This is a genomic window from Ralstonia sp. UBA689, assembly GCF_002298975.1.
Lineage (GTDB): Bacteria > Pseudomonadota > Gammaproteobacteria > Burkholderiales > Burkholderiaceae > Ralstonia.
The window spans coordinates 113262-224259 of the sequence record NZ_DBMV01000041.1 but is presented as its reverse complement, the minus strand read 5'-3'; the positions used below and the strand labels follow the sequence as shown (position 1 = coordinate 224259).

Annotated in this window: 114 protein-coding genes and 1 tRNA gene (1 of these 115 running past the window's edge); 64 read left to right on the top strand and 51 right to left on the bottom strand. The window is 64.9% G+C overall.

The genetic code is table 11. The features are described from left to right. Positions 1–72, top strand: the end of a protein-coding gene (locus B4F51_RS20415) for a fumarylacetoacetate hydrolase family protein (RefSeq protein ID WP_296228504.1). Its footprint begins 921 nt before the window's first position; only the last 72 of its 993 coding nucleotides appear in the window; the start codon falls outside the window, past its left edge; it ends in the stop codon at positions 70–72. A 3-nt stretch (positions 73–75) separates the two neighbouring features. Here the strand turns inward: B4F51_RS20415 and B4F51_RS20410 are convergent, their stop codons facing one another. After that, positions 76–981, bottom strand: coding sequence for an IclR family transcriptional regulator (locus B4F51_RS20410; RefSeq protein ID WP_296228503.1), 906 nt, complete (start codon positions 979–981; stop codon positions 76–78). Between the two features lie 111 nt (positions 982–1092). Here B4F51_RS20410 and B4F51_RS20405 point away from each other — a divergent pair, with 111 nt between their 5' ends. The 6 genes from B4F51_RS20405 (at position 1093) to B4F51_RS20380 (ending at position 7095) form a co-directional block, all read left to right on the top strand. Further along, the gene (locus tag B4F51_RS20405; protein ID WP_296228502.1) at positions 1093–2097 is read left to right on the top strand and encodes an LLM class flavin-dependent oxidoreductase; all 1005 of its coding nucleotides are present in this window, start codon (positions 1093–1095) and stop codon (positions 2095–2097) included. Positions 2098–2155: 58 nt separating this feature from the next. Beyond that, positions 2156–2815 carry a hypothetical protein gene (locus B4F51_RS20400; protein WP_296228501.1) on the top strand — a complete coding sequence of 220 codons (660 nt, stop codon included), beginning with the start codon at positions 2156–2158 and terminating at the stop codon, positions 2813–2815. Positions 2816–2921: 106 nt separating this feature from the next. Next, positions 2922–4085: an ABC transporter substrate-binding protein gene (locus B4F51_RS20395; RefSeq protein WP_296228500.1), complete on the top strand. Its 1164-nt coding sequence runs from the start codon at positions 2922–2924 to the stop codon at positions 4083–4085. A gap of 68 nt (positions 4086–4153) precedes the next feature. Continuing rightward, positions 4154–4972 (top strand): enoyl-CoA hydratase/isomerase family protein, encoded by an 819-nt coding sequence (locus B4F51_RS20390; protein WP_296228499.1) that lies wholly within the window; start codon positions 4154–4156, stop codon positions 4970–4972. A gap of 38 nt (positions 4973–5010) precedes the next feature. Continuing rightward, positions 5011–5907: a PhaM family polyhydroxyalkanoate granule multifunctional regulatory protein gene (locus B4F51_RS20385; protein WP_296228498.1), complete on the top strand. Its 897-nt coding sequence runs from the start codon at positions 5011–5013 to the stop codon at positions 5905–5907. A 3-nt stretch (positions 5908–5910) separates the two neighbouring features. Then, the gene (locus B4F51_RS20380; protein ID WP_296228497.1) at positions 5911–7095 is read left to right on the top strand and encodes a patatin-like phospholipase family protein; all 1185 of its coding nucleotides are present in this window, start codon (positions 5911–5913) and stop codon (positions 7093–7095) included. Here B4F51_RS20380 and B4F51_RS20375 read toward each other — a convergent pair whose 3' ends face one another. Then, positions 7096–7776 carry a glutathione peroxidase gene (locus tag B4F51_RS20375; RefSeq protein ID WP_296228496.1) on the bottom strand — a complete coding sequence of 227 codons (681 nt, stop codon included), beginning with the start codon at positions 7774–7776 and terminating at the stop codon, positions 7096–7098. Positions 7777–8191: 415 nt separating this feature from the next. Here B4F51_RS20375 and B4F51_RS20370 point away from each other — a divergent pair, with 415 nt between their 5' ends. Beyond that, positions 8192–9052: a ferritin-like domain-containing protein gene (locus B4F51_RS20370; protein WP_296228495.1), complete on the top strand. Its 861-nt coding sequence runs from the start codon at positions 8192–8194 to the stop codon at positions 9050–9052. Between the two features lie 89 nt (positions 9053–9141). Beyond that, entirely contained in the window at positions 9142–9639 is a 498-nt protein-coding gene (rfaE2, locus tag B4F51_RS20365) for a D-glycero-beta-D-manno-heptose 1-phosphate adenylyltransferase (RefSeq protein ID WP_296228494.1), read from the top strand. Positions 9640–9643: 4 nt separating this feature from the next. Here the strand turns inward: rfaE2 and B4F51_RS20360 are convergent, their stop codons facing one another. The 3 genes from B4F51_RS20360 to B4F51_RS20350 form a co-directional block, all read right to left on the bottom strand. Beyond that, a complete protein-coding gene (locus B4F51_RS20360) occupies positions 9644–10441 on the bottom strand; it encodes an SPOR domain-containing protein (protein ID WP_296228493.1) in 798 nt (265 codons plus the stop codon). Positions 10442–10535: 94 nt separating this feature from the next. Then, positions 10536–11411 (bottom strand): type III pantothenate kinase, encoded by an 876-nt coding sequence (locus B4F51_RS20355; protein WP_296228492.1) that lies wholly within the window; start codon positions 11409–11411, stop codon positions 10536–10538. Next, complete coding sequence (locus B4F51_RS20350) at positions 11408–12289, bottom strand: biotin--[acetyl-CoA-carboxylase] ligase (protein WP_296228491.1); 882 nt, start codon at positions 12287–12289, stop codon at positions 11408–11410. The genes B4F51_RS20355 and B4F51_RS20350 overlap by 4 nt, the downstream gene beginning before the upstream one ends. A 186-nt stretch (positions 12290–12475) precedes the next feature. Here B4F51_RS20350 and B4F51_RS20345 point away from each other — a divergent pair, with 186 nt between their 5' ends. From B4F51_RS20345 to B4F51_RS20325, 5 genes are all read left to right on the top strand, one after another. Further along, positions 12476–13600 carry an MlaE family ABC transporter permease gene (locus B4F51_RS20345; protein ID WP_296228490.1) on the top strand — a complete coding sequence of 375 codons (1125 nt, stop codon included), beginning with the start codon at positions 12476–12478 and terminating at the stop codon, positions 13598–13600. Further along, entirely contained in the window at positions 13597–14478 is an 882-nt protein-coding gene (locus B4F51_RS20340; protein ID WP_296228489.1) for an ABC transporter ATP-binding protein, read from the top strand. Before B4F51_RS20345 ends, B4F51_RS20340 begins: the two co-directional genes overlap by 4 nt. Next, complete coding sequence (locus B4F51_RS20335) at positions 14478–15446, top strand: MlaD family protein (protein ID WP_296228488.1); 969 nt, start codon at positions 14478–14480, stop codon at positions 15444–15446. Before B4F51_RS20340 ends, B4F51_RS20335 begins: the two co-directional genes overlap by 1 nt. 9 nt (positions 15447–15455) lie before the next feature. Next, on the top strand, positions 15456–16118 hold the full coding sequence (locus B4F51_RS20330) for an ABC-type transport auxiliary lipoprotein family protein (protein WP_296228487.1): 663 nt from the start codon (positions 15456–15458) through the stop codon (positions 16116–16118). An 89-nt stretch (positions 16119–16207) separates the two neighbouring features. Further along, entirely contained in the window at positions 16208–17398 is a 1191-nt protein-coding gene (locus B4F51_RS20325; protein WP_296228486.1) for a VanZ family protein, read from the top strand. On the opposite strand, the gene B4F51_RS20320 is transcribed toward B4F51_RS20325, so the two are convergent. Together B4F51_RS20320 and B4F51_RS20315 are read right to left on the bottom strand one after the other, a co-directional pair. Then, on the bottom strand, positions 17386–18630 hold the full coding sequence (locus tag B4F51_RS20320) for a rhizoferrin export MFS transporter (RefSeq protein ID WP_296228485.1): 1245 nt from the start codon (positions 18628–18630) through the stop codon (positions 17386–17388). The genes B4F51_RS20325 and B4F51_RS20320 overlap by 13 nt on opposite strands. Further along, positions 18627–20606, bottom strand: a complete 1980-nt coding sequence (locus tag B4F51_RS20315; RefSeq protein WP_296228484.1) for an NRPS-independent rhizoferrin synthetase — start codon at positions 20604–20606, stop codon at positions 18627–18629. Before B4F51_RS20315 ends, B4F51_RS20320 begins: the two co-directional genes overlap by 4 nt. 720 nt (positions 20607–21326) lie before the next feature. On the opposite strand from B4F51_RS20315, the gene B4F51_RS20310 reads away from it, so the two are divergent. Next, complete coding sequence (locus B4F51_RS20310) at positions 21327–23429, top strand: phosphocholine-specific phospholipase C (protein WP_296228483.1); 2103 nt, start codon at positions 21327–21329, stop codon at positions 23427–23429. Between the two features lie 179 nt (positions 23430–23608). Here B4F51_RS20310 and B4F51_RS20305 read toward each other — a convergent pair whose 3' ends face one another. The 3 genes from B4F51_RS20305 to B4F51_RS20295 form a co-directional block, all read right to left on the bottom strand. Next, on the bottom strand, positions 23609–23905 hold the full coding sequence (locus B4F51_RS20305; RefSeq protein ID WP_296228482.1) for a hypothetical protein: 297 nt from the start codon (positions 23903–23905) through the stop codon (positions 23609–23611). Between the two features lie 7 nt (positions 23906–23912). Next, positions 23913–24971 (bottom strand): DMT family transporter, encoded by a 1059-nt coding sequence (locus tag B4F51_RS20300; RefSeq protein ID WP_296228481.1) that lies wholly within the window; start codon positions 24969–24971, stop codon positions 23913–23915. Between the two features lie 219 nt (positions 24972–25190). Next, complete coding sequence (locus tag B4F51_RS20295) at positions 25191–26633, bottom strand: PAS domain-containing protein (protein ID WP_296228480.1); 1443 nt, start codon at positions 26631–26633, stop codon at positions 25191–25193. Positions 26634–26901: 268 nt separating this feature from the next. Here B4F51_RS20295 and B4F51_RS20290 point away from each other — a divergent pair, with 268 nt between their 5' ends. The 4 genes from B4F51_RS20290 (at position 26902) to B4F51_RS20275 (ending at position 31338) form a co-directional block, all read left to right on the top strand. Then, positions 26902–28425: an aldehyde dehydrogenase family protein gene (locus B4F51_RS20290; RefSeq protein ID WP_296228479.1), complete on the top strand. Its 1524-nt coding sequence runs from the start codon at positions 26902–26904 to the stop codon at positions 28423–28425. A gap of 16 nt (positions 28426–28441) precedes the next feature. Then, positions 28442–30163 carry a choline dehydrogenase gene (gene betA, locus B4F51_RS20285; RefSeq protein WP_296228478.1) on the top strand — a complete coding sequence of 574 codons (1722 nt, stop codon included), beginning with the start codon at positions 28442–28444 and terminating at the stop codon, positions 30161–30163. Continuing rightward, a complete protein-coding gene (locus tag B4F51_RS20280) occupies positions 30163–30969 on the top strand; it encodes a TorF family putative porin (protein WP_296228477.1) in 807 nt (268 codons plus the stop codon). Before betA ends, B4F51_RS20280 begins: the two co-directional genes overlap by 1 nt. Before the next feature lie 66 nt (positions 30970–31035). After that, positions 31036–31338 (top strand): CBU_0592 family membrane protein, encoded by a 303-nt coding sequence (locus B4F51_RS20275; protein WP_296228476.1) that lies wholly within the window; start codon positions 31036–31038, stop codon positions 31336–31338. A 58-nt stretch (positions 31339–31396) separates the two neighbouring features. On the opposite strand, the gene B4F51_RS20270 is transcribed toward B4F51_RS20275, so the two are convergent. Further along, the gene (locus tag B4F51_RS20270; RefSeq protein ID WP_296228475.1) at positions 31397–32287 is read right to left on the bottom strand and encodes a LysR family transcriptional regulator; all 891 of its coding nucleotides are present in this window, start codon (positions 32285–32287) and stop codon (positions 31397–31399) included. A 102-nt stretch (positions 32288–32389) separates the two neighbouring features. On the opposite strand from B4F51_RS20270, the gene B4F51_RS20265 reads away from it, so the two are divergent. Both B4F51_RS20265 and B4F51_RS20260 read left to right on the top strand, forming a co-directional pair. Next, entirely contained in the window at positions 32390–33379 is a 990-nt protein-coding gene (locus tag B4F51_RS20265) for a zinc-dependent alcohol dehydrogenase family protein (RefSeq protein ID WP_296228474.1), read from the top strand. A 166-nt stretch (positions 33380–33545) separates the two neighbouring features. After that, positions 33546–34007: a hypothetical protein gene (locus B4F51_RS20260; RefSeq protein ID WP_296228473.1), complete on the top strand. Its 462-nt coding sequence runs from the start codon at positions 33546–33548 to the stop codon at positions 34005–34007. Positions 34008–34088: 81 nt separating this feature from the next. Here the strand turns inward: B4F51_RS20260 and lipA are convergent, their stop codons facing one another. The 3 genes from lipA to B4F51_RS20245 form a co-directional block, all read right to left on the bottom strand. Continuing rightward, positions 34089–35090: a lipoyl synthase gene (lipA, locus tag B4F51_RS20255; protein WP_296228472.1), complete on the bottom strand. Its 1002-nt coding sequence runs from the start codon at positions 35088–35090 to the stop codon at positions 34089–34091. Between the two features lie 61 nt (positions 35091–35151). After that, the gene (lipB, locus tag B4F51_RS20250; protein WP_296228471.1) at positions 35152–35841 is read right to left on the bottom strand and encodes a lipoyl(octanoyl) transferase LipB; all 690 of its coding nucleotides are present in this window, start codon (positions 35839–35841) and stop codon (positions 35152–35154) included. Between the two features lie 180 nt (positions 35842–36021). Continuing rightward, positions 36022–36381 carry a DUF2917 domain-containing protein gene (locus B4F51_RS20245; RefSeq protein ID WP_296228470.1) on the bottom strand — a complete coding sequence of 120 codons (360 nt, stop codon included), beginning with the start codon at positions 36379–36381 and terminating at the stop codon, positions 36022–36024. Between the two features lie 140 nt (positions 36382–36521). Between B4F51_RS20245 and B4F51_RS20240 the strand changes: the two genes are divergently transcribed. Then, positions 36522–37484, top strand: coding sequence for a transcriptional regulator GcvA (locus B4F51_RS20240; RefSeq protein WP_296228469.1), 963 nt, complete (start codon positions 36522–36524; stop codon positions 37482–37484). Between the two features lie 70 nt (positions 37485–37554). Here the strand turns inward: B4F51_RS20240 and B4F51_RS20235 are convergent, their stop codons facing one another. The 4 genes from B4F51_RS20235 to B4F51_RS20220 form a co-directional block, all read right to left on the bottom strand. Further along, complete coding sequence (locus tag B4F51_RS20235) at positions 37555–37854, bottom strand: YbeD family protein (RefSeq protein ID WP_296228468.1); 300 nt, start codon at positions 37852–37854, stop codon at positions 37555–37557. A gap of 20 nt (positions 37855–37874) precedes the next feature. Next, positions 37875–39068, bottom strand: coding sequence for a D-alanyl-D-alanine carboxypeptidase family protein (locus tag B4F51_RS20230; RefSeq protein ID WP_296228466.1), 1194 nt, complete (start codon positions 39066–39068; stop codon positions 37875–37877). A gap of 77 nt (positions 39069–39145) precedes the next feature. Then, entirely contained in the window at positions 39146–39793 is a 648-nt protein-coding gene (locus tag B4F51_RS20225) for an alpha/beta hydrolase (protein WP_296228464.1), read from the bottom strand. A gap of 22 nt (positions 39794–39815) precedes the next feature. After that, on the bottom strand, positions 39816–40145 hold the full coding sequence (locus tag B4F51_RS20220) for a (2Fe-2S) ferredoxin domain-containing protein (RefSeq protein WP_296228463.1): 330 nt from the start codon (positions 40143–40145) through the stop codon (positions 39816–39818). A gap of 419 nt (positions 40146–40564) precedes the next feature. Here B4F51_RS20220 and B4F51_RS20215 point away from each other — a divergent pair, with 419 nt between their 5' ends. The 3 genes from B4F51_RS20215 to B4F51_RS20205 all read left to right on the top strand — a co-directional run bounded on the left by B4F51_RS20215 (position 40565) and on the right by B4F51_RS20205 (position 45295). After that, positions 40565–41851: a dicarboxylate/amino acid:cation symporter gene (locus B4F51_RS20215; RefSeq protein ID WP_296228461.1), complete on the top strand. Its 1287-nt coding sequence runs from the start codon at positions 40565–40567 to the stop codon at positions 41849–41851. A 90-nt stretch (positions 41852–41941) separates the two neighbouring features. Next, positions 41942–43954, top strand: a complete 2013-nt coding sequence (locus B4F51_RS20210) for a sensor histidine kinase (RefSeq protein WP_414706797.1) — start codon at positions 41942–41944, stop codon at positions 43952–43954. A gap of 24 nt (positions 43955–43978) precedes the next feature. After that, positions 43979–45295 carry a sigma-54-dependent transcriptional regulator gene (locus B4F51_RS20205; protein ID WP_296228458.1) on the top strand — a complete coding sequence of 439 codons (1317 nt, stop codon included), beginning with the start codon at positions 43979–43981 and terminating at the stop codon, positions 45293–45295. Positions 45296–45369: 74 nt separating this feature from the next. Here the strand turns inward: B4F51_RS20205 and B4F51_RS20200 are convergent, their stop codons facing one another. Both B4F51_RS20200 and B4F51_RS20195 read right to left on the bottom strand, forming a co-directional pair. After that, positions 45370–45921, bottom strand: coding sequence for a TlpA disulfide reductase family protein (locus tag B4F51_RS20200; protein WP_296228456.1), 552 nt, complete (start codon positions 45919–45921; stop codon positions 45370–45372). Positions 45922–46022: 101 nt separating this feature from the next. Continuing rightward, positions 46023–46538, bottom strand: coding sequence for an O-acetyl-ADP-ribose deacetylase (locus B4F51_RS20195; RefSeq protein WP_296228454.1), 516 nt, complete (start codon positions 46536–46538; stop codon positions 46023–46025). 85 nt (positions 46539–46623) lie between these two features. Here B4F51_RS20195 and B4F51_RS20190 point away from each other — a divergent pair, with 85 nt between their 5' ends. Next, the gene (locus tag B4F51_RS20190) at positions 46624–47205 is read left to right on the top strand and encodes a hypothetical protein (protein ID WP_296228452.1); all 582 of its coding nucleotides are present in this window, start codon (positions 46624–46626) and stop codon (positions 47203–47205) included. A 75-nt stretch (positions 47206–47280) separates the two neighbouring features. Continuing rightward, positions 47281–47934 carry a LysE family transporter gene (locus B4F51_RS20185; protein ID WP_296228450.1) on the top strand — a complete coding sequence of 218 codons (654 nt, stop codon included), beginning with the start codon at positions 47281–47283 and terminating at the stop codon, positions 47932–47934. A gap of 17 nt (positions 47935–47951) precedes the next feature. Here the strand turns inward: B4F51_RS20185 and B4F51_RS20180 are convergent, their stop codons facing one another. Then, entirely contained in the window at positions 47952–49379 is a 1428-nt protein-coding gene (locus B4F51_RS20180) for an MFS transporter (RefSeq protein ID WP_296228449.1), read from the bottom strand. A gap of 168 nt (positions 49380–49547) precedes the next feature. On the opposite strand from B4F51_RS20180, the gene B4F51_RS20175 reads away from it, so the two are divergent. After that, positions 49548–50045 carry a MarR family winged helix-turn-helix transcriptional regulator gene (locus B4F51_RS20175; RefSeq protein ID WP_296228448.1) on the top strand — a complete coding sequence of 166 codons (498 nt, stop codon included), beginning with the start codon at positions 49548–49550 and terminating at the stop codon, positions 50043–50045. On the opposite strand, the gene B4F51_RS20170 is transcribed toward B4F51_RS20175, so the two are convergent. The 3 genes from B4F51_RS20170 to B4F51_RS20160 form a co-directional block, all read right to left on the bottom strand. Then, positions 50042–51574 carry a YifB family Mg chelatase-like AAA ATPase gene (locus B4F51_RS20170; protein WP_296228447.1) on the bottom strand — a complete coding sequence of 511 codons (1533 nt, stop codon included), beginning with the start codon at positions 51572–51574 and terminating at the stop codon, positions 50042–50044. The two genes, B4F51_RS20175 and B4F51_RS20170, sit on opposite strands and share 4 nt — an antisense overlap. A gap of 216 nt (positions 51575–51790) precedes the next feature. Further along, positions 51791–52306: a DUF1269 domain-containing protein gene (locus tag B4F51_RS20165; protein WP_296228446.1), complete on the bottom strand. Its 516-nt coding sequence runs from the start codon at positions 52304–52306 to the stop codon at positions 51791–51793. A gap of 161 nt (positions 52307–52467) precedes the next feature. Continuing rightward, entirely contained in the window at positions 52468–52731 is a 264-nt protein-coding gene (locus B4F51_RS20160) for an accessory factor UbiK family protein (protein WP_296228444.1), read from the bottom strand. 530 nt (positions 52732–53261) lie between these two features. Between B4F51_RS20160 and B4F51_RS20155 the strand changes: the two genes are divergently transcribed. The 10 genes from B4F51_RS20155 (at position 53262) to bfr (ending at position 62471) form a co-directional block, all read left to right on the top strand. Beyond that, on the top strand, positions 53262–54080 hold the full coding sequence (locus B4F51_RS20155) for a TorF family putative porin (RefSeq protein ID WP_296228442.1): 819 nt from the start codon (positions 53262–53264) through the stop codon (positions 54078–54080). 52 nt (positions 54081–54132) lie between these two features. Further along, positions 54133–54471: a P-II family nitrogen regulator gene (locus B4F51_RS20150; RefSeq protein WP_004637070.1), complete on the top strand. Its 339-nt coding sequence runs from the start codon at positions 54133–54135 to the stop codon at positions 54469–54471. 30 nt (positions 54472–54501) lie between these two features. Then, the gene (locus B4F51_RS20145; RefSeq protein WP_296228441.1) at positions 54502–56031 is read left to right on the top strand and encodes an ammonium transporter; all 1530 of its coding nucleotides are present in this window, start codon (positions 54502–54504) and stop codon (positions 56029–56031) included. Between the two features lie 401 nt (positions 56032–56432). Beyond that, a complete protein-coding gene (gene gshA, locus B4F51_RS20140) occupies positions 56433–57728 on the top strand; it encodes a glutamate--cysteine ligase (protein ID WP_296228440.1) in 1296 nt (431 codons plus the stop codon). A 34-nt stretch (positions 57729–57762) separates the two neighbouring features. After that, complete coding sequence (gene gshB, locus B4F51_RS20135; RefSeq protein ID WP_296228439.1) at positions 57763–58743, top strand: glutathione synthase; 981 nt, start codon at positions 57763–57765, stop codon at positions 58741–58743. A gap of 119 nt (positions 58744–58862) precedes the next feature. After that, positions 58863–59318 carry a PTS sugar transporter subunit IIA gene (locus B4F51_RS20130; protein WP_296228438.1) on the top strand — a complete coding sequence of 152 codons (456 nt, stop codon included), beginning with the start codon at positions 58863–58865 and terminating at the stop codon, positions 59316–59318. After that, positions 59287–59556, top strand: coding sequence for an HPr family phosphocarrier protein (locus B4F51_RS20125; RefSeq protein ID WP_296228436.1), 270 nt, complete (start codon positions 59287–59289; stop codon positions 59554–59556). Before B4F51_RS20130 ends, B4F51_RS20125 begins: the two co-directional genes overlap by 32 nt. A 35-nt stretch (positions 59557–59591) precedes the next feature. Further along, on the top strand, positions 59592–61343 hold the full coding sequence (gene ptsP, locus B4F51_RS20120) for a phosphoenolpyruvate--protein phosphotransferase (protein ID WP_296228435.1): 1752 nt from the start codon (positions 59592–59594) through the stop codon (positions 61341–61343). Positions 61344–61564: 221 nt separating this feature from the next. Further along, complete coding sequence (locus tag B4F51_RS20115; protein WP_296228433.1) at positions 61565–61840, top strand: (2Fe-2S)-binding protein; 276 nt, start codon at positions 61565–61567, stop codon at positions 61838–61840. A 151-nt stretch (positions 61841–61991) separates the two neighbouring features. Beyond that, positions 61992–62471 carry a bacterioferritin gene (bfr, locus tag B4F51_RS20110; RefSeq protein WP_296228431.1) on the top strand — a complete coding sequence of 160 codons (480 nt, stop codon included), beginning with the start codon at positions 61992–61994 and terminating at the stop codon, positions 62469–62471. A gap of 75 nt (positions 62472–62546) precedes the next feature. On the opposite strand, the gene B4F51_RS20105 is transcribed toward bfr, so the two are convergent. The 3 genes from B4F51_RS20105 to gpmA form a co-directional block, all read right to left on the bottom strand. Next, a complete protein-coding gene (locus tag B4F51_RS20105) occupies positions 62547–63296 on the bottom strand; it encodes a HesA/MoeB/ThiF family protein (protein ID WP_296228429.1) in 750 nt (249 codons plus the stop codon). 73 nt (positions 63297–63369) lie between these two features. Beyond that, a complete protein-coding gene (locus tag B4F51_RS20100) occupies positions 63370–64953 on the bottom strand; it encodes a S41 family peptidase (protein ID WP_296228427.1) in 1584 nt (527 codons plus the stop codon). Positions 64954–65071: 118 nt separating this feature from the next. Then, on the bottom strand, positions 65072–65818 hold the full coding sequence (gene gpmA, locus B4F51_RS20095) for a 2,3-diphosphoglycerate-dependent phosphoglycerate mutase (RefSeq protein ID WP_296228425.1): 747 nt from the start codon (positions 65816–65818) through the stop codon (positions 65072–65074). Between the two features lie 178 nt (positions 65819–65996). On the opposite strand from gpmA, the gene B4F51_RS20090 reads away from it, so the two are divergent. The 4 genes from B4F51_RS20090 to B4F51_RS20075 all read left to right on the top strand — a co-directional run bounded on the left by B4F51_RS20090 (position 65997) and on the right by B4F51_RS20075 (position 68469). After that, positions 65997–66419 (top strand): rhodanese-like domain-containing protein, encoded by a 423-nt coding sequence (locus B4F51_RS20090; protein WP_296228423.1) that lies wholly within the window; start codon positions 65997–65999, stop codon positions 66417–66419. Between the two features lie 19 nt (positions 66420–66438). Next, a complete protein-coding gene (gene grxC / locus B4F51_RS20085) occupies positions 66439–66696 on the top strand; it encodes a glutaredoxin 3 (protein ID WP_296228421.1) in 258 nt (85 codons plus the stop codon). A gap of 150 nt (positions 66697–66846) precedes the next feature. Continuing rightward, on the top strand, positions 66847–67356 hold the full coding sequence (gene secB, locus B4F51_RS20080; protein WP_296228420.1) for a protein-export chaperone SecB: 510 nt from the start codon (positions 66847–66849) through the stop codon (positions 67354–67356). Positions 67357–67452: 96 nt separating this feature from the next. Then, positions 67453–68469 carry an NAD(P)H-dependent glycerol-3-phosphate dehydrogenase gene (locus B4F51_RS20075; RefSeq protein WP_296228419.1) on the top strand — a complete coding sequence of 339 codons (1017 nt, stop codon included), beginning with the start codon at positions 67453–67455 and terminating at the stop codon, positions 68467–68469. A gap of 26 nt (positions 68470–68495) precedes the next feature. Here the strand turns inward: B4F51_RS20075 and trmL are convergent, their stop codons facing one another. Further along, positions 68496–68966 (bottom strand): tRNA (uridine(34)/cytosine(34)/5-carboxymethylaminomethyluridine(34)-2'-O)-methyltransferase TrmL, encoded by a 471-nt coding sequence (trmL, locus tag B4F51_RS20070; protein WP_296228418.1) that lies wholly within the window; start codon positions 68964–68966, stop codon positions 68496–68498. Positions 68967–69074: 108 nt separating this feature from the next. After that, on the bottom strand, positions 69075–69809 hold the full coding sequence (locus tag B4F51_RS20065) for a ComF family protein (RefSeq protein ID WP_296228417.1): 735 nt from the start codon (positions 69807–69809) through the stop codon (positions 69075–69077). Positions 69810–69915: 106 nt separating this feature from the next. On the opposite strand from B4F51_RS20065, the gene B4F51_RS20060 reads away from it, so the two are divergent. The 8 genes from B4F51_RS20060 (at position 69916) to B4F51_RS20025 (ending at position 76539) form a co-directional block, all read left to right on the top strand. Beyond that, entirely contained in the window at positions 69916–70857 is a 942-nt protein-coding gene (locus tag B4F51_RS20060; protein ID WP_296228416.1) for a methyltransferase domain-containing protein, read from the top strand. A 192-nt stretch (positions 70858–71049) separates the two neighbouring features. Further along, complete coding sequence (locus tag B4F51_RS20055) at positions 71050–71565, top strand: DUF2244 domain-containing protein (RefSeq protein ID WP_296228414.1); 516 nt, start codon at positions 71050–71052, stop codon at positions 71563–71565. A 49-nt stretch (positions 71566–71614) separates the two neighbouring features. Beyond that, positions 71615–72871 carry a cytochrome c oxidase subunit II gene (gene coxB, locus B4F51_RS20050; protein ID WP_296228413.1) on the top strand — a complete coding sequence of 419 codons (1257 nt, stop codon included), beginning with the start codon at positions 71615–71617 and terminating at the stop codon, positions 72869–72871. A gap of 41 nt (positions 72872–72912) precedes the next feature. After that, on the top strand, positions 72913–74517 hold the full coding sequence (gene ctaD / locus B4F51_RS20045) for a cytochrome c oxidase subunit I (RefSeq protein ID WP_296228411.1): 1605 nt from the start codon (positions 72913–72915) through the stop codon (positions 74515–74517). Positions 74518–74578: 61 nt separating this feature from the next. Beyond that, on the top strand, positions 74579–74713 hold the full coding sequence (locus B4F51_RS20040) for a cytochrome oxidase small assembly protein (RefSeq protein WP_296228410.1): 135 nt from the start codon (positions 74579–74581) through the stop codon (positions 74711–74713). A 50-nt stretch (positions 74714–74763) separates the two neighbouring features. Then, positions 74764–75381 carry a cytochrome c oxidase assembly protein gene (locus B4F51_RS20035; protein ID WP_296228408.1) on the top strand — a complete coding sequence of 206 codons (618 nt, stop codon included), beginning with the start codon at positions 74764–74766 and terminating at the stop codon, positions 75379–75381. A 4-nt stretch (positions 75382–75385) separates the two neighbouring features. Next, positions 75386–75598, top strand: coding sequence for a DUF2970 domain-containing protein (locus B4F51_RS20030; protein WP_296228406.1), 213 nt, complete (start codon positions 75386–75388; stop codon positions 75596–75598). Positions 75599–75678: 80 nt separating this feature from the next. Continuing rightward, positions 75679–76539: a cytochrome c oxidase subunit 3 gene (locus tag B4F51_RS20025; RefSeq protein WP_296228404.1), complete on the top strand. Its 861-nt coding sequence runs from the start codon at positions 75679–75681 to the stop codon at positions 76537–76539. Positions 76540–76648: 109 nt separating this feature from the next. Here B4F51_RS20025 and B4F51_RS20020 read toward each other — a convergent pair whose 3' ends face one another. Then, positions 76649–76858, bottom strand: a complete 210-nt coding sequence (locus tag B4F51_RS20020; RefSeq protein ID WP_296228402.1) for a twin transmembrane helix small protein — start codon at positions 76856–76858, stop codon at positions 76649–76651. A gap of 79 nt (positions 76859–76937) precedes the next feature. Between B4F51_RS20020 and B4F51_RS20015 the strand changes: the two genes are divergently transcribed. From B4F51_RS20015 to B4F51_RS19995, 5 genes are all read left to right on the top strand, one after another. Further along, positions 76938–77708, top strand: coding sequence for an SURF1 family protein (locus B4F51_RS20015; RefSeq protein WP_296228401.1), 771 nt, complete (start codon positions 76938–76940; stop codon positions 77706–77708). Between the two features lie 52 nt (positions 77709–77760). Next, complete coding sequence (locus B4F51_RS20010) at positions 77761–78423, top strand: SCO family protein (protein ID WP_296228399.1); 663 nt, start codon at positions 77761–77763, stop codon at positions 78421–78423. A gap of 3 nt (positions 78424–78426) precedes the next feature. Further along, entirely contained in the window at positions 78427–79518 is a 1092-nt protein-coding gene (locus B4F51_RS20005; protein ID WP_296228397.1) for a COX15/CtaA family protein, read from the top strand. A gap of 9 nt (positions 79519–79527) precedes the next feature. Further along, complete coding sequence (gene cyoE / locus B4F51_RS20000) at positions 79528–80469, top strand: heme o synthase (RefSeq protein WP_296228396.1); 942 nt, start codon at positions 79528–79530, stop codon at positions 80467–80469. 69 nt (positions 80470–80538) lie between these two features. Beyond that, a complete protein-coding gene (locus B4F51_RS19995) occupies positions 80539–81141 on the top strand; it encodes an SCO family protein (protein WP_296228394.1) in 603 nt (200 codons plus the stop codon). A gap of 75 nt (positions 81142–81216) precedes the next feature. Here the strand turns inward: B4F51_RS19995 and rpoH are convergent, their stop codons facing one another. Both rpoH and B4F51_RS19985 read right to left on the bottom strand, forming a co-directional pair. After that, on the bottom strand, positions 81217–82149 hold the full coding sequence (gene rpoH, locus B4F51_RS19990; protein WP_296228393.1) for an RNA polymerase sigma factor RpoH: 933 nt from the start codon (positions 82147–82149) through the stop codon (positions 81217–81219). A gap of 209 nt (positions 82150–82358) precedes the next feature. Continuing rightward, entirely contained in the window at positions 82359–85292 is a 2934-nt protein-coding gene (locus tag B4F51_RS19985) for a diguanylate cyclase domain-containing protein (RefSeq protein ID WP_296228391.1), read from the bottom strand. Positions 85293–85537: 245 nt separating this feature from the next. Between B4F51_RS19985 and B4F51_RS19980 the strand changes: the two genes are divergently transcribed. Beyond that, positions 85538–85942, top strand: coding sequence for an OsmC family protein (locus tag B4F51_RS19980; protein WP_296228389.1), 405 nt, complete (start codon positions 85538–85540; stop codon positions 85940–85942). Between the two features lie 15 nt (positions 85943–85957). Further along, entirely contained in the window at positions 85958–86827 is an 870-nt protein-coding gene (locus B4F51_RS19975) for a pirin family protein (protein WP_296228388.1), read from the top strand. A gap of 12 nt (positions 86828–86839) precedes the next feature. On the opposite strand, the gene ybiB is transcribed toward B4F51_RS19975, so the two are convergent. The 5 genes from ybiB to B4F51_RS19950 all read right to left on the bottom strand — a co-directional run bounded on the left by ybiB (position 86840) and on the right by B4F51_RS19950 (position 92771). Beyond that, the gene (ybiB, locus tag B4F51_RS19970; RefSeq protein ID WP_296228387.1) at positions 86840–87859 is read right to left on the bottom strand and encodes a DNA-binding protein YbiB; all 1020 of its coding nucleotides are present in this window, start codon (positions 87857–87859) and stop codon (positions 86840–86842) included. A gap of 688 nt (positions 87860–88547) precedes the next feature. Then, entirely contained in the window at positions 88548–89351 is an 804-nt protein-coding gene (locus tag B4F51_RS19965; RefSeq protein WP_296228386.1) for an ABC transporter ATP-binding protein, read from the bottom strand. 19 nt (positions 89352–89370) lie between these two features. Next, complete coding sequence (ntrB, locus tag B4F51_RS19960; RefSeq protein ID WP_296228384.1) at positions 89371–90222, bottom strand: nitrate ABC transporter permease; 852 nt, start codon at positions 90220–90222, stop codon at positions 89371–89373. Between the two features lie 59 nt (positions 90223–90281). Continuing rightward, positions 90282–91562 carry a CmpA/NrtA family ABC transporter substrate-binding protein gene (locus B4F51_RS19955; RefSeq protein WP_296228382.1) on the bottom strand — a complete coding sequence of 427 codons (1281 nt, stop codon included), beginning with the start codon at positions 91560–91562 and terminating at the stop codon, positions 90282–90284. 570 nt (positions 91563–92132) lie between these two features. Then, positions 92133–92771 carry an ANTAR domain-containing response regulator gene (locus B4F51_RS19950; RefSeq protein WP_296228381.1) on the bottom strand — a complete coding sequence of 213 codons (639 nt, stop codon included), beginning with the start codon at positions 92769–92771 and terminating at the stop codon, positions 92133–92135. Positions 92772–92918: 147 nt separating this feature from the next. Here B4F51_RS19950 and B4F51_RS19945 point away from each other — a divergent pair, with 147 nt between their 5' ends. Together B4F51_RS19945 and maiA are read left to right on the top strand one after the other, a co-directional pair. After that, positions 92919–93620: a fumarylacetoacetate hydrolase family protein gene (locus B4F51_RS19945; protein ID WP_296228380.1), complete on the top strand. Its 702-nt coding sequence runs from the start codon at positions 92919–92921 to the stop codon at positions 93618–93620. A gap of 26 nt (positions 93621–93646) precedes the next feature. Beyond that, the gene (maiA, locus tag B4F51_RS19940; RefSeq protein ID WP_296228379.1) at positions 93647–94291 is read left to right on the top strand and encodes a maleylacetoacetate isomerase; all 645 of its coding nucleotides are present in this window, start codon (positions 93647–93649) and stop codon (positions 94289–94291) included. Between the two features lie 85 nt (positions 94292–94376). Here the strand turns inward: maiA and B4F51_RS19935 are convergent, their stop codons facing one another. The 6 genes from B4F51_RS19935 to ftsY all read right to left on the bottom strand — a co-directional run bounded on the left by B4F51_RS19935 (position 94377) and on the right by ftsY (position 99414). Then, positions 94377–95078, bottom strand: a complete 702-nt coding sequence (locus B4F51_RS19935) for a hypothetical protein (protein WP_296228377.1) — start codon at positions 95076–95078, stop codon at positions 94377–94379. 18 nt (positions 95079–95096) lie between these two features. Further along, positions 95097–95786 (bottom strand): hypothetical protein, encoded by a 690-nt coding sequence (locus tag B4F51_RS19930; protein ID WP_296228375.1) that lies wholly within the window; start codon positions 95784–95786, stop codon positions 95097–95099. Beyond that, the gene (locus B4F51_RS19925) at positions 95780–96187 is read right to left on the bottom strand and encodes a hypothetical protein (RefSeq protein WP_296228373.1); all 408 of its coding nucleotides are present in this window, start codon (positions 96185–96187) and stop codon (positions 95780–95782) included. The genes B4F51_RS19930 and B4F51_RS19925 overlap by 7 nt, the downstream gene beginning before the upstream one ends. Next, the gene (locus B4F51_RS19920) at positions 96174–96701 is read right to left on the bottom strand and encodes a lysozyme (protein ID WP_296228372.1); all 528 of its coding nucleotides are present in this window, start codon (positions 96699–96701) and stop codon (positions 96174–96176) included. The genes B4F51_RS19925 and B4F51_RS19920 overlap by 14 nt, the downstream gene beginning before the upstream one ends. Before the next feature lie 50 nt (positions 96702–96751). Continuing rightward, positions 96752–97303: a PAAR domain-containing protein gene (locus B4F51_RS19915; RefSeq protein ID WP_296228370.1), complete on the bottom strand. Its 552-nt coding sequence runs from the start codon at positions 97301–97303 to the stop codon at positions 96752–96754. 923 nt (positions 97304–98226) lie between these two features. After that, entirely contained in the window at positions 98227–99414 is a 1188-nt protein-coding gene (gene ftsY, locus B4F51_RS19910; RefSeq protein ID WP_296228367.1) for a signal recognition particle-docking protein FtsY, read from the bottom strand. A 60-nt stretch (positions 99415–99474) separates the two neighbouring features. Here ftsY and B4F51_RS19905 point away from each other — a divergent pair, with 60 nt between their 5' ends. The 5 genes from B4F51_RS19905 (at position 99475) to B4F51_RS19885 (ending at position 104065) form a co-directional block, all read left to right on the top strand. Continuing rightward, entirely contained in the window at positions 99475–100974 is a 1500-nt protein-coding gene (locus B4F51_RS19905) for a M16 family metallopeptidase (protein ID WP_296228365.1), read from the top strand. Next, positions 100974–102317 carry a M16 family metallopeptidase gene (locus B4F51_RS19900; protein WP_296228363.1) on the top strand — a complete coding sequence of 448 codons (1344 nt, stop codon included), beginning with the start codon at positions 100974–100976 and terminating at the stop codon, positions 102315–102317. The genes B4F51_RS19905 and B4F51_RS19900 overlap by 1 nt, the downstream gene beginning before the upstream one ends. Positions 102318–102393: 76 nt before the next feature. After that, a complete protein-coding gene (rsmD, locus tag B4F51_RS19895) occupies positions 102394–103050 on the top strand; it encodes a 16S rRNA (guanine(966)-N(2))-methyltransferase RsmD (protein WP_296228361.1) in 657 nt (218 codons plus the stop codon). A gap of 200 nt (positions 103051–103250) precedes the next feature. Continuing rightward, a complete protein-coding gene (coaD, locus tag B4F51_RS19890; RefSeq protein WP_296228359.1) occupies positions 103251–103754 on the top strand; it encodes a pantetheine-phosphate adenylyltransferase in 504 nt (167 codons plus the stop codon). Between the two features lie 50 nt (positions 103755–103804). Then, on the top strand, positions 103805–104065 hold the full coding sequence (locus tag B4F51_RS19885) for a YfhL family 4Fe-4S dicluster ferredoxin (RefSeq protein ID WP_296228357.1): 261 nt from the start codon (positions 103805–103807) through the stop codon (positions 104063–104065). A 61-nt stretch (positions 104066–104126) separates the two neighbouring features. Here the strand turns inward: B4F51_RS19885 and B4F51_RS19880 are convergent, their stop codons facing one another. The 8 genes from B4F51_RS19880 to B4F51_RS19845 form a co-directional block, all read right to left on the bottom strand. Beyond that, entirely contained in the window at positions 104127–104768 is a 642-nt protein-coding gene (locus B4F51_RS19880) for a DUF4124 domain-containing protein (RefSeq protein WP_296228356.1), read from the bottom strand. A gap of 24 nt (positions 104769–104792) precedes the next feature. Further along, a complete protein-coding gene (gene pth, locus B4F51_RS19875; protein ID WP_296228354.1) occupies positions 104793–105395 on the bottom strand; it encodes an aminoacyl-tRNA hydrolase in 603 nt (200 codons plus the stop codon). A 184-nt stretch (positions 105396–105579) separates the two neighbouring features. Then, entirely contained in the window at positions 105580–106200 is a 621-nt protein-coding gene (locus B4F51_RS19870; RefSeq protein WP_296228351.1) for a 50S ribosomal protein L25/general stress protein Ctc, read from the bottom strand. Between the two features lie 152 nt (positions 106201–106352). Beyond that, the gene (locus B4F51_RS19865) at positions 106353–107303 is read right to left on the bottom strand and encodes a ribose-phosphate pyrophosphokinase (protein ID WP_296228349.1); all 951 of its coding nucleotides are present in this window, start codon (positions 107301–107303) and stop codon (positions 106353–106355) included. Between the two features lie 82 nt (positions 107304–107385). After that, a tRNA-Gln gene (locus B4F51_RS19860) sits at positions 107386–107462 on the bottom strand. A gap of 50 nt (positions 107463–107512) precedes the next feature. Next, complete coding sequence (ispE, locus tag B4F51_RS19855; protein WP_296228346.1) at positions 107513–108382, bottom strand: 4-(cytidine 5'-diphospho)-2-C-methyl-D-erythritol kinase; 870 nt, start codon at positions 108380–108382, stop codon at positions 107513–107515. 27 nt (positions 108383–108409) lie between these two features. Further along, positions 108410–109015, bottom strand: a complete 606-nt coding sequence (gene lolB, locus B4F51_RS19850) for a lipoprotein insertase outer membrane protein LolB (RefSeq protein ID WP_296228344.1) — start codon at positions 109013–109015, stop codon at positions 108410–108412. Positions 109016–109032: 17 nt separating this feature from the next. Beyond that, a complete protein-coding gene (locus B4F51_RS19845) occupies positions 109033–110970 on the bottom strand; it encodes a tetratricopeptide repeat protein (protein WP_296228341.1) in 1938 nt (645 codons plus the stop codon). Positions 110971–110998 lie beyond the last annotated feature (28 nt).

Sequence of the window (110998 nt, the reverse complement as noted above, 5' to 3'; positions counted from 1 at the left end):
TTCGATCCCAATGGCGCGTCGATCTTCGGGGCGATCGATCAAGAGGTTGTCGCGCCCGGCACGCAAAGCTGAGCGTTACGCTGATTCGGGTGCGGTCCTCGGACGGCGCCCGCGCTTGGGCGTGGTGGTGTTGCCGCCGGCACCGGCCGTCAGCGCCTGGCCGTGGTAGCCCAGGCGCAGCGACAGCGCCCGCCCGGCCTCTCGCAGTAGCCGCGAGGCTGCCCCCTCCAGGCTGGAGTCGAACACGCTGGACAGCCCCAGCGCCGTGATCGCCCCCGCCAGCTTGCCCTGCGCATCGAGCACCGGCACAGCCACCGAATCGATGCCGTTGACCAGCGTGCCGGCGATGCGCGCCACGCCCTCGTGCCGCACCGCTTGCCAGCGCGCGCGGCAGTTCAGCCAGTCGGTCAGGCCGGCCTTGCCGGCGCCGGGGCCGCGCAGTTCGCGGTCGATGAGCGAGACGATCTGGATTTCAGGCATCCATGCCGCGCATGCCTGGCCCGTGGCCGAATTCAGCAGCGGCATGACCGAGCCCACCCGCACGTTGACCGTCACCGGCCGGCCGCCGTCTTCCCAGCGCACGATGACGGGGCCGCGCTCGGTCCAGACCGACAGGAACACGCTCTCGTTCAGCCGCTCGGCGAGCTTGGGCAGCATGTTGCTGCCCTCGCGCACGAAATCCACATCGGACAGCGCCGAGAGCCCCACCTGCAGCGCCTGCGTCCCCAGCCGGTAGCGCGCCGAAGCCGGGTCCTGCTCGACAAAGCCCATGCGCTCAAGCGACACCAGATAGCGGTGCACTTTGGCGCGCGGCATGCCGAGTTGCCGCCCCAGTTCGGAGACCGCATGCGCGCCGCCGGCGTGCGCCATCGCCGAGAGGACGGTCAGCGCGATCTCGGCGGACTGGATGCCGGCGCTGGCCCGCTCGACTGGGGCGTCATCGGGTGGAAGGTCGTCGGGAAGATCGTCGGCGGGGAGCATCTTGAAGTCTCGGTTGTCGCTTTATAAGATACGCGTTACGAAAAAGGATACAGCCGGCGGGCGGCTCTGCGCGCCGGAAAAGACCTGAAGACCCGAAGACCCGGAGACGCCATGAAGCTGTCGATCTTTTCCGTGCAGGACCACTATCCGGACCGGCACCGCAGTCTGCCGCAACTCTACGCAGACGTCATCGCCCAGGCCCGCCATGCCGAGGCGCTCGGCTACGACACCTTCTGGGTGGCCGAGCATCACTTTCACGAATATGGTGCGGTGCCCAACCCGGCGGTCTTTCTTTCGCACCTGGCCGCCCAGACGCACCGGCTGCGGCTGGGCACGGCCATCTCCATCCTGACGTTCCACCACCCGGCCACGGTGGCGGAGAACTACGCGATGGTCGATGCGCTCTCGGGCGGGCGGCTGTCGCTGGGCGTGGGCTCGGGGTATCTCAAGCACGAGTTCGAAGGCTACGACGTCGACCCCGCCATCAAGCGCGAGCGCTTTGACGAAACGCTGATGCTGGTCGAACGGTTGCTCTCCGGCGAGCGCGTGCATCACGAAGGGCAGTTCCACACGCTGCGTGACGTGCGCCTGAACGTGTTGCCGGTGCAGGCGAGCGTGCCGATCCACGTGGCGATCCTGCGGCGCGAGGCGGCGTACCACATCGGCCGGCAGGGGCGGCGCATGCTGTTCGTGCCGTACGCATCGGTGGATGGCTTCGATGACATCCGCACGCTGATGGACGACTACCGCCGCGGCCTGGCCGAAGCGGGCATCCACGATGCGCGCGGCATGGCAGCGGTGGCACTGCACACGCACGTCGGCCCGACGGAAGCCGCGGTACGCGCCACCGCCGCCGCGCCGTTCGACCTGTACGTCGCCACGCGGCTCTATGCGCGCCGACAAACGTATGACGATGTGCTGGCCAGCGGACTGTCGTTGTTCGGCACGCCAGACGCGGTGGCCGACAAGCTTGCGCGGCTGTCCGACATGGGCATCGATCATGTCATGGCGTTGCATAACTTCGGTCTGATGCCGCAGGCGGCGGTGCTGGAATCGATGCGCTCGCTGGTGCAGGACGCGCTGCCGCGCGCTGGAATCACGGCGCTGGCTGCATAGGTTCTCATCCGGGGCGTGCGGCTCTAGAATCACGGCCGAACTCAAATGAGGCCGAGCCATGGAGCTACGTTTCCGGATCAGCGCCGAGCAATGCCAGGCGCTGGCGGACCGCATCACAGCCAAACGTATCGCGCGGATCGCGAACAGACGGGCCGCCATGCAGGCGCGCATCGAGTCATTCCTGCAGCGGCGTCTGGCGTTCGTGCTTCTGGTTGCCCCTCTTGCGGGGGCTGCCCTGATGACGCTGACCGGGCCATCGCGCCGAGGCATGATCGAAACCGTGCTGCCCTTCGCGTTGGTCGCGCTCGTCTATGGCGCGCTCTGGTGGCGCTTCGGTGCGGCGCTGGTTCGCTTCATCCTGCGTATCGGCCAGCGGCTCAGGTCGACGGTCGAACGGTTCACCGCCCCGCTCGTCGCGGGTGTCACCAGGCGATCCGTCCAACGCAGTGTGGCGCGCCTGGAAGGGCTCCACCGTTGGGTGTTGGCGCCCTCCGCCCTGTCGGTGCAGGGGCCTTCCGGCAAGACCGCCGTGATCCCTTGGCAGAACGTTGCCCGTCTGCATGATCAGGGGGATTTCTATCAACTTTTCACGCGCACTTCGGCGCGTTTCGGGTTGGCCTATTACCTGGCCAAGTCCAGCTCGGAAATGGATGCAGATGCCTATGGCGACGTCCTGCGCCAACTGGGCGAGCGCGTGCCGGTGCAACCTGAGCCATGAGGGCGATAGCCTGGCGCTCGCTGCGCCGCGACGCCCGGGCAGCCCCGCATCGCCAAACCGCTGCAAAACGGCTACGCTCTTCGCCAAACCACGGGAGGAGACACCCATGCAGCGACGTGCAGCAGTGTTGGTCGGGCTGGCTTGCGCCGGCGTAGTCCTGTCCTCCGCCGCACTGGCGGACATCCGTATCGGCGTGACAGTCTCCGCGACCGGTCCGCAGGCCTCATTGGGGCTGCCGGAGAAGAACGCCACCAAGCTGTGGCCCAGCGAGATCGCCGGCGAGAAGATCGAGGTCATCGTCCTCGACGATGCCTCCGACACCACGCGCGCCGTCACCAACACGCGCAAGCTGATGAGCGAATCCAACGTCGACCTCATCGTCGGCTCGTCCACCACGCCCAATACGCTGGCGATGATCGACGTGGCCGCCGAGGGCAAGACGCCCGTCATCTCGCTGGCATCGTCCGCGCGGCTGATCGAACCGATGGACGCGCGCCGCCGCTGGATCTTCAAGACGCCGCATTCGGATTCGCACATGGCGTCGCTCATTGCCGAGCACGCCGCCGCGCACGGCGTGAAGACCATCGCCTATATCGGCTTTGCCAACGCGCTGGGCGAGGCCTTCCTGACCGAGGTGCAGCGCTTTGCCGACCTCAATCACATCCGCATCACCGATACCGAGCGTTTTGCGCCCACCGACAACAGCGTGACGGCCCAGGTGCTCCACCTGCTGGCCGACAAGCCCGATGCGGTGGTGATCGGCGGCTCAGGCACGCCGGCCGCGCTGCCGGCGCGCGCGCTGGCCGAGCGCGGCTATACCGGCAAGATCTACTTCAACCACGGCGTGTCGAACAACGAGTTCGTCAAGCTGTGCGGCAAGGATTGCGAAGGCGCCTACGTGCCGACCGGTCCGGTGATGGTCGCCGCGGAACTGCCCGATACCAATCCGGCCAAGAAGCAGGCGCTGGAATTCACCCGCCGCTACGAGGCCGCGCACGGCAAGCGCACCGTCTCGATCTTCGCCGCCTACACCGGCGACGTCGGCCTGCTGCTGCAACGGGCCGTGCCGGCGGCGCTCAAGCGTGCGAAGCCGGGCACGCCGGCCTTCCGCGAAGCGCTGCGCGACGCGCTGGAGCACGTACGCGATCTGCCTACCAGCACCGGTGTCGTTAACATGAGCGCGCAAGACCACGTGGGCCTGGACCAGCGTGCCCGCGTGATGGCGCAGATCCGCCGTGGCGAATGGCATCTGGCCGACAGCGCGAAGTGACGATACTGCACTTCTGGCGTTGCGCGCGCGACGCCATCCGCTATGCTTGATTCACATTCCGATTCATCATGACCTCGCTCGCTCCCCGCTTCGCCCGTTACCAGGCGCTCACGCTCGTCCAGCACGGCCCCATCCTCGAAATCGTGATGGGGGCCGCCCAGTCGGCCAACCGCAAGCTTTCCACCGCTGATGCCAATCTGCACCGCGAGCTGGCCGAGATCTGGCGCGATGTCTCCGCCGAGCCTTCGGTGCGCGTGGCGCTCATCCGTGGGGAGGGCAAGGGCTTCTCGGCCGGCGGCGACCTGCACCTGGTCGAGCAGATGGCCGAAGATTTCGACGTGCGCACGCGCGTCTGGCATGAGGCGCGCGACCTCGTCTACAACCTCATCAACTGCGACAAGCCCATCGTCAGCGCCATGCACGGCCCGGCCGTGGGCGCGGGACTGGTAGCCGGATTGCTGGCGGATATCTCGATTGCAGCGCAGGATGCGCGCATCGTCGATGGCCATACGCGCCTGGGCGTGGCCGCAGGCGACCATGCGGCGATCGTCTGGCCGCTGCTGTGCGGCATGGCCAAGGCCAAGTACTACCTGCTGCTGTGCGAGTCCGTCACCGGCGATGAGGCCGAGCGCATCGGCCTGGTGTCGCTGGCCGTGCCCGAGGCGGATCTCGTCAATCGTGCCTTTGAGATTGCCGAGCGGCTGGCGGCGGGCTCGCAGACGGCCATCCGCTGGACCAAGTACGCGCTCAACAACTGGCTGCGCCTGGCCGGGCCCAGCTTCGATACGTCGCTGGCGCTCGAATTCATGGGGTTTGCGGGGCCCGACGTGCGCGAGGGCATCGCCAGCCTGCGCCAGAAACGTCCCCCCACATTTGACGGCACCTGATCCGACGCTGGCCGATTCACGATTTCGTAGGAGACACCATGTTCACCCAGATGCCCAACTTTGCCGAAGGCGGTTTCGAGTTCCTGCGCAAGCTGTGGGGTGGCGGTATGGCGGGGATGGCCGGAGCCGGCATGCCCGGCATGGCCAATTTTGCCGCGCCGCCGATGGACCTGGAGGAGCTCGACAAGCGCATCCACGACCTGCGCGCGGTGGAAAGCTGGCTGCAGTTGAACGCCAGCCTGCTGCGCACGGCCATCCAGGGGCTGGAGGTGCAGCGTGCCACGCTGGTGGCCTTGCAGACCTTCGGCTCGGCGCTGTCGCCGGACGCGATGAAGAGCGCGTTCGACAACTTGTCAGGCAGTGAGGCCAAGCCTGCGGCGGAGTCCAAGCCGGCCTGGCCGCATAGCGCGACCACGGCCAAGCCAGCTGAAGCCGAGCCCCCCGTCCCTGAAGACAAGGCCGAGGCCGAGGCGGAAGATACCGACGGCGATGAGGCCGAAGCACGCGCACAGGCCGCCTCCCAGGCTCAGGCCGCCGCACGCGCCGCCGCCGCCGCGCTGGACCCGTCGCCGTGGTGGAACATGCTGCAGCAGCAGTTCAACCAGATCGCCAGTTCGGCCGCCGCCGCCATGCCGCTGCCGCAGAGCCTGATGCCGGGGTTCCCGAGCGGGTTCCCCGCGTTTGGCGGGGCGCCGGGCGCGGAGGGGCTCGACACGGCGCCGGAAGACATCGAAGAGAAGACCGCGCCCGCCAAACCGAAGCCTGCCGGGGCCAAATCGGCGGCCAAGCCGACGCCCAAGGCTTCGAGCGCAGCTGCCAAGGCGCCTGCGGGCAAGACTGCAAAACCGGCCACCAAGACAGCCGCCGGCAAAACCGCTGCCAACAAGGCCCCGGCCAAGGCTGCGCCGCAAAAGCCGGCCAACGACAAGCCCTGATCGATGTCGACGGATTGCACCGCACTGTTGATGATGGGCGGTGGGGCGCGTGCCGCCTATCAGGTGGGCGTGCTGCGCGGCATCGCGCGGCTGGCACGCGAATGCATGCCGGACGTGGCCCGCACGCCGTTCGACCTGATCTGCGGTACCTCGGCGGGCGCCATCAACAGCCTTGGCCTGGCGCGCGGTGCGCAGGATTTCACGCAGGCCACCGAGGCCCTCACGCAGCTCTGGGCGAGTCTGCACGCTGATCGCGTCTACCGCACCGATATCGGCCGCGTGGGTGCCAGCGGTGCACGCTGGCTGACCGCACTGGCGTTCGGCTGGATGACCGGCCGCACGCCGCGCGCGCTGTTCGACAACACGCCGCTGCGCGAGCTGCTGCAGGCCCAGCACGACGGACAGCAGGTGCAGGCCGCCTTCGATGCCGGTGCGCTGCGCGCGCTCGCCATCACCGCGCTGTCATACACCACGGGGCGCCACGTCACGTTCTACCAATCGCCGCACGTGGTGCTGCCGTGGCGGCGTTCGCAGCGGATTGCGGTGTCCGACGAAATTGGCGTGGCGCACATGCTGGCGTCGTCGAGCATCCCGTTCGTCTTCCCGGCCGAGCCGGTCCAGTTGGAGGGCAATGACGAATGGTTCGGCGACGGCACGATGCGGCAGATGTCGCCGCTGAGCCCAGCCATTCATCTGGGGGCGAATCGCATCCTGGTGGTGGGCGCTGCCTCGCGCTCGCAGCCGGGGTGGTACGACACGGTGCCGGCGTCGGGCTATCCGTCGCTGGCGCAGATTGCAGGGCAGGCGCTGGCGAGCATCTTCCTCGACGGCTTGTCGGCCGACATCGAGCGGGTGCAGCACGTCAACGCGATCGTCAGCCGGAACCCCGAGATTGCCGATGCGCGCGACGGCTGGCGCAAGATCGAAGTGCTGGTCATGGCGCCATCCGAGCGCATCGAGCTGATTGCGTCACGCCACGTACAGCGCCTGCCGAGCACGGTGCGCGCGCTACTCAAGCCGCTGGGCGGCACCGAAGCACGCGGTGCGGCGTTCGCCAGCTACCTGCTGTTCGAGCCGGAGTTCACCCAGGAACTGATCGACCTTGGCGAGCGTGACGTGCAGGCGCGGCGCGACGAGTTGGCGGCGTTTCTGTACGACGTGGTGCCCGACACGATGCAGGCGGCGTGATCAACGCGGCGCCGGCTCGGCCAGCAGTGCGTCGATGCGCTTGGTGAATGCCGGATCGCCCGGTTCGACCTTGCTGGGGAATACCGCCACCACGCGGCCGCTGCGGTCCAGCAGGTACTTGTGGAAGTTCCACTTGGGCGGCAGCCCTGTCTGCGCGGCCAGCCAGGTATAGAGCGGCGAGGCCCCCGGCCCCACCACCGCCGTTTTCGAGAACATCGGGAATTTCACGCCGTACGTGTTGTAGCAAAAATCGGCAATCTGCTTGCTGGTGCCGGGTTCCTGCTGGAAATCATTGGATGGGAAGCCGAGCACCGTCAGGCCCTTGTCACGGTACTTCGCATAGAGCGCCTCCAGGCCTTCGTACTGATAGGTGTAGCCGCAGTAGCTGGCCGTGTTGACCACCAGCACCACGCGGCCGGCGTACTGGCAGAGGTCTTGCGGAGCGTCATCCTGCAGGCGTTTGACGCGGAAGTTCAGGCTGGCGGGGCAATTGCCCGCAACGGCCGGCGGCTGAGCGGCGGGCGCGGCCGTTGCGGCATGGCCGGTGCGCGGCAGCAGCAACGCAATGATGGCAATGACGATGGCGATCGCAATAACGAGCAGATGATGCCGTCGCAGCACGCCTGAGGTATGCCGTTGCAAACGCCGAGGGTGGGCGGAAACGATGGCGGAAAACAACATGTCAGGCCTCCGAAAGCTGGGAATGCATCAACTGTCTTCAGTTTAGGGTACAACCCCCGGGAGGTGCACCGCGCCAAAAGTGCTTCGCGCGTGGCACGCCATTCGTCGCGCCGAGCGCGAGGCTTTCTATACTGGACAGCGCGCTGGGCGCTCCAGGTAGCGAACAGGCCCACCCCACACAAGACGACGGCCCGACGACTACCGGGCTGCCGATCACATCGCGGCACACCGCGCGGCGATGCGCCACCGCCCGGCGCATCCAAGGGGGTCGCCAAGTCACGCGACGTGCGTGACACCGGCAGGCCTGTTGTGATGAGGAAACGGGCAGACACTGTTCTTTGCTCCGGTAGCCATGAAAAACCGGGGCCAGTCAAGCATGTCTGCTAGAATCCGCCTGCAAATTCAAAGGCTTACCATGCTCTATCCCGAATTGTTCAAGTCGTTGGAAGCGGTCCGCTGGAATATGGAGAAGGATATTCCGTGGGACCAGTTCGACGCATCGCTGCTGACCGATGCGCAAGCGCAGACCATCAAGATGAACGCCATCACCGAGTGGTCCGCCCTGCCGGCCACCGAGATGTTCCTGCGAGACAATCGCCACGACTCCGATTTTTCGGCGTTCATGAGCGTGTGGTTCTTTGAAGAGCAGAAGCACTCGCTGGTGCTGATGGAATACCTGCGCCGCTTCCGTCCCGACCTCGTGCCGACGGAGGACGAGCTGCACAACGTGCGCTTCGAATTCGACCCGGCGCCGCCGCTGGAAACGCTGATGCTGCACTTCTGCGGTGAGATCCGCCTGAACCACTGGTACCGCCGTGCCTCCGAGTGGCATACCGAGCCGGTCATCAAGTCGATCTACAAGCACCTGTCGCAGGACGAAGCCCGCCACGGCGGCGCCTACCTGCGCTATATGAAGAAGTACCTGAGCCAGTTTGGCGACAATGCCCGCAGCGCGTTCGCCAAGATCGGCGTGCTGATGGCCTCGGCCCGCCGCACGGAAAAGCCGCTGCACCCGACCAATCTGCACGTCAACAAGGCGCTGTTCCCGCAGGACACGGTGCAGTCGCGCCTGCCGAACCCGGATTGGCTGGAGCACTGGCTGGACGAGCAGATCAAGTTCGATGCCGGCTGGGAGAAGAAGGTCATCGAGCGCATCCTGCACAACATGGGTCTGCTGTTCGAGCGCACCTTCGAAACCGTGCAGGACCTGAACCGCTACCGCAAGGAACTGAACGCACGTCTGCTCGGCTCGGCCGGTGCCGAACAAGCGGCCTGATCCTTGCCACTGGCAATCAGCGGCCCATCGATTCGATGGGCCGTTTTGTTTTCCGTCTTCTTGTTTTCCGTCTTCGCGCCCTTGAAACCATGATCGTCCGCCAGCCCGCGCCCACCTTTGAACAGAAGATCTGCGACCCCGCCGACGTGGAGGCCCGCGTGCGTGCCTTGCCGCGGCCGGTGGTCTTCACCAACGGCGTGTTCGACATCCTGCACCGTGGTCATGCGACGTATCTGGCGCAGGCGCGCGCCCTTGGCGCGTCGTTGGTGGTGGGCGTGAACACCGATGCGTCCGTGCGCATGCTGGGCAAGGGCGATGACCGCCCCCTCAACACGCAGGACGATCGACTTGCCGTGCTGGCTGCGTTGGAGTCGGTCAGCCTGGTGGTGCTGTTTGCCGAGCGCACGCCGGTCGAGCTGATCCAGCGCGTGCGCCCCGACATCTACGTCAAGGGCGGCGATTACGACATCGATGCACTGGAAGAAACACGCGTGGTGCGCGGGTGGGGCGGCACCGCGCTGGCGATTCCGTTCGAGCACGACCGCTCGACGACGGCACTGCTCAAACGCGTGCGCGAAACTTCCTGAGCGTTCAGCGCGACGCCGTGACCGCAGCGGCGGGGGTGGCGCAGGCGCGCATCTCGTCGCCGCCGAGATTCTTCTTGAGCGTGGCCAACTGAGCCGCCACGCTCGATGCCGCATCGGCGGGGGCCCCAGCGGTTGTGATGCGCAGCCATGTGCGCGAGCCGTTGCGGTGTGTTTCCGTCAGCACGGCGGTGCGCACGTCCTTGGCGCGCACGTCGTCCAGGCGCTGCTGCGCGCGCTCCTTGTCGCGGAACAGGCCCAGCGATACCACGAACGAATTCCCTTCCTGCACGATGGCCGAATCGCCCACGTTGCGGCGCTTGAGCTCGGCCACCTTGCGCTCGGCGTCTTCACGCGTGTCACGCGCGGGCATATGGACCCACCAACGATTGTCTTCCGGGCGTGAGATGCGTTCGACCTGCACGCCGGCCAACTGCTTGAGCTGATCGAGGCCGCGCGTGGCCTGCGCATCGGTCAGGCCGCCGAGTTCGATGCAACTGCCTGCACTGTCGGGTGTGCTGGCGGTGGAGAGCGCGGTGCGCTCGATGGTGGCCTTGGTGTCAGCCGAGGCCCCGGCGGCGGCAGGTGCCGAAGCCGGCATGCCGTTGGGCGCTGCCGCTCCAGAGGCCGGCGCGGGCTCAAGAATGCGGATGGCTTCCGTACGGATCTGGCGGCGCATGCGCTCCGGTTCGCGCTCGCTCTCGAACCAGGCCGAGGGGACGTCCGGCCCGAACACGCCGGTGTTGGCCGCCAGCAGGACGCCGTTGACGAGCAGCAGGAGCAGCAGGGCGAGGCGAAGCGTCATGGTGCGGACGGAGGTGGATTCGGACGGTGACTCGGAATGCAGGAACACTGCGACGGCAACAACAGCGGTAGAACAGGAACGGCGGGCTGGCCTCTCATGCCAGCGACGTCGTGCCTTCCCGGCTCGCACGCGCCAGCACCTGCAGGCCAAGCAGCACGAGATTATCGTGCATCTGGAACGGCATGCGCAGATGCGGCGCCAGCGCAGCGCGCGCGCCGCCGCTCAGCACGCAGCGCGCCGGGCCGGAATACTGGGCCTGCAGTGCATGCCATGTCTGCGCAACGGCACCCGCCTGGGCGGTGACGCAGCCCAGCGCGATGGCGTCCTGCGTGTTGTCGGCCCACGGCGGTGCGACCGCTTCGCGCGTGACCAGGGTGCCGATGTCCACCTCGGGCAACTGCGCCGTGTTGCGCGAGAGCGCGCGCATCATCAGCGTGAGGCCGGGCAGGATCAGGCCGCCGGCAAACAGGCCGTCGGGCGTGACGATGTCGAGCGTGGTGGCGGTGCCCGCCGTCACCAGCAGCAAGGCGGTGTCAGGCCACGCGTTGCGTGCACCCACCGCGCCGACCCAGCGGTCGGTGCCGAGCTGCGTGGGGTCGCGGTAGCCATTTCGCAGTTCATGAGGCAGGCCCGCGGCGGCAGCTTCCGATGCGGCGATGCGCACGCGCGCGCCGTCGAACACGCGGGCGATGCGCGCAGTGAGCGCGTCGCGCAACGCCGGCCCGGCCACCGCACTGATCCACACCTCGGGCGGAGTGACGCCTGCCGCGTGGCAATCGCGCCAGTCTTCCACCAGTTCGGCCAGTTGATCATGCGAGCGGGCGCCGGCGTGCCGCCAAGGCGTGCTGCCGGGTTCTTCCGGCTGCGCAGGCAGAGCGTCGGCGCCACTGGCGATCCACGCCCACTTGATGCGCGTGTTGCCGGCGTCGATCAGCAACAGCGGCCGCGCGGGGGCCTTCAGGCGTGTCATGGCTGCTCCGCGTCCGCGCTGCGCAGCGACACCTCGCCGCTATGGATCCACTGCACACGTCCGCCTGATTCGATCGCCAGGCGGCCTTGTGCATCGATGCCGTGCGCCACGCCTTCGAGCACCACGGCACCGTCCTGCCAGAGGCGCACGCGTTCGCCGGCAAAGGCATCGCGCGCGGCAAACGGCGCGACAAACGGCGCCAGCCCCTGCGCGCCGAAGCGCTGCAGGTGTTCGCCCAGCGACGTGAGCAGCGCCGAGAACACGGCATTCGGCTCCGGAGCGTCCACCAGTTCTTGCATGCCCGACAGCGCGCGGCCCAATGATCTCTCCAGTACGTGCGGGCGCTCCAGGTTCAGGCCGATGCCGATGACAGCCCAGGTCTGCCCAGGCGCCGCGCGCACCGTCTCGACCAAGATGCCGGCCAGCTTGCGTCCGGCGATCTGCACATCGTTGGGCCACTTGAGCGCGAGCGCCTGCGCGCTGCCGCCATGGGCCTCGGCGTAGCCTGCCACGGCATCGGCCACGGCCACCCCGATGGCCAGGCTCAGGCCACCGAGTTGGGCCGGCTCAGCGGCAAAGGCGCAGGCGACGGAGAAGGTCAGGCCGTGGTCGCCGTCCCACGGGCGGCCTTGGCGGCCGCGCCCCGCGGTCTGGCGTTGGGCTGCCAGAACGCGGGCGGCCAGCAGCGGCGCGGAGCCTGCGCTTGCTGGGCCGGCGGCATTGGCGGGCCAAGTGGCGTCGCGCACGGCGGCCATCAGGTCGGCGTTGGTGGAGCCGGTGGCTTCGACCACCTCAACTGGCCAGCCGGCCGCCGGGCCGCAGGGATGGATGCGTTCGCGCGTAAGGCGCCAGCGCGCGGAAGGTTCGGCAAGAAACATGAAAAGGGACGATCGGATTCGCGCAAAGAATGGGCGCATTGTACGAGCGAGGCCTCCAAACCGGGCCTGCCGCTTGCTGCAAGCGGCGCATTCGCCCCACAGTGTGACTGTGTCGGGCGGCGTGTTGGCTACAATTCGACCGATATCCGGCATCACGCTGCAATCACGCTGCACACGGAGACCTGCTTGATCACCTGCCGCACGCCCCAGATCGAGGTTCGCCTTGTCGATGGACGGTCTGTCGCCTTTCTCTCCGGCGACTGGACGACGCTCGCCCTGGCCGAGCGGGCAGGCGTGCGCGGTGCGCGGGCGCAGATTCGCGACGCACTGGACAACGCCAACGCCTGGTGCCTGACCGAGGTCGGCCGCATCGATCACTTTGGCGCGCAGCTCTTGTGGCGCACCTGGGGCAACCAGTGGCCCGAACACCTCGACGCCCGCCCCGACCAGCGCCGCATGATCGACCGCGTCGCCAAGCTCGACCCGGGCGGCTGGAAGAAGCGTCTGGCCCCGCGCATCAACCCGGTGGCGATCCTGGGTGGGGGCATGCTCGATTTCTTCGACCACGCCGGGGACGGCATCGCCATGGTCGGCCAGTTGATGTTCGATTTCGCGCGGTTCCTGCGGGCGCCGCATCGGGGGCCGTGGCGCGAGATCTCCGCCAATATCTACAGCACCGGCTACAAGGCACTGGGCATCACGGCGCTGGTGGGGTTCCTCATTGGCATCGTGCTGAGTTACCTGTCGGCCAATCAGTTGCGTGTGTTCGGGGCCAGCATCTTCATCGTCAACATCCTGGGCATGGCCATCATCCGCGAGCTGGGGCCGGTGCTGGCAGCCATCTTGGTAGCGGGGCGCTCGGGCTCGGCCATCACCGCGCAGATCGGGGTGATGCGCGTGACCGAAGAGCTCGACGCGATGCGCGTGATGGGCATCTCGCACGGCTTCCGGCTGATCTTGCCCAAGGTGATTGCGCTGGCGATCGCCATGCCGCTGCTGGTGGCATGGACGGACTTGCTGGCGCTGGCTGGCGGCATCCTGGCCGCCAAGTTCCAGCTCGACATCAGCCCGACCTATTTCATCACCTCGCTGCCCGATGCGGTGCCGGTGGCCAACCTGTGGCTCGGCATCGGCAAGGGCGTGGTGTTCGGCATGCTGATCGCGTTGGTGGCGTGCCACTTCGGCCTGCGCATCCAGCCGAACACGCAGAGCCTGGGCGAGGGCACGACCACCTCGGTGGTGGTGTCGATCACCATCGTGATCCTGGCCGACGCGGTGTTCGCCATTCTCTTCAAGGACGTCGGGATATGACACGGCCACGCCACCCGCACGTCGAGCATGCGCAGGGGCCCGCGGCGTCGGCCATGCCCGCGCGCGAGCGCGTGATCGAGATACGTGCCCTCACCAAGCGCTATGGCGATGTGACCGTGCTCGACAACGTCGACCTGGACGTGTTTCGCGGCGAGGTGCTGTCCATCGTGGGCGGCTCGGGCAGCGGCAAGACCACGCTGCTGCGCCAGGTGGTCGGGCTGGAGAAGCCCACCTCGGGCACCATCCGTATCTTTGGCGAGGAGCTGACCTGCCAGGTCGGCAACGAGCTGCAGTCGATGCGCAACCGTTGGGGCATGCAGTTCCAGCATGGCGCGTTGTTCTCGGCGCTGTCGGTGATCGACAATGTCGCGCTGCCCATGCGCGAGCTACGCACGCTGCCCGATGCGTTCATCACGCGCGTGGCGATGCTCAAGCTGCAGATGGTGGGGCTCAAATCCACCGACGCCGACAAGATGCCGGCCGACCTGTCCGGCGGCATGATCAAGCGCGTGGCGCTGGCGCGGGCACTGTCGCTGGAACCGGAACTCGTGTTCCTGGATGAGCCGACCGCCGGCCTGGATCCGCGCGCTTCCGACGACTACGTCGCGCTGATCCGCGAGCTGCGCCAGGAACTGGGCCTGACCGTGGTGATGGTGACGCACGACCTCGATACGCTGGTAGCGCTGTCCGATCGCATTGCCGTGCTGGCCGACCACAGGGTGGTGGCCGCCAAGCCGATCGAACAGATCATTCAGATCGACCATCCGTTCATCAAGGAATACTTTCTGGGTGAGCGGGGTCAGCGGGCTCTGATGGCGCTGGGGCCGCAAATGACGGAAGCCGTGGCCGCCGCCACGCTTGCCGTGCAGGAGGATTGATGGAAAACAAAGCCCACGCATTCCTGGCCGGGCTGTTCACGATCGGTCTGGCGATCTTCGTCGGGCTGGCGGTGATGTGGTTCAACCGCGACCAGACCGTGCGCGTACCGTACGACGTGGTCACTCGCTCGACCGTCAACGGGCTGAACCCCCAGGCGGCTGTGAAATACCGTGGCCTGGACGTTGGCAAGGTCGACAGCATCCGTTTTGACGAGAAGGTGCCTGGGCAGATCATCGTGCGCGTGCTGGTCGACAAGGATGCGCCCATCACCACCACCACTTACGGTCGGCTGGCCTACCAGGGCGTGACGGGCCTCGCCTACGTGCAGCTCGACGACCGTGGGTTCGACAACAGCAAGCGCACACCCAACCCGACGCGTCTGGAAACGTCGGCCAAGCAGCCGGCGCACATCCGCATGGAGGCGGGCTTCCTGGACGAGCTCGACAAGCGCGGTGACCAGATGCTGTCCAAGCTCGACCAGACGCTGACCTCGCTGTCCATCATCTTCGACGATGAGCATCGCCAGGCGCTGACCGGCGCGGTGCAATCGTTCCAGAAGACCATGGACCGCTACAACGCGCTCGCCCAACAGGCCGAGCCCACCGTGAGCAGGTTGCCGCAGATTGCCGACAACCTGGATGCCACGCTGGTTGCCACACGCAAGCTGTCGCAGTCGCTGTCCGACCCCAAGGGGCCGCTTATGACGACGATCTCGGGCGCGGGCTCCGACCTTGCCGTTGCGACCCGATCGATGCAGTCGGCCGCCAACGTGCTGACCTACGAGACGCTGCCGCAGCTCAACGGCTTTGCGCGCGAGGCCCGCCAGGCCGTGCGCGGCTTCGATCACGCCGTGACCGATTTCAACTCGCGGCCGCAAAGCGTGCTGTTCGGTCCCGCGCCCGGCACCCCAGGCCCCGGCGAGACGGGGTTCACTGCACCCGCCGCACGGGCTTCGGCCCAGCCTTGAGGAGACGCCATGCCGATGTTGTCCGCCGTGTTTCGACGCGCGCTTACGTTGTCCGCCCTGGCGGCGCTCGTCGCTTGTGCCGCTTGCTCCAGCGCGCCGGTCGCGCCGAGCGCACTCTACGATTTCGGCGTTGCTCCTGTTGCCCCTGTTGCCACCGACGGCGCCCGCCTGCCGACCGCGCTGCGCGTGGCCGAGGTGGCCGGCCCCGGCTGGATGGACGGCAATGGCATCTACTATCGCCTCGCCTATGCGCAGGGCCAGCGTACTGACCTGTATGCCAACAGCCGCTGGGTGGAATCGCCCGTGAACCTGTTCGATGCGCGCCTGCGCAATGCGGCCGCCGCGCGCGGCCGGGTAGTTGCCTATGCCACACCCGATGGGCCGACGCTGCGCGTCGAGCTGGTCGAGTTCTCGCAGGTATTCGACCGGCCGGATGCGAGCCGAGGGGTCGTACGCCTGCGGGCGACGGTCTTTCAGTCGCGTGGCGTGATCGACCAGCGCGTGGTGCAGGCCGATGCGCCCGCACCCAGCGCAGACGCGGCGGGCGGCGTGGCTGCGCTCACGCAGGCCTCGGATCGCGCCATCGGCGAGGTGCTCGACTGGGTAGCCGGATTGCCGCTGGAGGCGCGTTCCGCTGCGGCAGCGTCGCCGGTGCCCACACGCCAGCGCTGATCATCTACCGGATGATGGAACCACCGGCCGCCGGCGGCGTCGGACGGTATCATGGGCCATCGCCCCAAGCCTGACAGCAGCTCCCGCCAGTGCCGGATCTCCACTCGCAACCCGCTACCCCCACCCCGCATCGCCACTCGCCGCTCGCGCGCGCCGGGCTGGCGTGGTTCGTTTTGCTGGTGATCTATGCGAGCCTGTATCCGTTCTCGGGCTGGACGGACACGGGCGTGTCGCCGTTCGCCTACCTGACCGCGCCGCTGCCGCGCTACAACACGGCATTCGACATGGCCACCAACCTGTGGGGTTATGCGCCCCTGGGCATGCTGACGGTGCTGGCGCTGCATCCACGCATCACCGGCTGGCGGGCGGTGTTGATTGCACTGCTGGGCGGGCTGCTGCTCTCTGGGGCCATGGAGGCGATTCAGACCTACCTGCCGACGCGCGTGTCGTCAAACGTGGACTTTGCGACCAACACACTGGGTGCGTTGCTGGGCGGCATCCTTATGGCGCCGTTCTCCGCGCGGCTGATCGACCGGGGCGGGCTGCGCCGGCTGCGCCGGCGCTGGTTCGAGCCGCATGCCACCTTTCCGATCCTGTTGCTGCTGCTCTGGCCGTTTGCGCAGATCTTTCCGCAGGAGTTTCTCTTCAGCATGGGCGGTGTGATCCGCAGCATCCTGCTCGATCCGTCGCCGGATGCGTTCCTGACGGGCGTCATCAACAACTGGTTTCCGGAGCTGTTCGACTGGCACGACCGCTTGCAGGCGCACCCGGAAGCGCTGCAGCGCCAGGAGTTGCTGGAAGCACTCATCACCGCCTGCAGCTGGATCGGCACGGGGCTGCTGGCGACTGTCGCCATGCGCCGTGGTGCGCCGGTGCTGCGCCTGCTGGCTGCGCTGCTGGTGGGGGCGCTGCTGGTGAAGGCAGGGGCGACGCTGCTGCAGTTTCCCTTGGGCGGCGCGTGGGATTGGCTCTCGTCCGGTGCCCGCTTTGGGCTGATCGTCGGCTCGCTTGTGCTGGTGCTGCTGGTGCGCCTGCCGTCCTGGCTGCGCGGCGCGCTGGCGATGACGCTGCTGATTGCGCTGATTATTCTCTCCAACGTGTTGCCGCCGAGCCCGTATTCGTGGGTGTCGGCACAGGCCTGGCGGCTTGGGCGCTTCGTCCATTTCAACAGCCTGTCGCGCTGGATCGGCTGGTTGTGGCCTTTCCTGGGGCTCGGGTATCTGGTCTGGCGGGCCGAGCAGGCGCAACTGCAGCGGCGTTCCGGCCGTCAGACTCGCTGAGCCTCTGCCGTGTGCGGCGCTGCCCCCGGTGAGGTCACGTGCCGCACCACCAGCAGCGCCACCAGCGCCGCGCCGTATACGGCTGCCATCGCGACAAAGCCCGCCCGCCAACCGAAGAGTCCCGTCGACAACGCCGCCACACCCAGGCCGATGAGCGCGCCACCCTTGGCCGCACTGCTGCACAGCCCCAGGGCGAAGCCCTGGCGGTCTTCCGGGCTGGCCTCGGCGACCAGACTGTTGAGCACCGGCAGCAGGCCGCCAAGACACAGCCCCCAGGCCAGGCGCGCCGCAATGAAGCCGATCTCGCCCTGCGCGTAGCCTTGCCACAGCGCCGTCGCGCCGCATACGGCGGTCAGCAGACAGACATGACCCAGCGTGCGGTGCACCGGCAGCCCCGCGAAGCGCCTGGCCCACCAGCGTGCCGACAGCGCCAGCGTTGCCGCCGTGGCGCTGTAGGCGAGGCCAGCCAGCATCACCGAGCCGTGCAGCGTCTCGGTGATGTACGGTGCCAGGAAACCCTGCGGCATGATGCGCGCGGCCTGCACGGCCACCGTGCCGAGCAGCAGGCCAACGACGAGGCCGCCCAGCGGCACGGCGGCCGTGGTGGATGCATCGGCCGCCGTGCCTGAAGCGCGGCGTGGGGCAGGCTTGACCGACGGCAGGCGCAGCATCGCCAGCGGAATGCACGCGAGGATGACGATCGCGCCTGCCGTGTTGGCCAGCCGGAACCCCATCCAGCCGACCAGCCATGCGCCCACCGGTGGGGCCATGAAGCTGCCGCACGCGGTGACGGTCTGCAGATCGGCGAAGACGCGTCGGCGTGCGCCGGCCGGGGCCACGCGCATGGCGTAGACCTGCGCGGCCGCCAGGAAGCCGGCCAGCCCGCCCTGCACGGTGCGCGCCAGCAGCACGCTCGCCGCCGAGTCGGCGTAGACCGACCACAGTTGCGACGCCGCCAGCGCGATCAGCGCTCGCAGGATCATCGGCTTGGCGCCCACTCGGTCGGACAGGCGCCCCCACCATGGCGCCGTCAGCAGCGTCGCGGCCATCGGAGCAAAGTACGCCGCGCTCGCCACCCACGCGAACGGCACGTGCGGCAGGGGCGTGAGTTCGCGCAGGAACAGCGGCCAGAACGGGCCGGTCATTTCCATCGCGCCCATCGACAGGGCCTGGATGACGAGCAGCCACCGGATGGCCCCGCGCCAGGCATCGGGCGGATTCGGTGGGCTCATGCCGGCACTCCCGGCATCCCGGCAGCGGCCAGCGGGTTGGGCAGCGTGGCGTGCATGTCGTCGGACTGATCGCGCAGGCGCATGCGCACGAAGGTCTTGAAGGTCCATGGTGCTTCCAGCAAGGCGTGACGCTCGTGCACCCATGCACCGGCATCCAGCGCAGCTTGATGCTGTTTGAACACGGTGTGCATGGCGTCGCGCCACTGGCGCAGGCCCGATGTTTCGCCACCTTCCGGGAACAGTGCGAGCGCGAGTTCGCCGATATGGCACAGCAGGAACGCGTGGATCAGCTTTTTGCGCGGGATATCCCGATCCGGGTACGTGGTGTGCCCGGCGCGGAACGGCTCGATGGTCAAGCCTTGTGCCTGCAGCGCCGGCAGCGCGATCTTCACGTCGCCAAAGTCGCGCACCACCAGCCGCACCGGCATGCCGGCCGCATCGATGACGACAAAGGTGTTCTGCTGATGCGCCTCCAGCGCAATGCCGTAGCGCAGGTACAGCCCGACGATGGCCGGAATCGCCACGTGCAGGTAGGCGTCGAAGAAGCGTGCAGCGCGTTCGGAGCGTGTGCCGGCGGTCTGGCGCGAGAGCACCGTGTCGAGCAGCGTGGGCGCAGCTGGCTGCGTCATGTCGGTCGTGAAATCTGGCGTGAACAGAGCGCCGACGGGCAGCAGACGTTGGCTGCGGGCAACGCGTGTGGTCGGGTTGTCCCGCACGATCATCGACAGATGGCGGGCGCGCTCGTCGCTGGTGCCGGCCAGGTGGATGCCGTGGCGCTCCGGCACGATGGACAGCACGGCTGACAGCGCAGCGTCGGCCGCGAGGATGCGTTCGAGCAGCGCGCTCACGCGTGGCCCCATCACGGCGGACTTGGGCGATACGGTGCGCTCCACGCTGGTCAGCCGCATGCTCACGGGCAGCTTGAGCATTGGGCCGCCGGGGGCGGTGGTGGCGGCCACGGTGCGGAACGACATGGTCGGCCGTGTGGCAATGGTGATGTCGGGCAGGGTGATCAGCTCACCAGCGGCAAACTCGGCGGCGAAGGTCTCGTTGAGAGTCGTGTCGCGCTGCCACGGGTGGACAGGCAGCGGCAGCCAGCCTTCGGGGGCGAGCCGGCGCACCAGCAGGGCCTTGCGGAAGGCCGTCATGGCTTCGGGGAAGGTCGCGGCAAACCACGCCGCATACGGCTGTGTGCCCTCCATCGTGCTCACCTGCAGGCGATGCGCGGCCACGGCCACCAGGCCGATCGGCACCTGCGCCTCGAATTCCGGCGACAGCGCAATCACCTGATCGGGCGCCAGCCCCAGCCGCGTCTTGTAGGCCGGGTGCCACGGGTGGCCGCCGGTGCCCCACTGCTCGGTGCGTGCCAGGGCTTGCGGCGTGCCGTCGCCGACCAGCAGGGCCAGCGCGTCCTGCGGTGCGGTTGCGCCGTGCTCGGCGGCAAGGCGCTCGCCCCAGGCGAGCCGATAGGCTTGGCACAGCGTGTCGTTGTCCTGGCTGTTGTCGAGCTCCGCCGATAGTCGTGCGATGGCCGTCAGGCGGTGCGCGCTGTTGTCATCACCGGTCTCCAGGATCGGCGTGAGCCAATGAAGCAGGGCGGAAGGCCGCTCGACGAGCATCGGCAGCCGGTCGTGCGCGAGGACGGTCACGTCGCCGGCCAGGGTCCAGTTGCCCAGCGCGCCGGGGTGCAGGCCGGTGAAGCGCAGCAGCACGCGCTGTTGCCAGATCGGCAGCAGCGTCATGTCCGGGCGCGTGTCGGCGATCAACTGATAGGGGTTGAGCAGCGCTTCACGAAACAACGCTTGCAGCAGGCGCGACAGCACGCGGCGGCGTGCCAGTTGCTGCGCCGCAGACCAGTGCGCGGCATGCACGCCGGCTTCGCGCAAGGCGGGAATCGATTCAAAAGATAGGTTGCCGGCCGCGACGGCAATGGGTGCGATGGATGTTTGAGCAGCGGGATCAGCTTGACGTTGCACGATGGCTCCTACGGGACACGAGCGTATGCAGGCGAGCGGTAGCTCGGCCCTGCAGCACAGGGGGTCTGGTGTAGGGGCCGCTTGAGAGGCAGGCGGACGATGCAGCGCTCCTGGCAAGGAGGAGCGCTGCAAAGGGACGGGATCTTTTTCTAAGACGGCGTGAGGCAGGGTCAGCCGCACCGGCCTGCGCGCAGAGGCGCGGTTTGCTGCGTCTCAGTGTAGGTGAGAATTATTCGCATCCGCAACACAATTCCATCAAGGCGAGAACGGCCTATGGCCGAACGAGCCGACGCAGAGCGCGCCGTCTTCACGGAACCGACACGATTTCTTTCTACCTTAGCGCCTGATTAGTGACGGGCACGTGTCGCACAGACGGGTCGCCGGTGTCACCAGGAGGTCATTCGTGTCTGCGAGCCGCGTTATCAGTCGATTGCCTTTCCGCGCTGTATGCCTGATTGCGGCGGCGCTTGCCTTTGTGCTGGCTGGCTGCGATGCGGCCGATCCGCACGTGCCCGCCGTGGTGCGGACGCCGGCCTCCGCGCTTTCACCTCCCCCGTCATTGCCGCCATCCCCGTCTTCCACGCAGGCTGTCGTCACTTCGCGCGACGGCCTGGCGCCACCCGTGATGCATACCGTCGATTGACCCCCTCCCCAAGCCATCCGACGTTGGCCCGTGTTGTTCCCCCCAACCCCCTCCAATACAGACAACAGGTAGAGAACATGACCTCCAAGAGCCGCCGTGGTTTTCTCCGCTCCGCCGCCCAGTTGGCCGCTGCTTCCGCCGCCATGGGCGTGGTGCCCGAAGGCATTCGTCAGGCGCTGGCGATTCCCGCCCATAACGCGCGCCGCAACATTGAGGACGTGCAGCACATCGTGATCCTCATGCAGGAGAACCGTTCGTTCGACCATTACTTCGGCACGCTCAAGGGCGTGCGCGGGTACGGCGATACGCGCACCGTCACGCTGCCCACCGGCAAGAGCGTGTGGCACCAGCCGCTGGTCGGCGCGGTGGGCGAGGTGCTGCCGTTCCGCCCGAGCGCGCCAGACCTCGGCCTGCAGTTCCTGCAAGACCTGCCGCACGGCTGGAACGATACGCATGGCGCCGTCAACGGCGGCCGCTATGACGGCTGGGTCCCGCACAAGGGCACCACGACGATGGCGTATCTCACGCGTCAGGACATCCCGTTCCACTACGCGCTGGCTGATGCCTTTACCATCTGCGACGCCTATCACTGCTCCACGCCCACCTCTACCGATCCGAACCGCTACTACATGTGGACGGGCTACGTCGGCAACGACAACGTCGGTGGCGGCCCGGTGATCGACAATGCGGAAGCCGGCTACGGCTGGTCGACGTATCCGGAAGTGCTCGAAGCCGCCGGCATCTCGTGGAAGATCTATCAGGACATCGGCACGGGCCTGGACGCCAACGGCTCCTGGGGCTGGACGAGCGACGCCTACATCGGCAACTACGGCGACAACTCGCTGCTGTATTTCAAGCAGTACCAGAACGCGCAGCCCGGCAACCCGCTGTACGACAAGGCGCGCACCGGCACCAACGTGTCGGCTGGCGACGGTTACTTCGACATCCTCAAGCGCGACGTGCAGAATGGCACGCTGCCGCAGGTGTCGTGGATCGCCGCGCCGGAGGCGTTCTCCGAACACCCGAACTGGCCGGCCAACTACGGCGCGTGGTACATCGACCAGGTCCTGCAGATCCTGACCTCCAACCCCGAGGTGTGGAGCAAGACGGCAGTGTTCGTCACCTACGACGAGAACGACGGCTTCTTCGACCACCTCGTGCCGCCGTTTGCCGCATCGGGCAGCAACGGCCTCTCCACCGTCGACACCACGGGCGAATACTTCCCGGGCAACAGCAAGTACGGCGCGGGCAGTTACGGCCTGGGCGTGCGCGTGCCGATGCTGGTGGTGTCGCCGTGGTCCAAGGGCGGCTGGGTGTGCTCGGAGACGTTCGACCACACGTCGATCATCCGCTTCATCGAGACGCGTTTTGCCCGCACGCACAGCATCAAGTCACCGAACATCTCGAAGTGGCGCCGCGCGGTGTGCGGCGATCTGACCTCGGCGTTCAACTTTGCCACGCCCAACGAGGCGATTCCCGCGTTGCCGAGCACGGCGGCCTACGCGCCGAAGGATCGCCAGCGCCATCCGGACTACATTCCGTTGCCGCCGCTGCTGCAGGCCGTGCCCAAGCAGGAAGCGGGAGTGCGCCCGGCGCGCGCGCTGCCGTACGAGCTGTTCGTGCGTGGCCGTCATGACGAGGCAGCGGGCAAGTTCCAGATCGATTTCGTCAACACCGGTGATGCTGGCGCGGCATTCCTCGCCTACACCGCCGGCAGCCTGGATGCGCCGCGCACCTATACGGTGGAAGCGGGCAAGCGACTGTCCGACAAGCTGCCCGTGGGCCCTGGCGGCACGTACGACTTCACGGTGCACGGTCCGAACGGCTTCCTGCGCCGCTTCGTCGGCAAGCTCACGCTGTCGGGCCTGTTGCATCCGCACGGCCGAGCACTGGAAGTGAAGGAGGGCTACGACGTCGCCAACGGCAACCTGGAACTGCGCCTGATCAACCACGGCCGCACGCACACGACCTTCACGGTCAAGAACGCTTACACGGGCGAGAGCGTGCAGCGCGAGGTGCGCGGCGGTGACGATACCTCGGTATACCTGGACCTGCGTGGCCAGCACGCCTGGTACGACCTGAACGTTACGGCCAGCACCGACGCTGGCTTCCGGCGCCGCCTGGCGGGCCACGTCGAGACCGAGCGCGCCAGCGCGTCGGACCCGGCGCTGGGCGCATAAGCGGCACGCAAGCAAAACGGCCCGCTGGCAGGCAACGCCAGCGGGCCGTTTCTTCTTTGTCGGTGCGCGATGTCAGAGTTGCCGCGTGTAGGTGCGCGCCTGATACAGCGCCAGCGCACTCAACCCGACGATCAGCGCGATCGCCAGTACATCGGCAAGCGGGTAGCCCCAGTAGCTCGTCATTGCATGGTCTCCTTCGGTTCGATCAGGCCGGTGTCGGCCATGCGTTGGCGGCCGAACTCAGTGATGGTGTAGCGGAAGTGCACCTTGCCGGTGGCTACGTCCAATGCGTCTTCGAGCGTCTGCACCAGACCGCCGGAGTACAAATCGGCGAGGATGGCGCGGATACTGCCCGTCCAGTATTCCTCTTCGGGTTTGCCGTATTCCAGGCAGGTGCGATGGGCGATGTCGCTGTCCCACAGTGCGTCACCGCTGGCCAGCAGTTGCAGGATGTAGCCCTTCATGTGCAGTTTCATGCGTGCCTCACTGGTGGGGTTGTGGTGCCATGCCGCGAATCACTTCCAGGTTTTCCGAGCTTTCCGACACCATCACGAAGCCGCCGAAGATCACCAGCGCCAGCCCGATCAGGAAGTACCACTGCGGAAACTGCAGTGTGAAGATGGCGGTGAAGAGGGTGGCGAATAGGGCGTAGAACGCGCCCAGCGCCTGCCCGCGCCCCACGCCGATCAACGGGAAGGACTTGTACCAGGCCACCGCGCAGAAGGAGAACGTGAGTCCGCCCACCGCCAGCCATAGCAGTGCCTTGCTATGCACGATGCCCGAAGCGATTTCCGTAACGCTGATCGGCAAGTGGGCGAACAGCGCAATGGCCGGCAGCACGAAGACCACCCAATAGATGGCCTCGGCGGTGTAACGGATCGACACGCCGCAGTCGGGGTCGGTCACGTCCATGGCGCGCCCGACGATGGCGCCTTCCAGCCCCCAGCCGATGGCTGCCATCGCGCCGCCCAGGTAGCCGATCCACTGGTTGTTGCCGCTGTGCGATTCGGCCAGCAGTGCCGGCACGTAGATCGCCACGCCGCCGCCGATGATGATGGCAATACCCACGGTCGCTCGCGCGCTGATGCGCTCGTTGTACCAGAGCTTGGCCACGGTGGCGCCCACCACCGGATACAGCAGACCGGCCACTGCTGCAAACACCGCGCCCACATAACCCATCGCCAGGTATGAGCCGAAGTTGGCCATCAGCCCCCCGGCAATCGCGGCAATGAAGTACCAGCGCGAGATCTTGCGGAACTGGCCGATGGTGCGGAAGTAATCCCCCAGCTTGCCGAGCGTGCCCAGCCACACCCACTGGAATATCACCACCATGCAGCAGTGGAAGGTTGTGATGACGGCTGCACTGGTCAGGAAGACGCGCGGGTCGGAGAGGTCGATGGTGGCAAACGGCGATTCATGCCAGACAGCAGTGCCCGGCACATACCAGGCGCCCCACAGAATGGCGGCCCACAGCGCCCAGCGGTAACCCCACTGCAGCGTGCGTTTGTGATGTGCCGCGCGGGCGGCGGAGGAAGAGGGCAAAACCGGTCTCCTTGTTCTGTGCGCTTGGCCGGCGAGAAAAGCCTTGAGCGCCGGCGGCGCGCGAGTTGACTGGAGGTAAATAAATAAACTAAAGGTGCTTCAGGGTGAGTCTAAGCCGGCCCTCCTGGCTTGCCGGGAAATCAGTCGCAACGATTGACGGGGTTGTTACAAGTTGACGTATGTAACGTCTGGTGGCGGCGGGCAGCGCGCCTGCTGGCGCTACGACGTGCCCGCCTCGGGTACCGCGTCCACCACGGTAATCAGATGCAGCGGCGCCCCCGAGATCGGATCGCGCGCCAGCGACGTGGTCACGCGCACCGGCACGGCGGAGCCATCGCCGCGTACCAGTTGCAGCGAGAGCGCGTAGGCTGGCACCGTGCCCGCCAGCAGTTCGCCGTACTGACGCAGGTGGCGCGCGAGGTCGTCGCGGTGCGTGAGGTCGAGCAGCGTGCGTTGCTGCAGTTCGGCCTCCGATTGGCCCAGCAGCCCGCACAGCCAGGGGTTGGCGCGCAGGCAGCGGCCTTCCAGGCTCACGTGTGCAATGCCGACCGGCGCCTGCTCGAACAGCGTGCGCAACTTGGCCTCGCTGTCGCGGAAAGCGGCCTGTGCCTCGACTTCGTCCGTTACGTCCTGTGCCGCGCCGATCATCACCGGCGTGGCGGCGGCCGGGTCCTGCGCCTCGCCTTCTTCGCGAATGTGGCGGCGCGTGCCGTCGGGCAGGGTGATGCTGTATTCGACGCGATACGGCCGGCGTGTGGCGACGGCCTGATCCAGCACAGCCTGCACGCGCGCGCGGTCGGCGGGAACGATCGTCGCCAGGTAGTGCGCCATCGTCACCGGCTTGGCCGGCACCCAGCCGAAGATGCGATAGGCCTCATCCGTCCAGCGGCAGGCGTCGCTGCCGGGCTCCCAGAGCCAACTGCCGAGATGGGCGATCTGCTGCGCCTTGGCAAGCAGCGCCTCGGAGTCGCGCAACGCAGCCTCGGCCGTGCGGCGCTCGGTAATGTCCAGGCTCAGGCCGATCATCTTGACGGGCCGGTCCTGCGCGTCACGCACCAGCGTCGCGCGCGAGACGATCCAGCGTACCGCATCCGGCGCCGGCGCTATGCGGAATTCGTGTGCATAGACGCCGCCTGTGGCCAGGTTTTGCGTGATGGCAGCCTGCACGCCGGGCACATCTTCGGGGACGACGCACCGCCAGAAATCGTCCAGCGTGCGGATCTGCCGGCCGAACAGGCGCACGGCGTTGGGCGAGTAGGCGACGGCATCCGTCAGCAGGTTCCACTCCCACGTAACCACGCCCGAAATCTCCTGAGCGAAGGTCATGCGCGCCTCGCTTTCCATGATGGCGGCCAGATGCTTCTGGCGGCCTTCGCGGGCGCGGGCATCGGTGTTCAGGCTTGCTTCCAGGTCGGCCAGCGCGCGGTCGCCGTAGCGCAGCCACAGCCAGTTCACGTTCAGGAAGCGCGCCAACGCAAGCAGGTTGGCGTATTCGATTTCGCCGCCGCGCGTCCACTTGTGCACCGCCGAGGGCGACACACCCAGCGCCGCCGCCACCTGCTTGAGCTGGATGCGGCCGCGCGTGAGCACGCCCTTGAGGCGGTCGGCGAAGCTGTCGTCATCAAGCGGGCCGTCGGGCGGCGGGAGCGAGGCGGTGGTCATGAAGCGGAATTCACTGGAAGTTGTTCGTGACAGTATAACGCCACGAAAATAGTCAAAAACTATCAATTACTGCCTATTGCCAGGCCATATCGATTGGGTGAGTGCAACCAATCTTTCCTAGACTAGTCCATAATTCTCCAAAGGTAAATAACGACACCTACAGTGAATTTCTAAGTCGCCGCACCGAGTGACGCCTGCGAAGGCGCTTATGGTGTCGGCATTTCGGGCGCCGTCTTCTTTGTGCGCCAGCCATCAACCGGTCCAGGATATGACGCAAGCTTCTCTTTCCACCGATTTCCGTGCCACCACGCTGGCGCCCCGTCTAGATCTGTATATCGACGGCCAGTGGGTGCAGCCCGAAGGCGGCGTGTACCGCGACATCGTTGATCCCGCCACCGAGAACATCCTGACGCAGGCCGCCGACGCGTCCGTGGCCGATGCACAGCGCGCCATCGCCGCGGCCCGCCGTGCCTTCAACGAAGGCCCATGGCGCCAAACCGGCACGCGCGAGCGCGCCCGTCTGCTCAACCGCATTGCTGACGCCATCGACGCCGATGCCGAGAACCTCGCCACGCTCGAATCGCTAAACACGGGCAAGACGATCATCGAAAGCCGTTGGGATATGGACGGCATCGCCGCCACGTTCCGTTACTTCGCGGGGCTCGTGGCCACCGAGTCGGGCCTCATCAACGAGGCCCCGTCGCACGTCATCAGCCGGACGCTGCGCGAGCCGGTGGGCGTATGCGGCCTGATCACGCCGTGGAACTACCCGCTGCTGCAGGCCGCGTGGAAGATCGCCCCGGCGCTGGGCGCGGGCAACACGGTCATCATCAAGCCGAGCAACATGACGCCGTTGACCACGCACCGCTTTACTGAGCTGCTGATCGAAGTCGGTTTGCCGGCTGGCGTGTTCAACCTGGTCACCGGTGCCGGCGAAGCGGGGGCCGAGCTGTCGCGCAACCTGGACGTGGATCTCGTCTCGTTCACGGGCGGCGCAGTGGCGGGTGCGGCCGTCATGAGCGCAGCCGTCGGCAACTTCAAGAAGATCGGCCTGGAACTGGGTGGCAAGAACCCGAACATTATCTTTGATGACGCGGATTTCGATGCCGCTGTCGACTACGCACTTAACGCCGCGTTCTTCCATGCCGGCCAGGTGTGTTCGGCCGGCTCGCGCCTGATGCTGCAAGACGGCATCCATGACCGCTTTGTCGACGCGCTGGTCGAGCGCGTCAAACGCATCCGCCTGGGCAATGGCTTTGCTGAAGGCACGCAAATGGGCCCGGTGCAGTCGGCCTTCCAGCGTCAGAAGATCATCAACATGGTCGCGGCCGGCGTGCAGGAAGGCGCGGTGCTGCGCTGCGGCGGCAAGGCGCCGGAGGGCAAGGCATTTGAGCGCGGCTTCTGGTTGGAGCCAACAGTGCTGACCGACGTGCGCGACGACATGAAGATCGCCACGGAAGAGATCTTCGGCCCGGCGCTCACCGTCGAGCGCTTCAGCACGGAAGAAGACGCCGTGCGCCGCGCCAACAACACGCCGTTCGGCCTCGCCGGCGCCGTCTGGACGCGCGATCTGGACCGCGCCAACCGCGTCTCGCGCGCACTGCGCTTTGGCACCGTGTGGGCCAACGACTACCACCCGTACTTTCCCGAGGCGCCGTGGGGCGGCTACAAGGCCAGCGGCATCGGCCGCGAACTCGGCCGAGGCGGCCTGGACGAGTACACCGAACTCAAGCACAGCTACATCAACCTCGCGCCGTGCCCGATGGGCTGGTTTGGCACCGACGCTGAGTAAACACGGAGGGCAAGTTTTGACGACGACTACCGCACAGGAATATGACTACATCATCGTGGGCGCGGGCTCGGCCGGCTGCGTGCTGGCTGCGCGCCTGACCGAAGACCCGGACGTGACCGTGCTGCTGCTCGAAGCCGGCGGCCCCGACCATCGTTGGGATTTCCGCACGCAGATGCCGGCCGCGCTGGCATATCCGCTGCAGGGCACGACCTACAACTGGGCCTACGAGACCGAACCCGAGCCCCATATGAACAATCGCCGCATGTCACAGGGGCGCGGCAAGGGCCTGGGCGGTTCGTCGCTCATCAACGGCATGTGTTTCATCCGTGGCAACGCGATGGACTATGAGCGCTGGGCCAGCGATTTTCAGTTGGATGACTGGACGTACGCCGACTGCCTGCCGTACTTCCGCAAGTCCGAAACGTACGACAAGGGCGCCAACGATTGGCACGGCGATTCCGGCCCGTTGCACGTCACCACGCCCAAACAGGACAACAGCCTGCTGTTCCACGCCTTCATCGAGGCAGGCGAGCAGGCTGGTGTTCCCGCCACGGATGACCTGAACGGCTATCGCCAGGAGGGCCTGGGGCCGATGGACCGCACTGTCACCGACAAGGGCCGACGCTGCAGCACTTCGCTGGCGTACCTGGACGCAGCGCGCCAGCGCTCCACGCTGACGGTGTTGCCGCGCGTGCTGGCCGATCGCGTGATCTTTGACGGCATGCGCGCCGTTGGCGTCGAGGCGCTGATGGATGGCAACCGCGAGACCTGGCGCGCGCGCCGGGAGGTGATCGTCAGCAGCGGTGCCATTGCTTCGCCGCAGTTGCTGATGCGCTCGGGCGTGGGCAATGCCGATGAGCTGCGCGCAATGGGCATCCACTCGGTGGCACATCTGCCGGGCGTCGGCGAGAACCTGCAGGACCACCTGGAGATGTATATCCAGTACGAGTGCATCCGCCCGGTGTCGATCTACGAGGCGACGCTCTGGTACAACAAGCCGAAGGTCGGCCTGGAGTGGTACATGAACGGCACGGGCCCGGGCGCCAGCAACCATTTCGAAGCGGGAGGCTTCATCCGCAGCGATGACAGCTTCGAATGGCCAAACATCCAGTACCACTTCCTGCCGCTGGCGGTGAACTACGACGGCAGCAATCCGGTGAAGATGCACGGCTTCCAGTGCCACGTCGGGTCGATGCGCTCTCCGTCCACCGGTCACGTGAAGCTCGCCTCGCGCGACCCCCGTGATAAGCCGCGCATTCTGTTCAACTACATGGCGCATGACGTGGACTGGCGCGAGTTTCGCGCCGGCGTGCGCATCACACGCGACATCATCGCGCAGCGCGCGTTCGATCAATATCGCGGCCGTGAGATCAGCCCTGGCCCGGGCGTGCAGACCGATGCCGAGATCGACGCCTTCGTGCGCAGCCACGCCGAGACCGCGCTGCACCCGTCCTGCACCTGCAAGATGGGCGATGCCTCCGATCTGATGGCCGTGGTCGACAACGAAGGCCGCGTGCATGGTCTGGAAGGCCTGCGCGTGGTCGATGCGTCGATCATGCCGCGCATCGTCACCGGCAACCTGAACGCGCCGACCATCATGATCGCCGAGAAGATTGCCGATCGCATTCGCGGCGCCGCGCCGCTCGCGCGCGTGGATGCGCCGTTCTACGTGGCGGGCAAGTCGCCACTGCAGGCGCCGGCCAAGGCGCTGGTGGCCGACGAACTGGTGACGGCCTGATGCGCTGGCAGCGGGTCGCGACAATGCTGGGTGGTGCGGCGGCGTGCGCTGCCGCACCTGCGTTTGCCGATAATGTGCCGGCCAATGACGAGAGGCGCTGGTCGGCCAACGCGTCGGTCGTTTCGCAATACGTATCGCGCGGCCTGCGACAGACATGGGGAAAGACGGCGCTGCAAGCCGGCGTCGACTACACGATGCCGAGCGGCGTGTATCTCGGCGCATGGGGTTCGCAGGTGAGCGATCACGTCATCGCCGGCGGCCGTGCGGAGATCGACACCTACGTGGGCTATGCCGCCAAGACCGCGCACGACATCGAGCTGACCACCGGTTTGTACCGCTACTGGTATCCCGGCGCGCGCTATGACAAGGCTTTCGCGGGCGGCCCGGCTACCGGCTACGGCTATACGGAGTGGATGGTCGGCGCCGGCTGGCGTGGCGTGTCGGTCAAGCTGTGGACATCGCTGTCCAACTACTTCGGCTTTGACGGCAATTCGCTGGCCGATGGCATCGACAGAGGCAGCCGAGGTTCAACGTATGCCGAGGCCAACTGGGACGTGCCGCTGCCCAACGACTTCACGCTCGGCCTGCACATTGGCCATGAGCACGTGCGCAACCACAGCGCGTTCAGCTTCACCGATTACCGCGTGGAGTTGTCGCGCCCCATCAACAAGTTCCTGACGCTGTCCGCCGCCTTCACCGGTGCGGACGCGCCTGGCTACGCCAACCAGCCCTCGGTGCACAACGGGGTCGACCACATGACGCTTGGCAGGCGCACGGTCGCGCTCAAGTTGACGGCGATGTACTGAGCTGTGGGCGGTGGCGTGTTTCCTTCAACCCTTTCTCCACAACCTTCGCTCTGAGAGCAACACACCATGGCCTCCCTGGGTTTTACCGACGTTGTCGGTCTGGTCGGCGTCGCCGCTTATGTCACCGCCCACTTTGGCGTGCAGGTCCTGCACAAACCGCCGACCGGCCCGTTTGCCGTTCGCCTCAATCTGGTCGGACCGATCTGCATCCTGATTTCGCTGATGGGTGCGTTCAACCTGGCCTCGTTCCTGACGCAGTTCTTCTGGCTCGGATTGACGCTGATGGGCTGGTGGAAGAATAAGCAGGCGGGGCGGCAGGTGGTCGATAACCTCGGCGGGCCGCGCCCGGGGCAGCCGGCGCAGCAATAAGTTCGTGCCGTACAGCAAAAACCGCGCTTTCGAGCGCGGCTTTTTTTTGGGGGGCTGGCTATTTGCCGAACGCCGCGACGACGTGATCGACGAAGCTGCGTAGCTTGGGCGTCGGCCGCCGGTCTGGCGAGTAGAGCAGATGGATCGGCCGGGAGGGCGCTTCGTAGTCCGACAGGAGTTGCACCAGCCGGCCGGAGGCCAGGTCGTCCTGCACCAGTTCGAGCGGTTGCAGGATGATGCCCAGCCCTTCCAGCGCGGCCATGCGCAATCCCGCACCGTTGTTGATCGAGAGGCGACTCTTGACCCGCACGATGGTCTGACCCTGCGCGTTCGAGAACTCCCAATCCAGCGCCGTTGGCTGTGCCCAGTAGGCGAAGCTCAGGCACTGGTGGTTTTCGAGATCTGCGGGGTGCTCCGGTGTGCCGTGCCCCGCCAAGTAGGCTGGCGAGGCGCAGACCACCAGCCGATACGGCGAGAGCTCGCGCGCAATCAGCCCAGAATCGGCTAGCGGCGCGATGCGGATCACCGCGTCGTAGCCTTCGTCAACCACATCGACGATGCGGTCGGACAATGTCAGGTCGACCTGCACCTCGGGATACGCGCGCAGGTACGACGCCAGCATTGGCACCAGGCAATGCACGCCGAAGCTGATTGGCGCATTGACACGCAGTGTGCCGCGCGGCTCGGCCTGCAGGTTAGCGGCCAGCGCGTCCACGGCGTCGGCTTCGGCCAGCACGGCGCGGCTGCGCTCGTAGAAGGCGCGGCCGGCCTCGGTCAGGCTTTGGCGGCGTGTGGTGCGGTTGATGAGCCGCATGCCGTAGTGCGCTTCCAGAAAGCGCACGTGCTTGCCGACCATCTGTGAAGACAGCCCGAGCGCCACGCCGGCCGATGCAAACGAACCCGTTTCGGCAGCTTTGACGAAGACGGCCATGCTGGTAAGTCGATCCATTATTCGAAACCAATCGTTTCAATAGATGGTTTTAGGTCGTAGTTTATCTCTGAATTGGTGCTAATTATAGTCAGGGCTCGATTGTTTCCACGGAGAGCCAACATGGCACGTGTTGTACGCATTCACCAAACCGGTGGCCCGGAAGTGCTGCGCTTTGACGACATTGAAGTAGCGCCGCCGGGGCCGGGTGAGATCACCCTGCAGGTCAAGGCGATTGGCCTGAACCGGGCCGAATCGATGTTCCGTTCGGGCCAATATTTGGAGTCGCCCGTGTTTCCGGCGCGGCTGGGCTACGAGGCCGCAGGCGTTGTCAGCGCCATTGGCGAGGGTGTGACGGGTTTGGCGGTCGGTGATGCGGTGAGTGTGGTGCCGCCGCTGTCGATCACCCGCTGGGGCATGTATGGAGAAGTGGCCACGGTGCCGGCCGAGGTGGTGGTCAAACACCCGGAGTCGCTCGGCTGGACTGAAGCGGCGGCGCTATGGATGCAGTACGTGACGGTGTGGGGGGCGTTGATCGACCTCGCCAAGCTGAGGCACGGCGATGCCGTCGTTATCACCGCTGCGTCCAGCAGCGTCGGGCTGGCGGCGATCCAGGTCGCGCGCATGGTGGGCGCGACCGCCATTGCCACCACGCGCACCAACGACAAGGCGCAGGCCTTGCGCGAGGCCGGGGCGGACCACGTGATCGTTACACAGGACGAAGACCTGGTTGCCCGCGTGCTGGATACCACTCACGGCAAGGGCGCCCGTGTGGCCTTCGACCCGATCGCCGGCTCAATGCTGCCGCTGCTGGCTGACGCGCTGTCAGACGATGGGACGGTGATTGAGTACGGCGCACTGAGTACCGAGCCGACCGCATTCCCGCTGTTTCCGGCGTTGGCCAAGCGGTTGAGCGTGCACGGTTACACCTACCAGCGTGTGGTGCGCGATCCGGCCAAGCTCGCCGCCGCCAAGCGCTTCATTCTCGATGGGCTGGCCTCGGGCGCGCTCAAGCCGGTCATTGATCGCGTCTTCCCGCTGGAACAGATCGTTGACGCGCACCGCTATCTGGAATCCAACCAACAGTTCGGCAAGATCGTCGTAACGGTGTGACGCAATATGCCGCCGCCCAGCAGAGAGTGTGGCGGCATATTGTTTGTGTTTTGGGAACAGTATTTTCTTTGATTGGTAATTTATCCATTGCTGGCAACGATCTATTCTGATCTCAAGCGCAACGAACTGAGCGCAACCGAACATCCAGGCAAATAAGGAGCCGATCATGAACACCCGTCTCGCTACCGCTTTTTCCCGTCGCACCCTGCTGGCCTTGGTGGCCACCGTTTCGGCCTCTGCCGCACTGCTGTCGGCCCATCCGGCCGCCGCTGCCGTCCACGCAAACGCTGATCCATACACGCAAGGTGCTGTCGCCAAGACCGATCCGTACACACAAGGCGCCGCCGCCAAGTTCGACGTCTATACGCAAGGCGCTGATCGTCAGGCCGATACCTACGGCTACCTCTCGTGGAAGAACGATCGCTTCGACCCGTACACCCAGGGTGCCGTCGGCAAGGCTGATCCGTTCACCCAAGGCGCGCTGGCCAAGGCAGATCCGTACACCGATGGCGCTGCCGCCAAGTTCGATCCGTACACGCAAGGCACTGACCGCCAGGCTGACACCTACGGTTATCTGTCGTGGAACGGCGATACCTCCTATCCGAACGACGCTGCTTCGCGCGCCTGATCCGGCCTCACCAAAGCAAAAGGGCCTTGGGGTTCAATCCAAGGCCCTTTTTGTTTGCGCGACTGCCGCGCGGTGCGGTGATTAGACGACGCCGGCTTCGTGCGCCTGCTGATCGGCGTGGTACGAACTGCGCACCATGGCGCCCACGGCGGCGTGCGTAAAGCCCATCTCGTAGGCCTTCTCCTCGAACATCTTGAAGGTGTCCGGGTGCACGTAGCGCAGTACCGGCAGATGGTGGCCCGACGGGGCGAGATACTGGCCGATGGTCAGCATGTCGATGTCGTGCTCGCGCATGTCGCGCATGACTTCGAGGATTTCTTCGTCGGTTTCGCCCAGGCCGACCATCAAGCCGGACTTGGTCGGCACGTTCGGGTTGCGGGCCTTGAAATCCTTCAGCAGCTTCAGAGAGTGCGCGTAGTCCGCGCCCGGACGGGCTTGCTTATACAGTCGCGGCACGGTTTCCAGGTTGTGGTTCATCACGTCCGGCGGGCATTCTTGCAGGATGTCCAGCGCCTTCTCCAGGCGGCCGCGGAAGTCCGGCACCAGCACTTCGATGCGCGTGGCCGGCGACAGGGCGCGCGTACGCGAGATGCAATCGACGTAATGCTGGGCGCCGCCGTCACGCAGGTCGTCGCGGTCGACGCTCGTGATGACGACGTAGTTGAGCTTGAGTTGGGCGATGGTCTTGGCCAGGTTCTCCGGCTCGTTCACGTCGAGCGGGTCCGGGCGGCCATGGCCGACGTCGCAGAACGGGCAACGGCGCGTGCACTTGTCGCCCATGATCATGAACGTGGCCGTGCCCTTGCCAAAGCACTCGCCGATGTTCGGGCAGCTTGCCTCTTCGCACACCGTCACGAGGTTGTTGGCGCGCAGGATGTCCTTGATCTCGTAGAAGCGCGAATTGCCGGTGGCGGCCTTGACGCGAATCCAATCCGGCTTCTTGAGCTTCTCGGCCGGCACGATCTTAATGGGAATGCGCGCCGTCTTATCGAGCGACTTCTGCTTGGCCGTGGCGTCGTACGGCTTGTTCGACGGGGCGGAGGTGGCGGCGCTTTCGGTGGCGCCGGTGGCGGAATCGGTCATCGTGTTCTCCGCGTGCGCTTGTGACGCACGCTTTTCGGTACTGCCTACTGCGGGCCGGTCGCTACGCGGTAGCGGCTTGGGCGGGTTGCGCTTGCGCGCGTTGTTGCAATTGGGCGACCAGCGCATCGGCCAGCTCGCGCGAAATGCACTGCCAGTCGCTCGCGGCGACAGTGCGCCCGGAGGCATCGCGGGCGCCAGCGGTCACCATGTCGACGGTTTCCAGGCCGACATAGCCACACGGATTGATCTGCGTGAAGGGCGACAGGTCCATCGCCAAGTTCAGGCTCACGCCGTGGTAGCTGCAGCCGTTACGAATCTTCAGCCCCAGCGCGGCAATCTTGGCGCCTTGATGCGGCCCGCCCGACAGATAGATGCCGGGGGCGCCAGCCTTGCGTTCGGAGGCGACATTATACGTGGCGAGCGTCTCGATGACGGCCGCCTCGATGGCATCGACCAGCGCCTTCACGAACAGCCCGCGCCTGCGCAGATCGAGCAAAAGGTAGGCAACGACTTGACCGGGGCCGTGGTAGGTGATCTGCCCGCCACGGTCGACCTTCACCAAAGGGATGTTGCCGGGCGCCAACAGATGCGCCGGGTCGCCGGCCAGCCCGAGCGTGAACACCGGCGGGTGTTCGACCAGCCAGATCGTGTCGGGGGTGTCGGGGCCGCGCTGGGCGGTGAAGGCCTGCATGGCGTCGAAGCAGGCGGCGTAGTCCTGAAAACCGCGCTCGACGATGTCAATCGGAATCATGCTCGCGAGTGTAGCGCAGGGCCGGCGATGGCGCCGGATGCCTTTGCCCGACTTGCTCGCAGGGTCGGCACAAAAAAAGACGATGCCGGCGCGATGGGAGGCATCGGCGCCGGCATCGGGCTCTTACGGCACATGCCGCAAAAGGAGACTGAAACAGGTTCAGTGGTTTAGACGTCCACCTCAAGCGGCCACGACAGGCGTTTCGACGTGCTCGTTCCAGCCGAGCGCGGCGAGCGTATGGCGCCAGCCGTTGGTGACGTGCCGCGGCGTGCGCGGCATATGGCCATCGGGCGCCTCCACGGCCAGTGATACCGGGCCAGCGGCTTTCGGGTCCACCGAGACGACGATTTCCTCGCCGCGCTTGACGGCTACACTGCCGCCGGCACGCAGCCATTCGTCGCCGGCTTTGTTCTCGTGCGTGACCCACACGTCACGGCCATAGGCCTCTTCCACGCGCAGGTTCTGGTTCGCCGGCATGCGCAATGCCACCACTTCGCCGGGCTGGAGAGTGAATACAATTTTTGTTAGTACAGCTTTCATGATCGGCTCCTTCACGGCATCGGGGTGGGGCCTGCCGTAGTGAGAAGTCTAGGCGCATGATTGCCTAGTACCAAACGATATATATTGGTGTCTTTGATAAATCAGCTCACATAAAACACAAGACAGCCAGGAGGGAAAACGTGACGGAAATCCGGGAGCCCATGCGCCTGCCTTCACTCGGCGCATTGCGGGTGTTTGAGGCGGCGGCCCGCTATGAGAGTTTTTCGCGCGCGGCGACGGAGTTGTTCGTCACGCACGGCGCCGTCAGCCACCAGATGCGCACGTTGGAGGAGGAGTTGGGCGTGCTGCTGTTCGAGCGGCGCGGCAAGCGCGTTACGCTCACGCATGCGGGCCGCGCCTACGCTGATCGCGTGCGCGAGGCGCTCGATCAGATCGCCCAGGCCACGCACCAGTTGCGCGCCGGCAACCGCGACAACCGCTTGGCTATCAGCACCATGCCGTCGTTTGCAGCGCGGTGGCTGACGCCGCATATCGGCACCTTCATCGAGAAGCATCCCGAGCTGGAGGTGGAGTTGTTCTCCAGCCCCGCGCTGGTCGACTTCGCGCGCGAGGAGATGGACGTGGCGCTGCGCATGGGCTCCGGCAACTATCCGGGCCTGTACGTGGAAAAACTGTTGGACGACGTGTTCTTCCCGATCTGCAGCCCGTCGTTCAATGGCGGGCGCCTGCCGCGCACGGTGGCCGAGATGGCGGGCATGACGTTGCTGCGCAGCGAGGGCGAGGACTGGAAGCCGTGGTTTGACGCGGCAGGGCTGCCCGGGTTTGTGGAGCAGCGCGGCGGGTTGATGTTCCAGGATTCGTCACTGCTGCTGCAGGCCGCGGCAGCCGGGCAGGGCATTGCGCTGATCCGCCCGACACTGGCCTTCAACGACTTGATGACCGGCCGCGTGGTGCGCCTGTTCGAAACGACGATCCCGTGCCCTTGGAATTATTACTTCGTTTGCCCGCACAGCGCGCTGCAGACGCCGAAGATGCAGGCATTCCGTGCGTGGCTGCTGCCGGAGATTGCAGGGTTCAAGCTCAAGCTGGAGCGGCTGATGAGCGATAACACGGTCTGCCTGGGGCATGTGGCCAAAGGCTGAGTGATGATCGTCGCTTTCCAAGCAAAACGCCCCGGCATGACCGGGGCGTTTTTAATTGCGCGTGCGCGCTTTACAGCACGATCTTCACCATCGGGTGCGACGTCAGCGCTTGGTACAGCGCGTCGAGCTGCTGGCGGCTGGTGGCACGCACGATCACCGTCAGGCCCAGGTAGTTGCCGCTGGACGACGGGCGCATCTCCATGCGTCCGGCATGAAACTCCGGATCGTGCACGCGGACCACTTCGACAATGGTCTCGGCAAAGTTGTCCTGCATCTTCCCCATCACCTTGATGGGGAAGTCGCTCGGATACTCGATCAGCGATTGCTCGGGCGGGATGTGGCCCGGCGGCGTTTTGTCAGAAGAGGTCATGCCGAATCAGTTTGGGTCGATTACTTCTTTTTAAACCACAGCTTGACTGCGTCAATCGTGCGTCCGACGAAGCCGGCTTCCGGCACCGCTTCCAGCGCTACCGCCGGGAACTCCGACACCACGGTCGCACCGTCCATCACCTTGACCGTGCCGATCTGCTGGCCCTGCGTGATCGGGGCGATCAACGGATCCTTGCGCTCAAGCACCGGCTTCAGGCGGACGCCCGAGCCCTTGGGCACGGTGATCCACTTGTCTTCCAGCACGCCCAGCTTCACGGTCTTGGCCTGGCCCTTGTACACGTCGGGCGTCTGCAGGGGCTGCTGGGCCTGATACAGGCGCACGGTGTCGAAGAACTGGTAGCCGTAGTTCAGGACCTTCAGGCTCTCCTGTGTGCGGATCTGATCGCTCTTGGTGCCGATGATGACCGACAGCAGGCGGCGGTTCGCGCCAGGCACGTCTGGCAGCGGCCGGTTGGCTGAAGTGACCAGGCAGTAACCGGCCGACTTGGTGTGGCCGGTCTTGCCGCCATCGACGGTCGGGTCGAGCCACAGCAGGCGGTTGCGGTTGGGCTGCTTGATGTTGTTATAGGTGAAATCCTTCTGCGAATAGAACTTGTAGTCCTGCGGGAAATCCTTGATCAGCGCCGAGGTCAGGATCGAAAGATCACGTGCCGTGGAGTAGTGGTTCGGATCGGGCAGGCCGGCGGCATTGGCGAAATGCGTGTTCTTCATGCCCAGGCGCTGGGCCTCGCGGTTCATCAGCATCACGAAGTTGGTCTCCGTGCCGCCCACGGCTTCGGCCAGCACCAGCGCTGCATCGTTGCCCGATTGCACGATCAGGCCCTGCGTCATCTCACGTAACGAAGCGGGCTTGCCCGGCTGCAGAAACATGCGCGATTCGTCCGTCTTGACCGTGCGCACGGTCTCGGTGGGCGTGATCATCTGGTCGTACTTGAGCTTGCCGTCACGCACGGCTTCGAAGACCAGGTAGGCCGTCATCAGCTTGGTGAGCGAGGCCGGCTCGATGCGCTCGTCCATGTTGGCGCCGCCGAGCACCTGGCCGCTGGTCACGTCGGTCAGCATCCACGAACGGGCCGCGACTTGCGGCGCCGGTACGGGCTGCGCCACGGCAGGCAATGCCGTGGCAAGCACGGTAGCGGCCACGACGGTGACAACGGCGGGGTGAACGACGGAAGCGGTGAAACGGGTCTGCATGGCGGGTCCTGCGGTCTGCTTGGGGTTCAACGACGCCGCGCACCGGGGGCAGGCGCGGCATCCGGAAAACGAAAGAGTTACTGGCGTGGCGCCCAGGCGCCGGTGATGAGCTGCCGAATCAGGTGCAGCTTGCGATGGAAGAAATGGTCGGCGCCGGGAATGACGATCACGGGCAATTCCTGCGGGCGCGCCCAGTTGAGTACGTCGATGAGCGGGACGGTGTCGTCTTGCTCGCCGTGAATGATGATGGTGTCGGCCGGCACCGGCGCCACGTCCCAGCGCGAGGTGGCGGTGCCGACCAGGGCCAGGCGTTCGGCGGGCGTGCCGGCCTCGGCCAGGCGGCGCGCCACTTGCGAGATGACGAAGCTGCCGAACGAGAAGCCGCCGAGTGCCAGCGGCAGCGTGGCCACATCGGCCGACCACTCCGTCTGCGTGCGCATCCAGTCGAGCACGGCCAACATGTCGTCCTGCTCGCCGATGCCATTGTCGTGCGTGCCTTCGGTCTTGCCGACACCGCGGAAGTTCGGGCGCACCGTCGCATAGCCGAGGCCGACGAAGGTGCGTGCCAGGGTTTGCGCGACCTTGTTATCCTTGGTGCCGCCAAACAGCGGATGCGGATGGCCGACAAGCGCCAGGCCGCGCGGCGCGCCGTCCGGTAGGTCGATCGACAGGTCGATCTGCCCGACCGGGCCGGGGATCAGGCGTTCTTGGGTATACGCGTTCATGAAGCAGCGGATGCAGTCAGGCTTAGGCTGCGGCAGGGCGGTCGACCATCAGCCGCTCGACCGGTTTGCCTTCAATCAGATGGCTCTGGATGATCTCGTCGATGTCGTCTTTGTCGACATAGGTGTACCAGACGGCCTCGGGGTAGACCACCAGCACCGGACCAAGTTCGCAGCGGTCCAGGCAGCCGGCTTTGTTGATGCGCACGCGGCCTTCGCCGTTGATGCCGAGTTCCTTGCAGCGCTTCTTGGCGTATTCCTGCATGGCCTTGGCGCCAAAGTCGGCGCAGCAGCGCGAGCCGTCCTCGCGTTCGTTCAGGCAGAAGAAAACGTGGTGCTGATAGTGGCTGCTCATGGGGCGGGTGCAGTGCGTGCGCGTGGGCAGGGCGTGAACGGCTTGCGGACGCCGCGCCCAAGGAGTGGATTTGCGTAACGAGCCGGCATTATACGGCCCCAAGGTGGCCATCCTCTGCGATATGGCTGTGCGATGCTGCGCCGCAACACGTTTTCCGGATGTCTGGACGCCCTTGTGCGCGGATTCCGGGATTGACGACGGATGGGCCGGGTGCCATCGTAATCACACCAAGCTGGCACAAGGGCTGGCAGGTAGCCGGCTGGCGATTCGAGCACTGGCATAGCCCTTGCAATAAAGGCTGTCCTGCTGCGGGAAGCGCTGGACAACGGCGCATCGAGGCAGGAGAGAGACCACATCAGGGCGGGTCGGACCGGGCGAGCAGGTGAGCGCACGGCCGGTCTGTGACACTCGAGGAAGACATGAAAAAACCGTTCTACAAAATCCTGTACGTACAGGTGCTGGCGGCCATCGCCATCGGCGTGCTGCTGGGCCATTTCTCGCCCAAGCTTGCCGTGCAGATGAAGCCGCTGGGCGATGGTTTCATCCAGCTCATCAAGATGGTGATCGGGCCGATCATCTTCTGTACGGTCGTCTCCGGCATTGCCGGCATGCGCGACATGAAGAAGGTGGGCCGTGTAGGCGGCAAGGCGCTGCTCTACTTTGAGGTCGTCTCGACCTTCGCGCTGGTGATCGGCTTGGCGGCCGGCCACATCTTCAACCCGGGCGCGGGCTTCAATGTTGACGTCAACACGATCGACGCCAAGGCCGTGGCGCAGTACGCCGCCAAGGCACATTCGGCCAGCACGGTCGACTTCCTGCTGAACATCATCCCGAGCACGGTGGTGGATGCCTTTGCCAAGGGCGACATCCTGCAGATCCTGCTGATCGCGCTGCTGTTTGGCGGTGCGCTCTCCGCCATGGGTGATCGCGCGCAGATGGTGACGGATTTCATCGACCAGATCGCGCACGTGTTTTTCCGCATCGTGCACATCATCACGCGCGTGGCCCCGATCGGCGCGTTCGGTGCAATGGCCTTCACCATCGGCAAGTACGGCGTGGTGTCGCTGGTGCCGCTGCTCAAGCTGATCGGCACGTTCTACCTGACGGCCATCATCTTTGTGGTGGTGGTGCTGGGCACAATCGCGCGCCTGACGGGCTTCAACATCTTCCGCTTCGTGGCGTATATCAAGGAAGAGCTGTTGATTGTGCTGGGCACGAGCTCGTCCGAATCGGCGCTGCCGCACCTGATGGAGAAGATGGAGAAATTGGGCTGCTCGAAGTCGGTGGTGGGCCTGGTTGTGCCGACCGGTTATTCGTTCAACCTGGACGGCACCAACATCTACATGACGATGGCAGTGATCTTCATCTCGCAGGCGCTGAACATCGAGCTGACCTGGACGCAGCAACTGACCATCCTGGCGGTGGCGATGCTGACCTCCAAGGGTGCCTCGGGCATCACCGGCGCGGGTTTCATCACGCTGGCCGCAACGCTGGCCGTGGTGCCGACGATTCCGGTGACGGGCATGGTGCTCATCCTGGGCATCGACCGCTTCATGAGCGAGTGCCGTGCGCTGACCAACATCACCGGCAACGGCGTGGCTTGCGTGGTGATCTCGGCATGGGAACGCGAGCTGGACCGCAGCAAGCTGGCCCGCGTGATGTCGGGCAAACGCAGCGAAAGCGTGACGGCCACCCCGGCGGTCTGATCGGTCAATCCTGGCAGGCGCCTGAGGGCGCCGCCGCTTGCAAGCGTATGATTGCGGGGCCTGTCCTTCCAGACGGCCCCGCTTCTTTTTTTGAGGCTGTCCCGCGTGAAGCAACTCGGCACTGCGGCCACGGAAGGCAAGGCAAGAATCGCTGCCCCCGTCTCTGCCGTCCCTCTCCAGCCGATGTCCGATCCCGACCTTTCGTTGTCCAGCGCCACGGGCTCGCGACGCGCGTTCTGGTGGCTGGTGGCAGCCGGGCTCGTGGCGCTGATGGCCGTGGTGTGCGCGACCACCTTCGTGGTGGCCTGGAACCGGGGGCTGGCCCAAGCGCAGCAGGCAGCCGGCGGGCGCGTCGACCGCTATGCCGCCAACCTCAAGAGCACACTGGACCGCTACGAATACCTGCCGGCGCTGGTGGCGCTGCATCCGTTCATCCACGACCTGCTGACCAACCCGACACCCGCGAATGTCAATCGCGCCAACCGCTACTTGCGCGAAGTCAATGACCGCGCCCACGCTGCCGCCGCCTATGTGATCGCCCCCAGTGGCCAGGCGCTGGCCGCCTCCAACTACAACCAGCCCGACAGCTTCGTTGGCGCCGAGTACCAGTTTCGACCGTATTTTCAGCAGGCGGCGGCCGGGCACGTCGGGCGCTTTTACGGCATCGGCATCACGCGCGAGGAGCCGGGTTACTACATCTCGCAACCGGTCATGCAGGATGGTCGCGTGATCGGCGTGACGGTGGTCAAGCTCAACCTGGAATGGTTCGGCCGCGCCAGCCACGATGCGTCGGAACCGGTGATGGTGGCTGACGAGAACGGCGTGATCTTCCTGTCATCCGTGCCGACGTGGCAATACCGCACGTTCGAGCCGCTCACGCCGCATCTGCGGGCGCAGCTGGAGGCCACGCGCCAGTACTTCCGCAAGCAGATCACGCCGCTGCCGCTGCAGCCAGAGGCGCCGGCTTTCCTGAAGTTGGCCGGGCGTCTGCCGGAGGGCGCGGAGCTTGTGCGCATCGGCGAGCGCACCAATGCCACGCGCTACCTGCAGGTCTCGCGCGAGTTGGTCGAGCCCGACTGGACGCTGATGTACCTCACCCCCGTGGACCCGGTGATGAGTGCCGCGCGCAGCGCCACCGTGGCCGCCGCGTTTGCCTTCGCGTTTGCTTGTCTGCTGCTGTTCTATTGGCGCCAGCGCCGCCTGCGCCTGATGGAAATGTTGCGCAGCCGCCGCCTGCTGGAGGCCGCGTACGACCAGCTCGAACGCCGCGTTGAAGACCGCACCGCCGACCTGATGGCCACCAACGAGCAGTTGCAGCACGAGATTGTCGATCGGACGCGCGCCGAGGCTGAACTGCGTGCCACGCAGGACGAACTCGTGCAGGCCAGCAAGCTTGCCGCGCTCGGCCAGATGGCCGCCGGCATCACGCACGAGCTGAACCAGCCGCTGGCCGCGTTGCGCACGTTCTCCGACAACACGCGCATCCTGCTGGAGCGGGGCCAACATGGCGCGGCCACCGACAACCTGCAGGCCATCGCCGACCTGACCGAGCGCATGGGCAAGATCACCGCGCAGCTCAAGCTGTTCGCGGGCCGTTCGCGCCGCAAGCACAGCGACGTGCAGGTGCGCGTGGCGCTTGATCACACGCTGGCGCTGCTGCGTCCACGCTTGGGCGAGGTGCGGCTGCAACTGCACTGGCGCATGCCCGAGGCCGAGGCCGTCGTCCGCGCCGATGAGCTCAAGCTGGAGCAAGTGCTGATCAACCTGATCGGCAACGCGCTCGATGCCATCCAAGCCAATGAAACTGCGCACCCGGGCTGCATCGACATCGACATTGGCCCCGCTGAAGGCGCACCGTCACAGTTGAGCATCGCCGTGCGCGACAATGGCCCCGGCATTCCGCCCGACGCCATGCCACACCTGTTCGAGCCGTTCTTCACCACCAAGGAGATCGGCCAGGGGTTGGGCCTGGGGCTGGCGATTTCCAGCAGCATCGCGCGCGACTTCGGTGGCTCGCTGTCGGCGGCCAATGTGCCGGGCGGCGGGGCGCAGTTCACGCTGGCACTGGTACGCGCCGAAGTCACTTCGGCCGCATCCTCCTGACCTGTTTTTCATACCGATACGACTATGTCCGAAGGCTTGAACGTTCTCTTCATCGAAGACGATCCGCCGGTGCGCCAAGCCACCGCGCAGAGCCTGGAGCTGGCCGGCTTCAACGTGCAGGCGTTCGGTAGCGCCGAAGAGGCGGTCGGCAAGATCGACGCGAACTTTCCCGGTGTGGTGGTGAGCGATCTGCGCCTGCCTGGCGCAAGCGGTCTGGACGTGCTCGCACACTGCCAGTCGTTCGGCACCGGCATTCCGGTGGTGCTTGTTACCGGCCACGGCGACATCACCATGGCCGTGCAGGCGATGCGCGACGGCGCGTTCGACTTCATTGAAAAACCGTTCCCTGCCGAGCGCCTGACCGAGACCGTGCGCCGCGCCGTCGAACGCCGTGCGCTGGAATTGGAAAACCGCGCGCTGCGCCGCGAGCTGGCCGGGCCGGCGGCGGGCACGCGCATCATTGGACGCTCGCCGGCGATGGCCGCCGTGCGCGCGCTGATCGACAACGTGGCCGCCACCGATGCCCCGGTGCTCATCAACGGTGAGACCGGCACCGGCAAGGAACTGGTCGCGCGCAGCCTGCACATGCTGTCGCCGCGCCATGACAAGCCGTTCATCGCGCTCAACTGCGGGGCCGTGCCGGAGTCGATCTTCGAGAGCGAGATGTTCGGCCACGAAGCCGGCGCCTTCACAGGCGCGGGCAAGCGGCGCATCGGCAAGCTGGAACACGCCTCGGGCGGCACGCTGTTTCTCGACGAGATCGAGAGCATGCCGGTCGCGCTGCAGGTCAAGCTGCTGCGTGTGCTGCAGGAGGGCATGCTGGAGCGCCTCGGTTCGAACACCTCGGTGCGCATCGACGTGCGCATCGTGGCCGCCGCCAAGGGCGATATGGAAGCGCTGATCGAAGCGGGCGGCTTCCGGCGCGACCTGTATTACCGCTTGAACGTCGTCACCATCGATTTGCCGCCGTTGCGCGAGCGCCGCGAAGATATCATCCCGCTATTCGAGCACTTCCTGCTCGAAGCCGCCGTGCGCTATCAGCGCCCGCTGCCGATGCTGGCCGAGCGTCAGCGCCACGAGTTGATGCAATCGAATTGGCCCGGCAATGTGCGCGAGCTGCGCAATGCGGCCGACCGACTGGTGCTCGGCGTTGGCCGCACGCCGGTGGTGACCGACGCCTCGGAAGACGGCATGCCGCTCAAGGAACGTATCGAGCGCTACGAGCGCACGGTGATTGCCGAGACGCTGGCGCGCACGGGCGGCTCGGTGCATCAGGCCGCGGACATCCTGCAGGTGGGCCGCGCCACCCTGTACGACAAGATCAAGCGGTATGGGTTGTAGGTAGCGGTCTCTGCCGCAGAAAACAAAAACGCCCGGCGTCGACCGGGCGTTTTTTCATGGACGGGCGGAATCGCTCAGGCCTGCTTGCCCAGCGTGTCCTTGAGCAGCGCATCGAACGACGCCCACTCCGGCTCGCCAACGTAGCGCTTGAGAATGCGTCCGTCGCGGTCAACCAGGAAAGTGGTGGGCGTGAGCTGCACGTCGCCGAACGCCTTGGCGGCAGTGCCGTCGGCATCCATCGCCACCTTGAAGGGCAGCTGGCGCGTCTGGCTGAAATTCATCACGTACATCGGCGCGTCGTAGCTCATTGCCACGGCCACATACTCCAGGCCCTGACCCTTGTACTTGTTGTATGCCTGGATCATGTTGGGCATTTCCTTGATGCAAGTCGCGCAGCTCGTGGCCCAGAAGTTGACGAGGTACACCTTGCCCTTCAAGTCTTGCGTCGAGAGCTTCTGCCCATCGAGCAGCGTGAAGGTGGCGGTCGGCACCTGTTGCGACGGCGAGAACGCGCGCCAACCGAACCAGCCGGCCGCAGCCAGCACCAGCACGATCACGGACAGCAGCCAGCGGCGGCCAGAGGCAGCGGGCGTGGCGGCAGCGGAGGAAGTCAGGGTCGAGGCCATGTCGGCGACGGCTCCGGAAAGGGGAAACAAATGCCTATTGTAGGCCGGCCGCGCCAACCCCGCAGGCAGGTTGCGACATTCCGCCTCTTGCGATGTGTGAATCACTTTCCGTTTGCAAGTGCGGTCTCGTACAGCGCCAGGTCGGCTGCGGAGAAGCAGCAGAAAAGGATCTCGTCCAAGCCCGCGCCGTGCTCGCGTGCGGTGTGCACGGCAATCGGCGCGGCCAGTTGTGGCGGAAAGCCGTAGACGCCGGTGCTGATGCACGGAAACGCGAGGGTGCGCACGTCGTACTCGCGGGCGAGTTCCAGGCTGTTGCGGTAGCACGCGGCCAGCAACGCCGCCTCGTCCTGCCGGCCGCCGCGCCAGATCGGCCCGACCGTGTGAATGATGTAGCGTGCGGGCAGCAGGAAGCCCGGCGTGAGTTTGGCCTCGCCGGTGCGGCAGCCGTGGAGTGCGCGGCAGGCCTCAAGCAATGCCGGCCCGGCCGCGCGGTGGATGGCGCCATCCACGCCGCCGCCGCCCAGCAGCGAGCTGTTGGCGGCGTTGACGATGGCGTCGCAATCGAGCGTGGTGATATCAGCGTGCAGGGCACGCAGGGTGATAGTCGCGGGCGGCATGACATGTTTTCCGGCAGACGTGGCAGACAGTCTCTGTCCGATAATAGCCCGCTGATGAACGGGCAGAATAACCGGGCAGAACAACATGGGAGGCGGCGTGGCAGTCACAGCAAAGGGCGGTTGGCGAGTGGGCTTGGGCGTAGTGGCGTGTGCGCTGTTGATGGCCTGCTCGCCCAAGTACGACTGGCGCACAGTGCATTCCGACGAAGGGGCCTATGCGGTGGACTACCCTGCCAAGCCCACGACCGAGGCTCGCCCAATCACCGTCAACGGCCAGCGTCTGCCGATGACGATGCAGGCCGCCAGCATTGACGGCACGCTGTTCGCCATCGGCGTGGTGGAGTTGCCGGCGGACGATCCGGTCTGGCGCCAGCATGCCGTTGACGCACTGCGTGCCGGCTTGTCTGCCAACCTGAAGGGCAAGGTGGCCGTGCACGACATCGCCGTAAAGACGGCCGCGCAGCCGCCGTTGTCCTTGCCGGCGGTGGAGTTGATTGCCCAGGGCGCGGGCGGCGATGACCCCGCGCCGCGCCGTCTGACCGCTCGCGTGGTCGCCACGGGCAAGCATGCGTATCAGGCCGTCGTGCTGGAATCGGGCGATGCTGCGCGGGATGCGCGCCAGCAGGAGCAGGTCGAGCAATTCCTCGCCAGCTTCCATCCGTATTAGGGTCGAGCACAGTGGCGGCAGCCGGTGCACAATCGTCGTTTTCCGCTTTACCTCATCACATCACGGGGAACCATCATGACGTTGCAAGTCTGGCTGGCCTTTTTCCTGGCCGCCTGGGTGATCGCCATCTCGCCGGGGTCGGGCGCGATCCTGTGCATGAGCCACGGTCTCACGTATGGCGTGCGCCGCACGTCGATCACGATTGCGGGGCTGGAACTCGGCATCGTGGTGATCCTGTTTATCGCGGGTGCAGGGCTGGGGGCGCTGCTGGTGGCGTCCGAGCACGCCTTCACGGCCATCAAGATCGTCGGCGCGCTGTATCTGATCTACCTGGGCATCGTGCAGTGGCGCACGCCCATCCAGATCCACAAGCCGGTTGAAGGCGAGCCCGCGAACGTGTCGCCTCGGGTGTCGGGCAGCGGCGCGCGCAAGCGCTTCCTGGTCGGGCTGCTAACCAACCTGACGAATCCGAAGGGCATCCTCTTCATGGTGGCGGTGCTGCCGCAGTTCATCGATCCGGCCAAGCCGCTGATGCCGCAGCTTGGCATCCTGGCGGTGACGATGGTGTTCGTCGATCTGATCGTCATGCACGGCTATGCGCTGCTGGCCTCGCGTGCGCAGCGCCTGTTCCGCAACCCGCGCGCGCTGCGCTGGCAGAGCCGCTTCTTCGGCGGCATGCTGATGAGTATCGGTGCCGCGCTGTTCTTCGTGAAGCGGCAGACCGCCTGACCGCACCGCCACTTCCGCTATCGCGCCGACGGGGCCAGCCGTGTGCCGAGCCCCGCGCGCGCAATCACCAGCGCCCCCAACGGCGCCACTGCAAACAGCAGGAACAACCAGCGCGACGCCGCCCCCAGATCGGGCGCCGGGCCCGCCGCGCCCAGCGTGTTGAGCACCACCCCGCCCAGTGCTGCCCCCAATGCGGTCGCCACCAGTTGCACCGTCACGATCGACGCCGACGCGCGGTCGTGGTCTTCGGCCGCCGCCGCCGTCATGATGCGATTGGCCAGATGCGGCCACGCCACGCCCACACCCAGCCCCACCAGCGTCAGCGCGACGATGATGAGCCCGGTCATCCACGCATGGCCCGCGCCCATCGGCACCAGTCTCGCCAACATCAGCAGGCCGAGCGCGCACGCCCACGGCGCCGCGCGAATCATGCGCGTGGCGGACGATTCGCGCAGCGTGGCGCTCAGGATGGCGCCGAGCGTCCAGCCAGCCGAGGCCGTCGCCGCGATGTAGCCGGCAATCAACGGGCTTTGCCCATGCAGCCGCTGCAGGAACAGCGGCACGAAGATCTCCGTGCAGGTGACCGTCACCGCCAGCAATGCAGACACGCCGTACAGTGCTGCGAGCGCCGTGCGGCCCGTGTACGCATCGGCCGGCAGGATGCGGCGTGATGAGCGCATCTCGACACGGCGGATCGCCAGCATCGTGGCCGCCGCCGCGATCAGGCCGAGTGCGCCGAGCCACGGCGTGGTGCTGACGCTGCTCCACGATGCCGCGACCACGGCGACCGCCAGCAGCACGAGCTGGCGCGCCGGCAGGGGCGTCGGTTGCTCTGCTCGCGCAGACGCGGGTTTGAGCACCACCGCGGCCGCCGCGGCTGCCAGACCGATCAACGCCACCAACGACCAGAACGCCAGCCGCCACGTTGCGTACTGCGCAAACACGCCGCCCACCGCTGGCCCCAGCAATGTGGCGATACCCCACATGCCCGAAAGCAGGGCCAGCGCACGCGACCACAGCGGCTCGGGCAGCACGCTGCGCATCAGCACATACGGCGCCGACAGCAGCACGCCGCCGCCGAGCCCCTGCAGCACGCGCCCGATCAGCAGCACCGGCATCGTCGGCGCCAGTGCGCACAGCGCCGAGCCGCCACCGAACACCGCCGCCCCCAGCAGGTAGGCGCCGCACGGCCCGGCATGCTGGATCACCTGCGCGGTCACCGCTGCGCCCGTGATCGACGCGACGATGAACAGCGTCGTGTTCCACGCATAGAAGGTCACGCCGCCGATGTCGTCGACCACGCTCGGCAGGATGGTCGTGGTCAGGTAAAGATTGATGGCGTGCAACGCTACGCCAGCGGCCAGCACCAGCACGCGCAGCGCGTTGGCGCCGCGGAACAGGTCGAGCCAGGAGGCTTCGTCCGCGGTGATCGAGGTTGGATTCATCTTGTCTTGTGCTCCAGCAAAGGGGTTCAGTGCAATCTCGAAGATGCGCGGGTGCACCACGCTGTGACAGCCCGCTTGCATCCGCTGGATCGGTATCGCACTATCTTGGCGTCAAGATAAAAACGAGTTATCTCGACGTCAAGATAACCACCGCTGGAGGAAGGGAGAATGGACCGCGCCCGCCTGGCCGTCGAACAATGGAACCGCGAACGCCCGGACTTGGACGTCAGCCCGATGCTGCTGCTCGGGCGCCTGGGCGAGGCGGCGCTCGTCATCGCGCGCGAACGACTGAATCCGCTGTTTGCTGAGTATGGCCTGCAGCCCGGCGAGTTCGACGTGCTCGCCACCCTGCGCCGCAGCGGTGCGCCGTATGCGCTCACGCCCACCGCTCTGTACGATGCAGCAATGATGTCCTCGGGCGGCATGACCAACCGTATCGATCGCTTGCAGCAGGCCGGTTGGGTTGAGCGCCGCCCGAATCCCGAAGACGGGCGCGGCACGCTCGTCGCCCTCACCAGGGCGGGGTTTGCGCTCATCGACGAGGTGGTCGGCGCGCATGTGGAAAACCAGCGCGCCGTGCTGTCCGCGCTGACGGCGGCGGAGCAGCGGCAGTTGGCGAAGCTGTTGGGGAAGCTGATTGACGGACAGCGCGCGGACGAGAGCTAATCCGCCTTCACCCCACGCCGATACTGGATCGCCTCGCCCACGTGCACCGCGTCGATCTGCTCGTCGCCGGCCAGGTCGGCGATGGTGCGGGCGAGCTTGAGCACGCGCGCGTAGGCACGGGCGGACCATGAGAAACGCGTCATTGCGTGACGCAGCAGGCCGTCGGCGGCATCGGTGCGGGCGCAGTGGAGGTCGATCTCGTGGCCGGCCAGCAGCGCGTTGCGCTTGCCTTGCCGCGCCAGTTGTCGCGCATGCGCGGCGGCCACGCGCTCGGCCACATTAACGGTCGGTTCGCCCGGCGGGCCGTCGAGCAATTCTTCCTGCGTGGGCGTCGGCACCTCGATCTGCACGTCGATGCGGTCGAGCAGCGGGCCGGAGATGCGTGCCTGGTAGCGCTCCACCTGGTCCGGCGTGCAGCGGCACGCGCGTAACGGGTGGCCGCGATAGCCGCAAGGGCACGGGTTCATCGCAGCAATGAGCTGGAAGCTGGCGGGGAAGTCGGTCTGATGTGCTGCGCGCGAGATGGTGATGTGGCCGGTCTCCAGCGGCTCGCGCAGGACTTCGAGGACGCGGCGTTCGAACTCGGGAAGCTCATCGAGGAACAAGACGCCCTGATGGGCCAGCGAGATCTCGCCAGGCCTTGGTGTGTTGCCGCCGCCCACCATCGCCACGGCGGATGCCGTGTGATGCGGCGAGCGGAATGGCCGTACCTTCCAGCGCCGCGCATCGAAGCCGCGCGTGGTCAGGCTCATCACGGCGGCCGCGGAGAGCGCCTCATCGTCGCTCATGTTGGGCAGCAAGCCGGGAAAGCGTTGCGCCAGCATCGACTTGCCGGTGCCGGGCGGGCCGATCATCAGCATCGAATGGCCGCCCGCCGCCGCCACTTCCAGCGCGCGCCGCGCCTGCGGCTGGCCACGCACGTCGGCCAGGTCGGGATAGCGGATGACGGCATCGACGGGTGCTGGCAGTGCCGGCGCCAGCTTGCGGTCGGGCGCGCTCAGGTGCTCGCAAACCTCGATGAGCGTGCGCGCGGGCAGGACTTTGGTGCCGCTCACGAGTGCGGCTTCTGCGGCGTTTTCGGCGGGCAGCACGAAGGCGCGGGCGAGCGGTGCTTCACCATTCGCGGGTGCGGCGTTCAGCGACAGCGCATACGCCATCGCCAGCGCGCCGCGAATCGGCCGCAGGTCGCCCGAGAGCGACAGCTCGCCGGCAAACTCATGCGCATCCAGATGCGTGTGCGGAATCTGCCGGCTTGCCGCCAAGATGCCCAGCGCGATCGGCAGATCGAAGCGGCCGGACTCCTTGGGCAAATCCGCCGGCGCCAGATTGACGGTGATGCGCCGCGCCGGAAACTCGAAACGGCTGTTCTGGATGGCCGCGCGCACGCGGTCCTTGCTCTCCTTCACTTCGGTGTCGGGCAGGCCGACGATGGTGAACGATGGCAGGCCGTTGGCCAGATGAACCTCTACCGACACGGCCGGTGCATCGATGCCCGACAGCGCGCGCGAGCGCAATACGGCGAGGCTCATGGCGCAGCCCTCCGGCAGCGTTCACAGTCAGGGCGGGGGGAGAGCAATCGGAGCATGGCGTGACAGTGTGTGGCGGGAGAAGAGCCCGTCACTGTGCCAGCCACGTCGCGTCATCATGCCTGCATGCATCCAAATTTGACGATCGCGCAGGCGCAAAAAAAAACCGGAGCGCTGGGCTCCGGTCTCGTTGTCGGCCACTGTTGGCCGATGCCTGGATCAAGGGAACGCGGGCATGGCGCGTTCTTCGCCGCTGAAGCGGCCTTCCGGATGCGTGTTCTGCAGCAGCGCACGCATTTCGGACACACGCGAGCGCGGCACATCCACCATCAGCAGGATCTGCCCATCCTCCTCCACCGCCTTCTTGAAAGGTTTGAGCCGGCTGTTCGGCACCGAACTGCCGATCATGCTCGAAGCCCACGCGCCAAATAGCGCGCCGACCACGGTCGTGATGCCGATCATCCCCCACTGCGGCCCTTCCCCGATCACCGGAAACAGCGCCGCGACCACACCAGCGATGACGCCGGCGCCTCCGCCGATCACTAGCCCGTTCTGGGTGGCGTGGACGATGTCGGAGGTCTGCAGCAGGTTGGCCGCGTGCAGGCCGGTGAGGTCGGCGCCTTCCTTGGCGACGAAGTGGATGTGGCGCTCGGCGATGCGCGCCAGCAGGAGGTCGTTCATGACACGCCGGGCGCTGGCGACGTCCGGCAAGAGAAAGTAGAGGCGATGCTGCATGATCTTCTCCTCAAGCGCGGTTGCGCGTGCGTCTTAAGGACGTTCTAGATCAGTTCGCCGACCGCAACAAGGCGGTTTTTGCTGTGCGTTGCAGCATGGGTGCCGCAGCCCGCACAGCAGGGGCGCGGGCTTTCACACGGCGTGGCGCCGGGGCGATCCGCTCAGCGTTCGGCGTCTGCGGGGGCTGGGGTGCCCAACTGCGCTTCAAGCGCGGCCACGCGGCGTTCCAGCTCTTCCAGGCGTGCTCGCGTGCGTGCCAACACCTGCGACTGCACGTCGAATTCCTCGCGCGTGACCAGGTCGAGCTTGGAGAAGCCCTGGGTCATCATCGCGCGCACATTCTTCTCGATGTCGGCGGCCGGCGAGTTGCGCAGCGCCTCGGTCACGCGGCTCTGGAAGTCGGTAAAGAGATCGGTGGGTTTCATTGGAATGCTCCGTGGGTCGTGCTGTCTGCGCCGGGGCGGTGCACGCACCAGATTAGTGCGTTGAAATTGCCGTACGGTGGTGCGCAGCCACGCACAAGGCGCGTGGTTTCGGTGCCGCAGCCCGGGAGTCTACCGGCTGGGCGGCTCCAGCGACACAAAATCCAGCAACCCTCGCTGCGATGCGGCATTGCCGTTGCCATCCAAACGGGGACAGATTTCACGTCCACCAGGGCCGGCGCGTGCCGACACCTTGCGGCACGGCGTTGAATTCACTCTATCACACGGTTTTCATCGCGCTGTGACTGCCCGCGATGGTTTTCGACCAAGCAGCCTGCGGCAACCGTTGGCGGGCGGAAAACGCCACGCCGGATGATCTGTCCCCAATTTATATGCCTGGGAGTCCCCAGGCTGGCGTAGCCCTCCGGTTGAGGATGTCCTCGAACTTCACTACCTCGACATGGCATGACGCTTGCAGAACAGGTGCGACTTTTTTTCCACGTTCTGCACGTCTTCTAAAGGGGGGAGCCGTTATGAAGAAATTCGCGTACGCAGCCAGTGTGGTGTTGCTGACCGGTGCCGCTGCCGGTATGGGTCAATCCGCTATTGCCCAGACTGCGCCTGCCGCACCGGCGGCCGATGCACCTGCCGCCGCGCCTGCTCCGGCGCCCGCGCTGACCGCCAATGTCACGCTGGCCAGCCAGTATCGCTATCGCGGCATCATGCAGACCAACAATAAGCCCGCCATTCAGGGCGGCTTCGACTACGCGATTCCGGGCGGCGTGCTACCCGAGGGCTTCTATATCGGCAACTGGAACTCGTCGATCAGCTGGCTCAGCGATTCCAACTCGAATGTCTCCGCGCCAATCGAGATGGACTTCTACGGCGGCTACAAGACCGAGATCATCAAGGACGTGCCCATCGACGTGGGCGTGCTGCAGTACTACTACCCAGGCAGCTATCCCGACGGCTTTACGCGTCCGCACACGACGGAAGGCTACGCGCAGATCGGCTACGGCCCGGTCACGTTCAAGTACTCGCACGCGTTCTCGAACCTGTTCGGCACGCCCGATTCGCACCACAGCCAGTACTTCGATCTGTCGGGCAACTTCGACACCGGCTTCTGGGGCCTGACACTGAACCTGCACGTCGGCTACCAGCAGGTGCCGCACCAGGCCGTGCGCGCCTCGTACACCGACTGGAAGGTCGGCGTGACGAAGGATTTCGGCAGCGGCTGGACGGCGTCGCTGGCCTACATCGATACCAACGCTTCGCGCGTGTTCTACACCAACACACGCGGCAACTACATGGGCAAGGCCACGGCCCTGCTGTCGGTTACCAAGACTTTCTAACAATGATGCGCGGCGGCGCCCCCAGGCGCTGCCGTCCGAGGAGGAATCCAGCATGAAACTCATCATGGCCATCATCAAGCCCTTCAAGCTCGACGAGGTCCGCGAGGCGCTGTCAGAAGTGGGGGTGTCGGGCATCACCGTCACGGAAGTCAAGGGCTTCGGGCGCCAGAAGGGTCACACCGAGCTCTACCGCGGCGCAGAGTACATCGTCGACTTCCTGCCTAAAGTGAAGATCGAAGTGGCCGTGCCCGACGACGTGGTCGAGCGCGCCGTTGAAGCCATCGAAAAATCCGCGCGCACCGGCAAGATCGGCGACGGCAAGATCTTCGTGGCCGACGTCGAACAAGTCATCCGCATCCGCACCGGCGAGACCGGCGGCGACGCCCTATAAGCCCCAATCAGCCAAGGAAGAGGTCAAAACATGAAAACCTGGTTCACACGATTCCTGACGGCGGGGGCCGTCGTTGCGGTGCTCGCAGGCGCCGTGATGTCGGCGCCTGCCATGGCGCAGGACAAGCCGGCTGCCGAAGCGTCGGCACCAGCCGCCGCTGCGGCTCCGGCATCCGACGCCGCCGCTGCTCCGGCTGCGGCCGCTACCGCCGCGCCGGCCGCCGCTGCGGCACCGGCTGCGGCTACGCCGGTGCCCAACAAGGGCGACACGGCCTGGCTGCTGGTCTCCACCGCGTTCGTGATTCTGATGACGCTGCCGGGCCTGGCGCTGTTCTACGGCGGTCTGGTGCGCAAGAAGAATATGCTGTCGGTGCTGATGCAATGTACGGGCATCTTCGCGCTCGTCATCATCCTGTGGGCCGTCTACGGCTACAGCTTCGCCTTCACCGAGGGCAACGCATTCTTCGGCGGGCTTGATCGCCTGTTCCTGAAGGGCATGACGCCGGATTCGGTGGCCGCCACCTTCAGCAAGGGTGTGGTGGTGCCGGAGTTCGCGTACTTCGCCTTCCAGGGCGCGTTCGCCGCGATCACCTGCGCGCTGATCATCGGCGCTTTCGCGGAGCGTGCGAAGTTCTCTGCCGTGCTGCTGTTCGTGGTGCTGTGGTTCACCTTCAGCTACCTGCCGATCGCCCACATGGTCTGGTTCTGGCCGGGTCCGGACGGCTTTACCGACGCTAAGGCCGCTGAAGTGATGACGGCCAAGTCGGGCTGGCTGTTCCAGAAGGGTGCGCTGGACTTTGCCGGCGGTACCGTGGTGCACATCAACGCCGCCGTGGCGGGTCTGGTGGGTGCCTTCCTGTTCGGCAAGCGCATCGGCTTTGGCCGTGAAGCGCTCAAGCCGCACAGCCTGACGATGACCATGATCGGCGCCTCGCTGCTGTGGTTCGGCTGGTTCGGCTTCAACGCGGGTTCGGCCCTGGAAGCCAACGGTAGCGCGGCACTGGCCTTCGTCAACACGCTGCTGGCCACCGCCGCCGCTGTGCTGTCGTGGAGCCTTGGCGAGTGGATCGGCAAGAGCAAGCCGTCGATGCTGGGTGCCGCATCGGGTGCCGTGGCTGGCTTGGTCGCGATCACCCCGGCTGCCGGCTTTGTCGGCCCGATGGGTTCGATCGCGCTCGGCATCATCGCCGGCCTGCTGTGCCTGTGGGGCGTGAACGGCCTCAAGCGCATGCTGGGCATGGACGACACGCTGGACGTGTTCGGCGTGCACGGCGTGGGCGGTATCCTCGGCGCGCTGCTGACCGGCGTGTTCGCCTCGCCGAGCCTGGGCGGCACCGGCATCTACGACTACGTCGCCAACAAGGTGGCTGACGGCTACTCGATCGGCGGCCAGTTGTGGATCCAGCTCCAGGGCGTGCTGACCACGATCATCTGGTCGAGCGTGGTGGCCTTCATCTCGTACAAGATCGTCGACGCGATCATCGGCCTGCGCGTGCCGGAAGAAGAGGAGCGCGAAGGTCTGGATATCACGTCCCACGGCGAAACCGCCTACGAAGACTGATCGTCTGCCCGATCCCGCAAAAGACCCGGCTGCGTGTCGGGTTTTTTGTTGCCCCCGGTTTCAAACGATCGAGTGCCCGTCGGATGCCGCGAGCGGGCCGTCTGCCCTTAATTCCGATCTTAAAAACCTTCAATTGCCTGTCGTTATGCGGACGCTTACATTGCAGACGTGGTTTCCTCCACCTGCAGAACGCTCCCCGTATCTGTCAGGCTATTCCCCAAGCGCGGCAGCCCCGCGCTTTTTTTTTGCCCGCTGTTCTCGTGTGGCCTTGTGCTTTGCCGCACCCCCCCCCCTTGCGAAACCCTCCGCCGCCCGCATATCGATAGCCCGCTGTCGTCTGCAAGCTATTGTCTGTTCCTCTACAATCGGAGCGGGCGATAAATTACATCAATAGGAAGGGTATGGTTCCGCACTTGATCACCGCGCTGAACGGGCCGCTGCTGGAGCTCGAGCAGAAGATTCTTGACGCCACGCCCGCCATCGAACGCTGGTTCCGCCTGGAATGGCAGGAACACACGCCGCCGTTCTACTGTTCGGTCGATTTGCGCAACGCCGGCTTCAAGCTGGCGCCGGTCGACACGAACCTGTTCCCGGGCGGTTTCAACAATCTGGCGCCCGAGATGCTGCCGCTGGCCGTGCAGGCCGCCATGGCCGCCATCGAGAAAATCTGCCCGGACGCCAAGAACCTGCTGCTGATTCCTGAGCGCCATACGCGCAACATGTTCTATCTACAGAACGTGGCGCGCCTGTCGCAGATCATGCGCCAGGCCGGGCTGAATGTGCGTCTGGGTTCGCTGTCCGAAGACATCACGGAGCCGACCCCGATCGACCTGCCCGACGGCCAGCGCCTGGTGGTCGAGCCGATCAAGCGCATCGGCACCAAAGGCCGCCGGCTGGGCATGGAAGACTTCGATCCGTGCTCGATCCTGCTGAATAACGACTTGTCGGCGGGCGTGCCGCCCATCCTTGAGAACATTCACGAACAATATCTGCTGCCGCCGCTGCACGCGGGCTGGTCGCAGCGGCGCAAGACCAACCATTTCGCCGCCTATGACGAAGTGGCCAAGAAGTTCGCCAAGCTGATTGATATCGACCCGTGGATGGTCAATCCGTACTTCACCAAGTGCGGCGGCCTTGACTTCCACGAGCGCACCGGCGAGGAGGAGCTTGCCCACGCAGTGGAGACCATCCTCAAGAAGACCGCCAAGAAGTACAAGGAATACGGCGTGACCGAGACCCCGTATGTGGTGGTCAAGGCCGATGCCGGCACCTACGGCATGGGGGTAATGACCGTGCGCGATCCTTCCGAGGTCAAGGGCCTCAACCGGAAGGAGCGCAACAAGATGAGCGTGGTCAAGGAAGGCCTGGAGGTCTCCGAAGTGATCGTGCAGGAAGGCGTGCATACCTTCGAGAAGATCAACGAAGCGGTGGCCGAACCGGTGGTCTACATGATCGATCGCTACGTGGTTGGCGGGTTCTACCGGGTTCACACGGGCCGTGGCGTGGACGAGAATCTCAATGCCCCGGGCATGCATTTCGTGCCGCTGCCGTTTGCGTCGAACTCGCTGCCGGACAGCCATGCCAAGCCGGGCGCCGGCGAGCCCAACCGCTTCTATATGTATGGCGTGGTGGCGCGCTTGGCCCTGCTGGCCGCGTCGCTTGAGCTCGAGAAGACCGACCCGAACCCGCTGATCTGACCGCTGCATCACGACTACGGTCATTGGAGCCACCATGCGCATCCTGTTCATCGTCGATCCGCTGTCGACGTTCAAGATCTACAAGGATTCCACCTTCGCGATGATGCGCGAGGCGACAGCGCGCGGCTACGCCATCTACACGTGCCTGCAATCGCAGCTCACGCTGTCTGGCAACGTGGTCGAGGCCGTCACCACGCCCATCGCCCTGACCGGCAACGAGGAGGATGGGCAAGACTGGTATCGCTCTGGCGACCCACGCCTGCTGCCGCTCACCGGTTTTGACGCCGTGCTGATGCGCAAGGACCCGCCGTTCGACATGGAGTACGTCACCAGCACCTGGCTGCTGGAGATTGCCGAGCGGCAGGGCGCACGCGTGTTCAACAAGCCGCAGGCGATTCGCGATCACTCCGAGAAGCTGTCCATTGCGCAGTTCCGCGAGTTCACCGTGCCGACCATCGTGTCGCGTGATGCCAAGCGCCTGCGCGACTTCCACGCTGAACAGGGCGACGTCATTTTCAAGCCGCTGGACGGCATGGGCGGCACCGGCATCTTCCGCGTCGGGGCTGACGGCCTGAATCTCGGCGCCGTCATCGAGACGCTGACTGACAACGGTGCGCGCACGATCATGGCCCAGCAGTACATCCCGGCCATTCGCGAGGGCGACAAGCGCATCCTGCTGATCGGCGGCTCGCCGGTGCCGCATTCGCTGGCCCGCGTTCCGATGGCGGGCGAGGTGCGCGGCAACCTGGCCGCCGGCGGCACGGGCCGCGCACAGCCGCTGTCGGAACGCGATCAGGTGATTGCGCATGCACTTGCGCCGGTGCTGTGGCAGCGCGGCCTGCTACTGGTCGGCCTGGATGTCATCGGCGACTTCCTGACCGAGGTCAACGTCACCAGCCCGACCTGCTTCCAGGAAATCACCCAGCAGACCGGCTTCAATGTCGCCGGGATGTTCATCGACGCACTGGAGCGCGCCGTCGGCAAGACGAGCGGGCTGGGCCGCAAGCTGGCCTAGGCAAATGGCTTAGCCCCTCCGGCGGGTGTCCCTCGCTCGGGGGAGTTTCGCCACATCGGCGCACATTGGCCACAAATGGCCCTGATACAATCGGTCTCACACCGATTCGCTTTTCGATCATGGCAGGGATTCTGATCATCGCTCATGCGCCGCTGGCCAGCGCACTGCGCGATTGCGCTGCACACGTGTATTGCGGCCAGCCTGAACGGCTGGGTGCGATCGACGTCCTGCCCGATGCCGAGCCGGCTGCGGTACTTGCGCAGGCGCGCGACAAGCTCAGTGAACTCATCGAAGACAACGGCGCGCTGGTGCTCACCGACATCTTCGGCGCGACACCCGCCAACATTGCGTCGCGTCTGGCCGATCCGGGCCGCGTACGCGTGCTGGCCGGCGTGAACCTGCCGATGCTGGTACGCGCCATCTGCTATCGCACCGAAAAGCTGGACCAGCTTGCCGCCAAGGCGTTGGCCGGCGGCTCACAGGGCGTACTGCAGGTCGGCTCGACAGCCGTTCAGAACCAGGTTGCCAACCATCCGGACAAATATGCTGCAGAGGGATATCACCATCATCAATAAGCTCGGGCTGCATGCCCGCGCCTCCGCCAAACTCACGCAGCTCGCCAGCAAGTTCGACAGTCAGATCAAGATGGCGCGTAACGGCCGCCAGGTCGACGCCAAGAGCATCATGGGTGTGATGATGTTGGCTGCGGGCATCGGCTCCACCGTCTCGTTGGAGATCGAAGGTCCCGACGAACAGGCTGCCATGGATGGCTTGGTCGCGCTCATCAACGACCGTTTCGGCGAAGGCGAATAACCCGCTACCCAACCGCAGGCCTCACTCGCGCCTCTATGCCCTTCACCCTGCACGGCATCCCGGTCTCGCGCGGCATCGCTATCGGCCGTGCCCATATGTTGGCGCGCGCAGCTCTGGACGTGTCCCACTACCTGGTCGACGAAGACAAGCTCGACGCTGAAGTCGAGCGCTTGCGCAGCGCCCGCGCCGCCGTGCGCGCCGAACTGGTCACGCTCAAGCGCGACCTGCCTGCCGATGCGCCCGAAGAGATGGGCGCCTTCCTCGACGTGCACGCGATGATCCTCGACGACGCGCTGCTCTCGCAGGTGCCCGAGACGCTGATTCGCCAGCGCCGCTACAACGCCGAGTGGGCGCTGACCACCCAGCTTGAAGAACTGATCCGCCAGTTCGGCGAGATCGAAGACGAATACCTGCGCGAGCGCAAGGCAGACATCGAGCAAGTGGTCGAGCGCATTCTGAAGGTGCTGGCCGGCGCGCCCGCGCTGGCGCCGGCACCCGTGGCTGCGGGTTGCGATCCGGATGCGGGCATGATCGTCGTCGCGCACGACATTGCGCCGGCCGACATGCTGCAGTTCCGTGGACAGACCTTCGCCGGCTTCGTGACCGACCTGGGCGGGCGCACCTCGCACACCGCCATCGTCGCGCGCAGCCTGGACATTCCGGCCGCGGTGGGCGTGCACAACGCCAGTACGCTGATTCGCCAGGACGACACCGTCATCATCGACGGCGACACCGGCATCGTCATCGTCGATCCGAGTGCGGCCATCCTCGAGGAATATCGCCACCGCCGCAGCGAGGGCGAGCTACAGAAGAAGCGGCTCGAGCGCCTGCGTCACACGCCCACCGTCACGCTCGATGGCACGCAGATCGACCTGCTGGCCAACATCGAGATGCCAGAGGATGCGGCCGCTGCCGTGAAGGCCGGTGCCGTGGGCGTGGGCCTGTTCCGCTCCGAATTCCTCTTCATGAACCGGCGTGGTGCGCTGCCCGACGAGGAAGAGCAGTTCCGCGCGTATCGTACAGCGGTCGAGGCGATGCAGGGCCTGCCGGTGACGATCCGCACGATCGATATCGGTGCCGACAAGCCGCTCGACATCCGCGACGACCTGTTCGAGACGGCGCCCAACCCGGCGCTGGGGTTGCGCGCGATCCGCTGGTCGCTTTCGGAGCCGGCGATGTTCCTGACGCAGTTGCGTGCGCTGCTGCGGGCGTCTGCTTTCGGGCCAGTGAAGATTCTCGTGCCGATGCTCGCGCACGCCCGCGAGATCGACCAGACGCTGGAACTGATCGAGCGGGCCAAGGCCTCGCTCGATGCCGACGGCATCGTCTACGACCCGGCCATCAAGGTCGGCGCCATGATCGAGATTCCGGCCGCCGTGCTGATCCTGCCGGTGTTCCTGCGCCGCATGGATTTCCTCTCGATCGGCACCAATGACTTGATCCAGTACACGCTGGCGATCGATCGCGCCGACAACGCGGTCGCGCATCTGTATGACCCGCTACATCCGGCCGTGCTGCAGTTGATCGCGCGCACCATTCGTGAGGGGCATCAGGCCGGCAAGCCGGTGTCGGTGTGCGGCGAGATGGCGGGCGATTCCACCATGACGCGCCTGCTGCTCGGCATGGGGCTGACCGAGTTCTCGATGCACCCGTCGCAGTTGCTGAGCGTCAAGCAACAGATCCTGCGTGCCGATCGTCCGCGCCTGATGCGCGAGGTCGACCGCCTGCTGCACGCCTGCGAGTCAACCGAAATCCAGGACGCATTGGGCGCGCTGGCTCGCGCCTGATCGCTCTCCTCCCAAGCGCCGGCCGTTGTGCCGGCGCGTCGCCCCGTTTGGGTAGAATCTTCCTCTAAGTGATTGAAGTTGCACGTATTTTCGTGAAAAGACGTCTTGCGTGCACCCGCATATCCCTGTCGCTCGAATGGGGTAGAACAAGAATTGTTCGCATTTGCGTTCTCTGTTATTCTGGCCCGGCAGCGCGTTTTGAGCGTTGCTGGAGGAATCCCGTGTACGTCTGCATCTGCAACCAAGTGACCGACCGCGAAATCCATGGCGCCGCCCGTTTGGGCGTCTCGACGCTGGATGAACTCGCCGAAACGCTGGGCGTCGGCACGTGCTGCGGACAATGCCGGGACTGCGCCAAGCAGGTGCTCGCCGAAGCGGTGAGCTGCATTCCCGTCGATCAGGTGTTGGGTCGCGCAAGCACGCATGCCATAATCGAGCGCCGCGACGAGCCCGTCGCCAATGACCAGGCCATCGCGGCCCGAGCGTTGGCTGCCTGACACCCCCGGTTTCTCGGTTTTCTCATTTTCTTTTCTTGCCGCAACCTGCCACCCGGGCTGACAGCCTCGGCGGCGTTTGTTGCTGGGTCAGGTACAGGGCTCGCCTTGAACGGACGCGTGCGTGCGTCCATCACCTGCAGGAGCCCCAAGAATGAAAGGCGATAAGAAGGTCATCCAATATCTGAACGCCCAGCTCAAGAACGAGCTGACCGCCATCAACCAGTATTTCCTCCACGCGCGCATGTACGGCCACTGGGGGCTCAAGCGCATCGGGGACCACGAATACAAAGAGTCCATCGGCGAGATGAAGCACGCCGACCGTCTGATCGAGCGCATCCTGATGCTTGAAGGCTTGCCGAACCTTCAGGACCTTGGCAAGCTGCTGCTCGGCGAGAACACCCAGGAAATGCTCGAGTGCGACCTGAAGCTGGAGAAGGCCGCACATACGACGGTGGTCGAAGCCATCGCCTATTGCGAGTCGGTCAAGGACTACGTCAGCCGTGAGCTCTTCGTCGACATCCTGGATGACACCGAAGAGCACATCGACTGGCTGGAAACGCAACTGGAACTGATCGAGAAGGTCGGCATCCAGAATTACCTGCAGTCACAGATGGAGCCCGAAGGCGAGTAAGTCCCGTCAGTCGGCAAGAAGAAAGGAGGCCTCGGCCTCCTTTTTTGTTGTCGGCGCCACTGTGCTCGGGGCGCTCTAGTGCGCGCCACCGCAGACCGGGCAGGTCGACTGGCGCGCAATCCGCATCGTCGTCCACTCCATCGACAGACCATCGAGCATCAGCAGGCGCCCGGTGAGCGGGCGGCCGATGCCGGCGATCAGCTTGAGCGCTTCGGCCGCCTGCACGGTGCCCACCATCCCGACCAGCGGTGAGAACACGCCCATCGTTGCGCAGGCCACGTCCGGCGCGGGTTCGTCGGGCGGGAACAGGCATGCGTAGCAGGGGCCGCCGGCACGGCTGTCGAACACGCTGATCTGCCCGTCGAAACGGATGGCGGCGCCCGACACCAGTGGCACACCCGCACGCACGCAGGCGATGTTGGCGGCCTGGCGCGTGGCGAAGTTGTCGGAGCAATCGAGCACCACGCTGACGCCATCGAGCAGTGCCTCAATCCCTTCCGCATCAAGCCGGCGCTGCACGGCGTTTACGCGCACGCCCGGATTCAGGCGCGCGATGGCGGCCTGTGCCGATGCCACCTTCGGCTGCCCGACCGACTCGGTGGTATGGAGGATCTGGCGCTGCAGATTGGTCAGATCGACCGTGTCATCGTCGATGATGGTGAGCGTACCCACGCCTGCGGCGGCCAAGTAAGGCAGGGCCGCTGCGCCCAAGCCACCTGCACCGATGACGAGCGCATGCGCGTTGAGCAGCCGCGTCTGCCCCTCGATGCCGATCTCGTCGAGCAGGATATGGCGGGAGTAGCGCAGCAGTTGTTCGTCGTTCATGGCGGGGAAACGAAAAAGGCCGTGCGGTGCACGGCCTTACAAGTTTGCCAGCGTTTGCCGGGCTATGTACCGATCAACGTGTGCCGGTCGGCTCCGGGACCGGGATCACGCCGCTGGCCGGCACGTCGGGCTTGGCAGGAGCAGGGGCAGCAGCAGGCTTGGCCTTGGGCTTGGCCGCGCTGGTGTCCTTGGCCGGCTTGTCCGAAGTCGCTACCGCTTCAAGCACCGACTTCGAGCGCTTGACCGGCTGGCCCTGCAGTTCAGCGACGGCCTGCTGCAGCATGAAGTCGTCGGCCGAACCGAACTCGATCGGTTTCTTGTTGCGTTCCTTCTCACGCTGCTCGGGCGTCTTCTTGGCGTTTTCTTCTTCCAGGCGACGCAGCTCTTCGACGCGGCGCTTCTCGCGCTCGTTCATCTCGGCTTCTTCCGATTCCTGCTTGTTGTGCAGGTGGCGCTCAGTATCGATCTCGCGGGTGATCAGCGCGTCGTCCGGGTCGCCGTCCGGGTTCTGGTCGACCGGGACGTCCGGGCGGATGCCCTTGGCCTGGATCGACTTGCCTGACGGCGTGTAGTAGTACGCGATGGTCAGCTTGATGCCGGTGTCGTTGGACAGCGGACGCACCGTCTGCACCGAACCCTTGCCGAAGGTCGTCTTGCCCATCGTCTTGGCGCGGTGATGGTCCTGCAGCGCGCCGGCCACGATTTCGGAAGCCGACGCCGTGTAGGCGTTGGTCAGCACGATGATCGGCACGCTCTTGAATTCGGGGTTCAGGCCGACCAGCGGATCGGACTCGAAACTGCTCAAGCGGTAGTTGGCGAAGTTCGCCTTGTACGTGCGCTTGGCGTCCGGCACCTGGCCGTTGGTGGAGACCACGGTCACGTCCGGTGGCAGGAACGCGGCCGATACGCCCACAGCCGCTTGCAGTACGCCGCCGCCGTTGTTGCGCAGATCCAGGATCAGGCCCTTCAGATGCGGATTCTGGCGGGCCAGATCGTTCAGCTTCTTGGCCAGATCCGGCACGGTGCGTTCCTGGAAGCTGGTAATGCGCACCCAGGCGATTCCGTTATCGAGCAGCTTGGTCTTGACCGACTGCACCTGGATCTCGGCGCGGGTGATCGTGAGCGGGAAGGTGCGCTCTTCCTTCTTGCGGTAGATGGTGAGCGTGACCTTGGTGCCCGGCGCACCGCGCATGCGCTTGACCGCCTGCTCCAGCGGCATGCCACGTACGGGCTTGTCGTCGATGCGGGTGATCAGGTCGCCCGGCTGCACGCCGGCGCGGAAGGCTGGGGTGTCTTCGATCGGGTTGATGACCTTGACCAGGCCTTCTTCTTGCGAAATCTCGATGCCCAGACCGGCAAAGCGGCCCTGGGTGCCTTCCTGCAGTTCCTGGAAGTCTTTCTTGTCGAGGTAGGCCGAATGCGGGTCGAGGCTGGCAACCATGCCCTTGATGGCTTCGGTCAGCAGCTTGTCATCGTCCACCGGCTCGACGTATTCACGCTTGATCTGGCCGAAGATGTCGGCCATCAGGCGGAGCTTCTCCAGCGGGAGCGGCCCGACCGTCGCGTTCTGTGCGGTGGCGGAGAGCTGGAGCGTCGCCAGGACCCCGGTAACGAGGCCGATGGCGATCAAGCTGATGTTCTTGAGCGAAGTTCGCATGTGTCGAGGGCGGACGTGGGAACGATAGATAAACATGACCCGGGATGGCTCGCGCACATCCCGGGCTACAGGCTTCGACAGTATAAAGGCGTTGGAGTGCCAAGCGCCCCGTTACGCTTTATTTCGACTTGCCCTGGCTGGCCACCGCCGCGAGCGACGCGGCAATCGCTTCCTGGTCGCCCAGGTAGTAGTGACGGATCGGCTTGAGGTTGGCGTCCAGCTCATACACCAGCGGCGTGCCGTTGGGGATGTTCAGGCCGACGATGTCAGCGTCCGAGATGCCGTCGAGGTACTTCACCAGCGCGCGGATGCTGTTGCCGTGCGCGGCGATCACCACGCGCTTGCCGCTTTGGATGGCCGGAGCGATGGATTCTTCCCACAGCGGCAGCACGCGGGCCACGGTGTCCTTCAGGCACTCGGTCAGGGGCACCTGCTGGCGGGAGAGGCCCGCATAGCGCGGGTCGCCGAAGACGTCATTCTCGGCGCCGGGCTCAAGGGCGGGGGGCGGCGTGTCATAGCTGCGGCGCCAGATCAGGACTTGCTCGTCGCCGAACTTGGCGGCCGTCTCGGTCTTGTTCAGACCCGATAGGGCGCCGTAGTGGCGCTCGTTCAGGCGCCATTCGCTGCGGGTCGGGATCCACATCAGGTCCATCTCGTCCTGCACGTGCCACAGCGTGCGGATCGCGCGCTTGAGCACCGAGGTGTAGGCCAGATCGAACGTGAAGCCGGCTTCGCGTAGCAGGCGGCCGCCTTGGCGGGCCTGGGCGATGCCCGTGTCGGTCAGGTCGACGTCGACCCAGCCGGTGAAGCGGTTCTCCTGATTCCACGTTGATTCGCCGTGGCGGATGAGGACGAGCTTGTGCATGACTGCCATGATGAGAAGTGAGAAAACCTGCATGCGGCCCACGCACGGATGTGACATCCAAGCGTGACGTAATCCTGCCGCCGAAACTAACTATTTTATAATGCCGCCCGCATTGAGTCTTTCGCGCGTGCGAAATGTTCGGATGATGCCCGCCCGATCCCTCCAGGAAACCCATACCGTGAAGTTCTTCGCCGATTACAACAATCTCGCCCTGCTTGCCGTCGCCATTGTTTCGGGTCTGCTGCTGGTCTGGTCTTCCGTTCAGCGCCGCATTGCCGGTGGCGGTGGCGCCAAGGTGAGCGCCTCGGCGGCGACCCAACTCATCAACCGCCGCAATGCCGTGGTAGTCGATGTGCGCGAGAGTGCCGAATACGCCGCAGGCCATCTGCCGCAAGCCAAGCATGCACCGCTTGGCGAGCTAGAAGGCAAGGCTGCCGGCATTGCAAAGAATAAAGAGATCCCCATCATCCTCGTATGCCAGACCGGCCAACGTGCCGGGCGGGCGCAAGCAGTCTTGAAGCAGGCCGGTTACAGTGAGGTCTATTCGCTCGAGGGCGGATTGGCCGCCTGGCAACAGGCCGGTCTTCCCGTCGTGAAATAAAGACAACGAGGTTGGATGTATGGCACACGTGGTCATGTACAGCACCACTGTCTGCCCGTATTGCGTGGCAGCGGAAAAACTCCTGAGGCAGCGTGGCGTTGAGCAGATCGAGAAGATCCTGATCGACCGCGAACCCGGCAAGCGCGAAGAGATGATGACGCGCACGAACCGCCGCACGGTGCCGCAGATCTACATCGACGATCGCCATATCGGCGGCTTCGATGATCTGTCCGCGCTGGACCGCGAAGGCGGATTGGTGCCACTGCTGGCTGCGTAAGCGCCTCATGAAAACGCCCGGTTTTGACCGGGCGTCGCACTTTTAGGCCCACTCTCATGGTGGGCGCCATTGCGTCATGTACCATACGCGTCTTGCGCGTGGGGCGGTCCCCTCTGCGCACTGACCACACATCTATTCCGAAGGCGAGTCATGAGCGACCAGCAACAGCAGCAACCGGGCCAGGATGGCCAGCCGTTCTTCAACATCCAGCGCGTCTACCTGAAGGATCTGTCGCTGGAGCAGCCGAACTCGCCGCACATTTTCCTCGAACAGGAACAGCCGACCGTGGAAGTGCAGGTGGACGTGTCCGCCTCGCAACTGGCCGAGGGCGTGTTTGAAGTGACCGTCATCGGCACGGTCACGACCAAAGTGAAAGAGAAGGTCGCCTTCCTGGTGGAAGCCAAGCAAGCCGGCATCTTCGACATCCGCAACGTGCCGGCCGAGCAGATGGACCCGCTGCTGGGCATCGCCTGCCCGACCATCGTGTACCCGTACCTGCGCTCGAACATCGCCGACACCATCGGCCGCGCCGGCTTCCAGCCGATCCACCTGGCCGAGATCAACTTCCAGGCCCTGTACGAGCAACGCCTGGCCGCCGCCATGGAAGAAGCTGGCAGCGCCGGTCTGGTGATGCCGGACGGCTCGAAGGCCACTCACTAAAGACGAGGCGCACTGCGCCAGAAGCCCGCGCTGGCCTCACGCTCGCGCGGGCTTTTTTTTGCCCGACCTTTTGCCTGACCGATTTTGAACCAGCGCATGCGAATTTCCGTTCTCGGTGCCGGTGCCTGGGGCACCGCCCTGGCCAGCCATGCCGCGCAATCGCACGATGTCGTGCTGTGGGGGCGTGATGCCGGCCTCGTCGCGCAGATGGCGGCCACGCACGTCAATGACGCCTATCTGCCAGGGATCACGCTGAAGGCGTCGCTGCGATTTGGCGCCGACCTGCAAGCCGCGCTCGACCACGCGGCCGGCGACGACGCCTTGGCTGTCATCGCTTCGCCCGTTGCTGGGCTGGCAGACCTGACGCGTGCGATTGCCGCGCACGGTGGTGTGCGCAACGTGATCTGGCTATGCAAGGGCTTTGACCCCGAGAGCGGCGCGCTGCCGCACGCCATCGTTGCCGAGGTGCTGGCGCAGACGGGCCGCGCCGACTTGGCGGTGGGCGTGCTTTCGGGGCCGAGCTTCGCCAAGGAGGTCGCGCAGGGCTTGCCGTGCGCGATGACGGTCGCGTCGACCAACGCCGCGCTGTGCAAGCTTACGCAACGCGGTTTTCATCATCACGCGATGCGCGTGTATGCCAGCGATGATCTCGTTGGCGTGGAGGTGGGCGGCGCGGTCAAGAACGTGCTGGCCATCGCCACCGGTGCCGCCGATGGCCTTGGGCTGGGCCTGAACGCGCGCGCCGCGCTGGTTACGCGCGGTCTGGCCGAGATGACCCGCTTGGGGCTGGCGCTCGGTGGCCGGCCGGAAACCTTCATGGGGCTTACCGGCATAGGCGACCTGCTGCTGACCGCCACGGGCGACCTGTCGCGCAACCGTACCGTCGGCATGCAGCTCGCGCAGGGCCGCACGCTCGACGACATCCTGCATGGCCTGGGCCACGTTGCCGAGGGCGTGCGCTGTGCGCGGGCCGTGGCCGCCTTGGCACGTGCCAAGGGCGTGGACATGCCCATTACGTTTACGGTGTGCGAAGTCCTGTTCGAGGGTCTTGCGCCCGCACGCGCGGTCGAACGGCTGCTGCAGCGCGACGCCAAGTCCGAGTCGACACGTTAAGCGCGCTGCGCCGCAAGGCGCTGCCGTCAGGCGCCGCCCTCGAATCCGTTCTGGCGCCAAGCCTCGAATACAACCACCGCCACGGTGTTCGACAGATTCAGGCTGCGGTTGTTGGGCCGCATCGGCAGGCGGATTCGCTGCGCTGGAGGAAACCACTCGCGGCGCTCTTCCGACAGCCCGCGTGTTTCGGAACCGAACACGAACCAGTCGCCCGGCCGGAACGCCATGCTGGCAAACGGCGTCGAGCCGCGCGTGGTGAGCGCAAACATGCGTGCCGGATCGGGCTGCGCATCGCGCAGGAAGGCGTCCCAATCGGCGTGCACGCGCATCGTCGCGTATTCGTGATAGTCCAAGCCCGCGCGGCGCATGCGTGCATCCTCCAGCGGAAAACCCAATGGTTCGATCAAGTGCAACTGCGCGCCCGTGTTGGCGCACAGGCGGATCACATTGCCCGTGTTGGGTGGGATTTCGGGCTCGACGAGGACGACGTTGAACATGGCTGCGGCAGGAGAACTTCGGCGGCGAGCTTATCCAGATTGGCGAGGGTTGTCACCTCGCCACAACCGGACACCAGAACCGCGACACAATGTCGCACAAGCATATGGTCAAGGCGTGCGCAAGGCGACGACATTGGTCACGCATGCAGCGCCTGCCCGCTTGAGTTGGGTGGCGATTTCGCCAAGGGTGGCGCCTGTGGTCATCACGTCGTCGACGACACCGATGTGATGCCCGGCGACGCGCGCGCGGGTGGTCACTTCGAACGCGCCCTGCAGGTTGGCCAGGCGCTCGGCGCGGTCCAGCGTGGCCTGGGCGGGGTTGTCGCGCACGCGGCGCAGCCCGTCTGCCTGGGCGGGAATGTCGAGCCGTTGCCCTAACCGCCGGGCAATCTCCCACGCCTGGTTGTAGCCACGCGAGCGCAGGCGGGCCGACGAGAGCGGCACTGACAGCAGCTGGTCCGGAAAACCGCTTGGCGTGGTGGCCAGCGCGTCATTGAGTCGATCGGCCAGGCGCTCCGCCAGCCAGGCTGCCAGCGGCAGTTGGGCCCGAAATTTCAATCCGGTGACCAGGTGGTCGAGCGGCCAGCCGTAGTCGGCAATGACGACAGTGGCGTCGAAGTCGGGCACGCCAGCCAGGCAGGCCTGGCAATGCCGGGCAAGGTGGCGCGGCTCCAGCGCGATGGCGCACTGGATGCAGCGCCGCCGGTGCAGCAGCGGGGCCAGGTCGCCCATGCAGCCGGCGCAGACCAGCTCGCGCTGGACCGCGCCGCACAGCGCGCAGGTGCAAGGAAGCAGGTGCCGCAGACCGGCGAGAAACCACTGGCGCAAGAGGGTTGGAGGCATGGCAAAAGCCGCTATCCCAACCGATTTGCGGCTGCTGCGCCATCAGACGGCGCCTAAAACATCCCGCCGGTATACTTGGCGACCGCTGCACCGCCTTGCCTCTCCGATGTCCGATCCCGTCCTTGCCCGTCCTGCCGCCTTGCGGCGCGCTTTCGATCGCCGCGCCGCGCGCTTTGCCGACGTGGATTTCCTGTTGCGTGAGGTGGGCAGCCGGATGCAGGACCGGCTGTCCTATATCAAGGTGACGCCGTCACGCGCGCTGGACCTGGGCTGCGGCCTGGGGCAGGGGCTGGCGGTGCTGCGGGCGCAGTACCCGGACGCGCAGATATGCGGTGTGGACTGGTCGGCCGCCATGCTGGCGCAGGCCCAGCAGCTTGATCCGCAGCGCAGCGACGCCGGCTGGCTCGGCCGCCTGCTGAAGAAGCGCCCCGTGTTCGATTTTGCTCAGGCCGACTTCCGTGCGCTGCCGTTTGCCGAGGCATCGTTCGACCTGCTGTGGTCGAACCTAGCGCTGCACTGGGACCCGTCTCCGCACGCGATCTTTCCGGAATGGCACCGCATCACCGCCGAAGGCGGCCTGTTGATGTTCAGCCTGTTCGGTCCTGACACCCTGCGCGAGCTGCGTAGCGCCCTGGCCGGCATTGACGCGGGCGTCCACACGCTGCGCTTTGTTGACATGCATGACATCGGCGACATGCTGGTGCACAGCCGCTGGTCCACGCCTGTGATGGACATGGAGCAGCTCACCATCACCTACGAAACGCCCCAGGCGCTGCTGGCCGACGTGCATCTGCTGGGCGGCATGGCGGGACTGACCAACGGCGACGGCCGCGGCCTGGCGGGCGTGGGCCTGCACACACCGCGCTGGCGCCAGCGGCTGTTCGACGCGCTGGACGCCCAACGCAACGCTGAGGGTTTGATTCCACTGACCTTCGAAGTCGTCTACGGCCATGCCTGGAAGCTTGCGCCCACGAAGCGTCAGGCGCTGGATGAGCAGGGGCGGACGATGATCCCGGTCGACCAGATCGGCCGCAAGCCGCGTAGCTGAGGCGCTTTTGCATGCGTCAACGGCATTGACAGCCCCTTGTCAAGCCGGGACTTGCATAAAGACGCTTTGCCTTGTTCGAGGTCAATTAGGGCCATATACTGTGCCGGTTTGTCGCAGCAGTCCCCCAAAGGCCTATCCCGTTTTTGCCACGGGCGAACCGATCGGGTATGCATCCGAGGCAGGAGTGGTTCAATGCACGACATTGGAATCGCGCTCCAGCTAGCGTGCGGCGCCTCCACCATCCCGGAATCGCCGCGGAAGAACTGGCTCATGAAGCGAAACTGCTCGCTTTCACCCCGCCAGGTCGGCTGGTTCTACCTCTCGATTGTCATTCTCTCGTTCGTGATCGCTACGTTTTTTGCGTGGCAAGGCGCCTGGCTCGTGCTGCCTTTCTCTGGGCTGGAGGTCACGGCTCTGGGATGGGCGTTGCTGTACTATGCCCGGCACGCCTCCGACTACGAGCACATCCGGCTGGACGCGGATGCACTGGTGGTCGAACAGGTCTTCGCAAGCCGGCGGGTGCGCCACGTATTCAACCCGCGCTGGGTGCGCGTGGAGTTGGAGGAGTCGCTGCGAGAGCAGGTCGCGCTGTGTTCGAGCGGGCGCGTCGTGCGGGTGGGTCGGTTTCTTGACCCTGCCGGTCGGCGTTGTCTCGCAGACGAGCTTTCCTGGTGTTTGGGACTTGGGTCGCCACCCCAGGTTCCTTGAGCCTCGCACCGGGGCAGAGTGGAATCTGTAAATTGTGGGACAACGAAAAATGAAAATGTTGAATAAGACATTGGCAAGTTTGCTGGCGGCAGGTTTCCTCCTCGCGCTCAGTCAAACGGCTCTGGCAGTGGAAGACATGCCGGGCGGCCCCGCAGTGCGACAACTGAATCTCGCCCCCCCGGTCACCAAGATCGCGGCCGAGATCCACTGGTTGCACTGGATGATGCTGATCATCTGCATCGTGATCTTCATCGGCGTATTCGGGGTGATGTTCTACTCCATTTTCAAGCACCGCAAATCGCTGGGTCACAAGCCGGCGAGGTTCCACGAAAGCACCACGGTTGAAATCATCTGGACCATCGTGCCGTTCCTGATCGTGATCGGGATGGCGCTGCCGGCCACGCGCGCCGTGGTCGCGATGAAGGACACCACCAACTCCGACCTCACCATCAAGGCCACCGGTTACCAGTGGAAGTGGGGTTACGACTACCTGAAGGGCGAAGGCGAGGGCATCTCGTTCCTTTCCACGCTCACCACCCCGCGCGATCAGATCGACAACCAGGCGCCCAAGGGCAACACGTACCTGATCGAGGTCGATAACGAACTGGTCGTGCCGGTCAACAAGAAGGTGCGCATCGTCACCACCGCCAACGACGTGATCCACTCCTGGATGATCCCGGCTTTCGGCGTGAAGCAGGATGCCATCCCGGGCTTCGTGCGCGATACGTGGTTCAGGGCCGAGAAGGTGGGCGTGTACCGCGGCCAGTGTGCCGAGCTGTGCGGCAAGGAACACGCGTTCATGCCGATCGTCGTGCGCGTCGTGTCGGATGCCGACTATACGGCGTGGGTCGACGGCAAGAAGAAGGAAATGGCCGCCAAGGCTGATGACCCGAACAAGACCTACACGCTGGACGAGCTCAAGTCGCGCGGCGAGAAGGTCTACACCGCCAACTGCGCGGTCTGCCACCAGCCCAACGGCAAGGGCGGCGGTCCGTTCCCGGCGCTGGACGGCTCGAAGATCGCCAATGGTCCGCTGGCCGATCACGTCAACATCGTGCTGCACGGCAAGAACGCCATGCCGCCTTGGGCCTCGGCGCTCAACGATGTGGAAATCGCCTCCGTCATCACTTACGAGCGGAACAACTGGGGCAACCACACCGGTGACGTGCTGCAGCCGCTGCAAGTCAAGGATGCACGCGGCGGCAAGATGCCCGAAGGCGGCGGCGCCAAGACCGCTTCTGCGCAAGCCCCCGGCAAGGTGGCCGTCCAACAAGTGAGCGCGGCGCAAGACCGCAACGCTGGCTGATTGATCGTCTGCGTGACGAAACGAATCCAAGGAGTTCTGCGATGAGCACCGCTGTTACGCACCCGCAAGATCACGCGCACGGTCATGGAGACGACCACGCGCACGACCATCCGCACGGCTGGCGCCGGTGGCTGTTTGCGACCAACCACAAGGACATCGGCACGCTGTACCTGCTGTTTTCCTTCGCGATGCTGCTTTCGGGTGGCACGCTGGCCCTGCTGATCCGCCTGGAGCTGTTCGAGCCGGGCCTGCAGTTCTTCCATCCGGAGCTGTTCAACCAGTTCACCACGATGCATGGCCTGATCATGGTGTTCGGCGCGATCATGCCGGCCTTCGTGGGCTTTGCGAACTGGATGATCCCGCTGCAGGTGGGCGCCTCCGACATGGCGTTCGCGCGGATGAACAACTTCAGCTTCTGGCTGCTGCCGCCGGCGGCCATCCTGCTGGTGGGCTCGTTCTTCGCCCCGGGTGGCGCCACGGCTGCCGGCTGGACGCTCTATGCACCGCTGTCGGTGCAGATGGGCCCGGGCATGGACATGGCGATCTTCGCGGTGCACATCATGGGTGCCTCGTCGATCATGGGCTCGATCAACATCATCGTGACCATCCTGAACATGCGCGCGCCGGGCATGACGCTGATGAAGATGCCGATGTTCTGCTGGACGTGGCTGATCACGGCTTACCTGCTGATCGCCGTGATGCCGGTGCTGGCAGGTGCGATCACCATGGTGCTGACCGATCGCCATTTCGGCACGAGCTTCTTCTCGGCAGCCGGCGGCGGTGACCCGGTGATGTACCAGCACATCTTCTGGTTCTTCGGGCACCCCGAGGTGTACATCATGATCTTGCCGGCGTTCGGCATCATCAGTCAGATCGTGCCGGCCTTCGCGCGCAAGCCGCTGTTCGGCTACAGCTCGATGGTGTACGCCACAGCTTCGATCGCCATCCTGTCGTTCATCGTGTGGGCGCACCACATGTTCACGACCGGCATGCCCGTCACCGGCCAGCTTTTCTTCATGTACGCGACGATGCTGATCGCAGTGCCGACCGGCGTGAAGATCTTCAACTGGATCGCCACCATGTGGCGCGGTTCAATGACGTTCGAGACGCCGATGCTGTTCGCCCTCGGCTTCATCTTCGTGTTCACCATCGGCGGCTTCACCGGCCTGATCCTGGCTGTGGCGCCGATCGACATCCAGTTGCAGGACACCTACTACGTGGTGGCGCACTTCCACTATGTGCTGGTGGCCGGCTCGCTGTTCGCGCTGTTCGCGGGCTTCTACTACTGGGGTCCGAAGTGGTCGGGCTACATGTACAACGAGACGCGCGGCAAGATCCACTTCTGGGGTTCGATGATCTTCTTCAACCTCACGTTCTTCCCGATGCATTTCCTGGGCCTGGCCGGCATGCCGCGCCGCTATGCGGACTACCCGCAGCAGTTCGCCGACTTCAATCAGGTCGCGTCGATCGGTGCGCTGGGCTTTGGTCTGATGCAGGTGTATTTCCTCTTCTTCGTGGTGCTGCCGTCGTACCGCGGTGGCGAGAAGGCCGCCGACAAGCCGTGGGATGGCGCGGAAGGCCTGGAGTGGACCGTGCCCTCGCCGGCGCCGTTCCACACGTTTGAAGAACCGCCGCACGTGAAGTAATGCAGGTGTCGCGGGGCCGGCTGCCGATGCTGGCGCTGGCTCCGTGATCCTCCGGACAACAATGTCGAATCCAGAGAAAAGCCCAACAACGCCCGAGCAGCGTGCTAACAACCGCCGTCTGGGGCTCATTCTCGCCACCATTGCGTTGGTTTTCTTTCTGGGTGTGATTTTCAAGCGCGTGGTGTTCGGCAGCTAGCCGAACACGCGGCGCCTGAGTTGCTGATTTGAGCCCCCGCGAGACCGCCTATGAGCCAGACCCCGGCCAAGCTGGACGAACAGGACCCGACCGAAGACAGCAGGGCCGCTGACCGCGGCCTGAACCGGGCCATGCTCGGCAAGCTGGCCGTCGTGGTCGTGATCATGTTCGGCTTCGGCTATGCGATGGTGCCGCTGTACAAGAAGATCTGCGAAATCACCAACATCAACGTGCTGAACACGCGCGATGAAGACGGCGGCGCGCTGCGCAATACGCAGATTGACACCGCACGCACCGTGACAGTGGAGTTCGACTCGAACAGCCAAGGGCCGTTCCGCTTCCGCCCGGTGAAGAACAGCATGGAAGTCCACCCGGGCGAGATCAACCAGATCGTCTATGAGGTGGTGAACAAGGAGGGACGCACGGTGGAGGCGCAGGCCATTCCGAGTTACGCGCCCAAGCAGGCAACCGAGTTCTTCAAGAAGATCGAGTGTTTCTGTTTCAAGCAGCAGACGCTGACGGCCAACGAATCGCGCGAGATGCCCGTGGTGTTTGTGATCGACCCGGAACTTCCGAAGGACGTGAAGACGATCACCTTGTCCTACACTTTCTTTGAAATCCATGCACCGTCGACGATTGCGCCGGCGATGCCGGGCAAAGGAACGTGAGGACATGGACGACCTGAAGGAAGCAACGAAGCGACGCGCATCATTTGCACAAACGATGAAGGCCGTGTTCTGGTCTTTCTTCGGGGTGCGCAAGGGGCGCGATCATGATAGCGACATGGCACAGCTCAATCCTGTGCACGTGATCATTGCGGGCATTCTGGGCGCGCTGCTGTTCATCTTCGTGCTGTTGATGATCGTGCGTGCAGTGGTGGGTTGAGGAGACGGTCCACGCAAGATGCAGTAAGGGCCGGGCAACATCGAGTGGATTCTTAAAAAAATAGAGCTGGAGAATAAAAGATGAGTGCGAATCGAGCGAACGCTCCGTACTACTTCGTGCCCGGGCCGTCGCGGCATCCGATAACGGCCAGCATCGGTCTGCTGATCGTGCTGCTGAGCTCCGCGGCGTGGGTGAACGCGCAGCCGTGGGCGCCGTGGACTTTCCTGATCGGGCTGCTGTGGTTCCTGTTCGTGCTGCGCGCGTGGTTTGCCGATGCCATCTCCGAATCCGAAGGCGGCCAGTACGGCGAGCGCGTCGATGCCTCGTTCCGCTGGTCGATGGGCTGGTTCATCTTCTCGGAGGTGATGTTCTTCGCGGCGTTCTTCGGCGCACTGTTCTATGCCCGCAACATCGCCATGCCGTGGCTGGGCGACCTGAACAACAAGCTGCTGTGGCCTGACTTCAACGCGCTGTGGCCGAACGCCGGTCCGGCCGGCACGGTGGCGCCGTTTACCACGATGGGCCCGTGGCCGATCCCGACCATCAACACCGCGCTGCTGCTGACCTCGGGCGTGACGCTCACCTGGGCGCACCACGCGCTACGTGAAGGCAAGCGTGCCCAGGTCATCCAGGGCCTGCTGCTGACGATCATCCTGGGCTTCACGTTCATGGGCTTCCAGGTATTCGAATACGTCCACGCCTACCACGAACTGAACCTGAAGTTGACGTCCGGCATCTACGGCTCGACGTTCTTCCTGCTGACGGGCTTCCACGGTTTCCACGTGACGATGGGCGCGATCATGCTGTCTGTGGTGCTGGGCCGCGTGATCAGGGGCCACTTCACGCCGGAGCATCACTTCGCGTTTGAAGGCGCCGCGTGGTACTGGCACTTCGTGGACGTGGTCTGGCTGGGTCTGTACGTGGTGGTGTACTGGCTCTAAGGTAAGCTGTGGGGCGGCGCTGCGCCGCCTCGCCAAAACCGGCGAATGAATGCCGCAGACGGGACACCGCTGCGGCGTTTCGTTTTTCTGGCGGGGCGACTTGCTGCGGCTATTGGCCGAACTGGATGCCGGTGCTGTGGATCCACCCCAGCCGGTTCGCTATCAGGATGAAGATGAACAGCGCAATCGAGAAACCCACGCGGAACATCAGCGAGCGGACGGTGCGGTTGCTGTGGCCTTTGTCGCGCATCAGGAAGAACAGCGCGGAGGCAAGGCTGCCGAGGATCAGCAGGAACGCGATGGCAACGACGATGCGCATGGAAGGCTGAGTGTTGGATTGAAGGCTTGGAAATGGGTGCTGGGCATTATCTCACCGAGTTGACGTGCGGAAGGGTGCGATGACGATGCGCGTACCCTTGCGTCAGTGGTTCGCGCCGGTGCCGATGCTGGCCGGCATGACGCTGATTGCGCTGACGTGCGCGCTCGGCCGCTGGCAATTGTCCCGCGCGCATGAGCGCGTCGATCGGCAGGCACGCATCGAGGCACTGCAAAGCGCGCCCGCGCGGCGTATCACCGCTCAGCCCGTGGCAGCCGATACCGTGTTGTATCGGCCCGTGCTGCTGCGCGGGACGTTCGATGTGGCGCACACGGTGCTACTGGACAATCGCCCGCACGTCGCGGGCGGTGTGTCGCAGCCCGGTTTCGAGGTGCTGATTCCGCTGGTGCTGGAAGGGGCGGGCGGCCGCGCGGTGCTGATCAACCGCGGCTGGCTGCCGCGCGATCCGGTGGACCGCACGCGCATCGCGCCGTACGCCACGCCGGCGGGCGAGGTGCAGGTCGAAGGGATCGCTGTGCCACATGCCAGCCGCGTCTACAGTTTCGGTCGCAAGGACGGCGCAGATGAAGCCGGCCAGAGACTTAGGCAGAATATCGACCTCGACGCTTTCTCGCGCGAAATCGGCATGCCGCTGCAGCCCTTTGTGGTGGAGCAACAATCCGACGCGCAAGACGGCCTGGCGCGTGATTGGCCGCGCGCAGACCTGGGCGCCGACCGCAATTACGGCTACGCGTTCCAGTGGTTTGCGATGGCGGCGGTGGTGCTGACCTTGATGGTCGTCTACAGCGTGCGGCGTTATCGTCGCTTGGCAGCCTCCTCCGAGGCTGCCTGAACACGAACTCACGTTGCGGCTTAGTGCCGCAGTTGAAGGTATTGGAAATCACATGGTGAACCAGGAGTCCACGTCCGGCGCGCCCGGCACGCCCGCCGCCGCTGCGCCCGTTGATCCGCGTATCGACGCGCGCACGCGCCGGGGCCGCATGATGATGCTGTTCCTGCTGCTGGTGTGTGCTTCGCCGGTGATCGCGTCATACCTCGCGTACTACGTCTTCACGCCGGCCGGGGGCAAGGCGGCCTACGGCGCGCTGGTGGAGCCGCAGTGCCCGATCCCGGCCAGCTTGATGGTGCAGGACGAGCATGGCGCCGAAGTGCCGCTGGCGAGCCTCAAGGGCAAGTGGCTGATGGTCTCGGTGGATGGCGCCGCCTGCGACGACAACTGCGCGCGCAAGCTCTTCACCATGCGCCAATTGCGCATCGGCCAGGGGCCGGACCGCGACCGCATCGTGCCGGTATGGCTCGTTACCGATCGGGGCGAGATCGACCCGCGCCTGGTCAAGGCCTACAACGACGACTACGCCGCCGTGCGTTTCCTGCGCGCGCCCGAGCTGCCCAAGAGCTGGCTCGCCGATGGCAAGACGCCGGCTGCCGACCACATCTTCCTGATCGACCCGCTGGGCAACCTGATGATGCAGTTTCCCAAGGACCCGGACCCGAAGAAGGTGCGCGGTGACCTCACTCGGCTGCTGAAGTATTCGCGCATCGGATAAGCCATGCTGCTGCAACTTGCTTCCATCGGCATCCTGATCGCGCTGATTCCGCTGTGCTACGTGCTCGTCAAGGGGGATCGCAACAAGTACCGCAAGCTCGTGTGGATCACGGCGTTCCTGACACTGGACCTGATCATGTTCGGCAGTTTCACGCGCCTGACCGACTCGGGTCTAGGTTGCCCGGACTGGCCTGGCTGCTACGGCACGTCCAACCCGTTCCATGCGCGGGACGATATCCACGCCGCGCAAACTGCCATGCCGAGCGGCCCGGTCACGTGGATGAAGGCGTGGATCGAGATGACGCACCGCTACTTCGCGCTGGCGCTGGGCGTGCTGATCATCACGCTGGTGGTGCTGGCGTGGGTCAAGCGCCGCGAACTCAAGCAATCGCCGTGGTATGCGACGGCCGTGCTTGCGCTGGTATGCGTGCAGGGCGCGTTCGGCGCGTGGACGGTCACGCTCAAGCTGCAGCCGGCCATCGTGGTGACGCACCTGCTGCTTGGCATGTCACTGCTGGCGGCGCTGATCTGGCTTGGTTGCAAGAACGATGTGCCGCGCGCGGTCGATGGCCGTGGCGCATCGCTGCGCATGTCGGCGGCGATCGGCCTGGCGCTGCTCATCGTACAGATTGCGCTGGGCGGCTGGGTCAGCACCAATTACGCCGTGCTCGCCTGTACCGACTTCCCGCTGTGCAACGGCCAGTGGGTCCCGGCGATGGATTTTGCGCACGGGTTCACGTTCTGGCGCCAGCTTGGCAAGACCGCCGGCGGCGAGTTTATCTCGCATGACGCGCTGGTCGCCATCCACTGGACGCACCGGGTGTTCGCCGTCATCGTGCTGACCTACCTGGCGTGGCTGGGCGTGCGTGCGCGGCGCGTGGCCGGCATCGCTCGCGTGGCGACTGTGTTGCTCATCGTGCTGGCCGTGCAACTCGCGACGGGCCTATCGAACATCGTGCTGGGCTGGCCGCTTCTGGCTGCTGTGGCGCACAACGGCGGCGCGGCGGTGCTGCTGTTGCTGATGGTGCGTCTGCACTACCTGATCGGACTCGCGCAAGCGCGCGCGCCGATGCCTGCGGCGGTGGCCGCCGTCTGAACGTTTTCTATGAATACCGTGGCATCCCCAACAACTTCCACTCAACTCTCCGGCTGGCGGCACACCGCATCGCAGTATGCGGCGCTGACCAAGCCGCGCGTGACGCAGCTCGCCGTGTTCTGCGCCGTGATCGGCATGTTCCTCGCCACGCCGGGCATGGTGCCGTGGCCGGTGCTGATCGGCGGCGCTGTCGGCATCTGGCTGTTTGCCGGTGCTGCCTTCGCCATCAACTGCCTGGTCGAGCGAAAGATCGACGCGATGATGCGCCGCACGGCGTGGCGCCCGTCGGCCAGCGGTGAGCTGGGCACGCGGCAAATCCTGCTGTTCTCATTGGTGCTGGGCGGCGCGGGCATGTGGACGCTGCACGTCTTCGCCAACGACCTGACGATGTGGCTGACCTTCGCCACCTTCATCGGCTACGCGATCATCTACACGCTGCTGCTCAAGCCGGCCACGCCGCAGAACATCGTGATCGGCGGCCTGTCGGGCGCGATGCCGCCGGCGCTGGGCTGGGCGGCGGTCGCCAATAGCGTGCCGGCCGAAGCCTGGATTCTGGTGCTGATCATCTTCACCTGGACGCCGCCGCACTTCTGGGCGCTGGCACTGTATCGCCGCGCAGACTACGCCAAGTCCGGCCTGCCGATGCTGCCGATCACGCACGGCGAGAAATACACGCTGCTGCACATCCTGCTGTACACGCTCATCATGATTGCCGCGACCATCCTGCCATTTGTGTACGGCATGAGCGGATACATCTACCTGGCGACGGCGCTGGTGCTGGGCGCGGGCTTCTTCGCCTATGCGTGGCGCCTGTACCGCAATTACTCCGATGCGCTGGCGCAGAAGACCTTCCGCTACTCGATCATCTATCTGTCGATTCTGTTTGCCGCGCTGCTGGTGGACCATTACTTCAAGTTTGGCCCTGCCATGCCGCAAGGCGCGGCGCTCTGACGCACGGGGCCGCCTGCAAGCACGTGCGGTTGGCGTTACGCTAGGCGGCCTGTCTCCAACACGATGACCATGCTCTCCTTCCGACACTTCCGTGCTGTCCTGTTCGCCGCGCTGGCCGCGACTGTGCTGGCGCTCGCCGCGTGCAGCGACAAGCCTGCCTTCAAGAACCTCGACATCACTGGCGCCAAGAGCTTCGGCAACGATTTCTCGCTCACAGACCACACCGGCAAGCGGCGCACGCTGGAAGATTTTCGCGGCAAGGTCGTTGTGATGTTCTTCGGCTACACGCATTGCCCTGACGTTTGCCCGACCACGCTGGCTGAGTTGCGCGGCGTGATGGACGCGCTCGGCAAGGACGCCGATCGCGTGCAGGTGTTGTTCGTCACCGTCGACCCCGAGCGCGATACGCAGGACCTTCTGGCCAAGTACGTGCCCGCGTTCGATCCGCGCTTCATCGGCCTGCGCCCGGCCAACGAGGCGGAGCTCAAGAAGGTCGCGTCCGACTTCAAGGTGTTCTATAGCAAGGTGCCGGGCAGTTCGCCCGACAACTACACGATGGATCACACCGCCGGCAGCTACATGTTCGACCCGAAGGGCAACCTGCGCCTGTTCATCAAGCATGGCCAGGGCCCGGAGCCGATCGTGCACGATATCAAGCTGCTGCTCGACTGAGCCTGATCTACGCAGTGAGCGCCCAAAGAAAAAGCCCGCCGATTGGCGGGCTTTCTTATTGCGGTGAAGGGGGCGTCAAGCGAAGGCTTGCAGCGCACCCTTCATCTTCTTCATCGCAGCCGATTCGATCTGGCGGATGCGTTCGGCCGACACGCCGAACTCGTCAGCCAGCTCGTGCAGCGTCGCGCCGCCGGAGCCATCGTCGTTCACGTGCAGCCAGCGGGCCTCGATGATGCGGCGGCTGCGGTCGTCCAGCTTGGCGAGGGCGGCTTCGATGCCTTCGCTTTGCATGCGGTCGTTGCCACGCGCTTCGATCACGCGGGTCGGCTCGTTGTGCGTGTCCGCCAGGTAGGCGATCGGGGCGAAAGACTCTTCGCCGTCGTCCATCTGGCCTTCGAGCGCGATGTCGCCGCCCGAGAGGCGCGTTTCCATCTCGCGCACTTCGGCGCCCTTGACGTTGAGCTCGGCCGCAACGGCGTCGATCTCGTCGGACGTGAAGGTGGCCTGCGCGTCCTGCTTGTGGCTGCGCAGGTTGAAGAACAGCTTGCGCTGGGCCTTGGTGGTCGCCACCTTGACCATGCGCCAGTTCTTCAGGATGTACTCGTGCATCTCGGCCTTGATCCAGTGCATCGCGTACGACACGAGTCGCACGCCCTGGTCCGGGTCGAAGCGCTTGACGGCCTTCATCAGGCCGATGTTGCCTTCCTGGATGAGGTCGGCATGCGGCAGGCCGTAGCCGAGGTATTGACGGGCGATCGACACCACCAGGCGCAGGTGCGAGAGCACCAGGCGACGCGCGGAATCGAGGTCGTCGTTATCGCGGTAGTTGCGGGCGAGGTGTTGCTCTTCCTCAGCCGACAGCATCGGCACCCGGTTGACGCTCTGGATATAGGCGTCGATGTTGCCCAGGTTGCCGGGGAATGCCAGCGCCCACGCGTTGCCCGAAGGCTGCATGGCGATGACGGAAGTGGTGCTGACGGGGTTAGCTGCGGGAATGACTGCGTTCACTCAGGACTCCTGTCGAAATCCAGTGGAGATTTGGAAAGGCATCTTAGCACTCCAATTGGATGAGTGCTAATAAGACTTTTTGTGCTGATTGATAGTTCCCGTAAATCAGAAAATTAAATTCAATAGCGTGATGATTGCGCCGCAACAAAACTGGCGGCACACCCAGTCATAGACCGCTGTCAGCGGCGTCGGTTCGCGCTCGGCGTTGGTTATGCCGCTGTGTTACGCCCGCGCGACTTGGCCCAATAAAGTGCGCGATCCGCCTCACGTAAAGCCACGTCAGGATCACTGACATCCCGCGCCGGGCAGGCCACGCCGATGCTGGCCGTTACATGCAGCACCACGTCGCCGGATAGGAGGATTGGCGGGCGGATCGCGTTGACGACCTTGTGTGCTGTGTGCAACGCATCGTCCGCAGCCTCGATCGGGTCCAGCAGGATGACGAATTCATCACCTGCCAGGCGAGCGACGGTATCCGTGCGGCGTATGGCACGCTGCAGGCGCTGGGCGACCTCCACCAGCACGGCGTCGCCGGCGGCGTGGCCGTAGGTATCGTTGATGTGCTTGAAGTGATCCACATCCAGGTACAGCACGCCGATGGGCGAGGGCTGGCGCTGGCGGCGCTCCAGGGCCGTGCGCAGACGCTCGTAGAGTTCGTAGCGGTTGGGCAGGCCGGTAAGGGCGTCAAAGCGTGCCATGCGCGAGAGTTCCATCTCGCTGCGCTTGGCCTCGGTCACGTCCTGCACGAAGGCGTAGAAGCCGCAGCGTTCGGCGCCAGAATCGGCGTCTGCGGCATCGGCGGTATCCGGGACAAGCTGGCCGCGCAGGTACCGCGTGCGGTGGCGCGGACTGCTGGCGCGCGGCTTCTCATACCACGGCGCGTTGATCTCGAACTCGACCGACTCACCTCGCACCGCGCGGGCCAGATACGGCGCCAGCAGGGCATAGGTGCCCGGCGTGAAGACTTCGTGCGCGGGCTGCCCGCAGACTTCCTCGGGCGTGCGTTGCAGCCAGCGCGCCAGGGTGATATTGCAGAAAGTGAAGATGCCGTCGGCGTCGATGTGCGAGACCAGCAGCGGGGCGTTGTCGAGCACCAGCTTGAGCGCGTGTTCGCTACGTGCCAGCGCCCGTTCGGCAATGGTGCGCTCGGTCAGATCCTGCAGCACCGAGAAGTAGCCGCGCAGCGTGCCGCCGTCGTCGTAGTCGGGGTAGTAGTGGCCGCTCAGGTGGCGCGGCGCGCCGGTGCGCAGCGAGGTGACCTCGAACTGCACCGGATAACCGGCCAGCACCTCGGTCATGTAAGGCAGCAGCGTGCGGTAGTCGTCGGGGGTGTAGATCTCGCTGACATGGCGGTCGATCATCTGATCCGGCGTGCGGCCGAACGCCTCCAGCAGCGTGCGGCTCGCAAAGCGGATGACGCCGTCGGGGGCGACATAGCTGAGCTGGGCGGGCACGTTGTCGGCCACCAGACGCAGTTGCTCGCGGCTGGCACGCAGGGCGTCGCGGCGGCGTTCAAGGCTTTCGTTGGCGGTGCGCAGCGCGCGCTCGGATGCCGCCAGCCGGTTGGCGAACGGCCGCACCGTCAGGCGAATGATCAGCACGCAGCCAACGATCCCGCACAGCATGAGCGCGCCCAGCCGCTCGAACTGCACGCGCATGGGTGCGTACAGCTCGGCGCTGGCGATCTTGCTGATCAGCGCCAGCCCGGTGTGGCCGATGGGCGTGTAGCTGAACGCGGTCGGCATGCCGTGGATGTCGCGCCACTGGCCGTAGCCCGACTGGCCGGCCAGCGCCAAGCGTGAGGGCAACGGACGGTGGTCCACCGTCAGCGGGGGCAGTTCAAAGACGTAGGCATCGAAGCGCTGCGGGAACGACATCGCGCGGCGGCGGGCGTCGAAGCCCGCCATGGCGAGCGTTTCCGTCACGCCCGCGCTGGCCAGCTTGGTGTAGCGCGCGGTCATGTGGGCGAGCGGCTGCTCGGCGACCAGCCAGCCGATCTGCCTACCGTCGGCCATCACTGGGGTTTCGGTGCGCATGGCGAAACCGTGATTCCATTGCAGCGTAACGCGCTCCGGTGCCAGGCCGGCGTGCAGCGGAATCGCCAGCTCCGGGTGTGGCGCCTGCGTGCCAAGGCTGACCACACCCTCGCCCCCCAGCGTGCGCAGTTGCAGGTAGGAGTAGCCCTGCTGGCGATAGGCCTGAAGTGCGCTTGCGCCTTGCAGGCGCGCCCGGTTGTCGGCGGGGGTGCGCAGCACGTCCTGCACGCGGTGCGCAGCGGTAACCAGCCCTGGGTTCTCCGCGCGCATCGCCAGCACCTGGTCGAACTCCTCGGCATAGCTCGATAGCGCGCGTGCCCGAGTACTGCCGAACGTCACGCTGACGCTGTCGACCTGGATGATGAAAGCCGTGACGGTGGCGCCCAGGCCTGCCAGCACGACGCAGCCGCCGCTGATCCAGACGATGATGTCTTCCGGCGACAGCCGCACCTGGAACTCGCGCGGATGTCTGGCCAGCGCCACGCACAGCACGCCCGTCACCGCAAGCAGTCCGCAGCCCGCAGCCACGTCGGAGCCGCGCCACTTCAGCCAGACCGGGTACAGGTATTCGAGCGTCATCGCCCGGCCGAGCAGGTCACCGACGCTGAGCAGCACTGCCGCGCCGGCCAGGGCGCACAGCCATCGGGCATGACGCGGTCGGTCCGCCGTCGGCACGAGGCACAGCGCCATGGCGGTCGCGGCCAACGCCAGCGCATGGCTCGGATGCATGCCGCCGATCCACCCGGTCAGCCATTGGCGATCGAGCCACATGTGCACGCCCGGGAAGTCGAGCGCCATGGGCCAGCCCGTGGCCGTCTCGACCAGACGCAGCGTGCACAGTACTGCCACCATGCCGCCGGCCAGACGTGCGGCCGGGTCTGCCCAGCGCACATCGGGCCGCTGCGTGCCGATCAGCAGCGCGGCCAGCCCCGCTCCCAGCAACAGCAGGTTCAGCCCCGTGGCGAACACAATCACCAGCGGGTCGCTGCCCAGCCTCACACCCCACGGCCAATGCCGCAGCCAGCCGACCATGACGGTCAGCCCGATAAGCGTGAGGAGAGAGCCGATGCCACCGGCAACGGCGACAAGGGGGCGGCGAGAAACCATGGAGGGAATCTGTCTGTGGGGGCGTGCGGGATGCGTGTGTCCCACCCGGGAGATCGGCGGAAATCTGCGCCGCTTGAGCGATTTGGGCCAATTCGATTGCCAAATTGGCGCTTCTCAGGCGCGGTGTGATCGATGCGGCAAAGAATGCGACGTGTACGACACCTCCTGTGTCCATCCCGTGCCGTCACGCAAGTTGGCTACACTCCCAGACATTGTCGAATTGTTACCAGGAACCAGGAGCCGTCATGAGCATCGTCGTCAGCAAGGACACCGAAGGCCTGTACCGTCACAAGGTCACGTTTCCCGAAGGGGTGACCTATACCGACGTGCCCAAGCCGGCTGGCGAGGACAGCGCGCCCGACCCGCACGCCTACTTCGACGCCGCGCTGGCGAGCTGCAAGGCGCTGACAGTGACGCTCTATGCCCGCCAGCGCAAATATCCGCTGGAGTCGATCGACGTGGCGGTCGAGCACGACGGCAGCCAGGAGCGCCAAGGCCGCTACAAGCTGCGTACCGTGCTCACGCTGCACGGCGACCTGACCGACGAGCAACGCGCCGACCTGCTGCGCGTGGCCGGCAAGTGCCCGATTCACAAGTTGATGACCGAAGTCGAGATCAGCATCGATACCGAACTGGCCGAGCGCGCCTGAACACGGAGGCACGCCATGACATCGATCCAGCACATCATCGGTCCGCACGTGCGCGACCTTGGCGGCTTCTCGGTCAAGCGCGTGCTGCCCTCGGCAGCGCGCCAGACGGTGGGACCGTTCATCTTCTTCGATCACATGGGGCCGGTGGATTTCGCGCCCGGCGAGGGCATCGACGTGCGCCCGCATCCGCACATCGGCCTGGCCACCGTCACCTACCTGTTCGACGGCAGCATGGTCCACCGCGACAGTCTGGGCAGCGTGCAGACCATCACCCCTGGCGACGTGAACTGGATGACGGCCGGCAGCGGTATCGCGCATTCCGAGCGGACTGCGCCCGAGGTCCGTGCCAGCGGCGCGCGCCTGCACGGCATCCAGACCTGGGTGGCGCTGCCGAAGGGTCAGGAAAAGGTCGCGCCGAGCTTCGCGCACCATGCCGCCGATACGCTCCCCAAGCTTGAGTGTCCGGGCGTGCAAGGTGTCGTCATCGCTGGAGACGCCTTCGGGCTGACCTCGCCGGTGAAGGTGAGCTCGCGCACGCTGTACGTGGCGTTGGAATTGGCGGCGGGGGCATCACTGGTGATCCCGCCTGAGCATGAAGACCGCGGGCTGTATCTCGTCGAGGGTGCCGTCACGATCGACGGCGAGGCGCTCGACCCGCAGCACCTGGCGGTGCTCGAACCGGGCGGAGATGTGACGATCACCGCGCAGGTGTCGTCGCGCCTGATGTTGCTGGGCGGCGAGCCGACCGACGGCCGGCGGCACATCTACTGGAACTTTGTCGCCAGCGATCAGGCGGATATCGAAGACGCCAAGCAGCGCTGGCAGGACGATGCCTTTGCCCACGTGCCCGGCGAGACGGAGCGCATTCCGCTGCCGTCCCGCTAAGCCGGGAAACGATCAGGCAGGCCGCGTCGGTCGTGCACAACGCACGATCGCCCGGACCTGCTTGGCGATCGGCTCCGGCACCGGCTGCTTGCCGTCGAGCACGGCTTCAATCCACCGCGCTGTTGCTGCCGCATCCATTCCCGCAGGCAGCTCGGGCGGCGTATCACTCGAACCCTCCACCGCCTCGATCACCGTCTCATGGGTGCCGTCGTGCAGCCACTCCACCGCGCTGCCGCGCCGCGCATCGGCCACGGCCTCGCCTTCGGTGCCGCGCGCCAGCAGCACATTGGCCGGGTGGCGCAGGAAGTAGTCGGTCAGCGTGTCGCGGTATTCCGGGTGCGTATAGCTGACCAGCCGCAGCGCCTCGTGCGGCGCGTGGCCGCCAATTGGCTGCAGCATCTTCACCACCGTGTGTGCTGAATTGCGCAGGCCGACGATCTCGCGCTTGTCCAACAGCGCTGTCAGGTCGGGCGATAGCACGTCGATCGGCACATAGGCGAGGCGCTCGTTTTCCAGCCGCTCGCGGGCTTCGTCCATGTGCTCGCAGATCGGCCAGCCCAGCGCCTCGAACAGCGTGGCCGTGGTGATGCGGCCATCGAAATGCCGGATGCCATGGACCAGCACCGGCACGCCCTCGCGCGCCAGCAGCTTGGCCAGCAGCGGCACCAGGTTCGGCTGGCGGCGCGCGCCGTTGTAGCTGGGGATCACCACTGGCAGCACGGGCTCCGGCACCACGCGGATATCGGGCGCGGGCAGCGGCAGGCAGTGCGCATGCGTGGCTTCCAGCATGCCGTCCAGTTCTTCCGGCGTCTCGCCCTTGATGCGGTAGGCCATGAGGATGGCGCCGAGCTGCACGTCGGCCACGCGGCCTTCGAGCATGGCGGTGAAGAGGGCACGCGCATCGTGTTTGACCAGCGCGCGGGCGCCATCTGCGCCACGGCCGATTTCCTTGATGAAGCGGGCGACGGGGATGGGGCCTGTCGTCAGGGCGTCTTCAGCGGCGTTGTCGGGGAGGATGGGGGGAGCGGGCATGGCCGGCGTGGGGTGTTGTTTGCGTGGAGTTGATCATAGCGCTGGGGTTTGCGCTGGCGCTAGCGCTGGAGTTCGGCTGGTTTTTTCTTGGCGGTGCATCCCTTATTTCATCCCCTGCCGGGGCTGACCTACTTTTCTTTGTCTTGCCAAAGAAAAGTAGGCAAAAGAAAGGCGCGCCCGAGATGGCGANNTGGCGAAAGACTCCTTGAATTTTCGTAACCAGGCGGAGGCGGGGAAAACTCGCTGCGCTCAGACAGTTCCCCGTCTTTTTTCCGCCCGCTTACAAAAATTCAAGGCGCCATCAAGGGCAGGAACGTCAAAGGCCAAACCGACGGCGTGCGGAGGCCAGCGCCAGGAAGAGGCCGCCTGCGCGGCGAACGTTTGGAATGCAAAACGAAGTGGCGCGCTGGCAAAAGATTGTTTGCTTTACCCCTGCCCTAGATGGCGCCTTGAATTTCTGTTGCAGGGAGGAAAAAGAAGGGAGGCTTGTCTGAGCGCAGCGAGTTTGCCTCCCTTCCCTCCCTGCGACACAAATTCAAGGAATGGGTCGTCATCTTGGGCGCGCCTTTCTTTTGCTTACTTTTCTTTGGCAAGACAAAGAAAAGTGAGTCGGCCCCGGCAGGGGACGAAAGGGGGATGGACCACCAACATCAAAACCAAAACCAAAACCAAAACCCAGCAACACCCATCAAGCCGCTTTCGCCACCGGATGCCGCTGCTTCCGATACAGAAAATCCAGCACCGCAGTCCGACAAGCGTGATACATCGGGTCATCAGCCAGCGCCATCCGATCCCGCGGCCGTGCCAGCGCCACCTTCAACACTTCACCGATGGTGGCCGCTGGCCCATTCGTCATCATGACGATGCGATCCGCCAGCAGCACCGCTTCATCCACGTCATGGGTGACCATCACAACCGTGCTGCCGGTGGCCGCAACGATCCTCAGCAGTTCATCCTGCAGATGCGCCCGCGTGAGCGCATCCAGCGCGCCAAACGGCTCATCCATCAGCAACACCTTCGGCTCCATCGACAGCGCCCGCGCGATCCCCACGCGCTGCTTCATCCCGCCAGAGATCTCATGCGGATGCTTCTGCTCGGCATGAGACAGGCCGACCAGCGCCAGCGCCGCATGCGTGCGATCACGCAGTTGTGCTTTCGTCTCGCTCTTGCCGAACACCCGCTCCACCGCCAGGTACACGTTGTCAAAGCAGGTGAGCCACGGCAGCAGCGAGTGGTTCTGGAACACCACCGCGCGATCCGGCCCCGGCCCGGCGATCTCGCGTTCGGCCAGGATCAGCCCACCCGTGGTCGGCCGCGTGAGCCCGGCAATGAGGTTCAGCAATGTCGATTTACCGCAGCCCGAGTGACCGATCAACGCAATGCACTCGCCGCGCGCAACCGTCAGGTCGATGTCGCGCAGGGCGACGAACGGGCCGCTCTTGGTCTTGAACGTTTGGCCGGCGTTTTCGATACGCAGGAACTTGTCTGTCATGGCGATCCCCCCATTTCCCTCAAACCGCGTCGTACGAGAAGCGCCGCGCAATCGCCAGCAGCGCATGTTCCAGCAGCAAGCCCACCACCCCAATCACGAAGATGGCGATGACGATGTGCTCGACCTTCAGGTTGTTCCACTCGTCCCACAGCCAGAAGCCGATGCCGACCCCGCCGGTGAGCATCTCGGCCGCGACGATCACCAGCCACGCGGTGCCGATGGACAACCGCACGCCCGTCAGCATGTACGGCAGCACGGCGGGAAACAGCACGCGCGTGAACACCTTCCATTCGGAGAGATTCAGCACGCGCGCCACGTTCAGGTAGTCCTGCGGCACGCGCGTGACACCCACGGCGGTGTTGATGACCATCGGCCAGATCGAGCAGATGAAGATGGCCCAGATGGCCGCCGGGTTGGCCGACTTGAACAGCAGCAGCCCGATCGGCAACCACGCCAGTGGCGACACCGGCCGCAGCAGGCTGATGATGGGCGAGGCCATGGCATTGAGGAACGCAAACCGGCCAATCAGGAAGCCCGCCGGAATGCCGATGACCGCCGCCATGCCAAAGCCCGCGCCCACCCGCGCCAGCGATGCCAGCACGTTCCAGCCCACACCCTGGTCGTTCGGGCCGTTGCGGTAGAACGGATCGGCGAAGAGCGCGACGGCGGCCTTCCACGTGACCGCCGGTGTCGGCAGCGCCGGGATGGCCGTGGCAATGCCCTGCCATGCCAGCACGAACAGCGCAAAGCCCAGTACGGGCGGAAAGCCGCGCACTACGGCGGCGACGAACCAGTCGCGCCAGGTAATGCGGCGACGGGCAGGGGCGGCGTCGGACTGCACACCGGGCAAGGCTTTGGCAAGCGTGTTCATATCGGGCTCCATCGACGTGAAGGACCGCAATCAGAAGGGGAAGTGGGCCAGCGCGTGTCTCAAGCTTTGAGCTTGAAGCCGTCAGCGTACGCGGCGGGGTTCTTGGCATCCCACACCACGCCGTCGATCAGCTTGGCGGTGCGCATGTCGCTCTTGGGCAGTGGCGTGCCGGTGGCGGTGGCGGCCTGCTTGTAGATGTCGATGCGGTTGACCTGCTTGGCCACGGCCAGATAGTCCGGATGCGCCTTCAGCAGGCCCCAGCGCTTGTGCTGCGTGAGGAACCACATGCCGTCCGACAGGTACGGAAAGTTGACCGCGCCATCGTGATAGAAGCGCATCGGGTCCGGATCGTCCCAGGTCTTGCCCAGGCCATTCGAGTAGCGCCCCAGCATGCGGTCGAGAATGATGTCCATGTCGGTGTTGACGTACGACTTGGCGGCGATGGTCTCGGCCGTCTTGCGGCGGTTCGACGCCGACGCATCGATGAACTTCGACGCCTCCAGCACAGCGGCCGTGAGCGCTCGCGCCGTGTTCGGATACTTCTGCACGAACTCCGCCGTGGTGCCGAGCACCTTCTCCGGATGGTCCTTCCAGATGGCCTGCGTGGTCTCGGCGGTAAAGCCGATGTTGTCGGCAATCGCGCGGGCGCCCCATGGTTCACCGACGCAAAAGCCGTCCATGTTGCCCACGCGCATGTTGGCGACCATCTGCGGCGGCGGCACGGTAATCGCCTTCGCATCCTGCAACGGGTGGATGCCGTGCGCGGCCAGCCAGTAGTACAGCCACATCGCGTGCGTGCCGGTCGGGAAGGTCTGGGCAAAGGTGTAGTCGCGCTTGTCCTTGGTCATCGCGGCCCTCAACGACGCGCCATCCTTGACGCCCGCTTGCCGGAGCTTGGACGACAGCGTGATCGCCTGGCCGTTGTTGTTGAGCGTCATCAGCGCGGCCATGTCCTTCTTCGGGCCACCGATGCCGAGCTGCACGCCGTAGATCAGGCCATAGAGCACGTGCGCCGCATCCAGATCACCCGACACCAGCTTGTCGCGCACGCCGGCCCACGAGGCTTCCTTGGACGGCGTGATCTTGATGCCGTACTTCTTGTCGATGCCGAGCATGGATGCCATCACCACCGAGGCGCAGTCCGTGAGCGGGATGAAGCCGATCTTCAACTCGGTCTTCTCGGGTGCATCGGAGCCAGCGGCCCAGGCACCGGCACGCACCAGCGGATCGATCAATGCCACGGCACTACCTCCTGCGATGGTCGCCGCGGCTTTCATGACGCTGCGGCGCTTGGGGTTGATCGGATTGACGAGGGTGTCGGTCTTGTCTGGCGCGGCCATCCATGGCTCCAAAGAAAAGGCGTCCCGACGCGTGCCATCGCCCATCGCCGGGGATGGGTCGCAGAGCCATGCGTCGGGACGCCGTTGTCCCATGCCGATACCCACGTCGGCACCGGCTTCACAGCGACACTTGCAAGGGGTATGCCAACGTTGAGCGATGGTCGGCGGTTCGCGTTCGGTACTTCACGTGCCGAGATTTTTTCTCGGCATTCCGAGTTCAAAGCTCCACACGTCGAGAATTTTTCTCGGCATTCCGAGTTCAGAGCTCCACGCGTCGAGCTTTTTTCTCGGTGTTCCGAGTTCAGGACTCGACCCGCAAGGCTTTTAGCTTGGCGATTAGGGTTCAGAGCCCGGTCGGTGGGATTCTGAACTCCGAGAGTGCGAGGCTTTTCGCCCGGCGCCTGGCGCGCCGAGCTCGGCGCATCAGGCTTTTCGCTCGGTGTTTGACGCTTGGAACTCGGCACTCGAGGGTTTGCCCCCGCGTTCGAAGCTCGGAACCCGGCGCGCGACTGGTGCGTCGGCGGCGCCGGAGTTGTGCGTTGCACCAAAACCGGGCGGATGCCCGACCGCTCAGCCGGCCATCACGTCAATCACGCGCTGGGCCGCTTCCACGAGCTTGATGTTGCGGTCCATCGCCATCTTGCGCAGGCGCTTGAAGGCGTCGTCTTCCGACAGGTTCATCTGCTTCATCAGCAGGCCCTTGGCGCGCTCCAGCACCTTGCGCTCGGCCAGTTGCGTCTTGGCGGTGTCCAGTTCGGCGCGCAGGGCGCGCTCGTGCTCGAAGCGGGCGTAGGCCACGTCCAGCACGGCTTTCACACGCGTGGGCTTGATGCCGTCGACGATGTAGGCGGTGATGCCGGCCGCAAACGCCGACTTGATGCGCGCGGAGTCGTCGTTGTCGGTGAACAGCACGATGGGGCGCGGCGCGTGCTGGGTGGCCACGCAAACGTGCTCGATGGTGTCCCGCGCGGCCGATTCGGAGGCGACGATCACCATGTCGGGCTGGGTCTGGGCGATGCGGTCGGGCAGCGTCAGGTCGGCGTCGGCCAGGCCCACGTCCACAAAGCCGGCCTCGGCCAGCCCGGCGCGGATCAGCTCCAGGTTGATCCGTTCGGCGTCAAGCGGATCGCGCACCAGCAGCACGCGCATCGGCGCGGCCGAGGTGGGGGCGGCGGGCGGTGCGGGCGGAGTGGGCGGCTTCGTTTGCATGGTGCAAAGTGGGGCGTTGTGCACGTCGCTTATGCAAGAACCGCGCCGGGCGGTGCGGGTGTATCCTCGCAAACTCGTCGGTCGCCGGGGGGCGGTGGCCGCAGTGTCCCCACCTGTTCCAATCCAGCTTAGTCCGAGGAGACCCGCATGACCGATTTCGTCGTCACCCCGCCCGCCGTCAATGGCATTCCCGTCCGTGGCGGGCAAGGCCAGTTTCCGGTGCGCCGTGTGTACTGCGTCGGCCGCAACTATGCCGCCCACGCCCGCGAGATGGGTTCCGACCCCGACCGCGAGCCGCCGTTCTTCTTCTGCAAGCCTGCCGACGCCGTGCGTTACATCGCCGACGGCGAGACCGGCCAGTTCGTCTATCCGACCGAAACCAAGGATTGCCACTACGAGATCGAACTGGTGGTCGCCATCGGTACGGGTGGCCGCGATATCTCCGTGGAAACGGCGGCCAACCACATCTACGGCTATGCCATCGGCCTGGACATGACGCGCCGCGATTTGCAGAACGCGGCGAAGAAGGGCGGCCGCCCGTGGGAAACCGGCAAGGCGTTCGACGGCTCCGCGCCCATCGGGCCCATCGTGCCGGCCAAGGACGTGGCGCACCCCAACAAGGGTGCCATCACGTTGTCGGTCAACGGCCGCGAGCACCAGCGCGGTGATCTGTCCGACCTGATCTGGTCGGTGCCGGAAACCATTGCGTATCTGTCGCGCCTGTTCGAACTGCGCCCCGGCGACCTGATCTATACCGGCACGCCCGAAGGCGTTGGCCCCGTCGCCGTTGGCGATCTGATGGTCGGCCAGATCGAGGGCGTGGGCGAGCTGCATGTGAAGGTCATCTGATAGACCCGATAGAAGAGTCAGAAGCCATGTCGATCAAGCTGTACAACTACTTCCGCAGTTCGGCGTCGTTCCGTGTGCGCATTGCCCTGGAGATCAAGGGCCTGCCGTACGACTACGCGCCGGTCCACCTGCTCAAGGGCGAGCAAATGGCGCCCGATTTCGTCAAGCTGAACCCCGATGCGCTGGTGCCCGTGCTGTGCGACGGCACCGACGTGCTGAACCAGTCTTTGGCGATCGTCGAATACCTGGAAGAGACGCACCCCGAGCCCACGCTGCTGCCGGGCTCGGCCAGCAACCGCGCGCATATCCGCGCGATTGCCCTGGCGATTGCCTGCGAGATCCATCCGCTCAACAACCCGCGCGTGCTCAAGTACCTGAAGAACACATTCAACGTGGAAGAGGACGCGCGCAATGAGTGGTATCGCCACTGGGTGAAGCTCGGCTTTTCGGCGCTGGAGACGCGGCTGTCACAGTCGCCGCTGACCGGCGCCTATTGCGTGGGCGATACGCCGACGCTGGCCGATCTGTGCCTTGTGCCGCAGGTGTTCAACGGCAAGCGGTTTGATGTGGCGGTAGAGGATTACCCGACGCTTGCGCGCATCTTTGAGCACTGCATGGCGCAAGAGGCGTTTGCGCGGGCTGCGCCTGCGGCGCAGCCGGATGCGGCTTGATTGAGAGGGCGGGGGCGTTGCGCTAGCAAGTCCCCTGTCACTGTCTGAAGGCACAGTGAGCACGCTGGCCGGCTTCCGTTAACCGTTACTCCTGAATCTCGAATTGAAAGGGGACTTCCGGATGCGTGAATCGCAATCGAACCTCTTTCTGGATAGGTACAAAGCGCTGGTGCTCAAAGACGTAATACGACAACAGCAATCCCGCCCGATGTTCTTGTTGTGTGTCGAGCAGATACGTGTTCTTCGGAAAGGCGACCCTGCCATCCTTCGTCACCGTGATCGCCCGGCACGATGAAAGCAAGCTTGGCAGATGCAGGAACGTTGCTTTGCCGCGCGGCGACAATGGGTTGAGCAGCAGATATATCTGTGTATGTCGATTGGCTTCACCCGAGCCGTTACTTGCCCCCTCTATGCAAAGAGCGGCCGGATGGGTGCTTGTCTTTGAGGCTAGAAATACGTTGGCGCTTGGTGGGTAGATGTCTGAAGGATGCTCCCCAGGAAAGGCTGTCGCTCGCGCAAGGCGATAGGCGGCGCTGTTGACTGTGATGCGATTTGGCGCAATTTCAACGCGCACCGGCTTTTCTTCCAGAGACGCTTGAAGTTTCACATAGCTACCGAGTTGTCTCGGCAGGGCATAGGTGGAGTCGCGATCGAACTCGATTGGCTCGCCGAAGAATTTGTGAGATCGCGTGGCGTAGAAGCTGTCGTAATCTTCGAAAATCTCCCCGGCGTTGGCGTTCTTCGCCAGGGCAATCGCTGCCGCAGCCAGAATCGCTGAGAATTTCATCGGTATGCCTTGCCTCCTTCAGTGCAAGGCATGCTGCTTTGGCCGCTGGATATCCGGATCTTCGTTGGCGCTCACCCACACTTCCTGATGCGTGCTGAACACTGCCCATAGTCCGGCGCTGCTTAACGGTTCTTGGCACACGTCGAGGCGAGCAATCGCCGCTTGCATCAAACGCTCAAAGTCCGTGTCGCTCAGTTCATCGGTGGCCTCTAGTTCTTTCTCATAGTTGTGCAGGCCGAGCGAGGCCCACTCTTCACGCATGAAATCGAATACCCACTGATTGAACGAGAACGTGATGTCTCCCAAGCCCTTGGGGATGTCATACGAGAGCGGTACGCATCGGATGCGCGGCGCACCCCCCTTGCATACCACCGCGGTCGGGGTCGCCATCGAAAGCCCCAGTGTCAGCATGCAGTGCAACGGTCCATCAACACCGTGGGCATGCGCCAGCAGGTCGAACTCCTGCAAAGGAATTGCTTTCCAATTATTACTGTCGTCTGGGCGATGATACTTGTTACGCAAGCGAGCGTAGCTGTGCGCCAGTACGCGCGAGGCAAAAATGATAGGGCCGGTCATGTCTTCGCCCATTGTTCCTGTCCATGCAGGCTCAATGAACAGACCCGTCTTGAGGATACGACGACGGACCACTACCCACAATGAGATTGGTGCAATATATTCAGTCTTTATCATTCGATTTTTGATTACCATTGCGACATATCCAGGAGATCTTTTAGAAATGAATTCTGAAATTCTCTCAATTTATAAATGCAGTTTTCATAAATGGCTGGATACATCGTCCCATCATTAGATTTTTTCCATTTTGAGCCTGCATCGCGCTGCAAATCGCAAAATCTTTCAGATTCTTTTTGTGACGCCATGTACTCGTCTAGTAAGCGTGCATGTGAACTGCCGGGGGGGATGCTTTTCGCTATCTCCTTGTAGATATTCTCATTCTCTTCGGTAAATTTTGCGCTCAATGCTTGATAGCACTGAGTGTCTCCATATCCACCACCAAGATGTTTCAGGCAATCAGAAGAGTTATCCGAGCTCGCAATCGCAAAATGTGATGCGGTCAGGAAGAATAATGCACATGCTTTAGTGGGATGCATCGTAGATCCTCATGGTGAAAAGTCTCGCTTCTGAAGCCCGCCTTGCGCGAACCCCGCTATTGCTTCCGACGCGATAGGTTGGCAAGAACGCCCCTGTTGCCACGTAATCACCCGTATTGACTCTCTGGACCAAAGTGTCCGCACCCTGCCCCGCCCCGGTGTTGTAAACGATGCTAACGAGAGCATCATATTCATGCTGAAACAGCGGCACGTGCACGCTGTTGTTCAAGCGGCGCTGTGCAATAGAAATATCCTTCCTCTTGAATTCTCTGGCGCGCTCCAAAGAGATGGTCTGGCCCGCAACGATATGATCTTCGGGAAGAACCCTATGCCCGCAGCCAATTGTCAGAATTCCGACGTTGTCGTAGTAGGCCTTCAGTATGAAGCCATCGGTAACTAAATGTCCTTGGAAGTTTATTCCGTTTAATACGCCAGATTCCCATTCTGCGATAAAAGATAGGCCTCTATCAGTAATGGTCCATGGCTTCGGTGATCTGGCGATCGAGACGGTCACGCAGGAGTCTTGCGTGGAATTTGTCGTCGCTACACAAACTGGATCTGACATTAAAATTTATCCCGGTGACCAATGTAAATGGCGATTCTTTTTGAAAAATCGGTCCGAAACCTTTGTGTCTTTCCAGAATGATCCGTTACCCCGTATTGCAACTCACCTGATGGGGGTTTGATGGTGTAGTACATGTTAGCCATCGGAAAGCCGCTATCATTCACCAACATGAACTGTTCATCAAAAATATCCGATTGCTCTGAGTTGGTGACCTCAGGCAACGGATCGACATTCGCCCTCAAACCCATCCCGGTGAGTTCATCACCGTCAAATGAGATGTACATGGTGTTTTGCGAAGCAATCAGGCGTGGAGGTGGATTGCACTTGCACAGGCAAATATCATTTTCAAGCAGTGCCTGCTTCCCTTGGAATGTAATCTCCCGCATGGGCGGTACATTGCATGCGCGGCCTGTAGATTTGCAGGCAGGGCAAATGATAAGTGCACCGTTATAGGACAAGGCTATGCCGTGATGTGTACATGTGTGGTCGCCATCAACTACCGTTCCGCCCGCTGTGGTCTTATCCCCAACCCGGATGAGATTCCGTCGCATATTTTTCTCTCCACCAATAGATCGCTGCATGTTGCAGTGGCGGGGATCGAAGAACAACCTTGGAATTGGTTTGTTGACAACTATTTGCATTGAAGTCAGGGAAAATCCGTCTAATCGTTCATTTATTGATCATGAAACCTCGATTTGAATCTATTTAAGATCTGAATAAAATTTGTACGTAGCGCAAAATCGGTTGGGGAGATCCGATTTCAGTCAGGCTTTTTCGTGAGGAGTGCGGGTATCAGATTCAGCGCCAGCCTACCGTCGACAGCTTGGCCTTCAGCCTGCCCTGCGCATATTCCCGACGCCTTCGCGCAACGAAGGCCGGGTCTGGCGATCCGCAACTTACCTCCTCAGCGGGGGCAATCGATATGCTGTTGCCCTCGGCACTCTGCTCTCGTGTACTGCGGCGGGCTGGGTGGGAAGATCGCAAGGTCTACCGGTTTTCTCGGGAGACTGGTTCGCCAGCCTGCCGTCAGGCCCGCTACCCCTCAACCGCTCATCTGGCGAGGAAAGGCGTGCCTCTGATTGACATCCTCAGGAAGGCGTTATGCCTCTCACTCAATCGGTGCAAGACATCGCCTTCTATCCTTCGCCGCCGATTCCAACGGTGTACCAATAGGGCGCTCCACATGCGCAGGTGTTCTTACGTATGACGCAGCGCACGCTGCGTCGGCATCGCGCATTTGAGCCGATGCTCTTGCGCGAACGCTAGACAACGCGCTAGGCGCGAAGCCAGTGGATGTCGGGCGGGGTTTCTCGATGCTATTAGTGCGTACGCGTTGCTTGCGCTGGAGGAGTGCCGGTTAAGCCTAGCCATACGGCGCGTACTGGTTGACGTGGAGCACCGATAGGTTCAGCCACAAACGAAAACGCCCTGAACGGGTCAGGGCGTTTCCAGGCCTTCAAGTAGGGCAAGACACTCAGCCCAGCAGGGCGTCCGCAAATTCGCGCGCAGAGAACGGCTGCAGGTCTTCCACCTGCTCACCCACGCCGATGAAGTACACCGGCACCGGCCGCTGCCGCGCGATGGCGGCCAGGATGCCGCCCTTGGCGGTGCCATCCAGCTTGGTGACGATCAGGCCCGTGAGGCCCAGCGCATCGTCAAAAGCCTTGACCTGTGCCAGCGCGTTCTGTCCCGTGTTGGCGTCGATCACCAGCAGTGTTTCGTGCGGTGCCGTGGACATGGCCTTGGCCGTCACGCGGCGCACCTTCTTCAGCTCTTCCATCAGGTGCAATTGCGTCGGCAGGCGGCCGGCCGTGTCGGCCATGACGATGTCGATGCCGCGTGCGCGGGCTGCATTCACTGCGTCGAAGATCACGGCGGCCGGGTCGCCCGATTCCTGCGCCACCACTGTCACGTTGTTGCGCTGGCCCCAGACCACGAGCTGCTCGCGCGCGGCGGCGCGGAACGTATCGCCGGCGGCCAGGAGCACCGATTGGCCGTAGGTCTGGAAGTGCTTGCACAGCTTGCCGATGCTGGTCGTTTTGCCGGCGCCGTTGACGCCCGCAATCATGATCACCATCGGCTGCTCGCGGCCGAGCACCATGGTTTTTTCCAGCGGGTGCAGCAGTTCGATCAGCAGATCGCGCAGCGCCGTCTTGACGCCCTCGGCGGTTTCGATGCGCTCGGCCTTGATGCGGCGGCGCAGTTCGCCCAGGAGATATTCGGTGGCATCGACGCCCGCGTCAGCCATCAGCAGCGCGGTTTCCAATTCCTCGAACAGCGCCTCGTCCACCTTCACGCCGACGAACAGCGTGGTCAGGCTCTTGCTCGTCTTCGACAGGCCTGAGCGCAGGCGCGACATCCAGCCCTTGCGGGCCTGTTCCACCACGGCTGGGGTCGGTACGGTTTCGACGTCGTCGGCCAGCATGTCGAGCGTGGCGGGCGCTGCCGGCGCTGCGAGCGGTTGCGGCACGGCAACCGGAGCCGGTGCAGCGACAGGTACGGGCGCAGGTGCAGGTGCAGCAACGGCAGCGGGTGCTGGCGTGGGAGCGGCGGCAGGTGCGGGTGGGGCAGCCGGGGCCTGAACGGCTTCGGGCGTGGCAGCGGGTGCCGGTTGGGCGGCCGGCTGCGGCTCTGCCTTGCGCTTCTTCCAGAAACTAAACATCGTAAGAGGCAGTCTATTTCGCCGTTAGAATCAAGCGTCGAATTTTATCAGACGGCCCTTATGCGCTCTTCCATGCGAATCGTTTCAAGCCGGGCCCGGTCGGGCGCCTGGCAACTGGCCGCGATGGCCCTGGCGGCCAGCCTCCTGGCAGGCCACGTTGGTGCGCAGGAGTTGGCTGCTGCGCCGTTACGCCCGGCAGCCACCACTGCCAGCGGCATCAAGGTTGGTGCCAGTCAATCCGACACGCACGAATACAAGCTCTCCAATGGCTTGCGCCTGATCGTCAAGGAAGACCACCGCGCGCCCACCGTGGCCCACATGGTGTGGTATCGCGCCGGCAGCATCGACGAGCACAACGGCACCACAGGCGTCGCCCACATGCTCGAGCACATGATGTTCAAGGGCACCCAGGCCGTCGGCCCTGGCGAGTTCTCCCGCCGTGTAGCCGCCATGGGTGGCCGCGAGAACGCCATGACCACGCGCGACTTCACGATGTATTTCCAGCAGATCGAGAAATCGCACCTGGCCGATGTGATGGGGCTCGAAGCCGACCGCATGGCCAATCTCCAGCTCACCGACAAGGAGTTCAAGCCGGAGATGAACGTGGTGAAGGAAGAGCGCCGCATGCGCATCGACGACTCCGCCCGTTCGACCGTCTACGAGCAGATGCTCGCCACGCTGTTCAACGCCGCGCCGTACCGCAACCCGACCATCGGCTGGCCGGGCGATCTCGACACGATGACGGTGCGGGACGCGCAGAACTGGTACCACGCCTGGTACACGCCCAACAACGTCACCGTAATCGTCGCGGGCGATGTGAACCCCGATGAAGTTTTCCGCCTTGCGCAGCGCACTTACGGCAAGCTCAAGCCGCACGAACTGCCGCGCCGCTATGCGCAGGAGGAGCCACAGCAGATCGGCGTCAAGCGCATCTGGGTCAAAGCGCCGGCCGAGAACCCATACGTGGTGCTGGCGTACAAGACGCCGCCGCTCAAGGATGTTGAGAAGGACGTCGACCCGTATGCGCTCGAAGTCCTCTCCGCCGTGCTCGACGGCTACGACAACGCGCGGCTGTCGAGCCAGTTGGTCAAAGGTGAGAAGCGCATCGCTGACGACGTCAACGCCGGCTACGACGGTACCAACCGCGGCCCGTCGATCTTCCTGATGGACGGCACGCCCGCCGACGGCCACACCACCGCCGAGATCGAACAGGCCCTGCGCGCGCAGATCGACCGCATCGCCAAGGAAGGCGTGACCGATGCCGAGTTGAAGCGCGTCAAGGCACAGGTCGTGGCAGCGCAGATCTACAAGCGCGACTCGGTGTTCGGCCAGGGCATGGAGATCGGCATGAACGAGATGACGGGCCTGTCGTGGCGCACCATCGACCGCCAGCTTGAGAAGATCAAGGCCGTCACATCCGAGCAGATCCAGCACGTCGCCAAGACGTACTTCAACGAAGACAACCTCGTCGTGGCGACGCTGTTGCCGCAACCGATCGATCCCAATAAACCGGCGCGCAAGCCTGTTCCCGGCATGCGCGAAGAAGGAGGGCTGCGTTGATGCGCGCCATGTCCCTGACCCTGAAGACGGCGCTGGCCGCCATCATTGCGGCGGCCGCGCAAGGTGCGCTCGCCGCGCTGCCCATCGAGCACTGGACGGCTGCCACCGGCGCGCGCGTGTACTTCGTGCCGAGCCCGTCGATCCCGATGCTCGACATCAACCTCGATGTGGATGCCGGTTCGCGCTATGAGCCGGCGGCCAAGGTCGGTCTCGCATCACTCACCGCCGGCATGCTCGACAAGGGTGTCGCCGCGCAGGGCAACGCCACGGCGCGTGACGAGGCCGCCATCTCCGACGCGTTTGCCGATGTGGGCGCGAGCTTTGGCGGCGGCGCCGGTGGCGATCGCACCAGCCTGCGCCTGCGCACGCTCTCGGACCCCGCCGAGCGTGGCCCGGCCATCGCGCTGATGACGCAGATCGTCTCGGCGCCCACCTTCCCCGACACGGTGCTCGCGCGCGACAAGCAACGCCTGGTGGCCGCCATCCGTGAATCGCTGACCAAGCCATCGGTGCTGGCCGAGCGCGCGTTCGGCACAGCCATCTACGGTACGCATCCGTATGGGCAGACGGCCTCGCCGGAAACGGTGGAAAGCATCACGCGCGACGACATCGTGCGGTACTACCAGGCGAACTACACGGCCAAGCGGGCGGTGGTTACGCTCATCGGTGCGATCAGCCGCCAGGAAGCCGAGTCCATCGCCGAGCAGATCACGCGCGGCCTGCCCGCTGACGGCGCCACGCCGCCTGTGCTGCCCGACGTGAAGATGCCGCTGGCCAAGGCCGAGGCGATCCGCATTCCGCATCCGGCGCAGCAGGCGACCATCATCCTCGGCCAGCCCGGCATCGCACGCGGCGACAAAGACTATTTCCCGCTGCTTGTCGGCAACTACGTGCTGGGCGGCGGTGGTTTCAGCGCGCGCCTGACCAACGAGGTGCGCGAAAAGCGGGGCCTGACGTACAGCATCGGCAGCTACTTCGCGCCCGCTGCGCAGCCCGGTCCGTTCGAGCTGGCGCTGCAGACGCGCAAGGACCAGACCGAGGAAGCGCTGGGCGTGGTGCGTGACACCGTTGCCAAGTTCGTCGCCGATGGCCCGACTGACGTGGAGTTGAAGGCCGCCAAGGACAACCTCGTCAATGGTTTCCCGCTGCGACTGGACAGCAACCGCAAGCTGCTGGACAACGTGGCCAACATCGGCTGGTACAACCTGCCGCTGAACTACCTGGACACCTGGACGCAACGCATCGCGGCCGTCACGCGCGAGCAGGTGCGCACGGCGTTCCAGCGCGTGCTGCAGCCGCAGACCATGGCGACCATCGTGGTGGGTGGCCCGGCAACGAACTGACGCACGGCACCTTCAACCTAAAAAAACCGGCGGCGATCCCGCCGGTTTTTGTTTGCGCCCACTTACAATCGCGCCCATGGCACCTCGCACTTCAAGCTCCAAAGGCCCCAAAGCCAAGACCGCCACGTCGCACGCACGCGCACCGCAGCAGGTGCGCATCATCGGCGGACAGTACAAGCGCACGCCGCTGCCGGTTGTCGACGCCGACGGCCTGCGCCCAACCAGCGACCGCGTCCGCGAAACCGTCTTCAATTGGCTCGGCCAGGACCTGACCGGCTGGCGTTGCGCCGACATCTTCGCCGGTACCGGTGCGCTCGGTTTCGAGGCGGCCTCGCGTGGCGCAGCGCATGTCGCGCTCGTCGAGAGCTACGCCCCGGCCGTGCGCGCGCTGCAGGCCGTGCGCGACAAGCTGGGCGCGCGCATGGTCGACATCGTTTCCGGCGATGCGTTTGCCTGGCTTGCCCGCCAGCCCGATGGCGCGTTCGACGCGGTGTTCATCGACCCGCCGTTCGCGCAGGACTGGACGTTGCGTGCGTTGGAAGGCGCGATCCGCGTGGTCAAGCCGGGCGGGGTGATTTACCTGGAAGCGCCGCAGCCACTCGTGGAAGTGAGTGCTGATTCACCATCGTCCGCAACGGCGACGGGCATTCCGTTGCCTGCCGAAGTGGCGCTGCATAAACATCTGCGTGCTGGTGCGGTGCACGCACATTTGCTGCTGCGCAAAAACGGTTAAACTACGCCGCTCGCAACCGGTGCATGGGCATCGGGCGGCACCTGCGACGCAGGCGCTTGCCCCGCCCAGTGGCCGGCGGCGTGCAGCGGCAGGCTCGGGATCTGCCGCGCTCGACAACGCAACGGCGTCCGAACGCAGACAGGCGCGGCCATGCCCCACGCCGCGCACGACGGATGCTTTTTCCCCTTGGTGGAGGAACCATGGTGATCGCGGTTTATCCCGGCACTTTCGATCCGTTCACGCGCGGCCACGAAGACCTCGTCCGGCGCGCGTCCAACATCTTCGACGAACTGATCGTCGGAGTGGCGCATAGCCCGAACAAGCGGCCGTTCTTCGCACTGGAAGAGCGCATCGAGATCGCGCGGGAAGTGCTTGGTCACTACCCGAACGTGCGGGTGGAAGGGTTTTCCGGCCTGCTCAAGGATTTCGTGCGCAAGAACAGCGCACGCGTGATCGTGCGGGGCCTGCGTGCCGTGTCGGACTTCGAATACGAATTCCAGATGGCCGGCATGAACCGCTACCTGTTGCCGGACGTGGAAACCATGTTCCTCACGCCGTCGGACCAATACCAGTTCATCTCGGGCACGTTTGTGCGCGAGATCGCCATTCTGGGTGGTGATGTCAGCAAGTTCGTGTTCCCCTCGGTCGAGAAATGGCTTAACGAGAAGACGGGTAAGTCCGAAGCGTCTGACAAATCGGCATAAAATGACGGTTTGGCGGGAGCGCTCCCGCGGGTCATTTCAAGGAAGGCATCATGGCGCTCATAATTACCGATGAGTGCATCAATTGCGACGTGTGCGAGCCCGAGTGCCCGAACAACGCAATTTCGATGGGCCCGGAGATTTACGTGATCGATCCGGGTAAATGTACCGAGTGCGTCGGCCACTTTGATGAGCCGCAGTGCCAGCAGGTGTGTCCGGTCGACTGCATCCCCAAGGATCCGGCGCACGCCGAGACGCACGAGCAGTTGATGCAGAAGTACATTCAGCTCACCTCCGCTTCGCGCGCGGCTTGAAGCAAAAATGCGGCAAGAAAAAGAGACGGCTCAGGCCGTCTCTTTTCATTTCGGGCGCCGCTCATTCGATTGGCAGCAGTTCCTCTGGCCCGTCGTACATATAACCCGGCGCACAGACGATGCGATAGAGCGGGCGATGTGGCCGTGGCGGGCGCGGCACCACATGGGTGGGCGGCGCTGTCGGAGCTTGCAGGAATGGCTTCGGACCGCTTGACGGTTGGCGCACGAAGCCGGTAGGCGGCGCTGGAGTCGCCGGGCTGATTACCACAGGCATTGGCGTTGGGTATGGATACGGGTACGGCACTGGCCCGACATAGACACGATGGCAATAGCGCACACCTTCTTGTGCGACCACCACCTTCTGCTGCTGTTCACGGCGCGCCTGTTCGGCAGCCTGCGTGGCAATTTGCGCCTGGCGGGCTTCTTCGGCAGCCTGTGCGCGGCGCCGTGAGGCTTCCATATCACGCACCTCAGCCGCTTCGGCACTGGCCCGTTCGCGGGCGGCCTTCTGATCAGCGGCGCTCGGCGTGTTGTCGATCATCGGCACCGGCGTCGCGCGTGTACCGCAGGGATGATCGGAATACGTCGTCTGGCCGTTCTCGTTGCAGCGATAGACCTGAGCGTGCGCCGCCGGGCTCGACAGACCAAGCGCCAACCCCGCCAACGCGGCGGCGCGCAAGGGGAGGGAGGCGAGCGGCTTCATTGCGGTGTCCTTGGTGTTGGCGAATCAGCCAGCGGTATGCAGGCGCATCATGGCCTTTTCTGCGTTGCCGGCAACCAGGTCGGGCAATGCGTCCAGGCTCCGATCGATGGCACGGTCGATCTGTTCCTGCTCTTCCTTGCGGGGCGCTTTCAGCACGAAGTTGGCGACATCATGCTGGCCGGACGGCGCTGTGCCCGGCGGCAACAGGTTGCGCGGATGACCGATCCCCAGCCGCAGTCGCCAGAACTGCTGCGTGGTCAGGTGCGCTGCGATGTCCTTCAGGCCGTTGTGCCCGCCCGATCCGCCGCCGAGCTTGAGCTTGACCGCCCCTGGCGGGAGGTCCAGTTCGTCATGCACGACCAGGATCTCGTCGGGCATGACTTTGTAGAAGCGGGCGAGGGCCACGGTGGAGAGGCCCGAGCGGTTCATGAACGTCTGCGGCTGTAGCAGCCACACCTCGTGGCCCCACAGGTTGGCGCGCCCCGCGTAGCCGTGGAAGCGCGTTTCGTTGCGCAGCGTGATGTTGCTGATGCGCGCGAGCTGGTCGACCAGCCAGAAGCCGGCGTTGTGTCGCGTGGCCGCGTATTCGGCGCCCGGATTGCCGAGCCCGACGATGAGTTTGATCATGCAATTCGTATCAGGGTGAGGTGCAGGAGGCGCCCCTTGATCGTACAAGCATAGCCGCTTTCGCCACGCCAATAGAGAGGAGGTCGTGCGGCCAGGCAGGAAATACGGGCAGAAAAAAAGCCCGGCGAGACAGGCTCGACGGGCTTTTCCGTGTCGCACCCATTGGTGCGACGGTGCGGCAACCTTAGGCTGCCGGCTTGCTTTCGCTTTCGGCGGCGCCTTCAGCGGCAGCAGCCTTTTCGCCGGCCGGCACGCTGATGTTGGCCACGGCCGGGTTCTCATCGCCACCGTGGGTGAGGATGGTCACGCCCTTCGGCAGCTTCAGGTCGGAGATGTGCAGGGTCTGGCCAATTTCCAGGGCACCCAGGTCCACTTCGACGAACTCGGGCAGGTCGGCCGGCAGGCACGACACTTCAACGTCGTTCAGGATGTGGTTGACGATACCGTGGCCCAGCTTCACGCCCGGCGCATTCTCCTGGTTCTTGAAGTGCAGCGGCACCTTGACGTGGACCTTTTCCTTGGCCGACACGCGTTGGAAGTCGACGTGCAGAACCAACTGCTTGAACGGGTGCAGTTGGAAATCGCGCAGCAGTGCCTTTTCCACCTTGCCAGCCACTTCGATGTCGAGGATCGACGAGTGGAAGGCTTCCTTCTTCAGCGCGTGATACAGCGCGTTGTGATCGAGTTCGATCATCTTCGGCTCAGCACCGCCACCGTAAATGATGGCCGGGGTCTTGCCGGCATTGCGCAGGCGGCGGCTCGCACCAGTGCCCTGAACGCTACGCTCGAAAGCGACAACTTTCATGATTGCTCCAAACGAAAAAGACGACTCGCGACCAAGCCGTCTGGTGAACGGGGCGCAACATTGCGCCCCGCAAACACTGCAAAAGTCCCGTCTAGCCGACGTTTTCTGCAGTAAAGCTTTGAATTATAACAGGAACCCTGGCGCCAGCCGAATCATTCGGCAAACAGCTCCATGATCGATTCGCCCTTGACGATACGGGTGAAGGTGCTGGCCAGCAGCGGCGCTGTCGACAGTTGGCGAATCTTGCCGCACTTGAGGGCGTCTTCGCGCAGCGGAATCGTGTCGGTCACGACCACTTCGTCCAGCATCGAATCTGCAATGCGGGCCGCTGCACCACCCGACAGCACTGGATGCGTGCAGTACGAGAACACCTGCTTGGCGCCACGTTCCTTGAGCACCTGGGCAGCTTTGCACAGCGTGCCGCCGGTGTCGATCATGTCATCCATGATCACGCAGTTACGGCCTTCGACTTCACCGATGATGTTCATCACCTCGGCCACGTTGGCCTTGGGGCGGCGCTTGTCGATGATCGCCAGGTCGGTGTTGAGCTGCTTGGCCAGTGCGCGCGCGCGCACCACGCCGCCGACGTCCGGCGACACCACCAGCAGGTTGTCGTAGTTCTTCTTGCGCAGGTCTTCGAGAAGGATCGGCGATGCGTAGATGTTGTCGACCGGAATGTCGAAGAAACCCTGGATCTGGTCAGCGTGGAGGTCCATCGTCAGCACGCGCTCGACACCGGCGACTTCCAGCATGTTGGCTACCACCTTGGCGGAGATGGCCACGCGCGCCGAACGCGGGCGGCGGTCCTGGCGGGCATAGCCGAAGTAGGGGATGGCGGCCGTGATGCGGCGGGCAGACGCGCGCTTGAGCGCGTCGACCATCACCATCAATTCCATCAGGTTGTCGTTGGTTGGGGCGCAGGTGGATTGCAGGATGAACACGTGCTTGCCGCGCACGTTCTCCTGGATTTCGACCTGGACTTCACCGTCGGAGAAGCGGCCCACGAGAGCCTTGCCGAGCGGAATGCCTAGATGCTTGACGACAGCTTCTGCGAGTTTCGGGTTGGCGTTGCCGGTAAAAACCATCAAGCCTTCGCTGCTCATCGGGGCACCTGTTTTTCGACTTCAGACGCGCCGGTCAGTTAAAGCACCAACCGGGCTATTGCTGGGAACATGAGGAAGAAAATGGCAGGGGCGGAAGGATTCGAACCTACGCATGCCGGAATCAAAATCCGGTGCCTTAACCAGCTTGGCGACGCCCCTACACAACCTATCGGTTACCGCCTCCATTGCAGAAGCGATAACTGCAAACCTTACACAGCAAATCTTGCGAGCGGGTGATGCGTCAGACCTGCCGCACACCGACCTTCCCATTCGGAAGGCACCTGATCCGCTACCGCTTGCGCATGCTCGACGTTGTCGAACGGAGCAAACACGCAGGCGCCGGATCCGGTCATTCTTGCCAGAGGGCTGAATTGACGCAGCCAGACAAGTGCTCGGGCGATTTCGCCGTATTTCCTTTCCGCCACTGCTTGCAGGTCGTTGCGACCGTAAGCGAAAACAATTTGTTGGTCAGGAAAGTCCGTAATTATGGTGAGTGGCGTATCGCGTGTCAACCCTTCATCGGAAAAAATTGCGGGGGTGGGTACATGCACGCGCGGATAGATGACCACGAACGTGGCGGGCGGCAGCGTGACGGGCGTGAGCTGTTCGCCGATGCCCTCGGCGAAGGCGTTCTGGCCGAACACGAAAAAGGGCACGTCGGCGCCGAGTCTCAGGCCCAACGCCATCAACGTCGCACGCGGCAGATCGAGGCCCCACAGGCGGTTGAGTGCGAGCAGCGTCGTGGCCGCGTCGGACGAGCCGCCGCCGAGGCCGCCACCCATCGGCAGGTGTTTCTCGATCGCGATGTCGGCGCCGTACGTGCAGCCGGTTTCGGCCTGCAGCAGGCGTGCGGCGCGGATCACGAGATCGTCGTCAGCCGGCACGCCGGGGATGTCAGTGGTGCGCACGAGGCGGCCGTCGGTGCGACGCGCGAAGTGCAGCGTGTCACACCAGTCAATCAACTGGAAGACGGTCTGCAACAGATGGTAGCCGTCGGCTCGACGGCCGACCACGTGCAAGAAGAGATTGAGCTTGGCGGGCGCGGGACAGTCGCGCAACTCGGTGGGCGCGGAAGACATGACGATACGATGACGGCGCAGGATGGATTAGGGATCCAGCACGAGCCGCACCGAAAGCGGCCCATTGGTCCCTTGTGGGCGATCGAGATCGAGCCGGCGGATGCGTGCGTCGGCCGACGCATCGTCCGCCCAGGCGACGTAGTGCACGGTCCAACCGTTCTGCACGATGGTCTCGGGGCGCGATTGCGCGTCACGCGCAACGCGGGCGGGCGTGTCAGGGGCAGGACGGGCGCGCAGCCAGTCGCGCAGGCCCGACACCGGCAGCGAGAAACCGAGCGCGTCCTGCATCAACGTATCGACCTCGGGCGCCCGGCGTGGCGGCTGGTTGGGCAGTTCGAGCGTCGCACCTTGCGGGCTCTGACTGACGATGGCCAGCGTCTGGCCCAGCGGCGACATCAACTCAAGCTGCACATCCGTTCCGCGCTCGCGCCACAGGAAGCTACCCACCGCGCTCTGCTCGGCGTTGCCCTGCATGTAGCGTGCGGAGAAGCGGCCCTGGTAGCGCGTGATGGTGGCGTCGGTATCCTGCGCTCCGGCGAACAGGTCGTTGGCTGGGCGCAAGCTCGCGCAACCGGAAAACACCGTGCAGGCGGCACCCAGCATCAGCGCGCCGAGCGCACGCGCGATTGGCAAACTTCGCTGCAACGCCATCAGTTCGCGCTCATGGGCACGTCGGGGATTGGCTGGCCAAAGCGGCGCAGTGTCTCGCGCAGGGTGGCATCGTTGATGTCGAGCTTGGCGGCTTCCGTCCATATCTGGCGTGCATCGTCCTGCTTGCCCGACTGCCACAGCACTTCGCCCAGGTGCGCGCCGATCTCGGCTTGCGGGGCGGCGGCCCATGCTTTCTTGAGGATGTCGGTGGCGGCGGGCAGATCGCCGCGGCGGTATTTGACCCAGCCGAGGCTGTCGGCGATGTAGGGATCGTCCGGGGCCAGCGACACGGCCTTCTCCAACAGCTCCTGCGCCTCCTGCAGGCGCACGTTGCGATCGGCCAGCGAGTAGCCGAGCGCGTTGTAGCCGATGGCTTGGCCCGGGCGCAGGTCGATCACCTTGCGCAGCAAGGTTTCCATGTTGTCGTAGTGGCCGTCGTGTTCTTCGAGCATCGACAGTTGATACGTGTATTCGACGTTGTCCGGGTCGTTCTTCAGCAGTTCGTTGACGCGGGCGCGGGCGCGGCCATAGGCCTTGGCGTCCATCAGCATGCCGATCTCGGCCTGGCGGATGCCATCCATGAGGGCCTGGCGGCGCGGGCCGTCTGGCACGTCTTCGGCATCGGCGACGAGTTCATCGAAGGCTTGCTGCGCTTCATCGATGCGGCGCAGCTTGCCAAGCAGTTGGCCGCGCTTGATACCCGCGGCTAGTGCGATCTGGCCGTCGGCATCGCCGTTGGCCGAGCCGGTGATCTTGTCGACCCAGGCGAGTGCGCCGGCGTAGTCGCGCTTTTCTTCGGCAAGCTGGGCGAGGCCCTGATAACCGGGCTCGGGGCTCAACGTGGGCGACTTGGCGGTCAGCGAGACATATTCCTTCAGGTAACGCTCGGCCGTGTCGTACTGGCGTTGCTGCAGGTTCAGCAGGCCCAGCGCCAGTGTGATGCGGGCGTCGTTGGGGGCGATCTTCTTGACCGCTTCGAACTCGGAGCGGGCCTGGTCCTGCTGGTCGCGCACGAGGTACATGCGCGCAAGCGCCAGGTGGCCGTCGATGGAAGCAGGGGCAGCCTTCAGGAAGGTGCGCAGGCCGGCAATGGCGGCGTCGGGGTTGTCGTCGGCGCGCAGTTCGGCCGCCAGGATGGCGGCCTCTTCATAGCCGGGGCGCTGCTTGAGTGCGGTGTCCAGCTCCGACAGCGCGCCCCGTACGTCCTTGGCCGCGACCTTGGCGCGTGCCAGGGCGAGATGCGTCTCGGGGCGCTGCATGTCATGCGCGACGATGTGCTGCAGCGCGGTCACGGCACCGGCCGGGTCGTTGCTCTTGGACATCTGCTGCTGCAGTTGCAGGATGGCATCGGCACGCTGGCCGGGCGAGATCTTGTTCAACTGCGCCTGCAGCATCGGCTCGACTTCGGACCATTGGCCTGTGGCCACCAGCAGGAGCTGCTGCACCTGGCGCGCCTGCATCGAGGTCGGCGATAGCTCGACCCACACTCGGGATGCCCTGAGCGCCTGCGGGGCTGAGCGGGTCAGGAAGGCGATCTCGGTCGCCCGCTGGGCGAAGCGCGGGTCGCGCGTGTCCTGCGCAAGGGCGAGGTAGACGCGGTACGCCGGCTCGGGTTGGCCACGCTGCAGTGACACCTCAGCGGCCAGCACTTGATACATGATGTCCCCGGTGAGCGGTACCGATGGCAGGTCCGACCGTTCCGAATTCAACAGGCCGCCGCGCGGGCGCGAGCGCTCGAACTGGGCGGTTGCTCGGCTGCCGGCGCCGCTTTCCTGCGCTGCCTGAGCGATCAGTGCCGGTGCTGTGACAGCATTTGCCGCCCATGTCGGCAGGCTTGCCAGCCCTCCCGCCACCAGCGCGGCAAGCAAAGCCGCTTGGCTGCGTGGAAATCGTCGCGAGCGTTGCGTCGCGGACGAACGGGGGAAGGCGTGGGACATGATCTCAAGGCTCCGGATGGGGTTCGAG

Excerpts from the sequence above, each read along its gene's own strand:
- B4F51_RS20190 (WP_296228452.1), top strand. The coding sequence starts at position 46,624 with ATGGGAGGCGGCGTGGCAGTCACAGCAAAGGGCGGTTGGCGAGTGGGC.
- secB (WP_296228420.1), top strand. The coding sequence starts at position 66,847 with ATGAGCGACCAGCAACAGCAGCAACCGGGCCAGGATGGCCAGCCGTTC.
- B4F51_RS20010 (WP_296228399.1), top strand. The coding sequence starts at position 77,761 with ATGGTGAACCAGGAGTCCACGTCCGGCGCGCCCGGCACGCCCGCCGCC.
- B4F51_RS20130 (WP_296228438.1), top strand. The coding sequence starts at position 58,863 with ATGGCAGGGATTCTGATCATCGCTCATGCGCCGCTGGCCAGCGCACTG.
- B4F51_RS20225 (WP_296228464.1), bottom strand. The coding sequence starts at position 39,793 with ATGAACGCGTATACCCAAGAACGCCTGATCCCCGGCCCGGTCGGGCAG.
- B4F51_RS20320 (WP_296228485.1), bottom strand. The coding sequence starts at position 18,630 with ATGAGCCCACCGAATCCGCCCGATGCCTGGCGCGGGGCCATCCGGTGG.
- rfaE2 (WP_296228494.1), top strand. The coding sequence starts at position 9,142 with ATGATCGTCCGCCAGCCCGCGCCCACCTTTGAACAGAAGATCTGCGAC.
- B4F51_RS20220 (WP_296228463.1), bottom strand. The coding sequence starts at position 40,145 with ATGAGCAGCCACTATCAGCACCACGTTTTCTTCTGCCTGAACGAACGC.
- B4F51_RS20160 (WP_296228444.1), bottom strand. The coding sequence starts at position 52,731 with ATGAAACCCACCGATCTCTTTACCGACTTCCAGAGCCGCGTGACCGAG.
- gpmA (WP_296228425.1), bottom strand. The coding sequence starts at position 65,818 with ATGCACAAGCTCGTCCTCATCCGCCACGGCGAATCAACGTGGAATCAG.
- B4F51_RS20165 (WP_296228446.1), bottom strand. The coding sequence starts at position 52,306 with ATGCAGCATCGCCTCTACTTTCTCTTGCCGGACGTCGCCAGCGCCCGG.
- B4F51_RS20265 (WP_296228474.1), top strand. The coding sequence starts at position 32,390 with ATGGCACGTGTTGTACGCATTCACCAAACCGGTGGCCCGGAAGTGCTG.
- ybiB (WP_296228387.1), bottom strand. The coding sequence starts at position 87,859 with ATGCCCGCTCCCCCCATCCTCCCCGACAACGCCGCTGAAGACGCCCTG.
- trmL (WP_296228418.1), bottom strand. The coding sequence starts at position 68,966 with ATGTTCAACGTCGTCCTCGTCGAGCCCGAAATCCCACCCAACACGGGC.
- B4F51_RS20030 (WP_296228406.1), top strand. The coding sequence starts at position 75,386 with ATGGACGACCTGAAGGAAGCAACGAAGCGACGCGCATCATTTGCACAA.
- B4F51_RS20280 (WP_296228477.1), top strand. The coding sequence starts at position 30,163 with ATGCGCTGGCAGCGGGTCGCGACAATGCTGGGTGGTGCGGCGGCGTGC.
- B4F51_RS20015 (WP_296228401.1), top strand. The coding sequence starts at position 76,938 with ATGACGATGCGCGTACCCTTGCGTCAGTGGTTCGCGCCGGTGCCGATG.
- B4F51_RS20390 (WP_296228499.1), top strand. The coding sequence starts at position 4,154 with ATGACCTCGCTCGCTCCCCGCTTCGCCCGTTACCAGGCGCTCACGCTC.
- B4F51_RS20310 (WP_296228483.1), top strand. The coding sequence starts at position 21,327 with ATGACCTCCAAGAGCCGCCGTGGTTTTCTCCGCTCCGCCGCCCAGTTG.
- B4F51_RS20180 (WP_296228449.1), bottom strand. The coding sequence starts at position 49,379 with ATGAATCCAACCTCGATCACCGCGGACGAAGCCTCCTGGCTCGACCTG.
- B4F51_RS20245 (WP_296228470.1), bottom strand. The coding sequence starts at position 36,381 with ATGAAAGCTGTACTAACAAAAATTGTATTCACTCTCCAGCCCGGCGAA.
- B4F51_RS20035 (WP_296228408.1), top strand. The coding sequence starts at position 74,764 with ATGAGCCAGACCCCGGCCAAGCTGGACGAACAGGACCCGACCGAAGAC.
- B4F51_RS20195 (WP_296228454.1), bottom strand. The coding sequence starts at position 46,538 with ATGCCGCCCGCGACTATCACCCTGCGTGCCCTGCACGCTGATATCACC.
- B4F51_RS20290 (WP_296228479.1), top strand. The coding sequence starts at position 26,902 with ATGACGCAAGCTTCTCTTTCCACCGATTTCCGTGCCACCACGCTGGCG.
- gshA (WP_296228440.1), top strand. The coding sequence starts at position 56,433 with ATGGTTCCGCACTTGATCACCGCGCTGAACGGGCCGCTGCTGGAGCTC.
- B4F51_RS19980 (WP_296228389.1), top strand. The coding sequence starts at position 85,538 with ATGAGCATCGTCGTCAGCAAGGACACCGAAGGCCTGTACCGTCACAAG.
- B4F51_RS19880 (WP_296228356.1), bottom strand. The coding sequence starts at position 104,768 with ATGAAGCCGCTCGCCTCCCTCCCCTTGCGCGCCGCCGCGTTGGCGGGG.
- ntrB (WP_296228384.1), bottom strand. The coding sequence starts at position 90,222 with ATGAACACGCTTGCCAAAGCCTTGCCCGGTGTGCAGTCCGACGCCGCC.
- B4F51_RS20330 (WP_296228487.1), top strand. The coding sequence starts at position 15,456 with ATGCCGATGTTGTCCGCCGTGTTTCGACGCGCGCTTACGTTGTCCGCC.
- B4F51_RS20020 (WP_296228402.1), bottom strand. The coding sequence starts at position 76,858 with ATGCGCATCGTCGTTGCCATCGCGTTCCTGCTGATCCTCGGCAGCCTT.
- B4F51_RS19965 (WP_296228386.1), bottom strand. The coding sequence starts at position 89,351 with ATGACAGACAAGTTCCTGCGTATCGAAAACGCCGGCCAAACGTTCAAG.
- pth (WP_296228354.1), bottom strand. The coding sequence starts at position 105,395 with ATGATCAAACTCATCGTCGGGCTCGGCAATCCGGGCGCCGAATACGCG.
- B4F51_RS20395 (WP_296228500.1), top strand. The coding sequence starts at position 2,922 with ATGCAGCGACGTGCAGCAGTGTTGGTCGGGCTGGCTTGCGCCGGCGTA.
- B4F51_RS20185 (WP_296228450.1), top strand. The coding sequence starts at position 47,281 with ATGACGTTGCAAGTCTGGCTGGCCTTTTTCCTGGCCGCCTGGGTGATC.
- B4F51_RS19930 (WP_296228375.1), bottom strand. The coding sequence starts at position 95,786 with ATGGTAATCAAAAATCGAATGATAAAGACTGAATATATTGCACCAATC.
- B4F51_RS19945 (WP_296228380.1), top strand. The coding sequence starts at position 92,919 with ATGACCGATTTCGTCGTCACCCCGCCCGCCGTCAATGGCATTCCCGTC.
- coaD (WP_296228359.1), top strand. The coding sequence starts at position 103,251 with ATGGTGATCGCGGTTTATCCCGGCACTTTCGATCCGTTCACGCGCGGC.
- B4F51_RS19915 (WP_296228370.1), bottom strand. The coding sequence starts at position 97,303 with ATGCGACGGAATCTCATCCGGGTTGGGGATAAGACCACAGCGGGCGGA.
- B4F51_RS20040 (WP_296228410.1), top strand. The coding sequence starts at position 74,579 with ATGTCGAATCCAGAGAAAAGCCCAACAACGCCCGAGCAGCGTGCTAAC.
- lipB (WP_296228471.1), bottom strand. The coding sequence starts at position 35,841 with ATGATTCCGATTGACATCGTCGAGCGCGGTTTTCAGGACTACGCCGCC.
- B4F51_RS20340 (WP_296228489.1), top strand. The coding sequence starts at position 13,597 with ATGACACGGCCACGCCACCCGCACGTCGAGCATGCGCAGGGGCCCGCG.
- coxB (WP_296228413.1), top strand. The coding sequence starts at position 71,615 with ATGAAAATGTTGAATAAGACATTGGCAAGTTTGCTGGCGGCAGGTTTC.
- B4F51_RS20055 (WP_296228414.1), top strand. The coding sequence starts at position 71,050 with ATGCACGACATTGGAATCGCGCTCCAGCTAGCGTGCGGCGCCTCCACC.
- B4F51_RS19955 (WP_296228382.1), bottom strand. The coding sequence starts at position 91,562 with ATGGCCGCGCCAGACAAGACCGACACCCTCGTCAATCCGATCAACCCC.
- B4F51_RS19865 (WP_296228349.1), bottom strand. The coding sequence starts at position 107,303 with ATGAGCAGCGAAGGCTTGATGGTTTTTACCGGCAACGCCAACCCGAAA.
- B4F51_RS20295 (WP_296228480.1), bottom strand. The coding sequence starts at position 26,633 with ATGACCACCGCCTCGCTCCCGCCGCCCGACGGCCCGCTTGATGACGAC.
- ctaD (WP_296228411.1), top strand. The coding sequence starts at position 72,913 with ATGAGCACCGCTGTTACGCACCCGCAAGATCACGCGCACGGTCATGGA.
- ispE (WP_296228346.1), bottom strand. The coding sequence starts at position 108,382 with ATGTCTTCCGCGCCCACCGAGTTGCGCGACTGTCCCGCGCCCGCCAAG.
- bfr (WP_296228431.1), top strand. The coding sequence starts at position 61,992 with ATGAAAGGCGATAAGAAGGTCATCCAATATCTGAACGCCCAGCTCAAG.
- B4F51_RS20155 (WP_296228442.1), top strand. The coding sequence starts at position 53,262 with ATGAAGAAATTCGCGTACGCAGCCAGTGTGGTGTTGCTGACCGGTGCC.
- B4F51_RS19975 (WP_296228388.1), top strand. The coding sequence starts at position 85,958 with ATGACATCGATCCAGCACATCATCGGTCCGCACGTGCGCGACCTTGGC.
- B4F51_RS20125 (WP_296228436.1), top strand. The coding sequence starts at position 59,287 with ATGCTGCAGAGGGATATCACCATCATCAATAAGCTCGGGCTGCATGCC.
- B4F51_RS19845 (WP_296228341.1), bottom strand. The coding sequence starts at position 110,970 with ATGTCCCACGCCTTCCCCCGTTCGTCCGCGACGCAACGCTCGCGACGA.
- B4F51_RS20075 (WP_296228419.1), top strand. The coding sequence starts at position 67,453 with ATGCGAATTTCCGTTCTCGGTGCCGGTGCCTGGGGCACCGCCCTGGCC.
- B4F51_RS19925 (WP_296228373.1), bottom strand. The coding sequence starts at position 96,187 with ATGCATCCCACTAAAGCATGTGCATTATTCTTCCTGACCGCATCACAT.
- B4F51_RS20335 (WP_296228488.1), top strand. The coding sequence starts at position 14,478 with ATGGAAAACAAAGCCCACGCATTCCTGGCCGGGCTGTTCACGATCGGT.
- B4F51_RS20375 (WP_296228496.1), bottom strand. The coding sequence starts at position 7,776 with ATGTTGTTTTCCGCCATCGTTTCCGCCCACCCTCGGCGTTTGCAACGG.
- B4F51_RS19950 (WP_296228381.1), bottom strand. The coding sequence starts at position 92,771 with ATGCAAACGAAGCCGCCCACTCCGCCCGCACCGCCCGCCGCCCCCACC.
- B4F51_RS20355 (WP_296228492.1), bottom strand. The coding sequence starts at position 11,411 with ATGACACGCCTGAAGGCCCCCGCGCGGCCGCTGTTGCTGATCGACGCC.
- B4F51_RS19935 (WP_296228377.1), bottom strand. The coding sequence starts at position 95,078 with ATGAAATTCTCAGCGATTCTGGCTGCGGCAGCGATTGCCCTGGCGAAG.
- cyoE (WP_296228396.1), top strand. The coding sequence starts at position 79,528 with ATGAATACCGTGGCATCCCCAACAACTTCCACTCAACTCTCCGGCTGG.
- B4F51_RS20175 (WP_296228448.1), top strand. The coding sequence starts at position 49,548 with ATGGACCGCGCCCGCCTGGCCGTCGAACAATGGAACCGCGAACGCCCG.
- B4F51_RS19900 (WP_296228363.1), top strand. The coding sequence starts at position 100,974 with ATGCGCGCCATGTCCCTGACCCTGAAGACGGCGCTGGCCGCCATCATT.
- grxC (WP_296228421.1), top strand. The coding sequence starts at position 66,439 with ATGGCACACGTGGTCATGTACAGCACCACTGTCTGCCCGTATTGCGTG.
- B4F51_RS19885 (WP_296228357.1), top strand. The coding sequence starts at position 103,805 with ATGGCGCTCATAATTACCGATGAGTGCATCAATTGCGACGTGTGCGAG.
- B4F51_RS20100 (WP_296228427.1), bottom strand. The coding sequence starts at position 64,953 with ATGCGAACTTCGCTCAAGAACATCAGCTTGATCGCCATCGGCCTCGTT.
- B4F51_RS20385 (WP_296228498.1), top strand. The coding sequence starts at position 5,011 with ATGTTCACCCAGATGCCCAACTTTGCCGAAGGCGGTTTCGAGTTCCTG.
- B4F51_RS20235 (WP_296228468.1), bottom strand. The coding sequence starts at position 37,854 with ATGACCTCTTCTGACAAAACGCCGCCGGGCCACATCCCGCCCGAGCAA.
- B4F51_RS20410 (WP_296228503.1), bottom strand. The coding sequence starts at position 981 with ATGCTCCCCGCCGACGATCTTCCCGACGACCTTCCACCCGATGACGCC.
- ptsP (WP_296228435.1), top strand. The coding sequence starts at position 59,592 with ATGCCCTTCACCCTGCACGGCATCCCGGTCTCGCGCGGCATCGCTATC.
- B4F51_RS20350 (WP_296228491.1), bottom strand. The coding sequence starts at position 12,289 with ATGTTTCTTGCCGAACCTTCCGCGCGCTGGCGCCTTACGCGCGAACGC.
- B4F51_RS20360 (WP_296228493.1), bottom strand. The coding sequence starts at position 10,441 with ATGACGCTTCGCCTCGCCCTGCTGCTCCTGCTGCTCGTCAACGGCGTC.
- rsmD (WP_296228361.1), top strand. The coding sequence starts at position 102,394 with ATGGCACCTCGCACTTCAAGCTCCAAAGGCCCCAAAGCCAAGACCGCC.
- B4F51_RS20205 (WP_296228458.1), top strand. The coding sequence starts at position 43,979 with ATGTCCGAAGGCTTGAACGTTCTCTTCATCGAAGACGATCCGCCGGTG.
- B4F51_RS20400 (WP_296228501.1), top strand. The coding sequence starts at position 2,156 with ATGGAGCTACGTTTCCGGATCAGCGCCGAGCAATGCCAGGCGCTGGCG.
- B4F51_RS20170 (WP_296228447.1), bottom strand. The coding sequence starts at position 51,574 with ATGAGCCTCGCCGTATTGCGCTCGCGCGCGCTGTCGGGCATCGATGCA.
- B4F51_RS20200 (WP_296228456.1), bottom strand. The coding sequence starts at position 45,921 with ATGGCCTCGACCCTGACTTCCTCCGCTGCCGCCACGCCCGCTGCCTCT.
- gshB (WP_296228439.1), top strand. The coding sequence starts at position 57,763 with ATGCGCATCCTGTTCATCGTCGATCCGCTGTCGACGTTCAAGATCTAC.
- B4F51_RS20105 (WP_296228429.1), bottom strand. The coding sequence starts at position 63,296 with ATGAACGACGAACAACTGCTGCGCTACTCCCGCCATATCCTGCTCGAC.
- B4F51_RS20370 (WP_296228495.1), top strand. The coding sequence starts at position 8,192 with ATGCTCTATCCCGAATTGTTCAAGTCGTTGGAAGCGGTCCGCTGGAAT.
- B4F51_RS19995 (WP_296228394.1), top strand. The coding sequence starts at position 80,539 with ATGCTCTCCTTCCGACACTTCCGTGCTGTCCTGTTCGCCGCGCTGGCC.
- B4F51_RS19870 (WP_296228351.1), bottom strand. The coding sequence starts at position 106,200 with ATGAAAGTTGTCGCTTTCGAGCGTAGCGTTCAGGGCACTGGTGCGAGC.
- B4F51_RS20065 (WP_296228417.1), bottom strand. The coding sequence starts at position 69,809 with ATGCCTCCAACCCTCTTGCGCCAGTGGTTTCTCGCCGGTCTGCGGCAC.
- B4F51_RS20270 (WP_296228475.1), bottom strand. The coding sequence starts at position 32,287 with ATGGATCGACTTACCAGCATGGCCGTCTTCGTCAAAGCTGCCGAAACG.
- B4F51_RS20145 (WP_296228441.1), top strand. The coding sequence starts at position 54,502 with ATGAAAACCTGGTTCACACGATTCCTGACGGCGGGGGCCGTCGTTGCG.
- B4F51_RS20380 (WP_296228497.1), top strand. The coding sequence starts at position 5,911 with ATGTCGACGGATTGCACCGCACTGTTGATGATGGGCGGTGGGGCGCGT.
- B4F51_RS20215 (WP_296228461.1), top strand. The coding sequence starts at position 40,565 with ATGAAAAAACCGTTCTACAAAATCCTGTACGTACAGGTGCTGGCGGCC.
- B4F51_RS20305 (WP_296228482.1), bottom strand. The coding sequence starts at position 23,905 with ATGAAACTGCACATGAAGGGCTACATCCTGCAACTGCTGGCCAGCGGT.
- B4F51_RS19985 (WP_296228391.1), bottom strand. The coding sequence starts at position 85,292 with ATGGTTTCTCGCCGCCCCCTTGTCGCCGTTGCCGGTGGCATCGGCTCT.
- B4F51_RS20005 (WP_296228397.1), top strand. The coding sequence starts at position 78,427 with ATGCTGCTGCAACTTGCTTCCATCGGCATCCTGATCGCGCTGATTCCG.
- B4F51_RS20150 (WP_004637070.1), top strand. The coding sequence starts at position 54,133 with ATGAAACTCATCATGGCCATCATCAAGCCCTTCAAGCTCGACGAGGTC.
- B4F51_RS20060 (WP_296228416.1), top strand. The coding sequence starts at position 69,916 with ATGTCCGATCCCGTCCTTGCCCGTCCTGCCGCCTTGCGGCGCGCTTTC.
- B4F51_RS20025 (WP_296228404.1), top strand. The coding sequence starts at position 75,679 with ATGAGTGCGAATCGAGCGAACGCTCCGTACTACTTCGTGCCCGGGCCG.
- lipA (WP_296228472.1), bottom strand. The coding sequence starts at position 35,090 with ATGACCGATTCCGCCACCGGCGCCACCGAAAGCGCCGCCACCTCCGCC.
- maiA (WP_296228379.1), top strand. The coding sequence starts at position 93,647 with ATGTCGATCAAGCTGTACAACTACTTCCGCAGTTCGGCGTCGTTCCGT.
- B4F51_RS20230 (WP_296228466.1), bottom strand. The coding sequence starts at position 39,068 with ATGCAGACCCGTTTCACCGCTTCCGTCGTTCACCCCGCCGTTGTCACC.
- B4F51_RS20275 (WP_296228476.1), top strand. The coding sequence starts at position 31,036 with ATGGCCTCCCTGGGTTTTACCGACGTTGTCGGTCTGGTCGGCGTCGCC.
- B4F51_RS20405 (WP_296228502.1), top strand. The coding sequence starts at position 1,093 with ATGAAGCTGTCGATCTTTTCCGTGCAGGACCACTATCCGGACCGGCAC.
- B4F51_RS20260 (WP_296228473.1), top strand. The coding sequence starts at position 33,546 with ATGAACACCCGTCTCGCTACCGCTTTTTCCCGTCGCACCCTGCTGGCC.
- B4F51_RS19905 (WP_296228365.1), top strand. The coding sequence starts at position 99,475 with ATGCGCTCTTCCATGCGAATCGTTTCAAGCCGGGCCCGGTCGGGCGCC.
- ftsY (WP_296228367.1), bottom strand. The coding sequence starts at position 99,414 with ATGTTTAGTTTCTGGAAGAAGCGCAAGGCAGAGCCGCAGCCGGCCGCC.